The organism is Paenibacillus sp. PK1-4R (assembly GCF_030369595.1).
GTDB lineage: Bacteria > Bacillota > Bacilli > Paenibacillales > Paenibacillaceae > Paenibacillus.
Genome location: NZ_CP126535.1, coordinates 6802673 through 6918015, shown reverse-complemented (window position 1 = coordinate 6918015; position 115343 = coordinate 6802673). Strand labels below are relative to the sequence as shown.

The following is a 115343-nucleotide window of genomic DNA, read 5'->3' as shown; positions in this document are numbered from 1 at the left end:
TTGAGGCATAATGGGTGATGGACCAGCCGTACTATCTTATGGATAATTCAGGGAAACCAAGCGGGGCGTGGCTTTGCGGTGTGACGTGTAGAGTTGAAATGAGTGTAAAACCTGTGTTAAAGTATACGGGTGTGATAAAAGGTTAAAATTTTGACACTTTTACGAGCGCAGCTAAAGTCCTGATTTTGCGGACACCCAATACAAGTATCAACAAGCATGGGACAGACACGATGGGTGATGTCTTGACAGAAATGCGAACTGAGAAGTGCTGAAAAGGAGAGAATCATGAAAGGTTTCAGAGGCATACGCCAACCGGGCAAAGACCGGGTACACGAACAATCCGGGGAACACCGGACGGCCGAAGACAAAAACAACATGAGCATGTCCACCTTCAGTGTGAATAAGAAGCGCGTTCTGGCCTCGCGCAAATGGATCATTACAGCAGCATGTGGTGTATTCATCGCAGCATCGCTCGGGTTCGCAGGCAAACAATATGTTACTGCAAACACCGTACCTTACTATAAAGTAATGGTTAAAGGTAGCGAGATTGGTACCATTGCAGATGAGGCACAATTACAACAACTATTTACAGACAAAACTGAGGAATATCAAAATAAATATCCGGATGCAGAAATGGTGCTGAACACGGATGGCATCACAACTGAAACGGTAAGAGCGTATAAACCTGAAGTGAACAGTGAAGAGACGCTGGATAAACTGGGTGACATGCTGACAGCCTATGCCAAAGGTGTGGAGCTCAAGGTAGACGGTGAAGTCATTGGTATTGTAAAGGATCAGGCAACAGCAGATGCAATCCTGGAACAAGTGCAGAGCAAATACATATCGGCATCGACTGTGCGAAGTTCGCTGAAGACGAAGTCGGTATCGGCTAACTCCTCGAAGAAAAACGAGGGACCAAGTACAACCCTGAAGTCGGTAGGCATCAAGGAAGATGTAGCGACAGATGTGGTGAAGGCTGATCCAAACAAAATATGGGACGTGTCCGAGGCGGTTAAAGCATTAACCGTTGGTAAAGACGCGCCTGTAACTTATGTGGTTCGTGAAGGAGATACGATCTCTTCGATCGCTGCCAAGTATGAAATTACACAAAGCGAGATTCGTCAGCATAATCCGGGCATCAAGGAAACGTCGCTTCAAATCGGAGACGAACTGACCCTGACCGTTCCGAAACCGGCAGTAACCGTTAAATCGGTTGAGCAGGTTGTTGAACAGATTGAGATCAAACCGCAGGTGGAAGTGCGCAAAAGTGCTGAGTTGAAAGCAGGTACAACAAAAGTCGTGCGCCCTGGACAAAGCGGGTTGAAAAGCATGCAGTACCGTATAACCAAAGAAAATGGTGAAGTTGTTCAGGAAGAGTGGCTTGGTCAGGAAGTGATTAAAGCAGCTGTAACTGAAGTGGTCCTTAGCGGAACAAAAGTTGTTGGTGAGGGCACAGGTGAATTTGCTTGGCCGGTATCAAATGCAACGATGAGCAGCAGCTTTGGACAACGCTGGGGTCGCCAGCACAAAGGTGTCGATCTGGTAGGTAACCGCGATGTGAAAGCGTCTGACGAGGGTGTAATTACTTTTGCTGGACAGAAAAGCGGTTATGGTAATGTCATCATTATTAACCACCGTAACGGATACGAAACACTGTATGGACATTTGAACAGCATTGGCGTTAAGGTTGGACAAGTGGTTGAAAAAGGCGAGAGTATCGGCGTTATGGGCAACACGGGTCGTTCGACCGGAACACATCTGCATTTTGAGATTATTAAGAATGGAACGGTAGAAAATCCGTTAACGTATCTGAACTAATATAGAGCTTAAGTAGAGCAAGGTTGGCTATAATGCTGGCCTTGTTTTTTGCTGCTGTAAAAAATTTTCAGATGAAAGACCTTCCAACCCTCGGATCGGGATGTGACGGTGCTTCAGGTATGTTAAACTATAGAGTATAAACAACAAACTAGAGAAACAAATCAAGCAGGCTTGGTACAAGCTAAACATAGAAGAGAGATATAAACGCTAACGCGGATTAAGCAGGATATAGGGGTGAACTTAGCCGATGCAGGGGAAGATTTTAGTGGTGGACGATGAACAACCCATCGCGGACATTCTGAAGTTTAATTTGGAAAAAGAGGGGTACGAGGTCATCTGTGCATTTGATGGCATTCGTGCGGTTGAACTGGCGTTATCCGAGAAACCGGATCTGATGCTGCTGGATCTGATGCTCCCGGGCAAGGACGGTATGGATGTATGTCGTGAGGTGCGCGCTCATCTGGAGATGCCGATCATTATGCTTACCGCCAAAGATGGCGAGATCGACAAGGTGCTCGGGCTCGAATTGGGTGCGGATGATTACGTGACGAAGCCATTTAGTACGCGTGAGCTGCTTGCACGGGTGAAGGCACAGATGCGCAGACGGCAAAAACTTGCGATTACGGCAGAAGCGCACGAAGACGAAGAGAAGCAGGTCATGCGGCTGTTTGATCTGGCTTTTGATATGGACATGTATACGGCTTACAAAGGCGGGGAACCGCTCGATCTGACCCACCGTGAGTATGAACTTCTCTATTATATGGCGAAGCATTCCGGCAAGGTTATGACACGGGAACATCTGCTGCAAGCGGTGTGGGGATATGAATATTTTGGTGATGTACGTACCGTGGATGTAACGATTCGTCGTCTGCGTGAGAAGATTGAGGAGAATCCGAGCAAACCGGAAACGATTCTGACACGCCGCGGGCTCGGTTATCTCGTGCGCAGTGCCAAAAGCGTGGGGATATAATGGGCCGATTCGCGCGGTTCTCGTTCTTCCGAACGATTCAGGCGAAATTGATCATTATCTATGTACTGCTGATTCTGATTGCGATGCAATTGATCGGGGTTTATTTTGTGAGCGCGATGAAGAACTCACTAACGAGCAACTTTACGGAAGACTTGCAGGCGCGTGCGGAAATGCTGTCGGTTCTCGTGGGGGAGACGATGGCGGGTGGAGAAGCAGAGGCCGGCGAGGACAAAACGGAAAATCTGCGTGTGCTGGTGAACAACCTGTTCAACATTAACGGTGCCGAGATTCAGGTGTTGGATGCCAGCGGCAAGGTACTCACGACCTCGCTAAGTTCACATTCGGATTATGTGGGGCGCAAAAACACCCAAACCGTTGTCAGCCGTGCGCTGCAAGGCATTCGGGATAATGAGGAATACATCGTGGACGAGGATAATGTTCGCAAAAAGGTCGTCGCCAAGCCGGTGCTATCCGGCGGAAAGATCATTGGCGCGGTCTACATCGCGGCGTCCATGAACGAGCTGTATTCCACGATGGAGGGAATCAACAAAATCTTTATCTCCGGCATTCTGATTGCCTTGGTGTTAACGGCGGTGCTTGGCGTGATCCTGTCCCATACGATTACGCAGCCGATTAAGGAAGTGACTCGGAGAGCGACAGCGGTCGCAGAAGGTAACTTTGATCAGCAGACACCTGTATTTGGCACGGATGAGATTGGTCAGCTCAGTCGGGCTTTTAACTATATGACCAGCAGGCTTCGGGATGCACTTTCACTGAATGAAGAGGAGAAGGAGAAGTTGACCTCCATTCTGACGAATATGAGTGATGGTGTGGTGGCTACGGATGAGTATGGTAAAGTCATTCTCGTAAACCGTCGTGCCAGCAGCATTCTGGGTATGCATCCTGCGGATATTGAAGGAAGACACTTTGCCATATTACTCGGCATTGATCCGGAAGATGCGGAAGCTCTCGCGAGTGGTTTCACAGGTTCAACTTTGCTGCAGATTGCACCCGCAGGACAAGAAGAGCCTGTGGTCATTCGGATGACGTTCACACCGGTTCATCGGCGTGAACGGGGAATCACGGGTACCATTGCCGTACTTCAGGATGTTACCGAGCAGGAAGAACTTGAAGCATCCCGGCGTGAATTCGTAGCCAATGTATCCCATGAACTGCGTACACCACTGACCACGATCAAGAGTTACGCGGAAGCACTGGATGACGGTGCATTGGAAGATCCACAGCTTGCCGGTCGTTTCGTGGGTGTTATTCAGAACGAGACGGAGCGAATGATACGACTGGTTACGGATCTGCTGCATCTATCTCGGCTGGATTCCAAGGAAGCTTTACTGCGCAAGCAGCCAACCGACATTCTGGAAATGCTGGAGGAAGTGACGGATCGATTCTCATTCCAGATGCATCAGAAGGATATTCAGCCTGTGCTGTCTGTAGAGAATAATATTCCGGCTGTTCCGCTGGATCGCGACCAGATTGATCAGGTGCTGGATAATGTCGTGTCCAATGCGCTGAAATATACATTGGAAGGCGGCACCATTACGATTGCGGCTAGACGCAGTGATGAACATGCACTTGCCATCTCGGTATCGGATACCGGAATGGGTATCCCACAGCGTGATCTGGATCGCATTTTTGAGCGGTTTTATCGGGTGGACAAGGCTCGTTCCCGCAGTATGGGAGGCACAGGGCTAGGACTGTCCATTGCCCGGGAAATTGTGAAGGCGCATGATGGCAGCATCTCTTTGGATTCTGAGGTAGATGTGGGAACAACAGTAACGTTCACACTGCCGATGCGTGAGAAAGGGGGTGAGCACCGTGAAGGAACGGATTAAATCCCTGGTGCTCGCTACCCTTGTCGTAGCCAGTCTGGTTCAGAGTTATTTCCTGATCTACCGTTTGCCCGGAGGCGGGGATTCCATCGTGACGTCAGAGACGAATTATGTGAAGACGGAAAATATGGGTCAGGAACGCAATATTGAAGAATTGATCTTCCCCGATCAGATGATTATTCATCTGGGTGAGGATAAACATACGGTGTTTTACCCTGGCAATACGTTCTATCAGTTGATCTATTCACGGTTACAGGGGCGTGCTTTCGATGATTTTCAGCGCCGCAGTGTGCAATCGGTGAACTGGGATCAGATTCGCAAGGAGAACCCTGGGTTTGAGCTATCGTTCAAAGAAGGTATTCCCGTAGCATTGTTACAGCGGGTGATGAGGCTCGGGACGGATTCCTTATTCCAAGGCGAGACCATTAACCGAATCTCGATCTATACGTCCAAAAATGAAACAAAGGCCCACGCGCTGTTCTTCAGCGCCAAGGGAGACGTGGTATACGAAGCAACGCAGGCAGACCTTACAGTACAAGACGTGCAGCAGCATGTTGACTTTGGTACGAACTGGACGCCATATACCTTGATGGATGGCGGGTATTATATCCCGGCGGAAGCTCTGGAGACGATTGAGGCGGATGTGCCAACAGGTCAGTTCACGGTTGAGCAGATGCAGCGTAGTCTGTTCTTCGATCCAAGTATGACCCGGAATATCCGGGAAAAAGATGGATCGGAGATCTACACGGATAGTAAACGTAGCCTGCAAGTAAAACAGGAACAACGCTGGATTAGTTACACCGATCCGGCCGCACCGCCTGCGGGACAGATTGATCCCGCGAAGGATGCGCTGTCTGCGGTTGATTTTGTGAATCAGCATGGTGGCTGGAAAGGCCGGTCGCGCATGATGCTGGAGACCGCCGACAGTAAGACGCGGCTTGAATTCCAACAGTATTATGGCAGCTATCCGATTATGGATTCCATGCAGTTCCGCTTTGGCACGATCACCATGGAGATGCAGCAGGAGACGGTATCCAGCTATGAACGATCGCTGGAATACCTGAACGAAGGCGCAGAGACGAAGAAATCGGTAAAGTTGCCTGGCGGAGACAAGCTGAAAGCTCTTATTAAAAAGGTGGCAGGTGAGAATCGCCAGGTTGTGGACGTGTACCCGGCTTATCGTCCTTCTTCGATTGAGGACGGACTAAAGCTGATTCCGGTATGGGTAATCCGCTTTGGAAACGGGGAGGAAACCACCGTTTCTTGATGGGTTGTAGGGTAATGGAGTCATTCGATATCCGAGCGAGGTGTAAGGTCACACGATAACGGAGAGGGCAGAAAAAAGCTGGAGAAGCGAAGCGTTCGCCTTTATCGCCGGATTTCTTCCTTAGGAAAAGGGAATCAAGAAATTTGGGGATAACAGCGATCGGAAGGTTGTTCTGACCACGGAGTGGGCCAGTGTGATATTAGTTGCTTTTATCAAATGGACGGAGGTGAATGTTTTGGATTGGGGACGGGCGAAAAATGTGTTGATCTATGCCTTTCTGCTGCTCAATCTGGTGCTGGGATACCAGATCTGGATGGATGCGCGCGAGACGGCCGGAGCCAATCTGGACTTCACCTCACTGGCAGATAATACACAGCAGGCGATGGAAGAGAAGGGCATTCAGGTGCTGGCTCCGATTCCGAATGAAACGCCAAAGCTGCCAAAGTTGTCCTATGAGTTCATTGAAGAGGACAAGGCTGGCGTGGATATGGAACTGGAACAGCCTGTAGATAGCAAGTTAATCTTCTCGCAGAGCGAGCTGGAAGATGCATTAGAGCGTGAGATTCCACAGATCGGGACGTATCGGCTGGATCAGCTGATGGCCGAGGATGGGGCTTTTGTGCTTCACCCACTGGTGGATGGCAAATGGCCGCTCTTTAATGTGAGTCTGGAGCTATTCTACAGCGACCAGAAAATAACGGGTTACCGTCAAACTCCAGTGCGGATTACAACCGCAGAGGAGAGCGATCAGCAGGTGCTTCCGGCGTCGAAGGCGCTGGGAACACTGATCGAGAACTTTTTGCCAAATGATGCAATTGTCAAAGATATTCAGCTGGGCTATTACGGCCAGTTGTTCAATTCAGATATACAGGTAGCGATGCCGGCATGGCGGTTCGTGCTGGAAAGTGGCGAAGTGTTGTACGTGCAGGGCATCAGTGGGGATGTATTCAGTCCCAAGACAGACAAACCAGGGGAGTAATGCGTTATGGGGATATATTTTACCGTGTTATCCAGCGGTTCGACAGGTAATGCCACAGTCATACAACATGGGGGTACCTCACTCATGATTGACGCGGGTCTTAGTGCGAAGCGATTGGATGCACTGTTTCAGGAAAGGGAGATTTCTGGGGCGGAACTGGACGGGATTCTGGTTACACATGAACATTCCGATCACATTAAAGGACTAGGCGCGATGTCTCGGAAATATAATTTACCAATCTACGCGAATCTGAATACGTGGGCGGCACTGGAGAAGTCGGTTGGGGCGATTCCAGAGGAAAACCGGAGGGTATTTGAGACGGGTGAAAAGCATGATTTTGGTTCACTGCGCGTGGAATCCTTCGGGATCTCGCATGATGCGGCTGAGCCGGTAGGTTATACGTTCGATGATGGTACGGAGAAGCTGTCTGTTGCAACGGATCTCGGGTACATGAGCGACAAGGTTCGCGATGCGATCGCAGATTCTGACGTACTGGTGCTGGAGGCGAATCATGATGTCGAATTGCTGCGTATGGGGCGTTATCCGTGGAACACCAAGCGCCGGATTTTGAGTGACATTGGGCATTTGTCGAACGAAGCAGCAGGGGCAGCGCTTAGTGAACTGATGAACGGACGCATCAAGCGCACGTATCTGGCACATCTTAGCCGAGATCATAATATGATGGACTTGGCGAAAATGTCGGTGCGCGACGCGATGGAGAGCCGTGGATGTTTTTATCGGGATCATGAGTTCAAACTCTGTGATACCTATTATGACCGTCCTACGCCATGGGATAGGGTGGGTGAGCCATAAAGCTGTCGAGTTCGGCGGCTTTGCGCTCGACTTCCTCGCGGGTCAGAATTCCTTTATCAATAAGCAGTTCGATGATGGTACTGAGTGCAAGTGTGTTGCGATAGTGTTCTTCTTTGAGATCGGCCAGCTTGGCCGCCATATGAACTTCATCCATGGCTGTGAGTGTACGTGTGCGATCCATATATATCCTCCTCTATGAAGCTTCGAATTGTCTTTTACTATTATTGTAGTCAGGCTTGATGGAAAACATTCCTCTTTTTGCCGCTAACATTTGTGTGATGAGACGTGTATGCTGAACCTGTGACTATGCAGGGGTGAAAAAGTTCTTCAAATTTGCCAAAATGGCGCTTAGCGGACCGGATTTTGTGGTGATAGATACTATGGACCTTTATTGTTAAGCGCGTTATAGCGGAAATTTGCTTTAATTTTCGTAAATATGCAACTTTTTGTGATTTGACGTGTTTAGTATATGAGGAGCATTGTGATTTTGGCTGTTTTGCGTGTGAAATGGCATGTCATAGAATGCGAGAGCATGATTGATAGAGTCACTGACAGAATGGCGTGTCCGTTCTGTTGTACATAGACGCTGTATCTTGATTCAATTGGAAGCCGGGATGCGGCGATATGCAAGACCATTTTATAAAAATGCAAAAAAGCATGGGAAACCGTTGGAGTCTTCACGTAACGAAGACGACAGAAGAAACCTGAAGAAACAAAGTGTTCGCCTTTAGGAACAAATTTTCACCTTGGAAGAGGGGATCAAAAAAATTTGTGAGTAACAGCGATCGGAAGGTTCGTCTGTTGGCGGAGTGGTGTAAGTGAGAACTCCATCGTTGAACCATGCGACAACTTAGGCGGCAGTCAGGGTCTTGATGCGTGACAACGAAGGGGAGAGGATCACGATGGGATTGTTTGGAGACGATTTTTATTCAACCAAAGTATCAAGACGCGCCGAACCTGAACAGAAAGGCAAACTTCAGATCATCCGCCCTGGAGGCAGAGCACGTGGACGTGACCGCTGGAGCAATCCGCGCAGATCGCGTACGGGAATCAGTTCCACAGTGAAGGTAGCTGTGATTAGCTCGGTGATCAGCTCCATCGTGACCGTCCTGCTGTTTAGCTTCATCACACAGCCCGCTTCGTTACCGCTGGCTAATGCTACGGGGAATGGTGGTGGAGGCGGTGCACAGACAGCGCAGGCAGCTGATCCATACGACCGGATTATCCAGGCGGCAGCCCATGTTCGTCCTTCCGTGGTGAGCATTGTGAACCATAAAACGGGTAGCAGTCTGTCGATGGAAGATTCGGCGCTGGGCTCAGGGGTCATTTTCAAAAAGGAAGATGGCAAGGCCTACATCATGACCAACCACCACGTCGTGGAGGGTGCGAGTGATCTGGAGATTGTGACCGTAGATGGGGAGACACACAAAGCGAAGCTGGTCGGTAAAGACCGTGTAAGTGACATTGCTGTATTATCCGCAGAAGATAAAGGGCTGGGTGCAGTCGCGGAAATTGGCGATTCCAGCAAACTTCAGCGCGGTCAAACGGTGTTGGCAATCGGAAACCCACTCGGTCTGGGCGGTACGCTGACATCCGGTATTGTCAGTTACACGGATCGTATTCTACCGGTATCGATTAATCAGGATGGAGTATACGACTGGGAGCAAAACGTAATTCAGACGGATGCGGCGATTAATGAAGGCAATAGCGGTGGTGCATTGGTCGATCTGAACGGCAAAGTGGTCGGCATCAACACGATGAAGATCTCGGATACGGGTGTTGAAGGTCTCGGCTTCGCGATTCCGATGAACGAAGTGATGAAAACAGTAGATTCCCTGCTACTGAACGGCAAAGTATCTCGTCCATACCTGGGCGTGTACACGGTCGATCTGAGCAACCCATATGCACCACTGGATGACGAGCAGCGTAAGGATCTGAAGCTGCCATCTCATGTGGACAGCGGTGTGGTTGTGCTGGAAGCATCTGGTCCAGCATCCGAAGCCGGCATGAAGCTGAATGATGTCATTACGGAATTTGACGGGCAAAAAATTACCTCTACGCTGGATCTACGGAAATATCTGTACGATGAGAAGAAGATTGGGGATACGATTGAAGTGACCTTCTACCGGGATGGCAAAGTGGAGAAAGTATCGGTGAAGCTGACGGATAAACCGGAGTAAGGGAAGTTTCGAACGGAGCTTATGCTGTTGTTTGGATTGTAATAGGGCAATGCTAGAAGAGTGATCAGATCAACTGACCACTCTTTTTTAGTTGTTGGATGATGAGCATTACGCAATGCTTGATTGTAAGGGATGGGTTAGGTTGTAATTAAAGAAGAAAAGGAGTACTTAACTGGTACTTACCACTGGCCGACTATGAGTGGACTTGTTCATTCGACAGTAAATGAGTAGATTAAGCATTTATATCTTCCCATGATCAGTTAGACCCGGAGCCAAAGGAGCAGATACATAAGACTAGGGCTGTGGTAAACTGTTGTCAATATGTTGGAGACGGTCGCTGATGCAATAACATCTGTTTGTCGATCATATTTTTATTTCAGAATGGAAGGGGTATTTTTGATGAAACATTTGAAGAAAAAGATGCTTGGGGGAACGAGCTTGGCGCTGTCACTGTTTATGCTGTCGGCCTGTGGATCTGAGGTAGCTACGACAGGAGCATCCGTGGATACGAGTGCTCTGCAAGAGAAGATTGCAGGGCTTGAGAAGAAACTGGTGGAGCAGGGAGCCAAGAGCGTTGAGCAGGAGCAAAAAATCGCAGCACTTGAGACCAAGTTGAATGAGCTGAGTACAAATGTGATTGCTGCAGGTGGAGCTGGTGGTCAAACGCCTGTAACATCGGGAAATAACGGATCGGCCGGGAAAGGCGATGGGGTCCTGATTACGTTTGCCCAGTATGAGAAGCTTGAGGTTGGCATGTCGGTGGAAGATGTCATCGAGATCCTCGGCGGCGAAGGTGAAGCGCTGAGTGAAGCGGAGAATATGGTGGTTTACAACTATAAAGGCACAGCCGGCAATGGTGCCAATGCGGTTATTGCTTTTCAAGGCGGGAAGCTGTTGACGAAGGCGCAGTCGGGATTGAATTAAAACGAGTGTGGATTAGAGACAATTCATGGAATGGAACAGGGCAATAAGTAACTCTGTATTCGTAATTTAGGCGCAGGAGCAAGATTCATTCGCTATGTGAAGTGATTGTTAATGTTACAGGAGCATTCTTTTTGTGGTACCGTGGAGGTATCTGAAAGGATGCTTTTTGTGTTCTTTTACGGCGAATGAAGAGGTTTGGTGGAGGTCGGGCACGATAAATTAGGGCTGGGGGTTTCTTTTCGGCGGCAGGTGTGATAGAACTGAGAAGTGGCTATCCTGTAATGGGATAAGCGGTTGTGAATCGGGAACATAGCTGGTTACAGAAAGGATGCTTAACGGATGTACGTTGTATGCAAAGAACACGTGGACATTGCCATCGACATGTTTGTCGATGAGTATGAGGACGCTCCAGATATCGTTGATCTGAAGGAGACGGAATTTGCCGATTGGGACCCGCCTGCGAAGTGCGCCGAGTGCGAGCAGCACGCGGAATTCCTCGTCGTTTAGCGTACTGTAGGACTTAGACGGCTGGAGGCGTGACTTAAGGTGGCGCTTCGGGCTGACTTTGCATCCGGTATGAACATCGCAGCAAGAAGCCAAGGAGAGCGTGATGAGCGCTCTTTTTGTCTTTGTATGGGGAATTGGTGGTGGTTGTTAGGCAGCGTAGAGTTAGGCGATGGTTGTGGGGGATGACGGTGGAGTAGGGGAGAGTAATAGGTAAAGTTAGTAAGGTGCCGAGTTCCGAGTTAGGAGTGAGCTAGGTTGTAGCAAAGGTGGAAGGTGTAGGTAATAGAAGTAGATGGCACCCGGCATGGGGAAATTGAAGTTGTGTAACAGCGATGTGGGTAGGGACGGTGGCGTGGCTGGGTTGAGTAGCTCTAACGAACCTAAGGAACCTTATTAGGGGCAAATACCGTCTGGTTGAAATCTAACGAATCGTAGACACCCTATATTACTGAAATGTCCTCGAAAGAGGTGGGGAACGCTTGTTTTAACTGGGATAGCGTGTTTCAGATTCGTTAGATTTTAAAGTAGCCGAAATGGGGCTGAATAAGGTGTGTGCGGTTCGTTAGCATTTGGAGAAATGTGTAGTATGGGTTTAATACAGTTGGAACGAACGATGCGATGAAGCATCTTACTTATAGAATATCTCGCAAGACAATTTAGGAGGAATGGATTGTTATGTTTATTCAGATTATTGGCGTAGGTAAATTGAAGGAAAAATATCTGACGCTGGGCATTCAGGAATATGCCAAGCGTCTCGCCCCGTACATCAAGTTTCAGATGATCGAGGTCGCAGACGAAAAGGCGCCCGATACCCTGAGCGAAGCTGAGGTTCGGGGGGTAAAAGAACGCGAGGGCGAACGCATCCTCGCGCATGTGAAGAGCGAGGCGCATGTTGTCGCGCTCGCATTGGATGGCCAGCTCTGGAGTTCCGAGGAGCTGGCATTAGAGATCGACAAGCTCGGCACGTATGGGACGAGCCATGTCGTGTTTGTCATCGGAGGAAGCCACGGGCTCTCCGATGAGGTGTTGCGCCGCGCGAAGCAGCGCTTGAGCTTCGGGCGCATGACCCTGCCGCATCAGCTTATGCGGCTGGTATTGGTGGAGCAGATTTATCGTGCAGTGAAGATAAATCGGGGGGAGCCGTACCATAAGTAAGGCTAAAAATTTGCTGACAAGAAGGGTGAAAAGGCCTTTAGGACTTACGATGATCTTGTAGATTATGTTATCAGCATGCTTTATAGCTAGTGTAAGTGGAATGTCCTTTGAAACATTCCACTTTGTTTATTAAGCAGCCTGTTTTCTTATGTCGATTAATTTATTTCATCTTTTTAGTGTAGGCCAAATATACTATTCTTATGGTATTGTCTGTGGTAAAATATTGAAATATCTATGTTTAATATTTCACCAATCTGGAGGATACTATCATAATGTGGCCGGAGCATTTCCCAGAAGGATGTCCAATCAATGCTGAAGGGAAGTTTGTAGAAGTTTTTCGTTTAGTTGACAATAATCCCCCTCTGGAAAGTGACTTTATTGCCTTATCCCAGCAAGGGCGTAAAGTAAGAGGGGATGCATGTCAAGCGTGTGGATTATCTGTCTTTGAGTTGTATGACGATGCAGTTCAACAGAATGAGGTGCTGGCAGGTTCTATTTATTTTCAGCGTAATAACTTGCCGAAGAAAAGAATCGCTGTTGGAAGGACTAATCCAGAATATGGAATGGTGAGAAATACACCTGTACAAGAAAGAACATCACATTTAACATATTGGATTTTTAAGGAAAAAGTCGTAACAGATCATTTTAGCGTAATCTAACAGGGGAGATATCTTATGGAACCCTTCGTTACACCTTTAGGAATCATGAGTGTTATTGAACATTTTCTGTTTTATGATAGACCATATATTTTTTTGTGTGTCGATAAGACTAATTCAAAATACATTGTTCACCTTGTTGATGATGATGAATTCTGTGAGAAATGGTTTCTTATACCCTCAACTGAATTAAGAGTTGAGTTTGTTCGAACCGGTAAAATTTCATTGAGGGATTCTTTATTATTAGCCGAACAAGGATGGATTTGGGAGATAACTACTCCATTTGATGAGTCAAAAGGTACAGCAGAAATACGTTATTGTAATGAATTGGCTGATCATGATTTACCAGCAAAGGATGTATTTTTAAATCTTCCTGAAAGACGCCTTCCTGTCTTAGATTTGGATGCAGCTAGAGATGCAGAACAAACCTTTAGAGATGTTTTCTTGCTCTACCTAAATGATGGTCATCACTCTCAAACAATTCCGGCAAATGATTTAGGTCTTATACTACTTCGTTCTCAAGGTATGCTAGAGACATTAGCCCATAAGGATGCTGCAACAAGAGGAAGAATTCCAGCATCTACAAAGGAAGAAGTTACCATGTACTATGCTGGTAATTTTGCAGCATCTGTTGGCATAAGGCTAGAGGCAAAACACAATGGATTGATTCCTACTTCTGTACACGATGCATTGAGTACATTAATGGACCTAATAGAAGCTGGTGCTAGTAAGGAAGATCTATTAGCAATATTAAAGAAATTGCAAAGTAGATCCATCGCACGATATCGTTTTTTCCTACAAGCGCTTGAACAAGCAAACATCTCTTTCAAAGCAGAGTGGGGTTCGCCATTTAGGGAGAAAAGAGTAGCGAGCTTGTCAATACAGGATATTCGTTCAGCTATAGGCATTATGGACTTAGAGGGAGAGGACACTGTTCAAAAGTTAGAATTGATGGGCGATCTACGCTTAATAGGTGTTCAGACAAATAAAAATAAGAAGCGTTCCAGTTTTGAATTCGTATCAATTGAAGGAGAGACTTACAAAGGTACTTTATCTGATGATTTGTTAGGCCAAGTGGACAGCGGTGTTTTCTTTAAAGTCCCTACATATAATGTTATTGCAGAAATTGAGGAGACTCTGGAGATAAATCCAACAACAAGTGAAGAAAAAGTCACCTATTCACTGCTAAATATTAAAGAAAATAAATAACAAAATTAGATCACTCATATGTGGTCTAGTTTGTGTTTTGCAGGTATTATAAGTAGAATTCACTAAACTTGCCGTTACAGAGAGTGCGGTAAACGGTACCACAAGCAAACATTAAAGTTATCATTATTGAGAGAGGTATTAAAGATAAGATTAGCTTAATCTCTTTAATACCTCTCTCAGCAGAATATGTTAACTATGGATTTGCTAACAGGGCATTCTTTCACTTTTGTTTAGTGATGCTTTAAAATAATAAGGAGGTAGTGATAGCGTGTTCCGAGGAATAACAATATGGTAAATCAAACTAAAGATAGCATCAGAATTGTAAACAATTGGGATTTAAACCAAGTACAAAGAGATGAAAAACTAGAAATTTTAAATATGTGGGAGACTAAGCTTGGGAAGGATGACTTTAAAACAATACTAGAGATATGTAGTAATTTTATTTATTATTCCGAGGGTGTAACATCTTTGGCGTATAAAGATATTTTTAATAAAAACTACAGTGTAACACCATTTTTTGAACAATCTTTGTTTCTACCCTTAAGAAGGAAAGAAAGAATTGAATCATCTGTAGATATGTTTTCAATCTTTAGATTAGCTAACCGAATAGATGCTAATAAGACTCATGTAAATGGTGCAGTAGACTATCTAGAAAAGTATAAAGCAAGTAAAGAATTTAACAGCAAAGCTATTAAAGAATTTGATCAAGAAGTGGTTAAAGGGGAAGTTTCAATTCACGGTTTACAAACTAAGTTAGAAGCCTATAGAGCAAACCGAAAGATACGTTCTTCAATAGAAAAGCAGATTAGCAAGTTACAAGCAATTAAAGCTAGAAAAAAAGAACGTATAGATAAATCAATTAAAGAGTTTCATCAAAACTATTATTCAATTAAAAATCTGATTATCATTGACGACTTTATTGGGACAGGTGACTCTGTAGTCCAATTTTTAAAAAAATTAGATAAAACTATAAGAGGAAGTAAAATTACTATTAACTTATTTTTGTGGGTGATCGAAGCAAGTGAGTCAGGAATGGAAGCAATCGAAGATACAGTAAAAGAATTAGAAATTGAGATTCATATTAGTTTCTACAAGAAAACAATAGATGTATTAGCGGGAGATATAATATTTTCCAGAGACAATATAGAGGAAGTAAAAGCACTCATAGAAAAAGTAAATAAACAAAATCGACTGAAACCAAGTCCGTATTGTAAGAATCATGCCATTGCTTCGTTTGTAAATGCACCAAATAACAACTTAACCTTACTTTCAGAGGAAAGTCCAACTTGGAAAGCTCTGTTTCTTAGAACCAAAAGGAATAAGGTCGAAAGAGAAGTGAGTATCAAAGATATGAGAGATACTTATCAGTATTTACGGGAGTAAGGGGGGAGGTACCATATGAAGTTTTCTTCTTTAAAAAGGGACATTTTGTTAATAATTATAAGAGACTATGATATGGCTCTGATTATAGATACGATAAAGGAGTATTTAAATATTACAACAGAGCAAGCGTTTCATAGTATTGATTATCTTATTTCTTCGAAATGGGTTGATTTTAAAGAAGGTAGACTAATAATAACGTTGGAGGGTACCAGCAAATTAGAACATTCAAATCTTGATTCAATTTCGTTTGAGGGGATGAATGAATTAAAGTATGTAGTCGATGAAAGTGTATTGGGAAATTATGTTCCAAAAAAGCTTTAAAGGAGGTATAATGTTTAGCGGTGACTAGACTTTTAGCAAGTGCTAATCGAAGTAAGTATCTATTTTATTTCTTACTTCAAACCATAATGATAATTCTGCAAAAACCGCAGAATCATCATCACCTTTAAATTAAGAACTAAAATCTAGCAGTCTCCTTAATTTAAAGGTGAGGTAGTCACTAAACATATAGAATATGATAAAGCAAGTTATATTTAATATTCAGTTAAGCGATTTACCTGAACAAGAGAAGAAGGATCTCATTTACTATGCTGAAAATTTATATTTTAAGCAATGTCCAGTTATTTTCGACAATCAACATTTAATGAAGTTATTTGAGTTACAGGATCATGATCTAAAAAGATTCATGACTGAAAACATGAATCATTATTCTATCAAAAAACGAAATGGTGATTTAAGAGAAGTTTGGAAGCCAAACTATAAACTAAAGACGATTCAAAAATGGATTCTGAAAAATATTTTAAATGAGATAAAAGTGTCAGAATGTGCCCACGGATTTGTGAAATCTAAGTCCATTCTAACGAACGCCGAAACCCATCAACATAAAGAACAGTTTTGGGTGTTTTCAATGGATATTAAAGATTTCTTTCCGTCTATTAAGTATCACGAAGTTAAGAGAATTTTTATGGGGATTGGCTATTCAAACGAGGTTAGTGAGGCACTTAGCTTGTTAACGACTGTTCATGGGAAGTTAGCGCAGGGTTTTCCTACCAGTCCGATGCTGTCCAACCTTTTTTTTCGAGATATAGATGAAGAATTTCAACAAATAGCTAGTCGGTACCATATTCGATATTCTAGATATGCAGATGACATTACTTTTTCAGGTGTTCAAAAAAAGGGTTACCTTGTACTTTCTGAAAAGTTAAAACAAATTGTGACATCTGTTCTAAGCAAACATAATTTTATAGTCAACGAAGCGAAAACCCGATTAATGAAGGGTAAACATCCCAAAATTATAACGGGTTTAGTTGTTACTTCACAAGGTGTAAGGATTCCACAAAAATATATTCGTAGACTCAATAAAGAAATTTATTATTGTCGTAAATTCGGAGTAAATGGACATCTAAAATATCAAGGGCTCATCACTATTGCTAATTATAAGGGGTATTTAATTGGATTAGCGCGATTTATTTATATGGTTGATCCAGTAAAGGGTGCAAAGTTTATAAAGATGATTAAGGACTTAGATTGGGATTAAATAAAAAATTATAAATTAACTTAGCCACTTCGTATTATATTGGAAGTGGTTTTATTTTACAATTACGGATTGTAATGATGAAGCATAACAACAGAATAAAAAGACCCATGCCGACTTCGTTTAAAATGGGAGTCACCACACATGAGCTACATCCTCCCCATCTTAGCATTAATTGAATAAGGACAACTAGAAGCATTGTATCGATGAGGCTGTTCATGCCATGCTATCGGTCGAGAACAAAGCCGACAACCTTTTACTTTCCTATATCGAATGCCTGTTGCGATAAGATGCGCAGCTAACGTTTTATTGCAAATGCTCCTTTTACGATTATAGATGAGTTGTTACCAACTTTTCTTAATGTGCTCCAAGAACAAATTTGAAATAATTATGATTCGCTTTTAAAGTGATACGGTAAACCGTACCACAAGTAACAGCGGAATACTCTTGATAAAAATAGAGATTACCCGAAAGAAAACAGAGTATCGTTCACCAATTAAAAGCCTCTATCCCGATTAGCGGAATAGAGGCTTTACAGATGATAAAGACCAATCACCTAAAATCATGACTGGATCCTCAATCATACACTAAATTTCAAAATCAATCGTACTCTCGTCGGTTAATTCAAAGGGACCTGGTGTGACATCTGCATCGGGTCTCTTTGTTCCGAAAAAGTCGGAGTCAAAATGATATGGACTGCTGTCCGGCTCTTCATACTTCATATTGGCGTGATAAGTCTTTCCAAGCAGATCCGTGGTAACTAACATTTCAGAGGCTCCCCGAAGCAATTCGGGCTCATTGATCTGAATGTGCACCTTACCTTGCGCAGGATCAATCTCAACATTGATTCCCTTCTGTGCAACAATCTTCGCATCCGATTCGTGACGACTTGGAACCGCATCGTTAAGAAATGCATTGCCACCCATAGCCACCGGAAGAACGGCATTGCCTATAAAGAAATCCTTCGCCGCATCGCCAAGCTCAAGAAGCTCCTCTTTGGTGTATTCCCACCATTTCTTATCTTTCACATCAGGATGTTGATCGTAGCCTCCAAGTCCCACAGCATGCAGATAACATATGGAATTGTCCGGGACACCATCCATGACCGTCTTCCCGTCCTCTCCAACTTCATCCCTTGGTTTAAGGGGAAGATGCTCAAAAAAGGTGATGGGCGTAGGTTCCTTATTAGGATCATTGTCTCCTATAAAGATATTATTGTAGTACCTGTCATCGCCTCCAGTGATATTGGAGTATCCGGCCATGGCAGTCTCGTGAGGGAAGTGATATGGCGTAATACGAGTAATTTCAGAACGAACTACAAATCTCCCTGCAAACAAATTATGAGCAAATGCCCCGCCCTGAGCCATATTTCTGAAATTCATCGGAGAGAGAAATAGGTTGTGATCGACCATATACGGACCATGGCAAACCTCAACGAAGAGGTCCTCCGAAAGATTGTCAAAAAATATATTACGGCTGATGCGAGTGCCCTGTGCCTGCCAGTCCAGCCAAAGCGCACGGTAACAGCTATACATTATATTTTCGCTAATTTGAGTATCCAGTGAAGCATGCAGTTTAATTCCCGCAACTTCGGCACCGTGTCTGAGTCGTTTGTGGTGAATATTATATATACGGTTCTGATAAATGTGGCTGAAGGCTGCTCCCATATGACCCACAATACCTGCCTGTTCGCAATCATGAATCACATTACCTCGAACAATGTGACTGCCGATGTTATCCTTATGCCAGCCGGAGCGTAATGCTTGTAAAATAACCTCCTGCTCGCGTTGAGTACCGCCTTTACTATGCTTCTCCAAAGACTTGCTGTGACCTGTACCGATTTCGGTACCCAGGCTAATACCAACGCACTTGGATTCACTAATTATATTGTTTTCAATAATCCAGCCCTTGCTCCAGTGGGGTCCAATCAAACCTTCCTGGTAGTCGGTAGGCGGTGCCCATTGAGGAGAGGCTTGACGAAGTGTGAAGCCACTTACGGTGATATAATTGAGTCCCGGCTTCTCAGGCCAGAAGCAATAAGGACGTACATTAATTTCTACATTTTCCTTACAAGGATCTTTTCCACCAAAGTTGGCCCAGATTTTTGTTGTTGTAGAACCAACTTGGGCATACCATTTTAACAATGAATCCTTGGGATACTTGGCTTCGGACCAAACTTCAGGATTGTTAACGCTTTCAATACTATCGCATTCATACAATGATTTGCCATCCAAATAGACATCGCCGAGATGAATCGGGAAGGGCCCGTCAAACAACCAGTCTCCACTGAGCTCCACCTCATAGGGATTACGAACGGAAAAGAGGGAATTGAGCACTTCTGTGCTCCAGACATGGTCTCCTTCAGACTTCCAGTTGGTAATCCGCTCAGCTCCTGTAATCACGACTTCTCCGTCTCCTGCGGATCGATATACGATTCTATGCTCCGCTGTTCCCCCATTAGCCGGGTTAACCCACTCTCTGTATACTCCCGCATGAACAATAACGGTATCACCAGCCATGGCATGAGCCGCAGCGCGTGATATGGTACGAAGGGGTTGATCCGCTGTTCCTCTTCCTTGATCATTCCCATGGTTGGATACATGATATTCCATAACAACTCTCCTTCTATTTTAAAATGTTTGTTGTATCCCGTTATTATACTAGAAAATAAATATAATGGGAGAGATAGGGAGATGAATGTTAGGCTAAATGGATACTGATAAAAGCTAAACCACATTCATTACCCTATGAGGTTGTTTTTTTTGCTTTTTGAGTCTTTTAGCTATTGTTAAAAGCTATGACTAGCCATGCTTTTTTCATATAACAAGCATTCCTTTTCATCATGCTATACTCATTAGACTAAAAAGTTAGAAGGAGAAATAGTTATGATACCATTTCGTAATGATCATGTAGGTAGCTTTCTACGTCCTGCAGATTTAAGTCAGGCACGTGAACAATATAAATCAGGCAACATCACATATGAGGAATTAAGAGCTGTAGAAGATAAAGAGATTATTCGAATTATTGAAAAGCAAAAGGAAAATGGCGTATTGGCAGTTACGGATGGTGAATTCCGCAGAAGCTGGTGGCATTTTGATTTTCTGGGTGGCTTGGATGGCGTAGAGTTGTATGAGCAAATAGACGGACCAAAATTCCATAATATGCAAACGCGCAAGGGTGGAATTCGTGTTATTGGTAAAGTTGATTTTTCGAGTCATCCTTTTGTTAAGGATTTTGAGTTTTTGAAAAATCATGCAGGTGATGCAGTGGCGAAACAGACCATTCCAAGTCCCAACATGCTTCTATATCGGTTGGAAAATGGCGCCAATATCTATACGGACCGGGAGCAATTCCTTCAGGATACGATTGCGGCGTATCAAAAAGCCATTCAAGCTTTTTATGATGCGGGATGTCGATACCTGCAATTAGATGATACCGCTTGGGCAGACCTATTCTCAGAAGCTGGTCATGATAAGCTGCGTGCCAAAGGTCTGGAACCGGCAGAAGAGTTGAAAACGATGCAGCGAATGATTAACGAAACTTTAGCTCATAAACCGGCAGATTTAGTTGTGACGATGCATATTTGTCGTGGTAACTATAAATCAAATTATTTCTCAACGGGTGGTTACGAGTACGCTTCTGAAGTTATCTTTGGTGGCTTAAACGTAGATGGATTATTCTTGGAATTTGATGATGAGCGCTCAGGTGGCTTCGAGCCTTTACAATATGTGAATCGAAAAGATTTGAAAATCGTGCTTGGTTTACTTACTTCGAAAACAGGGCAGTTGGAGGATAAAGAACGGATTAAAGCTCGGATTGCAGAGGCGGCAACGTATGTACCACTTGAGCAACTATGTTTGAGCCCGCAATGTGGTTTTTCATCTACAGAAGAAGGCAACATTTTAACGGAAGAACAACAATGGTGTAAACTTCGTTATGTGAAGGAAATTGCAGAAGAAGTTTGGAATGAATCCATCTAAATAACGGAGGGGATGTAAAATGACGACGCAAGCAGACCAAGAGACAATTATCGTTGAAGCGTTGATTAATGGTCAAAATGTAAAATCCCTTTCCCAGTTAGCAAAAGAGAATCCGACAAACCCATCCGAGATCGTAGGCTATTTCCCTGTCACTACGAGAGAACAAGCGGTTGAAGCGATTGAAGCAGCGGCAGGGGCTTTTAAAACATGGAAGCAGACCTCCATTGATGAACGCATTATTATGATGCGCAAGGCGATCGAGAAGATTAGAGCAGCTGAGAATGAAATTGTTCATTTGCTGTCCAGAGAGCATGGCAAGCCCCTGTATGATGCACACGGTGAAATTTATGTTTCGTTAATGTGGATGGAATTTGCTTGTAATGAAGCCAAATCGGCTCTACAGGAAGAGATCAAAGAGCATGAGAATGGTAAAACAATTCTTACTTATGATCCAATTGGTGTGGTGGCAGCGATTAGTCCATGGAACTATCCCATTGCTTTATCTACCATTAAGATTGCTCCTGCCTTACTTGCAGGCAACACGATTGTGCTTAAACCAAGCCCGTTTGCACCACTGGCGGCAGCGAAGGTAGCAGAGATTATTGCGAGTGAGTTCCCGGCTGGTGTTATCAATGTGGTTCATGGTGATGCGGATGTGGGCGTTGAACTGACTAGTAATCCTTTGGTTACTAAAATCGCCTTTACAGGTGGAACCGCAACAGCTAAGCATATTATTAAAGCGGCTTCTGAAACGATTAAAGATATGACGCTTGAGCTTGGTGGTAATGATGCGGCTATCTTCTTGGAAAGCTTTGATGTTCATGATGAGCGAGCAATGCGCCGGATTGTCATTTCTAATTTCTTGACAGCAGGCCAGATCTGTATGATCGCCAAACGTGTGTATGTACACCGTTCTATTTATGATGAGTTTGTGGAAAAATATATAGAGGCGGCTAATCGCTGGATTCGAATTGGTGATCCATTTGATTCAAATACGACAGTAGGTCCGGTTAATAATTTGAAACAGAAAAATTACGTGCTTGGTTTGGTTGAAGATGCGCAAAAGCGCGGGGCTAAGGTCATCCCTCTCGGCCAAATTTTGGATCAGAAACTGTTTGACCAAGGTTACTTCTTACAACCTACGCTTGTTCTGGGTTGCGATGTTCATGATCCGATTGTAGTAGAGGAACAGTTTGGCCCTACGGTTCCGATTCTGCCATTTGACGATGAAGAGCAGGTTATTCATCTACACAATGAAAGCATATATGGATTGACGAGTTCTGTGTGGGGCAAAGAAGAGGATGCCATCTCCGTCGCACGTCAACTCGAAGCTGGAACGACCATGATCAATACAGCTGCTGTGCAGGGTCTCGACGTTCGGTTCCCTTTCGGTGGCTTCAAGCAATCTGGTATTGGCCGTGAATACGGCGCCGAAGGTATCCGCACGTATACAGAAAAACATGTCATCAACGTTCCGAAGACACTGGATCTTCCTTATATACCAGAATAAATTTTATATCACTTCACTTCGCATCTACAGGGAATGTACCTGTGAAATGGAATGCAGGCTATACCTTGCTCTGGTGGAAATCCAAACAATAAGAAATAAAGAAGCCACTCCAAAAAAATGGAGTGGCTTCGTGTTCAGCTAATATACGGTGAACAACGACTATCTTCTGCCTAGTGTCTCCCAAATTCCATGGAGCCAGGAGTCGAACTCAGCATCTTTGTCGCCCTCGTAAGTATCATAAATATCCAGACGTGTCTTTTGCAGTTTTTCCTTAAATTCCTCAAATGTGTGACCTTCAGGAAGGCTTTTTTTGATCCGCAGCAAAATTTTGTTAGTACCTTTAAACAGCTCGCCTTTGTTTTTGGCAGGCATTTGTACATCTTCATCCAACTGTTTCAGCTTGTGATATGCGGCTTCACGCACCTGGAACACTTGATCATTTTTCAAAACATGCTGAAGTAACTTAATGGTAGGGGCTGTATCCCAGTTTCCCAATTCGTTCACCGCATTCAGTCTGTCTCTCCAGCTTGACGTACGGTTAGCCGCTCGTTTGAGCTCTTCAAAGTTCTCCGGTAGTTCGTTCACTGCTCCAACTTCATGGTTGTTCGTCAAAATTCAATCTCCTTAATCATCGCCATCTCGGCAGAATGATGAATGTTATTTATGTGATCACTATTATAGCACGAACCTGACTAAACTACTCCTATGAAGCCGATTGGTTAGCCTTTTCCTTAACGAAGTCTACCATGAACACCCAACCAATCAGTCCACATAAGACAAAACCAAACGCATGCAGAGCTCCGTAAATGGGAATGAAATCGCGTATGGTTAATGAGTACATATTTTTCAGTAACGGATAGAAGATGGAAATGACAACCACCGTGTAAAAGGCTAGGCAAGAAAGGCCTAAAAAGATGGTTGCCTTAATATCCAAAGCGTTTTTCCTCAAGTAAGTAAGGAGATAAGCGGTGTAAACCACAATATTACAGGCGAACAAAGCGACACCAATGTATTCAATCGGCTTGGAGAAAATCATACCTATAGCAATCAAGATGGGTCCGATGATATCGACGGCAACAACCCAGGGATACCAGCTTTTCTTCGTCATGATGCGTCCCAGTTCACCAATAAAAATGGGAACGATCGCAGATGAGAAATGAAAGTGGAGCGAGCTTAACGCGTGCGTTGAAGGATTAGCTTGAAAGAGGTTCAATTGATATTGATATAAGGTAAACCAAATACCCCCGATGAAAAAATAAACGAGCCCCGCACCAATTGCTATTTCCGCTGCTTTTCCTTTAGCGATCACTATAGTGGTCAAGCCATAGATGCCAAGCAGCAGTGTGAACAGTAGCCACCCAAGGGACAGAATTCCTGGGATTGCCGTACTTTCTAACCCCCACATCTTACTACTCATTACCGAAGCTAGAGTAAGAAGCGCAGCGGGAAATTGAAGCCACTTCATAGCGGCATACATCATTCGTTGATATGTATTCTTCGCGTCATGGTCCAAAAGTAAAATTACAAGAGGCACAATAACGAAAGCCGCAAACAGCAGAAATTTTTCAACAAGTTCGAATTGAAAGTAATCCAGATAAAATATCAGAATGGTTATGATTCCACCGGGAAACGCTGGTGCTACTAATGATTTCATTCGTTGCTTCAAGGAACGATTCATGGGGTTTCCTTTCTAACTACGTTTATCGTAATAACTGCCTGCATCCAGTTGTGTAGCGTTCTTTAGTATGGATCGGCAATTCTTCTTTTAGTAGACTAACACATTTATTTGTTAATGTATGAAAATAAGCCTCTCTTATTGCGAGAAGGATCGATATGGGGGAATATCAGTCAGATTCGTTGAATGGTGTACTGAGACTAAAATAGAGTGATTTTTGTTGTCTCTAGAATCGGTGAAAAAACGTTTAAAAGTAACCTTGTGCTACTCTCTTTTCGCATTTTCACTATTTTTATATGTAAAATCAACATTTTCTACTTTACAGTATAAAAATACCAGTTATATAATGGAAAATGTATCTTTTGTCCTAGTTAGCAGCGAAAATAGTATCATTATCATAGGAATGAGGAATGATAGAATTGCAAGAATGTAAGAAATGTGGGTCAACAGTCATGACTGGATATAGGTTTTGTAAAAGCTGCGGGACCCTAATCGATGTAGAAGAAGTAAAATCAGCACCTCATCACGCAGTAAACCATGAGGTAGAAGTGATAACTTCTTCGTCGGAACCGAAGCTTGACCAGGCAGCAACCAAACAAGTGGAGAATATGTCAATCAAATCCACGGATAATCTTATCCCGTCAATTGTATCAGAGTCCAGTCCCGTATTCCGTAAGGGAAAGCTACGCACAAGAATGATTTGGGCATTATCCCTGCTTCTATTTGTAGTATTGCTAATAGGTGGTTACCAAATTGGAAGCTATTGGACATCGGATGGGCGGTTAATTAGTCAATTCGAGAAATCGATCCAATCACAAGATTATAAAGCAGTAGCTTCTATGTTTACTTCTGATGAAGAGAAACTGGTTATTAACGAGCAGACTGTTAAGGATTATGTAGATTACTTGAAGGGAAATAAGGACCTAGTAAGCGATGTAATAAAAGATTTAAGGAAGCAAGCTTTCGCTCTTAAAAGCGGCGGCGAAACGGACAGCAACATCATTCATGAAGTAATGCTTCAGCAAGAGGGGAAGACTGCACTTATTTTCAAAGAATATAAGCTTCGTATCATACCAGTACATATCAATATTACAACTAATTATAAAGACACGATTATTAGAATCAATGGAGAAGAAGTTGCTGTTACAGATAAAGCTAGTTTTGATCAAACCTTCGGCCCATATTTCCCTGGCACATTCGAGCTTGAAACGGTGCTACGTACAGATTGGATCGATCTAGAGCGAAAAGAAATGGCGACAGTTATGAGTGGATGGCAGGATTATATCGCAAACATGGAACTGGACGGCACAGAGGTTACAATCAATACCGGCTATTACGATGTATCGACCCTTAAGGGAGACCTTCTTGTAAACGGCACTTCAACGGGCTTAAATCCATATGAAAAACAGACTTTCGGACCAGTCCCTACGGACGGCACTGTGAAACTATCAATTGATACGGAGCTACCATGGGGAAAAATGCGAACGGAAGAAGTACCAGTCGAGAGTAGCGTTGTGTTAATTAACATAGGAGATGTTCAAGATACTGCTCTCGAGAATGAAATGATCGAGCAAATCGTACAGTTTAATCGTGATGAGGTAGAAGCTCTGGCGACAGGCAATTTGGCCTTGCTGGGCTCGGTAACGGATAGGATATTAAGCTATGAACAGACGATCGTGGATCAAAACAGGCAGAGCACAACACCGCATCGAGTGACCTATTTAAGCTCGACATTTGATCTGGATTCCTTTGTTATCTATCAGATTGATGGAGTATGGCAAGTAAGAGTACTAACGACAGGCAAGTACAACTATGAGTACAAAGAAGGTGGAGAATGGGGAGTTGGTGTTGAAAATTCGCAAGGCAGATATTTCACGCTAATCTATGATGAGAAACGGAAACATTGGCTGATGGATGCTGTAGATATCTTCTACGATGGTGGAGAGTTCAGCGACAACCTCAAGGAGTTCGTCGAGCAAAAGGCGGTTGCACATGAAGCCGCGGTACAAAGTACGTCGAAGCAGGCAGACCTGCCGTCTTTGGAAACGTTTATACATGACTATCTGACATCATACGTAAATGCTATCAACAGCAGAGATTTCAGTCTAGTATCGGTACTATTGGATACAACAGGTCCTGCATACAAGGAGTCAGAGAAATATATCTCCTATTTGGAGAAGAAGGGCATTACAGAAGAGATTCTGAATGTAGAAGGCGTTTCTTTCCGTGTATTAGATGAAACAAGCGTTGAGGTCAGGACCAATGAGACCTTTAACATTATAGATAAGGACGGCAATCTGAAGGAAAAAAGCTACGTGAGTACATATAAACTTGTATCGCATAATGGTAATTGGAAGGTTCATACGCTGATTGAAACAAAAGAAATATAATTTTGAATAAGGTGGCTCATAAAATGTACTGCGGACAATGTGGAAACAAGCTTCAAGAACATGCGAGGCAATGCGACAACTGCGGCAAACCGGTTAGGAAATCAGCTGAGGTTAAGATAACAACAATTAATTTTAAAAAATGGGGTATAATCGTCGTTGCTGCTATTTTGGTCCTCATCTTTATTCCAAAAATGTTCAGCATTGGAGGGGATATGTCCAGTCCTAAGGGAACGGTAGCAGGATTTATTAAAGCTTTCCAAAAACAGGATGTCGACAAGATGTACAAGTTCTTTGTTCCGGATAAAGATATCAACCAGTCTGATCTGGCTTTTTTTAAAGATCAATTGAAAGAAATGATCAAGGAGCAATCCAACCAGGTCAAGGATTATAAAATCCTTGATGTGGAAATCGAGGGAAAAGAAGCGACGGTTGACTATATGATTAAGTTTCAGCGTGGGGACGAAGTGAAAACGACAGAGGACTCTTTTGATTTAATAAATGTAGGAAGTAAGTGGTACATTAATGACAGTTTTTCTAACTTTTAATCTCAAGGAGGAACAATAATGCAGCAGTTTTCGAAAGTAGTAACAGAACTGGGCAACTGGTTCCAGACAATGAAGTGGTACCCGTTCATAAGGGCAATCGAACTGCAACTATTATTTGGAGCATTGGTAATTAAGCTGTTACGGGAGTTGTTGTATGCTTTCCTACCGGTAAGCACATTTAGTACATTGAACACGATTTTCTATACTATCCCAGTAGCGGCGCTGGTACATGTTGTGTTTTTACTTACAGTATGGACGACGCTTGTGTCGAATAATGCAAAATATATGCCTTATGCATTATGGGCCTATGCATTTATTATGCTATTCCCTTTTACGGGTCTTTCCTTGTCGGGCATGATTACGCCAGCTGTATATGTATACTTGGGTTATGCGTTGTTTAGGTATTCTGCGTCATCCTATGCCTTGAAATAACGAATAGAGTTGGAGGATTAGATGATGAGCTTTTTGAATAAAATGAAATCAGGTATGAATCAGGTAAAAGATAAAGCTGCACAAACGGTAGAAATTACCCGCTTAAGCTCACAAATTTCAAGCATTCACAAAGAGAGAGCTTCCCAGCTGGAGAAGCTTGGGGAGATTGTTCATCAAGCAAATCAAAGAGGAAGGATGCAGGAATCAATAGAGCAAATTCAGCAGCATTCTACTGCTATCACACAGGTGGAGTTAGAGATTGAATCGTTGGAAGCGCAGTTACTTAGAGTCAAAGGGGGGAAACAGTGCAACTGTGGTGCTGTAATCCCGGCAGAATCAAGGTTTTGCAATACTTGCGGCAGTGAATTTAAAGCAGAATACGTTGTATCTGAACCAGCTCAGGTTGAAGCAGAGCAGCAAACGAATACCTTTTGCACCGGCTGCGGTTTGCAGCTAGAGAGCGATTCCGTATTCTGTACCTCTTGCGGAGCGAAGACAGAATAATCGCAATAACCTTAATCCGCCATATTTTTTATGGATCGGGTTGGGGTTATTTTTTTTGCTGTGAATTAAGAAGAGGATGGAGAGAGTGCACGATGAGAAAAGGACTATCAATGATATTATTTACTTTGTTTATAGCAGCGTCGATCATTTACCCGATGTTTGAGAACAAGAGTAACGCGATTGAACAGACGATTGATCCGTTCGATTATGATGAATGGCTCGCCACACAAGATGAGGTAGTAGAAGCCAAGCTCCCTTTTGACGCAGAAATTCCGATCTTCTATATGGAAGAATTGAATCTGGGTGGACTATCTTCTCATTACCAGGGCTCGGTAGTTTCGGAGCAGACATCTTTTAATAGTGATACGAAAGCCCTCTATTTCTACTCAGACCTTTATTTGCCCACAGAGGATACGCAGTTCTTGGTTCTCAGCAAAACATATGCAATGGACATCCTGCTTGAGGACAACGTGTATAACTTGAATCAAAAGGGAGACTTTAAGGTTGCTCCTATTGAGTTGGAGATCTCGGATATGCCTGATCCCATTAGGAATGAACAGAGATTATTTTTGAATGCCATCTATGAAGTGAAACTTGCGGATAACGGAGTGGATATGATCGTTAACTGGTCCTATGGTGAGCAAACCAAGCAGATTATCCTTCAGCCTGGACAAACTGAGGTAATTAATCGGGAGGACAAGGGGCTTCGTTCTCGTATGCTGTTTATTAATTATGGCAAATGGAATACCTCCGACATGACCTATGTAGAGAATACACCAATATAACCTTCAAGGAGGGAACATGGTATTAACCACACTTGGCAGTAGATGATTCTATTATATAAATAGAAAGGTGGGGCAGGGCTTGAGGAAAATAGGCATTTTGTTAATATGTTTTCTGCTATGGAACGCAACCATACCTTTGTCGTTCGGAAATGTACAGGCATCAGGTAGTAAAATCGTGCCGGTAGTCATGGTACATGGCTACAATAACAACGCAGAGGACTGGTCGGGATCGGATTTTAAAAAGTGGCTCGTTCAAAACGGTTATTCCAGCAACCATCTCTTTTATGTGGATTATGGGGAACACAGTCGCAATGATGTTACGGGCACAGCTGCGCAGAACATCATTGATAAGACTATAAGGAGTGCAATTAGTAGGAGTAAGGCGCTTGGCAACAAGGACGGCGAAATCGATATTGTCGTACATAGTATGGGCGGGTTGATTACAAGATGGTACTTGTATGACCAGAAGGATGAAAAACTGTTCGATAGCATTCGCAAGGTCGTTTTCATCGGCACGCCGAATCGTGGTTCTCAAGTTGCTTTCTACAATCGTGTATCCGATATGTTTGATGACCCGTCTGACTATTTCGGTAGCCTGGAGGATTTTAGCAATCCGGATGCACAAGATATCAAGAGGTATACGGAACTGTACGTGGAATACATAGACTTCACCTTTCAGAACCGGAAAGCGCTGAAGACATACGAAGAATGGCTTTACGATACCCATACCGAGGTTATAGCAAGAATCAAAGGACTTGAGAAAACAGGCGCAAATCCGTATAAGCAGATTGGTACGAAACCTCTGGATAGCGGGTATGCATATCGGTATTCAAAGGGATTCGCTGAATATGTCAAATTGATGTACGGGCGTATGCTAACGAAGAATCAACTGTTAGAGATAGAAACTTATGACGTCTATACTGATAAGACGGCTTATCCGGAATCAAGTAATATTGATGAAGGTACTGGGACGCTTGAGTTTATAAAAGGAAAGGCAAAGTACAAACAAAGCAGTACTGCAAAAAATATTGTACAGGACCGATTGATGTCGGAATCCTTCTCGATTTTTACCCAACTCAACAAAAAAGGCCAGAAGGAACGAGATGTTATTACAGCCAATCTGTTCTTGGATACCTTGAATCGAGGCGAAGCGGCCTATCGGTATGATCGGGTACGGTCGGGCAAGACGGTGCCTCAGTATATTACAATAGCGACTAAGACGGATCATTGGGGGACGTGGTTACCGAATATGGACTACATTGGTGTGGAGGCGTTCATGGACAATCAGCGCTGGGGTTTATGGAATTATACGCTCGACAGTGTAATCCATCATGATAGTGTGGTACCAATAGGTAATGTACATCTGCCACACGTGCTGACGGATCGGCATGTGTATAATGCAAATTTGGATATTTTGCACAGTAATCAACGGGATGCGGTTGGCCTACTGTCTGCTCAAATGCTCCACCCGTTGACGGGTTATAATGACGATGCCCATTCGATGACGGTTAGTGAAAGTCAGCCTAGTGTAATGGATGCCCCGCTGATTGTCGTCTCTGCGGATGATACGTTACGAGGCCAGAAGGTGCAGATCAAAGTCAGGAGCAATAGCTATGGTGCACTGGGTGCCTACGTGTTGGGAAGAGACAAGGAGGGAGTGGTACGTCATATTAGTCTGTTCAACAGATGCAGTACATGTACTGTGTTTTCTGCAAATGTTGAATTGGACTTTCAGCAATATGAGGATTACGTCATTCTCAATCCCGATAGCGATGATACATCTATGAGCAATGATCTATTTAATGACCACCTCCGTTATACGGTGGAGTACTCAGGGCAAGCAGATGAGAAGAGTAAGGACGTGGACTTGACCTTGATTCGCGACGAAATAAATAATGGCATTCGCAGCATTACTGTTAAGGCAACAGACCCTATAACTGGGGAGCCACTGAAGGATCTGATTACGGATGATTTTGATGTTGATAATGGATTGAAATATTACGTGAATCGTAAGCAGTGGGCTGCGATTAGCAGGGATGGTAGCCTTGCAGTCGTTTTGGATTATTCTAGCAGTATGGATGGATTGCCCCTTGCCCAGTCGAAGCAGGGAGCAGAGCAATTTGTGATGAACTTGCCCAAAGACATCAATTTAGGTGTTTATGGATTTGCAGATACAACAAAGCAGCTCATTGATTTTACGTCGGACCATGAAGCGGCAAGCCACTCGGTATATGCCAACTTCACCGGAGGCACTGCCATTTACGATACGATTGAACGTGTTGTAGCTGATTTGTCCAAAGAGCCCGGTGAGAAGTCAATACTGCTCATGACTGACGGCGCGGACGAGAGCAGTAGCACGACATTGGAATCTGCCGTTGCAACGGCAGCGGCTCATCATGTGGCTATTCATGTTGTCGGGTTAGGCGATGTGGATATTCCGGTACTTACTGAAATTGCCAATCGGACGGGAGGATTACTCTTTTTTACAGCTGATCCGGGACAGTTAGCTGCAATTTATGAGACAATCGCTGATTCCCAGTCATTGACCTACGATATTGTCATGCCTAGCGATAGCCAGTCGAAGAAGGAAGGACTGAATATTACGCTCGGCGGCGATAAGCACAGCATGCTCAGCCTAGGAGGATCAGAGGATGGCTTGCTGAACATTGCGAAAGATGAGGGGCCAGCGAGCAGTTTACAACAAATAGGGGGGAGGTTGACACTGGGATGGTGGAAGTAATGGAACAAACATCGCAAGGACGGCTAAGTAGGCTCGTACGATTGGTAGATGAGCGCATGCTGTATAGCTCGATTTTGATTGGGCTTGCGACGTATTTTCTAGGTCTAACCATAGGGATATCCCTTTATTTTCTTCTATTTATTGAATTGACGGTGAGAACCAAAGCCTCGCTTCACATGCTGATTACATTCATGGTTGTTTCCGGTGTGACTTTACTGTCGATAACACAATTTCAATACAGGGAGATTACGTATATTGCATTGCATCTCTGGGCTGTTATTATCATTCTGTGCATTATTCGCTGGATAGCGGACTTAAAGGTGGTCTCCTATCTCGGAGGCGTCATTGCTAGAACAACAAGGCTTAATCGGCTAGGCGGCCACATCGCTGCTTGGGTGCTGGCGGGTATTGCGGTCGGATATGGCACGGTACAGCTATGGTACAATACGACCACCACAGACTGGGGAGTTCTTACGATCATTGCGGTATCGCTACTACTGCCTGCTGAATCGCGGATGATGACTCTGTTCCTTTATACTGGCGTGGGTGTTTATGCGCTACTCACAACATTGATACTGTGGAAAGGTTTACTAATTATTCAATCCGATTTTTTGTTTTTTGTTCAAAGTTACTTGCCCGACCTCATGCTGCCATTTTTGCTGGCATTCAGTTATTCGAGACTGTCTTCGAAAAATAAACGCGGAGACTATCAGAATAAAAGTGTCGAAGATTATAAAGTTGATATAAATGAGCAACATGTGTAATTTCCTCTATGTAGGAAAAATCCCTCAAGAAAATGAAAAATTCAAATGCAACGCGCTATCAAGCGCAGAAGGTGGATCTACGTTCTGGGAAGGCCTCTTTTCAATTTGTGATAAATCTATCAACTTCCTTGAAAAACAAAAAAAGAGCCGCGCATCATGCGGCTCTCCCTCTGATTTTAGCGCCCGCCCGTATTCGAAGCCCAGACAGGAATCCAACTGTTAGGATAATAGTCATTGGTCAGGGTTGTGTTATAGAGAACTAAATTCCCATCACTTTGCATGACCAGTGTATCACCTGTTGTGTTAGCCGGTAAGCTGCTTCCGTGATGGCCTGGAATCCATGAGGTGGTATTAGGAGACCAAGCAGCTGTCTGTACAGAAGTATCAATCACCAAAACTTTATCCCATCCCCAACCGGTATAATATTCGAATTTACCTGTAGCCGGATTGAAACCATAACGATAACCATATTGGTAAACATCTTGATATTTCATGCCATATTTATAGATGACAGGTTTCCCGTATTGTGGTTCAAACTTGAACGAAAGAGCCCCACTGTTACTGGTACCGCTACTCCAAAGAGAAGAACCATTCTGATAGATAACAAAATTCCCGTCATTTTGCCAAATGGCTGAGAACCTGCCATCCTGGGAAGTGAGATAGTCACCCTTTGCCATGCTTTGGCCGATCGTGAGCTTATCTCCGAGATAGCCGGCAGAAGCTGTCGCTGGTACGGCAAATGCAAGAATCAACAAGCAAGCCATAAGAATTCGAAAAGATCTGGGGAAAAGTTGTCTGTTCATTGGACACGCTCCTATGTTCTTTATAAGTGGTAGTTATAGGGAAAATCGATTTACAATGCTCTACGGGTTCACCTCCTTTAATAGACAAGAAGTTGCTTGAATACATAGTATGTAAATGGATATGTGTTAACTAGAGTTGAGGGAGATGGAGGTCCGCGGTAGCTTGCTATCATAACTGCCCGTACATGTGATCACGAAATAAATATTACTTTTTATCCCATTATATCAACTAAAAAGATAAAATACATAATTTTCTATTAAAATCTTTCCGGACGATAGTGGAAGGCATAAATGAATACTTTTAACTAGTCTTACTCTCGACTTACAGTTAGTAGTTCAGCTGTGGCAAACGATTTATTTTTATTTGTGGATATAGGAATTTGGACGAATGTGTCGAATGATTGATTAGTTTGAATTTGAAGTATTTCAAAAGAGTTTCAGATGATTTTTTTTATCCAGAGGAAAGATACGAGGAGGGTCATATGAATTTTGGCAAAAGGATAGGGAGCTTCATTCTGGTCTTGTCTCTCATTACAGGACTGTTGTACTTAAAACCATCGGATAAGGTGTATGCTGCGGCTCCAACGTCAACAATCACAATGGATAATACGCTGCTGAAAATTGGTAGCACATCAAAGGTAACCTTTACTTTCTCGGAAGCGGTACAAGGGTTGGATACTGGAGACTTAACGGTTCCAAACGCTACACTGACTGCACCTTCATCTTCAGATGGAGGCATTACGTGGACCGCAACTCTCACACCTGACCTCGGCATTACAGATGCAACCAACGTCATTACTCTCGACAATGGGGGTGTGATGAATCAGGACCGTATTGTAGGTGTAGGTATAACCACCTCGAATAATTATGAGGTCAATACCCCCCGGCCAAAGGCAACGATTGTTGTAGCCGATACAACACTGACCATTGGCAAGACATCACAGGTAACGATCACATTCTCTGAGGCCGTGACAGGTTTTACCCTCGCAGACCTTGCGGTGACGAATGGAACAATTCACAATCTAGCCACCAATGATAATATTAGCTATACAGCAGAACTAATCCCGCCTGTCGGCATGACTGCTGGAACCAACAAGATTACACTCGACAATACGGGTGTGATAAATCAAGGCAGCATTGCAGGCACAGGAACAACAGACTCAAATAACTTCGCAATCGATACAGTAAGGCCCACAGCAATGATTGTCGTAGCCAATGCTGCACTTACCGCCGGGAAGACATCGGAGGTCACCTTCACGTTTTCCGAAGCAGTAACAGGCTTTACCAATGATGATCTGACCGTTGCAAACGGTACGCTGAGTGCCGTTAGTTCTTCAGATGGAGGCATTACATGGACCGCGATATTGACGCCGACTGTGGGTATCACGAATGGAACGAATAACATTACGCTTAATAATACAGGCATCAATGATGTTGCAGGCAATGCCGGCACGGGTAAGACGGATTCGAATAATTATACGGTTTATACCGCCCAACCAACGGCAACGATTGTTGTAGCCGATACAACGCTGACCAGTGGCAAAACATCAGCGGTAACGATCACATTCTCTGAGGCTGTGTCGGGTTTTGATAATGCGGATCTGACGGTTGCGAACGGTACCCTGAGTGCTGTTCATTCATCCGATGGGGGCGTGACGTGGACAGCTACGTTAACACCTCAAGCTAACGTGAGCAAATCGGTCAATGTCATCACCCTTCAGAATAATGGAGTGTCCAACGGTGCTGGTAATGCAGGACAGGGTATAACGGAGTCCAATCCGTATTCAGTTTTCACTGTACAGCCCGTACAAACAACAAGTCCGAGTACTCCTTCTGCACCAACGGCTCCGATAGACAATATAGTCACTTCAACAACGGGTAAAATAACCGTTCCGATGGGTAAGTCAGGCGTTGTTAGCTTGGGCAAGGAGATTCAAATCTCAATTCCAGCAGGAGGATCACCTCAAGAACTGACTTTGTCGATTGATAAAGTATCTGATACCGAAACTCTGCTAAGAAATAAAGAGATTCTGGCCAGCCCGGTATTTGAGCTTCTGAAGAATTTCACAGAGAACTTTCTCAAGCCGGTAAAAATGACATTTACATTTGATTCATCAGGTCTTGAGAGTCATCATTCGGCAGCTGTATTTTATTATGATGAAGTGAATAAGGCATGGGAGAAAGTGGACGGAGGTATTATAAAAGGGAACCAAATCATAGTCGAGGTTAATCACTTTACGAAGTATGCAGTCCTTGTTGTAGATAAAATCAGCGGAAAGCCGGTCTTGAATAATCCGGTTGAACCCACGACGGAACCTGGTTTTGGCGATATCTCGGGACACTGGGCAGAAGCAAGAATTAAACAAGCTTTAAGCAGCGGTATGATTACCGGTTATCCGGATGGAACGTTCAATCCGGGGAAAAACGTCACACGTGCCGAGTTCTCAGTCATGCTGATGAGTGCGTTGAATTCACAAAAAGCTGGAGTGGAACTGGTATTCTCAGATAAAACGGAAATTGGAGCTTGGGCCAAAATGGCAGTCTCGCAAGCCGTGCAAGAAGGCATTCTTAGCGGTTATCCGGATGACACGTTCCGGCCGAACGCCAATATAACACGTGCCGAGATGGTAGTGATGGTTGCGAATGCGCTCAAGGTATCTACTATAGGAAATGATGCAACGTCTTTTTCAGATGAGAAATCTATTCCTGTTTGGGCAAAAACCTCTGTGGCAGCCTTGAAGAAACTTGGCCTTGTCGAAGGTATGGGTAACAACGATTTTAAACCTAAATCACCAACCACCAGAGCAGAGGCTGTTGTTATATTGATGAACATGTTAGATAAAACCAAAGCAGAATAGTAATTAACAGAGAAACATCTCTACCTCTATAGAGAGGAAATTGGGGTGAAAGATACTCTTGCAGTTGAGTGTTCTGAGCAATTATATGAAGGAAATAAAGGCACCCTGTAGGGTGTCTTTATTTTTAGCTAGTAGTAACTATGCATCTCCTCTATAAATCTCCCAAAATTTTTACATACATTTTATATATTTAATGATTTTTATGAATTGAACTATGGTAAAATATCTCAGGATCTAAAATTGGAGAGGGGTTTTTTCATTCATGTTTTGGAAAAAAGTTTTGGGTAAAAGCACACTGCGTGTAGCTACTGCTGCACTATTACTCACGCAACTATTGGGCGCAGCGGGTTCTGTCTCTGCCGCAGGTAACGATGTAGAAGTTCACTTGATTGGAATCAATGATTTCCACGGTCAGTTAGATACCACATCAATGGTGGGTGATAAGAAGGCAGGAACGGCTCCAATTCTAGCAACCTACCTCAAAGAAGCGCAAGCCAAATATGAACACTCCCTACTCTTCCATAATGGAGACTCTGTTGGTGCATCTGCTCCAGCCTCATCTTTGGATCGTGACGAGCCTACCATGGAATGGATGAATATGATGGGCTTTGATGTAGGGTCCTTAGGGAATCATGAATTTGACCAAGGTGTCGCTGCTTTGAAAGCACAAATCTTTGGTGGCCTTGATCCAAAAGAAGGAAAAGTAACGCATGCCGGTGCAAAATTTGATTACGTCAATGCAAACGTGATTGAAACTGCCACAGGAAAAACATTGATTAAGCCGTATGTGATTAAAGAAGTGGGCGGAGTCAAAATTGGATTTATCGGACTAGTGACGAAATCCACACCTGCCAAAGTATCTCCATCTGGGACAGCTGGCGTACGTTTCTTGAGCGCAGAAGAAGAAGTGGAAGCCGTTAATAAATATGCTAAAGAATTGCAAAACCAAGGTGTAGAAACGATCATTGTTTTGGCACATGATCCAGCAACAACCAAAGAAGGCGTAACTACTGGAGAAGCAGCTGATCTGGCAAAAGCTTTACCGGCGGATTCCCCTGTTGACGTTATCGTTGCAGGTGACAATCATGCATTGGCTAACGGTGAAGTGAATGGAAAGTTGATCGTTCAAGCTTATTCCTATGGTACGGCGTTTGAAGATATCAAGTTGATGATTGACCCTGCTACCGGGGATGTAACTGAAAAATCAGCGACTGTTACAACGACTTTCCAAGAGGGTGTAAAAGAAGACCCTGAATCTTTAGCTATTATTAAAAAATCATTGGACAAGCATCCTGAGCTGACGAAGCCAGTAGGTACAACGGATGGTTCTGTTACCCGTACAGATGCTTATAATAACGAAGCCCCTCTAGGCAACCTCATTGCAGATTCAATGCGTGAAGCAGACTTTGGGGATAAGGCAAGTGCTGCTGACTTTGCATTTATGAATCCAGGCGGTATTCGTGCGGATCTGCCACAAGGCGATGTGACCTTTGCTGATCTTGCCAAAATCCAACCGTTCGGTAACACTCTAGTGAAGCTGGAACTGACTGGCGAACAAATTAAAACTTTGTTGCAACAACAATGGGGTACCAACGCTGACGGTACACCTAATACCAAAACACTTCAAATCTCTGGTTTGAAATACACTGCAGATTTCAATAAGCCGGTCGCAGAACGTGTTACTGGTCTTAGTCTTGAAGATGGTACACCTATTGATCCTGCAAAAACATATACGGCTGTAGTTAACAACTTTATGGCTGCAGGTGGAGATAACTATAAAGTGCTGCTGGATGCTAAATCATCCCTGGCAGGTCCTATCGATCTGGATGTATTCTACCAATACATCGTAGATACGTATAAAGGCGGTAGCATCAAATCTAAAAATGAAGGACGTATCACAAACCTGGCTGCATCTACCGAGCCAACAGAAACGCCTGTAACAACAGAAGTCATTTCTCGTGCTGAATTTGTAAGTGCTCTGGTCGACATGTTGAAACTTAACGAAGTAGCTACAGCACCTGCATTCAAGGATGTTGCAGCTAATGCTGCATATGCAGACGCGATTGCTGAAGCTACGCATGCTGGATTTATTCAAGGGTATGGTGGAAACTTCTATCCTGATCGGGATATCACGCGTGAAGAAGCTGCTACGATTCTTGCTAAATTGGTAAAAGATCAAGCGACTGATAAAGACGCTGCTACGATTATTGCTAGTTTTGAAGATGGTAAATCCGTGTCTGCTTATGCAATTAAACCTATGGCAAAATTGATTGACAAAGGTATTTTTGCTGGAACAGATAAAAAATCACTTCAACCTAAACAAGGTCTTACTACTAACGATGCAAAAGCATTGATTGAAAAAGCTGTTGCAGCAAAAGCTTCATAATTTAGAACTTATTCAAACTTTATATTAATAGGGGCTCTTCCTGACAAAGGAAGAGCCCCTTCTGCTATAAATACTAACAGCGGTTCTTCACCAGCAATACCTTTACTCATCTGTTCGATTACTTCGGGTTGATCGACAAAAGTATGTTTCTATGATAGGGTGGAGGCATCCCATAGGCATTCTACTCTTCGGAGTAGAGTGCCTTCATGTATATTATGGGAGCTTACATTAAATGTATTTTAAAATCAATTGGATCGTATATGGAGGTGGTGATGCTATGTTTCTCTCTTTAGCCCCAACAGGGGATGGTTGGATGAGTATTAAAAATGTGAAAATATCATTTAATAAAGAGGAGCGAACATAGCATGACTACTCGTTTTCAGGCGGAGACCCGCATTCCATTAAATTCTTCTCGACTTAAGGATCTACGTAAATCCGGGCGTTTGCCAGGTATTGTTTTTGGCAGAAATACGGAGAATGAGATGATTCATATTCCAACAATAGAATTTCAGAAGTGGTTGAAGCAAGGAGCGTCTGGTTTTATCGAATTGCAGTTTGAAGAGAAAGGCCCATTGACCGTATTATTGGAAGACCTTCAACGTGATTCGGTTACACGAGATTTGATTCATGTGGATTTTCAACAGGTGCAGACCAATGAGATCATGCGCACTAAAATTCCTGTCAAGTTCAATGGCACACCGATTGGCACAAAACAGGGCGGTGTCGTGCAAGTTCAATTAGCTTCTATTGAAGTGGAGGCATTGCCGAGACACTTGCCAACGTCGATTGAATTTGACATTAGTACTATGGAACTTGGAGAAACGTTACATGTAAGTGATGCAACGTTTGCTCCAGATGTAACGGTGATCTCTGAGGGGAATGAGTCTCTTCTCTCTGTAGTTAAACCTTAACAATTCCAAATTCGCAGAGCTGAATAAGTCAAAATTAGCCGTACGGGTGATCATCCGTACGGCTAATTTGTGCTGATCACGATATGTTGGCGTGCCCCCATCCTCACAAAGCGGGTAATCTAAAATTCACCTTACGTATGTCTTTTGCTCGCGTACAGGCGCAATGATCCTGATATTTCGCTACCCTTTCAAAGTTCATTCGCAAAATTCAGGTGTAAAGTAGGTAGACTCAGGAAAGGTAATCACTATAATGGAAATAAGATACATATAAGTTGATATATAAGAACAGATACGGATGAATTAACGCTCAATATAGAGATAGAGATAGAGATATAGATGAGGAAGAGCGGTGGGTAAACCTGAACTGCTAAGTTCAATGGCATAACATTTCTAAACAGGGCGGTGAGCGAAAAAAAATGGACAAATTAAAGAATAGCGGATTCTATAAACTGAGATTCTTCATCACTCCTGAAGAGTTTAAAAGCCTTTTGCAGCTTTTGGAGCATCGGCAAGCGCAATTCTATCGTACCAATGCTGCCCGAACAGAGCATGATTATAATCAGGTGTACGAGGAGTATCAGACGTTCTATCAGTATTTTGTGGCAGGAGAAAAGAGAGATGACATCCATCCCTTCTTTGTTTACTCTATTTCGATTGCATCGGATCAAGAAAGTTCAGGATTTTTTGTGAGAAATGAAGGGGTTTCTTTTCCATATCACGGAGAATGGGCAGAGGATGAACTGCCGTGTATCTTGCTTTCATTTCCGAAAGGTTTTCAAGTTAATGTGGAAGATGAAAAAGGAAAGTACTATATGTATGAGGATATCCGGGACCATAAGCCGCTAACCTATGCGTTTTTCGATGAAATAAGAGACTCTATCAAAAAAATGACCAAACCCCTTCGCTTCTCAGCCCATGATGCAGATGCGATGAAGGAGCAAAAGCCCTCTGTGCGTATAAGCCATGATGCAATGCACGAATTGAGCCAATCGTGGATATTCAGTAAATATGGACTTGTGATTCATGGCAAATAGGAGGGGGACGAAATGACGTTCGCCCTAAATATTATCTGTACCTGGGTACTGCTAGTTGCCTCATGTTCCGCAGTATGGTGGAGCTTCAGAACAGAAAAGCTTATAACCATCTCCTGGCTGGCATTTTTGCTACCGGCTGTTTTCCAGCTAGCTACCGCTTTCCGGATCGGTCCAGGCCAAGCAAAGTCACTCATTGTGTTCGGCTGCATCAATCTGGTGTTTACTATCCTTGTGGGTGCGGGTGTTTGGTATCTAGTCCAAATAGCCAATTCATATCGAAGGGGCAAATGATCAACGAATGGAAAGGGGAACTCTAATCGTGAAGCCAATACAGGAAATAGAGACACTGGCCATAGAGATTGCTGCTGCCGCCAGAACGTCTTTTTGCACTCTTTTTGAAAATGGTGAACGTTACTATTATTGTACGTTATACACTACTGGAGAAGGACATGCGCCAAGCATCTCTGCCTGGTCGTGGGAAGCTTTGGCGTTGGAGTCGGCTAGGCAAGCAGAAGAAAGTGATACGCCGGTATCCACGATTGCGGATCTCATCAAATGGTCGTATGCGGATTCGCCCTATTGTTGTTTTGGGGATGATCACTTTGACGGTGTCAAACAACGATATAACGAGCGTCCTTTCATTGCGGATCTGGAGTATGATGATTGGAATCGCGAGTTGGATGTGAGGCTGAACGCTATGGAGCTGGCGATGAAAATGCTCGATGATGAAGGCATATTTGCCTTAAATCAACCGCGAGAGTCCGTATGTATCCTTGTTGAAGTCATACCGCCGGATACGATCAATACCGAAATCGCCTTACGTTTGAATCGGGCGGAATCCCCGGCTATGCAAGCATGGTTGGCGGAGGCGGCAGAATAGAAGCATCTGCATTTGGGGAGTTTTGAACGTCTATGATTTATCGTTTCGACTCAATTGGCCCAATAAGATGCTACTGACAGTAGGACTATAATTCTCGAACCACCTTTGCACATGAAAGAGTGGTTCTTTTTTGTGTCTGCGACCCTCGGACAAACACACTTTTTCTACCTTGTCCACATTTATACCTCACCAAAACTATTTAATTGCATTTAATAGACTATCAATAAAAAAGGAGGTTTTGAGAATGGGAAATAGAAGACCTGGAGCACCAAGAGGTGGTTATGACCCCGTTCAGATCTATAACTCGACTTCATTTAATGCGAGTGGAGTAGTGGAGTATGCATCTATCTTCTGTAGTAATGATAGATATAGTGTTCAGCGTGATGAGACTTGGAGATCTTCCGGCCGTGGTGTGTGCCTGGTAACTAGAATCACCGCGACAGTTAGAACACCGAGTGGAAATATTGAGGCTGAACCGTATACCTCTTCTGGTACTTCGTACAGCCAGTTCGCCATTATACAGGTAGGGGTAAATCAGTTCCGAGTGACACGTGTTACAAGTGCGATTAGAAAATGCCGGAAATAACCGAAGAGGGTTAATATCAAGAACAGATACTAAACAGGAAGAGACGACTGGCCATGAGTAAAAGGGCTGGTCGTCTTCTTTTGCTTTAATGTTCTTTGTACCATAATATTCTGCGGTGCATCGAGGAATCTTTCAAAAGTCGGAAAGGCCGTAAGGCTGGTTGATAATTGCCTTCGATAATCCAAATTCGCCGTTTCTTGTCGATGGCTATATCGAACCCGACTTGTCTAAGCATAGGGTAATGCTCTCCCAATCGTTTGGCAGCTAATCGTGCAACTTGTTCCGCTCTGACAAGTAAGCGCCGATCTCCAATTCGAGCTAGTCTCAGTGCTTTAAGAACCGGAATGGGGCGGTTATTCACATTGGTGACTTGGTATCCTTGTGCTGCGACTTTAGCATAGGAACCTGTCACGTTCCAAGTGGACGAGGAACTCTTTTTGCGCTGAACCATGATCCGAATGTCGAACGGCCTGTGTTTAATTTGAGCAAGCTGCAGACGCTTTTGGACAATATATTCATCACTTTTGATTGTTTGTTCGAACCATTCGAGTAACTGCTCGTTGTCTCTCATGGTGACTGTGTTATTTTCATTTTGAATACGATAAGCATTTGCACCGCTTCGTTTAATGAACAGGATACCCCTTCCGTAACTGCCATTACGAGGTTTCAGTACAACGCTGGGATACTGAAGAAGCATCTTCGTTAGCGTATCCTTCTCAAGCAACTGTGTTTCTGGCAAACGTTCAGCTAGAGAGGGCTCATCGCGCAGAATGCCATACTGCAACCATTTGTCTCTTTCGAATAACATTGGAATCACAGCCTTTTTCAATCGTCTACGGTAATTCTAATTCAAATTCGTGATCCGCATAAGTGGCCATTCGTCCAGATTTGTAAGTCGATGCATGTCCAATCGGTCGATGGAGACAGAAGATGAACTTTTGCGAGAAATGACTGCACTCTGGGGAGGTGTTCATTCAAGCTTCGAGTGGCTTCTGGATACGCAGGCTCACTTCTATCACCACCATGGATAACGGCATGCGGTGCTGGTACATGTACTGAAACAAGAGCCAAATGTGAAATGGTTTGAGTAGTACTAGACTAACCTCCCGATAGTTCTTTTTACCTATAAATTAGCTTGTAAAAAGTGCGACTTTTTTACTAATAAATATACAGATTATTCGTTTACTGTATGCCTTTTCGATGTTATACTCACAATATTCAAAAAAATTGTTGAAATATGTCGAATTGAGGCTTATCAGGATGATTATAGGTAAACAAAACGGCGAAGCGATCATCCTCATTCCATCACTTGAACCGGATGAGAGACTTCCAACCTATGTACGGCAATTGCGAGAGTATGGCTTGACCAATATTGTTATTGTGGACGACGGATCGGGTGAGGCCTACCAGTCGATTTTCGAGGAGCTTCGTGAGAATGGTTGTGCTCTGCTAACACATGCGGAAAATCAGGGGAAGGGTGCGGCACTTAAGACCGGATTTCAGTATATTGCTCAGCAATTAGATGCATCTTCCTTCGTTGTAACCGCTGATTCAGACGGACAGCACGCAGCTGAGGATGTCTACCGTATAGCCCAAGAAGCAAGGCTTCATCCAGATTCGTTGGTGCTCGGGGTAAGGAACTTCAGTGAGGGGAACATACCGCCAAAGTCCCTGTTAGGCAATCGGATGACCTCCTTTATTTTTGCCATGCTGTATGGTAAAAAGCTGTCAGATACCCAGACTGGGCTTCGTGCCTTCGGTCCAGGGTTACTTGCGTTTATGCAGGATGTTCGCGGTATTCGATTTGAATATGAGCTTCAGATGCTCATCTCGTGCATTCAGTCTGGCATACCGATTCATACCATGCCAATCCAAGTCATTTATGAAAATGGCAATGCGGGAACTCATTTTAAAGCAATCCAGGATAGTACCCGAGTAATGGGTGTGTTGTTCTCCAATTTTCTGCGGTTCATTTCATCATCGGTGGCCAGTTCTGTTGTTGATTTGGGTATCGCCTGGTTTTTGATCGACGCCTTACGGCCCGTGTTGGGTGAGCAGCACTATCTAAGAATTCTGCTTGCAACTGTGATTGCGAGAGTGATTTCCATTGTGGTCAACTATGTACTGAACAGACATTTTGTATTCCGCAAGGAGGATAGCCAGGGAAGTCTATGGCGCTATCTGACGTTATGCGGAGTGGTGATCTTGCTTTCCAGTACCGGTGTATATATATTCCATACCGTTCTCTTCGTAGATGAGAAATTGGCGAAATTCGTCTGTGATGCCTTGCTGTTCCTGCTCAGTTTCCAATTGCAGCGAAGATGGGTATTTGCAGCAAGGAGGAAGCAGCTGTAGTGCAAAACGAAAAAAGGCAGAATATCTTTTTTGTCATCACGATGATCCTGATGTCGATTTATTTGGTATGGCGTACGTTCTTTACGTTGCCATGGGGTGAAGGCGTACTGAACGTCATTTTTGGTATGCTGCTGATTGTGGCTGAAGCGGTCACCGTACTGACAACCTTTGAATTATTCTTTCAAAAGATGCAAAAAGAACGTACACAGCTCGACTTTCCAATCGTTCCGCCGGAGTACTATCCGGATGTGGATGTATTTATTGCTACGCATAATGAGCCTGTTGATCTGTTATATAAAACCGTTAATGCCTGTACGTTCATGGATTACCCGGACAAGCAGAAGGTTCATATCTATCTCTGTGACGATGGAGCAAGACCAGAGGTAGAGGAGCTTGCCAGACAGTTTGGCGTGGGATATCTGGGGTTCCCCGGAAACAAGGATGCCAAGTCTGGTAATCTGAACAATGCACTGAGCAAAAGCTCTTCGCCGCTCATTGCAACGTTTGATGCGGATATGATTCCACAACACACCTTTTTGATGAAAACGGTACCCTATTTCATGCTCTCCACGTTTATTAAGGAGAATGAGGTATGGCGTCCTCGCCGAGAGGATGAGATGGACCCTAAGTTCAAGCTTGGGCTGGTACAGACCCCGCAGAGCTTCTACAATCCGGATCTATTCCAGTTTAACCTGTATGCAGAGCAAGGCATTCCGAATGAACAGGATTTCTTCTCCAGAGAAGTGAACATCCTGCGTAATGCCTCCAATGCGGTAGCCTATACAGGAAGTAATACGATCATTTCTCGGCAGGGTATGGAAGACATAGGAGGTTTTCCGCTCAATACGATCACCGAGGACTTCGAGACAAGCATCCGCTTGCAACAGGAAGGTTATATTACTTATGCGACTCAAGAGGTTCAAGCTGCCGGGCAGACAACAACAACAGTGAAGAGCATGATTAAGCAGCGGATTCGCTGGGCAAGGGGTATCATTCAGAGCCTGCAGAATACGCGTGCACCCTTGTCTAGGAAGCTTCCTTTCTGGACGAGAGTAACCTACTTAAGCAGTTTCTTATACTGGTGGTCCTTCTTTAACCGGTTGATTTTCATTTTGGCCCCTATCTTGTTTGCGTTATTCGACTTCCAGATTGTGAACACAACCTTCTGGCAAATCTTAATATTCTGGCTTCCATCTTATTTCTTCTACAGTGTATCCATGCGATATCTGTCCAGCAATATTCGGAATCAGCGCTGGAGTCAGGTTATCGATACCATATTCATGCCTTATCTGATCTGGCCGGTTCTCCTGGAGACGCTGGGTATTCGTGAGAAAAAATTCAAGGTCACCAACAAAAGCAGAGCAAGCGGTCGACAATGGATGTCTGCTCTGTTATATGCACTTCCGCATATCTTCTTGCTGTTGCTATCCATTGCAGCCGTGATTCGGTATGTCAATGGCAAGTACGGCATTGCGCTGTTCTTCAGCAGTATCATTATTTTCTGGCTGATTCATAACATGATTGCGCTGTGTTACGCCCTGTTCTTCATGATTGGCCGCCGTGCGTATCGGGAGACAGAACGGATTCGGGCGCAGGAAGATGTCACGATTCATGACCAAGCCAACAATCTGCGATATCAGGCCAAGACGGTGGATGTATCCGAACAAGGGATTGCCTTTTATGTCCCTTATCCCATTTATTTGGCTGAGCAGAAGATCATCTCTCTGGTCGTCAAAACCGAGCGATATGAGGCGAACCTCGATGCAGTCATCGTTTATGTGAAACAGGATGGGGAGGGCTGGCGTTATTCTGCAACGGTTCAGCCGGTCGATGAGAATGATAACCGCCAATACATGCAAATCATCTACGACCGTAAACACTCATTGCCAGAGCAGATGAATCTGTGGGATACGGCTTATGACGATATGCTTCGCAATGTGAAAAAACGGATTGTTCAACCCAGATCGGATCAGCGAAAAATGCCGCGGCTTTCCCTTCAGCTTCCAGTTCATTTCACCAATGATGCTAGCTGTACGCTGCGCAGCTTCAATTATCGTTTCTTCTCCGCGACGGGTTTCCATGGTGATATTGCGGCAGGAGCGGTTGTTACTTTTTATACGAAGAGTAATATTGAAGTCATTTTGCAACATACGGGAAAAACGACAGCCCGTGAGCGCGAAGTGCTTCTCTCGGTGGAGAATATCGATGATATTGTGGAGAAGGGCCTGATCGACCAATTGCTGACGGATCTGATTCAGCCACATTCCGATCGTTCCACCAGAGAGGGTTAGGAGAGATAAAGATGCTCACTGTGCTTCATTTTGTGATGGGAGTTTTATTGATATTCTCCTTTCTTGGTTATATGCAGTTTGTACGGAAGGCACTTTCACTGCGTTGGGAGTTCATCCCTGTATTCGTGTTTTCCTCGATTGCCTGCATTGTTTTTCTGAGTGGTTTGGCAGGGCAGCTCTTTACGGGTAGCCTTGTCATCCTGATTGCAGGTTTGCTTTTGTATGGGGGAATGTTGTTTCTCAGGCTGCGCCGAGGGGCATCATTACGTATGTCTTTTTCCATATTCCAATTTTCATTCCTGGCAGGGACTTTTGTTTTCTTGCTGGTGCTCTTTCAGAACCAATTAACACATTACGATAATTTCTCGCATTGGGCTATCGTATTAAAGCAGATGCTGAGTACAGACGCCTTTCCGACGCCAGACTCCAACCTGATTGATTTTAAAAACTATCCGCTGGGGACTTCGTCATTTATTTATTATGTCTGTCGCTTCATGGGGCACTCCCAGTCCGTAATGCTCTTGGCACAGGGATTGCTTATCTTTTCCTGTTTTTATGCCATGTTTGGCATTGTTTCGGAGAAGAAACGCTTTCTTCTGTACGCTTTTCTCGGACTCGGGTTATCTACACTTTCTTTTTTCAATCTGACGATTCGGATCACGAATCTACTCGTGGATTTCTTGCTTCCAATCTACGCGCTTGCGATCCTGGCGGTTATTTACCAATATCGTAATGAGATCAAAAAAGCATGTATTGTTGTTCTTCCGCTTGCGGGATTGCTGACCATTATCAAAAGCACAGGTATTATTTTCGCCGCGATCGGCCTGATTTTCCTGGTGTATACATGGTTAAAACATAAGCAAAAGTTCGATTGGAAAACAGCACTCGCTGTTGTGGGCACGATCTGCGGTGTGCTAATTCCCTACTTCGGATGGAGCTTGCGAATGGCAACGGTGTTCCAAGGGATTGATAACAAGTTCGATGTGGCTGCCTCGGGGATTCAAGCCGGCAAAACGCCGGAGCAGATGCATGAGATTCTGTGGACTTTCCTCAAGGCAAGTACGGATCTGACGACACGGCCAGTGATCGGCATTGTTATTTTCCAGCTTATCGCAATCGCAGCATCTGTATTTGCCATCGTTGTGCTCAAGAAGAAGTGGAACTTATGGAAAGCATTAATTGCTTTGGACGTTGTACTGTTACTGTATTATGCAGGTATTCTGGCGTTGTATCTCTTCTCCATGCCATTGGATGAAGCCATTGTCCTGGCAGGCTTTGAGCGTTATGCATCGAGTATCGTGGTGCTGTTCGCCGGTGGGCTGGTGTTGTGCGCTGCAATCGACCTGGAGCGATCATTTCACTATCGGATCGGTGAAGTGCCTGATTATCAATCCTTTAAGACGGTTGAGACGAAGGGGCATTATCAGAAAGGCATTATCGGTTGTATGGCGGTTGCGGCCACCATCCTTTTGTCCGAATATAATGGTATCGTCTCTATCGCCCAAAGTTATGATACTACGCTCCCTTACAAGATTCATGCGGTTACTGGTGATCGGTGGTACTCAGGTGGTCAAGAGGATAACAACAGATATCTCTTCTACGCCTCAGACAGGGACCAGCAGGTCACGAACTATTACATGCAATATGTAGGGAAGTATTTCTTGTATGCTCCACATGTAGACGGGATTGTGTTGTTCTATGAGGACAATATGGACAACCTTCTGAGCGGCTACGATTATCTAGTGGTCGTCGAGACCGATCTCAACGCCAAGTGGTTGCTGAAAAAGCATTATGGCATCGACATGCAGGAGGGTATCTACAAAATCACCCGTTCCGGGGATCAGATCGTTCTTACGTTGACTTGAGATCATAGATGTTGAAACCCTGTTCCGGACATCCGGTCAGGTAAGATTAAATACATGATTGTATATAGAGTCCCCTTAAATATAGCCCGCTATAGCTAATACCTATAGCGGGCTATAACTCTTTCGTAGAACAGCTATTCCGATCGGATATGTTATATTTAGTTCTATAATGATAAACGGGGAGATTAAACTATGAGCCTACAAACAGAACCTAAACAACGAACAGTCACTCCATTTCGATATGATATTGTGGGCAGTTTCCTGCGCCCAAGTGCGTTGAAGGATGCCCGATTAAAATACCAGAACGGCGAAATTACCACGGAACAGTTGAATGAAGTGGAGAATGCCGAGATTGTGAAACTTGTACAGAAGCAAAAAGAGGTTGGACTTCAGGCTGTAACGGACGGCGAATTCCGCCGCTCTTGGTGGCATCTGGACTTCTTCTGGGGACTGGATGGTGTAGAGCGGACGATCATTGAGGAAGGCTACCGATTCAACGGAGCAACATCCAGACCGGAAACAGCTCGTCTGAGTGGCAAAATCAGTTATAGCAGTCATCCATTTGTAGCGCATTATGCCTTCTTGAAAGAAGCCGCTGGGAAAGACGTTGTTGCCCGTCAGTCCATCCCAGCAGCTGCACAGTTCCTATTCGAATTGGACCGGGCAGATAATAAGGAAAGCACACAGGCCATCTATCCGAACCGCCAAGAGCTTCTCTCGGACATTGCCGGGGCGTACAAAGCATCCATCTTGGCCTTTTATGAAGCCGGCTGCCGCAGCATCCAGATTGATGATTGCACGTGGGGCGCACTGTGTGACCAACAGTTCATCACAGTGATGGAGCAGATTGGCGTTAATGTGGAAGAGTACGCAAACGAACTTGCAAAACTGAACGAAGATGTGGTATCTGGCCTGCCGGAAGACCTCGTGGTAACCACTCATGTCTGCCGCGGTAATTATGTTTCGACATTTGCAGGAGTCGGTGGCGGTTACGAGCCGATTGCGCAGACACTTCTGAGCATCGATAACTACTCAGGATTCTATCTGGAGTTTGATACGGAACGGGCTGGTGACTTCAAGCCACTTCGTTTCCTGAAGGACAATCAGCAGGTTGTACTTGGCCTCTTCTCTTCCAAATTCGGAGAGTTGGAGAACAAGGAAGATATCCTGAAACGGATTGAGGAAGCTACACAATATGTTGATCTGGATCGAATCTGCCTGAGTCCACAATGCGGATTCGCTTCCACGGAAGAAGGCAACCATCTGACCGAGGAACAGCAATGGCGCAAGCTTGCCTTCATTAAGGAAATTGCTGAAGAGCTTTGGAAGTAACATTTGCAGCTTCATTCATCATTCACGCATGTGTTGTGCATAAATAAAACTGCTAAAAAGCCGTACGGATCATCATCCGTATGGCTTTTTGGTGTAGTCCTCATTGTAGAGTGGATGTTTGATCAGAGCCCATAACCCCCAAGAGAGTGAAGCCATGGGTAGAGATGAGAATAACAGATCAGGGAAGCGGTATGACTGAGGAAGAGGTGTGGTGGACGAAATAAAATAGCGACAGTTAGGACAAAGGGATCTTTGTCTCAACTGCCGCTATTTGTCTATCTCGCATGATATCGACCTTTGGGTACCACCATTGGTGATCCCGATACGGGGTCTTCAATAACAGTACATTCCAATCCGAAAATGTCTTTGACTTGTGGAGCGGTTATTACCTCTGCGGGCTTACCCTCAGCCACAAGTTTTCCGGTGTGAAGCGCAAAGACATGATCTGCATACCGTGCCGATAAGTTGATATCGTGCAGGACCATCACAATGGTCGTTCCATGTTTGCGGTTCAGTTCGGTAAGCAGGTCGAGAATCTCGACTTGATACGTGATGTCCAAGAAGGTCGTAGGCTCATCAAGAAAAAGGATATCTGTCTGTTGCGCCAGCGCCATGGCAATCCAGACGCGCTGACGCTGACCGCCTGAAAGCTCATCAATATTGTGATTGGCAAACTCGGTAATGTTCATAATGGTCATGGCTTCGGCTACTGCCTCATAATCCTTCTTGGTCCAGCCACTGAACAAGGACTGGTGTGGAAATCTTCCACGGCCAACCAGATCCGCTACCGAAATACCTTCCGGAACAATAGGAGACTGCGGGAGTAGTCCGATCACACGAGCCAATTGCTTGGGCGGGATCTTGCTAATGGCTTTGCCGTCCAGCGTAATGCTACCAGATGTAGGCTTAATGAGCCTGGCCATCGTTTTCAAAAGGGTAGACTTACCGCAACCATTAGAGCCAATAATGACGCTAATTTTATTACTCGGTATAACAATGTCCACACCGTGGATAATGGTTTTATTTTCATATCCGGCAACGAGTTGTTTCGCTTCAAATACATGTGTCGGTTTCATTATAACTCCCCCTTACGATTCATTCGGATTAACAGGAAGATCAGATACGGTGCTCCGAGTAATCCGGTAATGACGCCTACGGGGAATCTGTACTCAAAAGCAAACTGTCCGATGAGATCTGAGGCTAGAACCAGATTAACGCCAACCAGACCTGCCGGGATAATGTTCAAAGAGCCTACACCTACGAGTCTCTTCGCAATAGGTCCCGCAAGGAAGGAGACAAAGGCAATCGGACCTGTAGTTGCTGTAGCAATCGCGACCATGCAGACCGCACTCACAATAAGCGCAATTCTGGTCTTGTCCGTGTCTACACCTAGTGAAAAGGCCGATTGTTCTCCGAGTTCCAATATACTGAGGTGTTTGCCCAGCATCATGATGATGGGTGAGCAGATTAGCACGGTAATCACGAGAGGCGGTAGTGCACTCATCTGAGAACCGTTTAGACTGCCTGTAAGCCAGCGGATTGCAGCAGGAATATCCTTTTCAGAACTAACCAGTAAGAGATAAGAGATGACCGCATCAAGCATGGCTTGAATACCGATTCCGATAAGTATTAACCGTCCGATGGAGAACACTTTTCCTCTGGAGAGCACATATATGAACAACACCGTAGCCAGACCTGCAATGACTGAAGCCAAGGAGACAATGGCTCCGCTTGCATGAAGTACAACGATACAGAACACAGCCGCCGCGCTTGACCCCGATGTGATCCCAATGACATTAGGATTTGCCAGTGGATTCCGCAACATGGTCTGGAAGGTATAACCTGCAATACCGAAGGCAAATCCAGCAAATAAACCTGTGAGCATTCTCGGTAGACGTATCGTATTTACGGCAAAAGAAACACCTTTGATCTTCTCTCCCGAAAGGGAGCTGATGACATCTTTAATCGGATAGATTGTATTGCCGAGCAAAAGCATGGCGCAGCAAAGAGCACATGCAAGTATGGCAAGGAGACTGGTGACAAGTATCCAGCGGCGACGTCGATGACGTCTGCCCGCCATAATAAATTCAATCGCTTGATCTCTCATAATGAACGCACTTTCGATCGCATCGCAAGGATGATTAATATTGGAGCACCTATAAATGCGGTAACAACACCGACCTCAAGCTCTCCAGGATTGCTGATGAGTCTGCCGCCCACATCCGATATCGTTAGAATGATCGCTCCAGCTATGGCTGACATGGGTATGACAAAACGTAAGTCGGGGCCCAGTATAAGGCGTATGACGTGGGTCGATAACAATCCGATGAAACCAATCGGTCCAGCAAGTGCAGTCGCTGCACCACACAATAGAACCCCTGCAAGAGCCGCAATGAATCGAAGTGTTCCTGTGCGAACACCGAGTCCTGTTGCAACATCGTCACCCAGAGCCAGGGCATTCAGTGCCGGAGCCGTAAGAAACGCAATGAGTACGCCGATGACTAGGAATGGGATAAACGTACTGATTCCACTCCAAGTTGCCGATCCTACGCTGCCCACTTGCCAGAACCTGAACTGGTCCATGACATACGAACGAGGGATCATAATGGCGGTGACGAGTGAGGAGAGCGCGGCGCTAATGGCCGCTCCGGCCAAAACAAGCTTAATGGGCGTGGCTCCGCCACGCCCCATTGAGCCGATTCCGAATACGAACACAGCCGTTATTGCAGCTCCGGCCAGTGCCAGCCAGATATATTGATTGGCGCTGCTGATGTTCAGGAAGGCAATACCGATCACCACAAACAGGGATGCCCCTGTGTTGACGCCCAATATACTTGGGTCAGCAAGTGGGTTCCGGGTAACGGCTTGCATAAGTGCTCCTGATACGCCGAGTGCTACCCCGCATAACAAACTGAAGACTGTTCGGGAGATTCGTTTGCGCACGATGTTTGCCCCATAAGAGTCTACTTCCGGGTGAAATAATCCGTCGATTAACTCATGAAACCTCACGGGTCTAGAGCCAAAGACCAGTGAGGCAATCAGAGTTGCACCGAGCAGGATAAAACAAATGACTAACACCAAGATGAAGTTCTTGGGGACATGTGCTCGTATTCGATTATCGTTCGAAAGCGATGTACTATTCATTGATTTTATCGATGGCTCCACTAATTAATTTCAGGTAATCATCAATAGTATAGGAAATGGAAAGTGGGTTTGGCGTTCCAGCAGCAACCAATGGTGTATCTGCTTCAATGAACGCTACAGAACCACGTTTAACCGCAGGGATTTTACCCAGCAAAGGATCAGCCTGAATAGCTTTCAGCAACTCAGCATCTCCGTATCCAACGAGGATATCCGCATCATTAAGTGCTTCAGCATTCTCAGCACTTAAGCTCAGGGAGTAGCTATTAGGGTCTGTAATTTGGCTAGTGATACTATCTGGGACAACCAAACCTAGCTCACCCAGGAAAGATACACGAGAATCGACAGGTGTATAGATATGAAGTTTGGACATGTCTTCAGCAGAGAAGTTAACCCAAACCACTTTTTTGTCTTTGATCTGAGGATATGCGGCTAATTTCTCGTTAACCATGGCCTCCGTATCTTTGATCAGTTGCTCGCCTTCTGCTTCCATACCCATACCCTGGGCATTAAACGTAACCTGCTCGCGCCATGTTGTTGCCCATGGAGCCGTTGGGTAAGCTACAACCGGAGCAATTTCACTAAGAAGATCGTAGTCTTCCTGAGTGATACCGGAGTATGCCGCAAGAATAACATCCGGATTGGAATCAGAAATGGCTTCAAAATCAAGTCCGTCTGTATCTTGGAAAACGTTCGGGTCGGTTACACCGAGTTCATCGAGTTTCTTAGCAGTCCAAGGCAACAATCCGCTGTCATCCTGAACACCAAAGTTAGCTGCAGAGAAGCCTACAGGAACTTGTCCAAGCGCGAGAACGACATCTTGGTTGGCCCATTGTACTGTAGCTACACGCTCAGGTTTTTTCTCAATAACCGTTTCGCCCAAAGCATGCTTGATTGTAATTGGATATTCGACATTCTCATCTGTAGCGGCTGGTGTTTCTGTAGCTGGAGCTGCCGAATCACTTGCAGCAGGAGTTGCTGCTGGGTCAGCTGTTTGGTTGCCACAACCTACCAATGCCAGGATAAAGACCAGTGAAATCAGTAACGCCGTTAATGGAAACTTTCTCTTTGTATTCATGTGTTTCCCCTTCCTGAATCCTAAAATGTATTGGGTACTGCTTAACATCCTGCTTGATCAATTACATCCATTGAGATGTATAAAAATAGAGATATAAAACGTTTTATACATATGATAATGATTATCAACATCAATAAATATATCTTTTTATTAAATGCAGTGTCAATGAAAAATTGTAAACACCCATATTATATTAGGGTTACATTCCTTGGTAGCGTAATCCACTATCCGTTCTTAACGGAACAGTTATAGGATGAGAGCAGGAGGGGTTCTATTAAATTCGGATGAAGATAATATCAATGTATTTCATTCCAGATCATGGTATATTTCTAGTATTAAATAATGTAAGGAGATTCTACATGCATAATCAATTCATAAAAAAGTTGATCGTACTTTGTTTGGTTTTTGTATTACTACCAGCAACGAGCGTTTTGGCTGCGTCGTCGCTTATTAAGGACCCGGTCTTGGCCAAAGTTATTCGAGCAGATTTGAAGATGTCGGCTAAGAAGGAAATAAAGGCTGCCGATTTGAAAAAATTAAAATCTCTATATGCTATGGAATTAAAAAGTAAGATTTCCAACCTGCAAGGTCTTGAACATGCCGTTAATATGACGGATCTATTCTTGCCTGGTCAAAATATAAAAAATATTAAACCACTTAACAAGTTAAAGAAATTGACGTTCTTAGCTGTTGAAGGCAATCAGATTGCAGATATCTCACCGCTTTTAGGTCTGACTAATCTGCAAAATCTGGTTATGGACAATAACAAAATAAAAAGCCTGGCTCCATTAAAAAATATGCATAAGCTGACCAGTTTACTCGCCAGTGGGAATCAGGTGACTGATCTAAGTCCTCTTCAGAAGTTAAAGCTGGAATGGGTCATTATGAATGATAATAAAATTCAGGATCTAACTCCTTTAAAGAACCATCCAACCTTGGAGTATCTATATATAGAAGATAACCTCATTGAGGATATTGCAGTGCTCGAAACCATTCCACATCTAACAGAGGTATATTTGGCTAACAATCCGTTGAATGAGCGTGCAGAGCAGGTTGTGAAAAAATTGAAGAAGAAAGGCGTCGTTGTAAGTCTGGTGAGTGATGAAGCGGATGAGGAGAAGTAGTTTCGCTTAGAGAAGATGTATATGCATATGTATATGTAAGAAGAAGTAATCCCTCATTAATAGTGAACAAAAACAAAGAAGGCCGCAGATATTCTGACGACCTTCTTTAAGCATGTTGGAAAGTGACGCTCGGTAACAACTTAACGCCCATCCCACAACAATATTATTCCACTTCGATCTCCTTCACCGTCTCTCCCTCAACCAGTATCGGCTGATAGTAGGTGTTTGTGGGCAGATCCTTTTTGCCTTGCAGATTCTTGATCACCCAGTCGGCAGCATCGCGGCCCATTTGTTCTTGGGGGTGGGTTAGCGTTGTAAGCCTGATGTTGGCGTTCTTGGCGATATACGAATTGTCTTGTCCAATGATGGATAACTCATCCGGGATCGAGATGCCCAGTTGCCTGCAGGCGTGCACGACCTCCAGTCCCACCTCATCGTTGTAACAGACGATCGCGGTGAGCGCATCCCTGTTTTCGTCCAGATACGTTGCTACATTAGAGGATAACTCCGGTTTCGATGCGGTATCAAAGGAAAGCACTTGCTCAGGATGGAACCGTAACTTCGCTTCACCCAGTGCCTTGATGTATCCTTTCATCCGGTACTTGCCTTGTAGATCATCCATTTTGGCAATAATGCCGATCTGGGTGTGGCCTTTGGCGATCAATTCCCGTGTGGCAAGATAGCTGGATTGTACATCATCCAGACAGAAGAACGGAACCTCCAGCTCCTCATAAAACGCATTAATCATCGTAAACGGCACATCCTGCTCCTTGAACGACAGGTAGTATGCAATATTGGGATTATACAGATTACTTTTGGTCGGTTCGACGATCAGGCCATCGACGCCGTAGGAGAGCATCATTTCGAGGGCTTTTTTCTCCTGCGCTACATCATTATTGGTACTGGCCAGCAGTAACGAGTAGTTGTCCTCATTCAGACGACTCTCAATGCCGCGGATAATGGACGGAAAGATATAATCCGAGATGTATGTCGTGATCACACCGATCGTTTTCTTCGACGTATTGCCGCCTGATCGTGATCGATATTGATTGCTAACGTAGGTTCCTGACCCCTTTTCGCTTCGTAAAAACCCTTCATTAGATAACTCCAAAATAGCCTTCCGCACCGTCTGGCGACTTACGGTGTAGCTTTCCTGTAATGCCAACTCGGTTGGGATCTGTTCGCCTATGCTATATGTCCCCGAAAGGATATGACTCTTAATATCATCAATGATGACCTGGTATTTTGGCTTCATGTAGTCCACTTCTTTCATCGTTACTCATCTATATCAACGTTATTGTTCAAATAGTTGTACGTACATATTCTAGCATGATTCAGATGGGATGAAAATAAAACCGAACATTTTTCAAAATAAACCGTACATATTCAGCCTTTTCACATAGAGGTGTACCTTACAGCATAGCCATTTTATAGCCATATAAGACCTTTGGATAGTCAAATAGAGTACATTATGTGTCCTTTGTAAGTATAACTATTATATATTATTGACAAATGTACGTACAAAAAATATACTAAGGCTGTCAGAAAAGGAAAGCGCATTCTTTGAAAACACAACGGAACGCATCTATACAAAATTCATTATTAGCTACTGTCATAAGTAAGAGCTTCACCTTATATATGCATCCTTTGGGATGTGAAATCGCGACCGGAGAGGGGATACACGTGATTATGAGTCAACTGGACTTGAAAGAAGCCATTACCAAGGGCGCTACTTCGCTCGGTATTGAATTTGGATCAACGCGGATTAAGGCGGTGTTGATTGACGAGTGTTTTGAAACCATCGCATCAGGCAGTTATGAATGGGAGAACCTCCTGAAAGATGGATATTGGACGTACAACCAGGAGGATATCATCACAGGCCTGCAAACGGCTTATCGTGAGATGAAGCAAGATGTGGAACAGAAATACGGAATTACGCTGCGAACGGTCGGTTCTATCGGATTCTCGGCCATGATGCACGGATATATCGCATTGGATAGCGCAGGTGAAATGCTGGTACCTTTCCGAACCTGGCGTAATGCTACGACGGGAGCAGCTGCAAGGGAGCTAACGGAACTTCTGCAATTCAATATTCCGGAACGCTGGAGCATCGCCCACTTGTACCAAGCCATTTTGAACGAAGAGGCACATGTGCCACAGATCGATCACCTGACAACTTTGGCTGGATACATCCACTGGTTGCTGACGGGCAATAAGGCGATTGGGATCGGCGATGCATCAGGCATTTTCCCAATTGACGAGTCTACACATAACTATCACCCATCCATGATCCAACAGTTCGACGAACAGATCGCAGGCAAAGGTTATCCGTGGAAAGTCGAAGACCTTCTTCCCAAGGTCTATCTCGCGGGTGAGAACGCAGGTGCATTGACGGAAGCGGGAGCCAAGTTGCTCGACCCTTCGCAAGATCTGCAAGCAGGTATTCCGCTCTGCCCGCCAGAAGGCGATGCCGGAACGGGTATGGTGGCAACGAATAGCGTGAGAAAACGTACGGGGAACATCTCCGTCGGCACATCTGTATTTGCGATGATTGTACTGGAGAAGGAATTATCCAAAGTATATCCCGAGATCGATATGGTCACCACGCCGGATGGTAGTCCAGTAGGGATGGTGCATGCCAACAACTGTTCCAGTGATATCAACGCATGGGTAGGATTGTTCCGTGAGTTTTCTCAAGCGATGGGATATGAAGTGGATAACGGCAAGTTGTTCAGCGTGTTGTTTAACAAGGCTTTGGAGGCAGACCCTGATGGTGGTGGCTTGCTCAGCTATGGATACTACTCAGGTGAGAACATTACTGGACTTGAGAAAGGCCGTCCATTGTTCGTCCGCTCCCCGGAAAGCAACTTCAATTTGGCAAACTTCATGCGGACACATCTGTTCAGTGCCTTCGGTGCACTCAAGCTGGGTATGGACATTTTGACGGAGGAAGAGAATGTAGCCATTGACAGTATTTTGGCTCACGGTGGCCTCTTCAAGACCCCTGTGGTCGGACAACGGATTGTAGCTGCTGCGATGAACGTACCGGTGTCGGTAATGTCTACCGCTGGTGAAGGCGGCGCATGGGGCATGGCACTTCTGGCTTCGTACATGATCAACAAGGATCAAGAGGAGAGCCTGGATGTGTTCCTGGAGCAGAAGGTCTTTAACGATGTTGAGGGAGTTGAAGTGGCGCCGGATGCATCGGATGTGAAAGGGTTTGAAGCATTTATCGAACGGTATCGGAGTGGACTCACAATTGAGCAATCAGCTGTAGATCATCTGGTAGAGAACGGGAGGGAATAACATGTTAGAACAACTGAAAGAAGAGGTATTCCAGGCGAATCTGGAACTGCCAAAGCACGGACTTGTAAAATTCACTTGGGGTAACGTCAGTGCAATTGATCGGGAAAGCGGTCTGTTCGTGATCAAACCAAGTGGCGTTAGCTACGATGTGATGAAAGCAAGCGACATGGTTGTGGTCGATCTGGACGGTAACGTGGTGGAGGGTGAGATGCGACCTTCCTCGGACACTGCAACACATGCCGTACTATATAAGCATTACTCGGAGATTGGTGGCATCGTGCACACACACTCCACATGGGCGACCATCTGGGCGCAAGCCGGACTGGACGTACCTGTTATGGGAACAACACATGCAGACACGTTCTATGGAGCAGTGCCTTGTGCACGGTTCCTGAATCAGGACGAGGTTGATCGTGGATACGAAGAAGAGACAGGACGCGTCATTATTGAAACGTTTGAACAGCGTGGGATTGATGTTATGGCTGTTCCGGCAGTATTGCTCCATGGGCATGCGCCGTTTACGTGGGGGAAAGATGCCAAGTCTGCGGTGGTAAACAGTGTCGTGCTGGAGGAAGTATGCAAAATGAACCTGTACGCGCGGCAGTTAAATAACTTCGCGAAGGAACTGCCACAAGGCATTCTGGATAAACACTATCTGCGAAAACACGGAAAAGACGCGTATTACGGACAGAAGTAATTAGGTTATAACAGTGATTGGAAGCATGTTCTGGCTTACAAGTGGTTTAGTTTGGGAATGACATGTTCAACTACACTTTTTACACGATAACGGAGAGTGCAGTACCAATCTGTAGAAGCGAAGCGCTCGCCTTTATAACCGGATATCATCCTTATTAAAATTGATCAAAGAAATCCGGGGATAACCAGCGATCGGAAGATGGTACTGCAATCGGAGTGGTAAGTGTAACCCATTTGTTCAACTATAAAATAATGAAATGAGGATGATTATATGTCAGCAGCAAAAGAATTCTGGTTTGTGGTCGGTTCACAGCACTTGTACGGAGAAGAAGCACTGGGTGAAGTAAAAGCCAATGCACAGAAAATCACGGATGCCCTTAATGCAAGCGGCGTACTGCCGTACCCGCTCGTATTGCAGGATCTGGCGGTAAGCGCAGATAAAATCACGAGTACGATGAAAGAAGTCAACTACCGCGACGAAGTAGCAGGTGTCATCACATGGATGCATACATTCTCCCCGGCGAAAATGTGGATTCGTGGTACAAAATTGCTGCAAAAACCTTTGCTGCACTTGGCGACCCAATTCAATGAAAGCATTCCTTGGGCAACCATCGATATGGACTTCATGAACTTGAACCAAGCGGCACATGGTGACCGCGAATATGGCTTCATCAATGCCCGTCTGAGAAAACAAAATAAAATCGTTGTTGGCTACTGGGAGCGCCCAGAAGTGCAACAGCAGGTTGCTGATTGGATGGACGTAGCGGTAGCTTATAATGAAAGCTTTAACATCAAAGTAGCTCGCTTCGGTGATAACATGCGCAACGTGGGCGTAACCGAAGGTGATAAAGTAGAGGCACAGATCCAATTTGGATGGACGGTTGATTACTTCGGCATCGGCGACCTCGTGCAATACGTGAACGCTGTAACAGAGCAGGAAATCGATGATTTGATCGCTCAGTACGGAGATCTCTACGAGTTCGATTATGGCACGAACAGCAAGGAAGCTTGGGAAGCCAGTGTACGTGTGCAAGCGAGTTATGAGATTGCCATTAAACGTTTCTTGGACGAAGGTGGTTACAGTGCCTTCACTACAAACTTCGAAGATCTGCATGGCATGAAACAGCTTCCGGGTCTGGCAGTACAACGCCTAATGGCTCAAGGGTACGGATTTGCCGGTGAGGGTGACTGGAAAACAGCTGCGCTGGATCGCTTGCTGAAAATTATGGCCCATAACGAGAATACGGGCTTCATGGAAGATTACACATACGAGATGGCTACTGGACAGGAAGCTATCCTGCAATCTCACATGCTTGAAGTAGATCCTACACTTGCCAGCACCAAACCGAGAATCATCGTGTCCCCTCTTGGCATTGGCGATCGCGAAGATCCAGCTCGTCTTGTGTTCGATGGCAAAGCAGGCGAAGGTGTCGTGGTATCCATGGCAGACTTCGGTACACATTACAAATTGCTGATCAACGAAGTATCTGCATTCGAGCCAACCGTTCCAGCACCTAACCTGCCGGTAGCACGTGTTCTGTGGAGCGTGAAGCCGAACTTCCAAGATGGAGTGAAAGCATGGATCGAAAATGGTGGCGGTCACCATACAGTTGTATCCTTGAACCTGACGACAGATCAGATCGTGACGTATGCGAAGCTGGTGAATCTGGAGTACGTTATTATTAAGTAAAAGTTGAGCGGTGTTACTGCCTGAACTCATACAAATTCTTTCTCTGTGGCCGGGGGTTAACCCTCGGCCATTTGTTTGTTATGCTGAGAAGCATGATGTGAAGCTGAGTAAGGATTTGCTTTTTCATCGAAAAGGATAAGAAATGAAGGAGGAAGGACATGTATACAAAAGAAAGCTTGATTCAGCAACTAGAGCAGCTTGGTATGGATAGGCAAGGCACGTTGCTCATTCACTCTTCAATGAAAAGTATAGGCGAGGTTGAAGGTGGGGCAGACACGGTGTTGGATGCCTTTAGCGACTATATGAAAGAGGGATTGTTGGTGCTTCCCACGCATACGTGGTCTACCATTAATGCGGATAACCCAGTGTTCCACGTGGAAACTTCTTCCTGTTGTGTGGGTATTCTTCCTGAACTATTCCGTAAACGTCCGGGCGTAGTTCGTTCCTGGCACCCAACGCACTCGGTAGCAGCACTCGGAAGGGATGCAGAGGCATTTACGAAGGACGATCATCTCTTCGATACACCATGTGCGAGAGGTTCGGCATGGGGGAAACTGCTTGATCGGAAAGCGACGATTTTGTTAGTAGGCGTTGATTTGAAGCGGAATACATTTATCCATGGGGTCGAAGAGTGGGTGGACATCCCTGGCAGAATGACGGACGAGCATGAGATGCTGTATACGGTTTTACCGGATGGAAGCCAGATTTCAGTACCGTCCCGCAGACATTGTGGGTTGCCATGGTCGGAGCATTTCTGGAAAGTAGACGAGGTACTGGTTCGCGAAGGTGCGATGCGTAAAGGACGACTCGGGGATGCGGTTGTTAGAGTGTGTGATGCGGCTAAGACAGCAGAGGTAATTACGGAAATGCTGAAGGATAACCCCGACCTATTCACGGACAATCTCCCTCTAAATGCAGTAACCGAATGATACAAGGGCCGTCCGGTAGCCGGATGGCTCAATATCGACCACTTGATGAAATCCGAATAACTCCCGAGCAGCTGATCTTCCTCTCCTATTTGTACTCTAAACCTTCAAAAGCATTCACAAATAATCAGAAATAGATCAGCATTTCGATCAGAGGTTGGTCGGACTTCCAGTGTATGGGCTACTCACCCTTATGGTGGTGTGATAAGATATGGTTAAATTAACCAATAATTATGGCGTAGCAGAATTGTATAGGTGTTTATTGAAGTTATATATAAGTATCACATAGAATCATGAACAACCACGTTGTCATTGTAGCATCTAAGAAGGAGAAGATTCGTGAACCCATTAGTATGGTATGATCTCTTTTTATTTGTCCTATTGTTCGGTGTAGGTGTATATGTGTTTGCTACTGTTAGAATTACGAACTTACATAAGGTGTACTTTTTATTCCACGGGTTGATGATGCTCTGGCCTTTCTGTCAATTTGCGAGTACGCTCACGGATGATTCCGGTTTGCAGTTGTTCTATGTGACATTATCTTTTGTCGCGGTCTCCCTGCTTGGGAGCGGATGGCTTCTACTGACGATCTTTATTACCGGTTATGCGGAGCGGTTAAGTGCAAAAGGAACCTTCCTGCTATTTGTCCCTGCGGTGATCGGGGCTATAGGTGTAGTCGCAAACCCATGGAATGAGTTCGTCATCCCACTGGAGGGCGGGTACATCGAGCGGGCTTATGGGCCTTGGTTCTGGGTTGTGATGGTTATTCTGGTGAGCTATTTTTTGGCGTCTCTCGTCGTTCTGTTCCGTGCGGTGTATTCATCGCAGACGTCTGCCATGATCAAAAAACAGGTGCGGATCACCCTATGGGGTATCTTTGTCTTGGCTGTTTTTGCAACCATTGATGCGATCCTGAATGTTGTGCTAGCCCGCTGGTTGCCAATCATCCCTGGCATGACTTCGCTGGGAATCTTTCTGTCAGACCTGTTCTTTGTCTATGTGATCAAAAGATACAATGTATTCGATCTGGTCTCCATCGCGCATGAGGACGTAATCAATACCATTCCATATGGCATCCTAGTACTGGATGAGAATGAAGTCATTGTTGAAGCAAACAAAGCCTCTCGATCCTTTATGGATCTGCATGTGGGGGATTCTTTTGATATGGAGGTATTTCTGGAGTCTGTTCAAGTTGTGGGCAGCTGTCGGGAGTTCGTGAATCATTATAAGAAAAAGGAAAATACCCTCTCTCATATTGAAGTGATCGTGGAGCGGGACAACAACATTCGGCACTATATTCTGCAATCGTCTCCGATTGTGGATTCGGCGCTTGTGCCGATCGGCCATATTCTTACGTTCCAGGATGTCTCGCAGGAGCGCTTCTATGTGAAAGAGATGAATCGCCAGAACGAGACGCTTCAGGAGCGTAATCAGGCGCTAGACTTGATCCGTCAGGAGTTATCCGAGGCCAATCGCAAACTGGAGGAACTCGCGCTGACGGACAGTTTAACCAACTGTTACAACCGCCGTTATCTGACCCAACACCTGAATCATGAGGTCATTACCAATATTCAATACAAAACACCATTTTCACTCCTGTTGCTCGATATTGACTACTTCAAAGCGATCAATGATCGCTATGGACATGTCATCGGTGATGAAGTGCTCGTCCACACGGCAGAGGCCGTCAAACAATCCATACGCAGTACGGATATTCTGACGCGTTATGGCGGGGAGGAGTTCATGATCTACCTTCCGCACACGGAGCATGACTTGGCGAACCAAATCGCGGAGCGCGTGAGAACCGCTGTGGAGTCCAACCGGATTATGGTGGATCACGAGATTATGCAGGTATCCATTACGATTAGTATTGGGATTCTGTCCTTTGAGGATTTTGAAGTGGAGCATGTGCCGGACAATCCAGAGGGGTATTTGACTCAACTGTTCGCTGCGGTGGATAAGGCCTTGTATCAGGCGAAGCAGAATGGGCGTAACAGAGTGGCGTTTGCGGAGTTTGAGCGGGGAGTTGTTTGAGAAAGATTAAATGTAATCTGTAATTAGGGGGAATTCGTGAATTTCCGAAATGAAAGTTTAATTTCTTCTTAAAAGAAGAATTCTTTAAGAAGCATAATTTCCTTTAAGATAATGCAGAGATATTATGAAATTTTCTAATAATGACAGACCCTTGATTTTGAGGAATTTTGAGTATATAGTGAAATTTACTTGAATAAAATGGGTAATAAGGAGGATTTACGTGGATAGAATAACTAAAAGTCTTATGGATGATTTCTCTAAAGTAATGGAAATAGAAACAAATAATCAAAGTAAATTATTTGAGATGTTTTCTACATATTCTATTTTATCAAAACACCACAGTGAGAAATTTGAGCTGGACGATGTAGTTGGTGGAGAAGGTGGAGATTGTGGAATAGATGGACTTGCAATAATTTTTAGTGGAATTTTGGTGAATACAGTAGAAGAAATTGATGACATATTAGAACGTTCAGGTTTAATATCTGAAGTTAATATCATTTTAGTACAATCAAAGACCTCCTCTTCTTTTGATGGAGGAGAAATGAGAACCTTTGGTGATGGAGTGATCGACTTTTTCTCTGAGAATCCAGGATTAGTTCGAAATGAGTTTATACAAAAAAAAGCGAAATTGGTAGAAAAAATTATCAGTATAGCAGCAAAAGTGAAAAAAATAACATGCAAAATGTTTTATGTTACAACTGGAAAGTGGTTAGATGATCAAAACTTATTGTCAAGAATTTCAAAAGTGCAAGAGGAAGTAGAAAATTTAAGTTTATTTAAAGAGATAAACTTTACTCCATTAGGAGCAAAAGAAATACAAAAATATTATAGAGAGACACAAGAAAAAGTAAATGCAACCATCAAGTTTCAAAATAAGGTGTTAATACCTGATATTGAGGGAGTTCAAGAATCGTATATTGGTACATTGGAATTAAAAGAATACTTAAAAATAATCGTAGATGATCTGGGTAATATAAAGAGAGGAATTTTTTATGATAACGTAAGAGATTTCCAAGGCGAAAATGATGTTAATTTGAGCATTGAGAAAACATTACGTTCCAGTAAATCAGGTAGATTAGCTGTTCTTAATAATGGTATTACAATAGTGACAAAGACCTTGACTGTGGCTAGAAATGACTTTTCTTTGGAAGACTATCAAATTGTTAACGGATGCCAAACTTCTCATGTAATTTACAATAATCGTGAATTTTTAAATTTAGATGTTTCTTTGCCGATAAAAATAATTGTTCCAGAAAACGATGAAGTAGTAAATGATATAATTGTAGCAAATAATAGCCAAACGGAAGTCAAAAAAGAAGAATTAATGGCATTAAGTGATTTTCAAAAAAATCTTGAGCTATTTTATAATTCTATAGATGATCCCAAAAAACGCTTATATTATGAAAGAAGATCAAAGCAATATGATTCTGATCCGGGCATTGAGAGGGTGAGAATTATAACTATATCCTCCCAAGTCAGAAGTTTTGCATCAATGTTTTTAGATAAGCCGCATCTAGCTAGTAGATTTTATGGTAAATTGCTAGAAGAACTACAAGGTACAGCATTTTTAGAAGATCACGAACTTTTACCTTATTATACTAGTTCATTTGCTTTATATAAGCTGGAATTTTATTTTAGAAATAAAAACCTAGATTCGAAATATCGTAAATTTAAGTATCATATATTAATGTTACTTAAAATCTATTCGAACGAGGAAAAAGTTCCAAATTTCAATTCAAAGAAAATAAATAGATATTGTGAGGATATCAACAAAATTCTATACAATGGTAATTTGCTGGATGTCTTTAAAGAACTTACAACTGTTATTGATAAGGTTGTCGAAGATATTAATGATACGGAGACAACCAAGAGAATAAGTTTAAATAAAGAGTTAATTGATAAATTTCAAGAAATGAAAATAAAACTAAATTAAATTGAAGGCGTTCGTAAATCTTACGAGCGCCTTCTTTTCAAGTAACCCTTGTAGTCATTCGTTAGCTCTGAAATATGGAAGATGAGAATAATTTATAAAAAATTTAATCTCGCTATGAAACTATAACATTGTTGAGTAATTAATATATGGACATTTTCAACATTTTACTTATCGATTATTATTTTTAATAGCCTGAATTACCTCGGTATTTATCTTTGTAAGTATTTTTATTTCCGCTGTACTTCTACTGTTAATCAAGGTCATGTGTTCATCAATGGCAATATGTCGTTCTGAATTATTATTAAATTGGAAAAGTTCATTAGCAGGAATTTGCAATCCTATTATTATTTTTTCCAAAGTCTCCAATGAAATATTTCGATCTCCACGTTCAACCCCACCAATATAGCTATAATGAAGACCTGCTGCTTCCGCCAGTTGTTCCTGAGTCCAGCCTTTTGCCTTCCTTAACTCACGTATTCGATTTCCTACGTCCTCTGGTAAACTCATTTGATCACCTCCACTTAAGGTTAGAAGAGGTTATAGAATCCTTACAGACTAATATGTGCAAACTGTTTTGTTGAATAAAAGTACTTATAAGTACAATTTATATTGATCTTCTTTTGATTTATCTATACAATTATAAAAAAATGGATAATTAAGGAGGATCTCCTTTTGCGAAAATCTATCCTGAAATCACTCAAACCGCACATCATTGTTGAAATGCTGGATATGGCTGTGGCTTTTGAGAATTGGAACAAGGTAATGGAGAGGGCGGACATGTTATATCAATGTGTTCAGTCTATCCATGAAGAGCGCCAGGAGTATCGGTCAGAGGGAGTGCCTGCACCACATATACACATCGAGCGGCCCTTGGTCTACTATTACGGGATCAGTCACTTAATGCGGGGTATGGCTCACCAGAAGTTGGGACAGGTAGATCAGGCGAGGGCATGTATCGATCAATATGCAGAACTGGGATGGTTGGAGGATCTGGATGAGGTAGATATGCTGGTGGTACAGGAGTTCAGACATAAGGCACTGGTGAATCGATATGCTCTTGAGATTGAAGCTGGGCAGGTGGAACTGCTGGAGGAGTTTGTGAACTTTTTGCTTGAGCATCTGGAGGAAGGTTTGGCAGGTCTGAAGGTGATTACGGAGGCAGCAGTGCGGCATAGATGGCAGATTGATCGGGTTTTACATGTGTTCGAGGATCAGATACAGGGTATTGGCAGAGAAGAGGATTCTTCAAACAACGATGATATGTACCATTACTGTTATCAGCGGGCTTTGTATGAACAGTGGATGGGAAGACCACAGGAGGCATTGGAGTTCATTTTGCAGGCTATTCGGTTAGCGGATAAGCTTGGGATGAATCGGTATTTTATAAGGTGCACGGCATTATTGGAATCATTGCGGGAAGAGGCTACAGAGGAGCAGATTGGGCGGTATCGGGTTATGCTGGAGGGGATGAAGTAGATCAACGAATAAAGCTAGTGTCTCATCTAACAACAATACTATATACAATGGCCTCCTTTTTGGGTATTATTGGAATGCTTATCAAGAATTCAATATACCCAAAAAGGAGAAAAGACATGAAAGACAAAGTTAAAGGTTTAGTTATAGGTGTATTAATAGGTTCACTATTAACAGGAGCAACAGCTTTTGCAGGAACTAATACTAAGATTAGTGTAGTTATGGAGAACGTTAAGATGATGTTCAACGGAGTACATAAGAGCACAACCCAATCAATCGTGTATAACGGTAATTTGTACGTACCTGCCAAAACAGCAGCCCAAACCATGGGTGAATCTTTTACGTATGACGGAAAGAGCAAAACAGCCTCATTCGGTACTAAATCCGGAACATTTAAGTATTTAGATGAAGTTTCCTACGCTAGAATAGATGGTATTGTTGATAGAGTTTATTTTAAGAATTGGGAGAACCCTAAAGGGTTGAAATTTACTATAGCAAATCAAAAGTATCTTCACGGTATTGGAACGATACTAGATAATTATACTTACACTAAAGACGAATTATTGTCTGTAGATTATAACTTAAATGGTGGCTATAAGAAATTAACCGGGTTTATCGGAATTGATGATTATACACGAAATTCTACAAACGCAGGTTCCATTGTAATAAAAGGTGATGGGGAAGAATTGTTTAGGAAAGATGAAATGAAGGGCGGAGACATGCCTGAAAGCATTAATGTTGATGTCACAGGTGTTTTAAAACTTCAGATTATTTTTGAATCAGCTTTAGATAAAGGGGAACAAATTGATATTGTTCTTGGCGAAGCTAAGTTGAGTAAATAGTAAAGTCAAATAAAATTAACGGGGGTTTAGCATGCGTAAAGTTATGTTACTTGTAATCACAGTCTTTATGTTAACTACATTATTTTCACCAGGTGTTGATGCAGCCACAAAGACTACTAAAAAACCAGTAGTCGGTAAATTAGAAGGGGCAGTTACCTATCAATATAATAAGTTTATTGGAACTAAATCGGATGTTGGAGCAGAAGTTTACTTAATTCCAAAAAAACAAAAGAAGGCTTCAATTACTACCCAACAGATGATTGATATTTCAGACAAAAAGATAAAAGCTAATTCAGTTGGTATATATTACACAAAAGTGAATGGCAAAGGTGATTACAAGATCAGTGGAATACCAGAAGGTGATTATATAATATTAATAATCTCATTGAATACAACTAGAGATTTCCTCACTAAGTATGATGATAAAGCTGCTACAAAGTTACTAAAACCTTATTTTAAAGATTGGAACAACTTATCAACAGGAATGCTGGAGGCATTTAAAAGTGTAGCAGAAGAGATTACAATTACAGGAAATGATACGACCGATTATAGTCATGACTTTGGATATTCATATTTATAGAACGAAACCAGCCTCTGCCCATAAATGCAGAGGCTATTAATATTATAGGTTCAAAAGTTTAGATAGTAAGGCCAGTGGTAATTTAATGGGTACACGTCTTATAAGTATCTTAAATATGAAGTGGGTATATGCATATAGGACCATAGCACCGATAAGTAGCACAGATTGTGTTTTTAGCATGGTGAAATCAGGATGTTAGCCGGATAGTTTACATATTACACTTCTGCTAACATAGGATAATCCTATTTCGAATGAGCGGAGAAACGTATGAGTACAATCAAAGTTACCCCTGAACAACTACATCACGTATCGAATCAGGTGGATCAAGCCAGACAACAGTTGGAGAGTATACGAAGTGAACTGACGAGACAGATCATGTTCGTTCAGATGATGTGGATGGGCGCGACGCAGGAGCGATTTTACTATGAGTTCGAGCAGTCACGACCTATACTGGATAAAGCGATGGAGAGTATGGTGAACACATCGAAGGAATTGAAGGATATCGCCATGCGTTTCCAAGATGCAGATGCTCAGAAGGGAAGTCTGGGTGGTGCGTTTGGAGCAGTCGGTGCCGCAGCTATGATGACCAAATCATCAGGTGATTCAGGTTCGGGTGACAAGGGCTATCGGATGGCGCAAGTCAATATGTTTGGTAAGTGGGTATGGATGCCTGTCAACGAGAATGGTGTTGCGGATCAGGCTGCTCTTCAGGCTTATCAGAGGGATCAGGGAAATCTGGACTTTAATCGCATGCAAGCTGTGAACGTTGAACCGCCTGGGGAAGATATTTTTGCATTACAGATCAAGGCGTTTGAGATGGGGATTCATCCTACGACGGGAGAGCCTGTATCCGATAAGTATGCTCAGATGATGGTGACCTCTCTGAAGTTTAGTCAGATATTCATGGCGATTCAGATGGTTCGCGGGAGCATGCCGGGTGGTAAAGGACCTCATCGATTGCCTGCTTCTAATCCAGCTGTGGCGAAGATTAAGCAGCATATTGAGGCAGCTAAGGCGAAGAAAGATAACGCACAAGGTAGAGTTCTAGGGGAAAATAACAAACCTAGAATCAGTGAGGGAAATATTCGGACAGAACCATCCTTAACAAAAGGCGCTTCTCCTGAAGGTAATTATGCTGTGGGGAAGGATAGAGGCTGGACTAAACAGAATGAGTCAGCTAACATCTTCGCTAAAGAGGGCTATCATATTAAAATGCTTGATGAAATTGATGGAGGAAATGGGTACGGCATTAAGGAAGGAAGTAATCCTGACTTCCTAATTGAAGGAAAAGTATTTGACCATTATGCACCTATTAATACTAAAAGCGCCAATGGAATAGCTGAAGAGATTAAACGTAAGACTAAAGATCAAGCAGATAGAGTTATCTTAAATTTAGATGGATTCACAGATGCAAAAGTAGCAGAAGTGAGTCAAAAAATCTTGGGGAAAACTAACCCGAACGGAGATTTAAGACGGCTACAGGAATTATTTATTATTAAAGACGGGAAAATAGATCTGCTCTTCTGGAGGGAATAGTATGGATTTAGCATTGTACCTATTTTATAAAAAAGACACGAAACAATTAGCCGAATTATTGTTGAGTTCTTTAAAAGATTTTTCTCAGGAGACCCATATGAAATCGAGTGAGGATTATTACACGATAACCAATCCTAACTTCTCATTTATCGTACAAGACGATGATGAATTAGTGAGTTTTACGAGAGAAGAGTTGAATTTAAATATTAATTATTGTATCAATATTTCCGTTTTCTCACACTCACCCGAAGAGGGATTACAAGTCATATTCCAAGCGATTAATACTCTATCAGACAGATTAGATGAGGATATTGCATTGACAGATAGTGAATCTGGCGTGATTTTTCTCAGGTCTGATGGTCAACTTGTGATTAACTCGCATTGCAGAGAGAACCCTGATATCTATGATTGGCCTTATGATTTACTGGATGGAAACTTTATTGAGAAGGATATGGCAGGGTTGATTTGAGAAAATTGTGGGTTCCATTCATGCATTCATAACCGGAGGGGTAAGGTTGGGTAAACTAATTAAAGAAATATACTCCGTAGATCAAAATGTTCAGACAGCGATTGGCGACGCTCCTCTGGATCAATGGTATGATAAGCTACTCCATAAATCAGTAGATGAGCTTGACTTAGAAGATGTTAGTAGAATGTTGGGCCAACATGTATTTATAGATCTTGGTATAGAAAAGGCTATAGAAATTTTATCAGAAGATCCCCTTGCTGGGGAGATGTATGATGGACATCTGTTGAAGCTTCTTTGTTCTATTGAAACGAATAATTTCAGAGACTTATTACAACTGAAAAAATTACTCCAGACTATCAAGAGTAATCTTTCTCAGTTCGAATGGGCTGATGAAGAAGATCAGGAAGAGTACGCTGAGTTATTAGAACGTTTTCTGAAAAAGGTCAGCCTTTAAAATTGTGATAACAACATCGAGGTTACTGGTCACATATGCTGGAAGACTACGAAACTGGGTTGTAACTCTTCTAGAAATTTTGGATGGTTCTACCTGCAAACAATCCCGGATCGTAAAGGAAATGCCCACTAATAAAGCCCTCTTATGTAACAAAAAACATGAAGAATCCGCTCTCATTCGAGAGTCGGATTCTTTCTCGTTCCAACACCAACATAACTCTTGTCAAAACGTAATCATTACGATATGATAATACTCATTGTTTAGATCATAATGATTACGATTAAGAGAGAGGGGCATTACCTTGAATAAAAAGACGCCACTGCTAGCGCTGGTCTCCTTGGCCTTGAGCGCTGGACTGTTGAGCGCCTGCGGATCATCTGAGTCCAGTCCCGCTGCGCAACCATCCACCGATAATAAAAATGTTCACTTCCTATATAACTTCTCCACGAGTTCGCTAGATCCACATGTGGATTCCAGCTATGTGCCGCTGCGCGCGGGCATTACGGAAACGCTGGTTCGTCTCGATGAAGAGAATCTGACGGTTGCTCCATGGCTCGCCGAGAGCTGGGAGAGCGAAGACGGTCAGCATTGGACGATCGACCTGCGAGATGATGTGACCTTCCAGAACGGCAAGCCAATGACGGGTGAATCCGTTAAGGCATCCCTTGAGCGGGCACTGGAAGAGAATGTAGCCATCCAGAACGCGCTGAAGATCGATACGATTGAAGCCGAGGGCGACAAGCTGGAGATCACTACAACTCAGCCGTTCCCGGAGTTCGCTTCGGAACTGGTGAACCCCAACACGGCGATTATCGACGTGAGTGAGCCGGACATTGTGAACAAGCCGATTGGTACGGGCCCGTTCAAGCTGACTTCTTTTACCCCAGGCAGCAAGCTGGATCTAGATCGTTATGATGAATACTGGGACGGAGCATCGCCTCTGGATTCCATCACGTTCTCATTCAATGAAGATGCCAATGCCCGCACACTAGCGCTTAAATCTGGACAGGTAGATATCGTATACCGTCCGGAGGTAGAGAGTCTCGAATCGCTCAAAGCGATGGACGGCATGACCGTTGAATCTACATCGACGTTCCGCGTGCATCAGCTAACGATGAACATGCAGCGGGAGAGTATGAAGGACCTCAATGTTCGTCGTGCGCTGGACGCGCTGATTGACCGTCAGGGCATTGTGGATACGATCCTGCTAGGATATGGCGAAGCTGCTATCGGACCGTTCCTGCCATCGCTGCCATTTGCGCCAACCTATACGGATACAGCAACGGAATCTGGAGCTGATGTCGCTGTAAAATATCTTGGCGAAGCAGGGTACACGCAGCAAAACGGCGTGATGACCAAGGACGGCAAACCGTTGCAGTTGACGCTGCTGACGTATTCGGCTCGTGCCGATCTGCCACTAATTGCTCAAGTGTTCCAATCTGATGCGAAGAAGATCGGTATCGACGTGCAGATTCGCCAGATTGACACGCCAGAAGATTATATGGCATCCAACCGTGACTGGGATATTGCGACGTACAGTAATTTGACGGCTCCTCGTGGGGATGCAGGATATTACCTGAATGCAACGTACCATCCGAAAGGTGCTCTTAACTTTAGTGGATCGGAAGATCCGGAGTTGACCAAGATCATCGACGAATTGAATCTCACAGTTGCACCGGAGAAGCGCGCAGAGCTTGCCGAGAAGGCAGCCAACTACGTGCATGACAACGTGCTGAACTCATTCGTGCTGCATCCAGGTACAATCGTTGCCTACAACGGTAAGAAGATCAAGAACTGGGTTACCACTCGCAGTGAATATTACATGATTACCAATAAGCTGGATGTGATGTAATGTTTCGCATTTTGCTTCGAAAGTTCCTTGAGGTATTTATCTTTTTGTTGTTCATTATGTTTGTGAGCTTTCTGTTCATTCGTCTGGCTCCCGGTGATCCGGTGCTGACGATCCTGAACGTGGACGAACTGTCTGTTAGCCAGGAGCAGGTCGAAGCTGTACGCGAGGAAATGGGCTTCAACGATTCGCTTCCTGTCCAGTTCGGCAATTGGTTGCTCGATTTCGTTCGACTCGACTTCGGCGTGTCGTATTCAACAGGCCAGCCTGTTATGCAGACCCTGATGCGTGCGCTGCCAGCTACGGCTGAACTGACGATTGGCGCACTGCTGGTCATGCTCGTGATAGCGATCCCGCTCGGCTCGCTATCAGCGCTCCATCGTGGTAGTTGGATTGACCGCGGCAGCCGAATGCTCTCCATTGTGGGTGCGGCGGTGCCGAGCTTCTGGCTGGGTCTGATCCTGATCGACATGTTCGGCGTACGCTTTGGCAATCTGCCAACCATGGGGCGGGATGGATTCACATCACTTATTCTGCCATCTCTGACGCTGGGACTTGCCATCTCCAGCGTTTATGTGCGTCTTTTGCGTTCCAGCTTGTTGGATTCACTCAGTCAGGAGTTCGTTCGGTCCGCTCGAGCAAGAGGGTTATCCGAAGGCCGGATCTTCATGCTACACGCGTTTCGGCATAGTCTTCCGCCTGTCATTACGGTATTCGGCGTAAGCCTCGGCAGCCTGATTGGTGGAGTCGTCGTGATTGAAGTGTTGTTCGCTTATCCGGGTATCGGCAAACTTGTCGTTGATGCTATCCGCCAGCGTGATTATCCACTGATCCAGGGTTACATCTTGATCATGGCTATCGTGGTATTCCTCGTGAATACAGCGGTTGATCTGTCGTACCGTTATTTGAATCCCGAAATGAAACTCAAGGAAAAGGAGGCCCACAGATGAAAACCATGCCCCTGCCCATTCCAACGACAAAATCTAAAAAACATAACTGGCAGGCGATCATTGGTCTGCTGTTTGCACTGCTGGTCATCGCGGCCTCCTTATATGCCTTTTTATACTTGAAGCATGATCATACCTTAACCGATCTGCGCGCACGATTGCAGGATGCAAGTGCTCTCCATCCGTTCGGCACCGACCATTTAGGTCGTGACGTACTGACACGTCTGCTGCTTGGCGGCGGCCAAACAATGGGTTATAGCTTGCTAGCACTCGGTGCCGCATTGCTGATTGGCATTCCATTTGGTTTGATCGCAGGATACAAACGTGGCTGGGTCGATAAGCTGTTCATGCGAATTGCTGATGCTTTTCTAGCTTTCCCTGATACTATCGTGGCGATTGTGCTCAGTGGCCTGCTTGGCGCGGGAATCGGTAATCTGGTATTGGCAATCGTGATTGTGAAGTGGGTTAGCTACGCCCGTCTCGTTCGAAGTACGGTCTTATCTGAGTCACAAAAGGATTACATTCGCATCGCCCGGACCAACGGACTTTCGGACGGTCGTATCATGAGAAAACATCTGCTTCCGCATATCGCAGGCCATGTGCTCGTGCTGGCCAGTCTTGATCTGGGCAAAATTATCCTGCTCATCTCATCATTGTCCTACATTGGCCTTGGCGCACAGCCGCCAACACCTGAATGGGGTGCGATGCTGAATGACTCGCGGCCTTACTTCCAGTCTCGGCCAGAGCTGATGATCTATCCTGGTCTTGCCATTGTCTCGGTAGTACTGCTCGCGAACATGCTGGGCGACTATCTTCGAGACCGGTTTGACGTGAAGAAGGAGGTGCAGCCATGATTCTCTCCATTGAGGAACTAAGCATCTCCAGCCAGGATCGTACGATTGTAGATCAAGTCTCTCTGGCTGTTCGCGAAGGTGAATTCATGGCATTGGTTGGACAGAGCGGTAGCGGCAAAAGCTTGCTCTCGCAAGCCATTGGTCGTCTGTTGCCGCCCAACCTGCATGCGTCGGGTCGAGTCATGTTCGAAGGCAGCAACCTGCTCGAACGGAAGCCAAAGGAGATGCGCGCCCTGCGGGGAAGCCGCATCTCATATATTTTTCAAGACTATCAGGGAGCGTTTACGCCATTCCGTAGCATTGGCGGACACTTTGATGAATACCAGAAGGTACATGGGGAAAAGTCTTCTTCCATCCGCAAGAAACGGGCTGAGGAAGCATTGGAATCCGTTGGCCTTGGCGCTGAATTGCTGCGCCGCTACCCGTTCCAGTTGAGCGGTGGGCAGCTTCAGCGGGCCTCGATTGCCACATCGCTGATGCTGTCTCCTCGTTTGTTAATCGCAGACGAGGCAACGACGGCGCTCGATAGTGTATCCGGTCATCGCGTACTGGAACTGCTGGCACGCAAACAAGCGGAGACGGGATGTGCCATTTTGTTTATCACACACGACTGGCGCCATGTACGTCGCTATGCCAACCGCTTGGCTGTGATGAAGGAAGGTCAGATCGTCGAATCTGGCGGGAAACATCGCATTCTTGATCATCCCCAGCATGAATATACGCGCCAGCTGATTGATGCGGCTCCCGTTCTGAGTCGCTCGCTGAAGTCGGGATTGAAGGAGGCAGGAGCCGAATGAAGACAACCGCAAATGATGAACACCGTGGACTCATGCAGTCCGAAGAAGAATCTGGTGTGCGAAGCCACGATTTTGCTAAAGACTTAAACCATGCAGACACAGACAATACAGTCATAAATACTACAGAAACAGATCATGCAGTTACAGATGCGGATATAGATACTGCCGGTTCAGACAATGCTTCATCGCTCAGCATCCCAGGCAATCCTGTGCTTCACGTGGAACATCTGAGCCGAACGTATGCAGGTGCAGACCGACCGGCTGTGAACGATATTTCCTTCACTCTGAACCGCGGCGAGTGCCTTGGCCTGGTTGGTGAGAGCGGGTGCGGCAAGAGTACGCTCGCCCGCTGTCTGTTGAGGATCGAAGATGCAGATACGGGCTCGATTACACTGGGTGGACAGGATATTGCACGGCTGAGCGGCCGACGGTTGCGGCCTCATCGCCGGAAGATTCAGATTGTTTTCCAGAATCCAATGGCAGCACTGAATCCCAAGCTCAAGATTGCTGATTCACTAATCGATCCGTACGAACAACTTGGACGGAACGCCGAGCTGTCCCACTTTACCTATACATCGAAGGAGGCTTACGTCCAAAAGCTGCTTGAAGCGGTGGAGCTTCCTAGCGATTTGGCTGGACGTTACCCCCATGAGCTAAGTGGTGGACAGCGTCAGCGCGTCACGATTGCACGTGCTATTGGTATTGAACCGGACGTTGTCGTTCTGGATGAACCTACGGCCAGCCTGGACGTGATCTCGCAAGGTGCAGTTCTGCAATTGCTTACCGATCTGCGGACATCACTTGGTCTTTCATACGTGTTCATCTCGCATGACTTGGCCGCGGTACATCGCATGAGCCAGCGCATCATCGTTATGCGGGAAGGTCAGATCGTTGACCGCTTTGGTGCAGATGCGTTGTTCGCTGAAGAACGCCATCCGTATACAAAGGAACTGATTTCAATTTTCTGAGTACTCCCGGAGACGCCGGGGGTGGTAATTGTTAATTTATATATGAAGCCGCCTTACGAAGAGATTCGAGAGCGGCTTTTAGTGCATCCATGTAATAACCCAAAGTCCCCCTAAAACCGGGTTCCTTTCTTTGTTTTGAACAAATATATCTTTCAGGCCTATAACCGGGCTAACGTTCCGATGTAAACTAGCGTATACTGATGGAATAGCAAATATCTTGAAATTGCATATTTAAATTGCTCTATATTATTGATACACTAGATCAAGGTTATAATCATTCAGAGAAGGTGCGACCCCGTTCAAGAATGGGCTTGCTGCAAATGCCAAATCGATAACGCTTACATCCTTTTGGCAAATATAGGATATAAGGACGGTAGACATGAGCCAGGGACAAACGAGTACAGATGTTATCTTGATTGGTGCCGGAATTATGAGTGCAACTTTGGGAACTTTGCTAAAAGAATTGGCACCAGACTGGAATATTAAGGTTTTCGAAAAGCTAGCCACTGCAGGAGAGGAAAGCTCCAACGAATGGAATAATGCCGGAACCGGGCATGCTGCATTGTGCGAACTTAACTATACCGTTGAACGACCAGACGGAACCGTAGATATTAGCAAAGCGATTAAAGTGAATGAACAATTTCAGATCTCAAAGCAATTTTGGTCCTATCTCGTCAATAGCCGTCTGATTCGTAATCCGCGGGACTTCATTATGCCGATTCCTCATTTGAGTTATGTACACGGAGAGAGCAATGTCCAGTTTTTGAAAAGACGTTATGACTCCTTGTCGAATCATCCGCTGTTCGCAGGCATGGAATTCTCGGATGACAAGAAAGAGCTGGCGAAATGGATGCCGCTGATGATGAAAGATCGTACAAGTAATGAACCTGTTGCAGCGACCAAAATTGACTCCGGTACGGACGTTAACTTTGGTGCTTTAACGCGTATGCTGATCAGACATTTGAAGGAACAAAACGTGGGTATCCACTACGAACATAGCGTGAAGAATATGAAACGTACCAGCGATGGGCAATGGGAATTAACCGTGAAAAACCTGAAGAGCGGTGCAGTCGAACGCCATAAGGCAAAATTCGTCTTTATTGGCGCGGGCGGTGGAAGTCTGCATTTGCTCCAGAAGACTGGCATTCCGGAAGGTAAACATATCGGCGGATTCCCGGTCAGTGGCATCTTTATGGTGTGCAAAAATCCAAAAGTCGTGGAACAGCATCATGCCAAAGTATACGGCAAGGCTTCGGTAGGGGCTCCGCCGATGTCTGTTCCGCATCTGGATACCCGTTTTATCGACAATAAGAAGTCGCTGCTATTTGGACCGTTTGCCGGGTTCTCGCCGAAGTTCCTGAAGACGGGTTCCAATGCCGACTTAATCACGTCTGTTAAGATGCATAATCTGCTTACGATGCTCGCAGCAGGTGTCAAAGAAATCTCTTTGACCAAGTACTTGATCCAACAACTGATGTTATCCAAAGAACAACGTATGGCAGAATTGCGCGACTTTGTTCCGGGTGCGAAGAGCGAGGATTGGGATATGGTTCTGGCGGGGCAGCGTGTGCAGGTGATCAAAGATACCGTCCAAGGTGGCAAAGGAACGCTCCAATTTGGTACGGAAGTGGTCACGTCTGCAGATGGAACGATTGCGGCTTTGTTAGGTGCATCACCGGGTGCATCCACCGCAGTTCAGGTCATGCTTGAGATTCTTCAGCGGTGCTTCCCGCAGCATATGGAGGCATGGGAGCCAAAGATCAAGGAAATGATTCCTTCTTATGGCATATCCCTTGTGGAGAATCTGGATCTCCTCAAAGAGGTTCATTCTTCAACAGCCAAGGCGCTGGGGTTATCGGATGAAAAACATGTCATGCACGTATAACCATTAGCTTATCGTGTTAGATAATAATCAAGCCAAAGAAGAGAGCTAAGCCGGGGCGACACCCGTGCCTAGCTCTCTTTTTTAGGTTTATTTCGTATATCAGAACTTGATCGTGAGCTTGAATTTGGAATTGAACATGAACATGTCCGCTACCATCGCGTTCCTCTAGACCTTACACCTAAGCATCTGGATACGGATCGTACAGTACAGTATGTCCACTGTAGAGTCATAGAACGATCTTATCGCTCAGAATCTTGTGCTGCGGTCCAAAGGGATGACAAAGGAAACTTTCGTGCCTTGACCCGGCGAGCTGACGATGGTCAAACCTTGTCCGTACATCTGGGTTAACCGGCGATGTGTATTGGTTAATCCAATACCTCCCGTTCCGCCGGGACCTTTCTTGGGCCACGCCAGTGCCCGTTCGATCTGCTCGGGCTGCATCCCAACACCGTCATCCTCGATTTCGATCAAGGTTCCGTTGGTTTGGTTGATGATTCGGATATGCACGGTTCCACCCTCAACTTTGCTGAGAATACCATGTCGAACAGCATTCTCAATGAGCGGTTGAATGGTGAGTGGCGGCAGGGATAGATCAAGATCATCGGGAATATCCCAGATGACATTCAACCGATGCATGAATCGTTCTTTCTCAATGTAGAGATAGGCACGGGAGAGATCCAACTCATGAGTGACCTCAACCATTTTCTCCGAATTGACAAAATGAAAGCTGGTCTGAAGATACTCGATAAAAGCATCGCCCAGTTTCTGCATTCGCTCCGTGTCCATCTCACTAAGAACCATGATTGAATTGAGCGTATTAAAAAGAAAATGGGGCTGAATCTGTGCTTGTAAGTAAGCAGCCTCCATGCGCAGTCGCTCATCAATAGATTGTTTCAGTACGATCAGAGACCCGATGCGATGCCTTAATTCAACGGCATCCACGGGCTTGGTGACATAGTCCGTTGCACCGGCCATGAATCCGGCGTACACATCAGCTGGTTCATTACGAGCCGTCAACAACAGGATGGGAAGCTCCGATACCGAATAACGCTTGCGTACGTTCTCGGTCAGTTCATAACCGGACATATGAGGCATCATGACATCGGCAATTAGTAAGTCCCAAGGCTCCTTATCCAGCAATTCAAGTGCTTCAAGCGCCGAGGCTGCAGGTTGAATATGGTAAGGTTCATTCGCAAGCATGGAGATCAGTACTCGCAGGTTTACAGGATCATCATCGACGGCAAGAATACGGGCGGCAGTCTTATCCTGAGATATGGTCTGCTGCTGTGGCTCTGCAATCGCAATTTCATCGAAGCTGTGAGCGTCCCATTGCTGCTCAGTCTGGTCCGATAGCGATGCGGTGTCTTCCCGTGGAAGCGAGATCTGGAAGGTGGATCCTTGCCCAGGTACGGATTGCACGGTGAGTTGGCCGCCATGGAGTTCTGTGAGCTGCCTGCTAATATTGAGACCGAGGCCGATTCCTCCGCTTAAACGAGCCTCTGGGGTCCCTTGTTCATACGCCTCGAATATTCGCTGTTGTATCTCCTCACTCATACCAACACCTGTATCTGAAACTTGAATCAAGACGTACTCTCCATGTTCCCGAACGGACACGGTAATTGTACCCTCATCGGTAAATTTGAGCGCATTATGCAACAGGTTGTAGAGCACCTGAACAAGTCTTCTCTCATCGGCCTGAATCAACGGCAGTGATTCTGGAATATCTACCTGCATATGGATGGGCTTGCCCTCTGCCATGAATCGGAACATACCGATCACGCCAGGAATGACAGATGCAAGAGATAAAGATTTCTTCTGAAGCGTAATGCGTTTTTCCTTCAAACGAATAACATCCAAGAGGTCATCAACCAGTTGGGACATGCGTCGGCCGATGGTAACTAAGAGCTTCATGTCTTCTGCCTGCTGCCCACCTGATTTACGCCGTTCACGGACTGCGATGCTCTCGGCGATATTGATGATCCCGTGCAGCGGTGTACGCAACTCATGAGCCGTATTCACAAGAAACTGATCCTTCTGGCGATCCTCCTCTTTGAGTTGTTCGTACAACTTCTCGATCTCACTTGAATTGCGGAAGTATTTTCTAAACCAATAGGCGGAGAAGCCAAACATGGCCGCGATCACATCGATCGGATAATACACGTTGGTAATTTCGCTATGTGAGTTCACAATTCCCCATAACACGCTTGATAGGCTGCTAGTAGCCGCAAAGAGCAAAAAGCTTGCGTCGCTTCGTTTCTCGGCTGCCATTCGGAAGAATAGGTAGACAGACCAGCCGATGGCAAACAGATAAAGGAAATCAGAAAGCCCAATCTCAAGTACATGATAGATCAGGGTCACTGGTGCGACGAGCAAAAATAAACAGTAAACGCCAAGCACGCTGGCATAGATACGGAACAGTTTACGCCCTTGTAGACTATAGGAGAAGCTTCTAGCCATCTGTAAAAGAAAGAATGCGAACAACGGATAGGACAACGCTTTGGCCTTAACGATCCAAGTGAAGTTGAGTGGAATCCAACCCAATAACAGACTGTCATGGTCGGAGACGACCGTTAGGCCAGCTACCAGTGTCAGCATCGAGAACGTCAGCAGAGCTCGTTCCTTTCGGATAAACAGAAACATCACAAAAGCGTATAGGCTGTGCAAAAGCAGTATAGCGAATGTAATCTTTTGCAAGTCAATGGATAGTCCTCGCTCACTGCCAATGGCTTCTGGAGAACCAAAATAGAGAGAGCGTGTGATCCCTCCACTATAAGGATCGTCAAAATTGGCTGTCTGCACCAAAAGATTGAGTTCGGTAGAACCGTCAAGCACATAGGAAGTCGTAAATGCAGTCCTTTCTGGTCGATAGGCTTCGGCATGAGTGGCAGGTTGGCCGAATTCGGCAACAATGGTCCCGTTCATCTCAATAATCGATGATGTCTGGATTTTCTGAGCCCAGAGAGAGACTTCCTCCACAGATGGGTCTAAAAGTATGCGAAGACGGTACGTCCCATATCCGAACGATGATGAGGATTGTGGTAATGCATTACGCCAGTCACCGGGAACTTGAATCCATGAGGATAGGTTATCCGTTATTTTCGCGTCACGATTAGAGATTAACGCCTGGGGATAAAATTCCCATTCTCCATCCAGGGATATGGGTGAAGTGTTGGCGAGGTCCCAGCCTCGAAGGTCCAACAAGCCTTCAATGGGTTCAGGATGTGCGGGTATAGTGAAAGTCTCGGACCATATCCAGCGAAAGCCAAGCAAAATAGTCAGGAATAGAATCGACAGCACTACATATCGGGGTATCTTTTTATAGGTTATTGGTTTCATGGCAGACTTTAGTTTTCGACAGTTTACTTCAAATTCCTGCATGCCCTCTGCCAAAGATGAACATTTTTTTGAATACCGGAACATAGATTCTATATTTAAATGATAGCGGTCCCACGTCAGGATTTATGGTAAAATTATAGATTAAAGGGTGATCAGTGAGCCAGAGGAGTTGTGCATATGAGAGTGATTTTGGTAGATGATGAATATCTCGCTCTGAGCAGGTTGAACAAACTGTTGCTAGAGAGAGAGGATTGCGAAGTTATCGGCTCTTTTCTGACGGCACAGGAAGCCATCGATCAGATCAAACTTCATCTGCCGGAAATCGTCTTCATGGACGTTCAGATGCCGGGGATGAACGGGATTGAGGCGACCGAACGTATCCATGAGGTTTCCCCTGGAACAGAGGTTATTTTCACAACAGCCTATAACGAACATGCACTGACGGCCTATGGGCTTGAAGTGCTGGACTATATCATGAAGCCTGTAACGCGTGACCGTTTGGAAAAAACGATGAAGATGTATCAACGCCGAACGGTGTCAGCAAGTCTGAATATAACAGAAGGGCCATCCATGTTGATCCGTTGTCTGGGGATGCTCCAAGTCCAACTGCACCCAAATGAGCCGCCAAAACATATGAAGTTCAGAACAACCAAGATTAGAGAGTTATTCGCCTATTTGCTTCACCATCGGAACAAACCGATTAAACGGGATACGTTACTCGAGCTGTTGTGGCCAGAGTTGGATGAGCGGAGAGGTATATCCAATCTGCACAGTGGCATCCATCGCTTACGCAGCATGATGAACGAATCCATGGGTGAGGACAAGATGGTCATTCGTTATCAACAGTTTGGTTATCTATTGGAAACGGGAGAATTCAGGATTGATGCTGAAGAATGGGAGAGTCGTCTTAACCGATTGCCTCTGTTATCTTCGTCTACAATAGCTGAACATCGGCAGACCTCAGATCAATATGAGGGCAAATATTATAGTGAAGACGATTATGTATGGGCTGAGTTGGAGCGCGAACGATTGCATGCACTCTGGCGTAACCACGCCATGCAACTCGCGCAATATTACATCGAACTGGGACAGAATACGGAAGCACTCACGGTATATCACCGGGTACAGCAATTCGAGCCATCATTGGAGGAAGTCGGACTGGCCTTAATGAAGACCTACGATCGATTAGGCAATAAAGATCCTGTGGTCGCTCAATATAACCAGTTGGTTATCGCTTTAGAGCAAGAGGCAGGTATACGTCCCGGCCTGGAAGTTGAGTTATGGTACCAACAATGGAAAAATTCAAATATTTAATTGAAAATATTCAGCCTCGCAGCTTCACTTGCGAGGCTGTTTTTTTTGTTGTATTTGTTAGCGAGGAGTTTGGTAAGAGTTTGGTAAGAGGCTATGTGTAGAATAAGCAAGATGAGGGTCGATATTATGCGAAATGTAAAAGAGGGAGGATAAGTATGTCGTTTTTGTACAGTAAGAAGTGGAAAAAAGGATTTAAAGTGTCCGTAGTTAGCATGTTGTTATTAAGCACATTCATCTCTTCAATTGGTTCAGAGAGAGTAAGCGCAGCTAGCAGCCCTGTTCCAGGGGGAACGGGTCTTGAACCTGTGTTATGGCTGAAAGCAGACTCGGATGCTGATACGGTGGAAGGTTTACTGACCGATTGGAAGGACCAATCAGCTAACGAGGTAGAATTTGACCTGGTTATTCCTTCTGGGAAGACAGCACCGAGTTATAATCCGGGAGGAATTAACTTTAACCCCAGTGTAAAATTCAACAATCCGACAGGTGGGGGCCACTATAGTAGCTCCGTAAAGCTGGTAGGTGACAAACCAATTAAATTCCAATCTGGCTATGCCGTTTATAAAAATAACAACGGGGGAGCTCTTGTCGGAGCGACTACTCCTACAGGAACCAATGGCGTCATTTTAATGGGTGGATATGGAAACAATTTTGCCTCAGGTAATGGCGTCGATGGTGTTTATGACTATTTCAATCTGGTGGATAGAAGTAGAGCTCAGATCGTGAACTTTGATATCGTAAGTAATAATAATCATACAGCACGAGTAGATGGTGTTGAAGCTAGCTTCAGTCGGAAAGGGGCCTTTGGAGAGATTAACTTTACTCCTGTTATAGGTGCTACCAACGGCGGAAGTGCCACTTATAACTGGGGTGGTCTTGTAGCTGATGTTGCTGAGATTATTTTGTATGACAATCAGACAGCTATGGATGCTTCAAAAATTGAGTCTTATCTAGCCATTAAATATGGCATTACGCTCAACAACGGAGCAAGTCCTTATCTTTCAACTAACGGAAGTGAAGTGTGGACTGTCGATTCCAAGTATAAGCACAATATTGCAGGAATCGGCAAAGATGAAGCACAGGGCTTGAATCAAAAACAAAGCTTAAGCATCAATGCTGGAGTACCACAAGTCGCCGTAGGTGTTAACACGCTGGCTGCTACAAATGCAGATAATTCCAGCATTTTGACGGATCAGCAATATTTCGTATGGGCGGATAACGGTCTGCCATTGACCTATGATCAGTCTATAAATAAACCGGGACAATATCATGCGCAAAGAGTTTGGAAAGTGCAGAATACGAATAACGTGGGTGAAGTGGAGATTGGTATCCCGGAAGTGTCAGTTCCAGCAGGTTATCAATTACTGGTAAGTGACAGTGAAGATTTTACAGATGCATCTGGCTATGAATTGAGCCTCAAAGATGTAAATGGAATTCCACATTATACAGCCAAGGCGGCATTAAAAGACGGAGAGTATTTCACGTTCAGTGCGTGGGCACCAAAATTCACAAGCGCAAATGTAAGTAATGTGTCTGTGACAGAAGATGAGGTTATTGTAACGTTCGATGAGGAGCTCGATTTTTCGAATATAGCAAGTTTAACTGGCTTCAAACTGGAGATCAACGGCCAACCAATCACGATCGACAGTTTCGAACGAGGAGCGAACAGCAAGACATTGAAGTTAAAAACGAGTCAGATTATCCCTTCCAATGCATCAGTGATCGTTTCTTACGATATTGAAGATGGTAATCTAAAAGGGACTAACGGTGCCCCAGCTCAAAGTTTTAGCGAAAATGCTGTGACAAAGGTAGACAAGTCCTTGTTGCAAGCCAAAGTAACTGAAGTTACAGGCGAGGGTCTAGAGGAATCTGAGTACACACCAGTGAGCTGGACAGCACTGAATAATGCGATGAACGAAGCAGAGCGAGTGTTGAATGATCCGACAGCGACCCAAGCGCAGGTAGACAAGGGACTTTTGGATCTGACAGATGCAAGAACGGGCCTAATCCCTACAACATCTGTACCAGTTGTAGATAAATCAGTTTTGCAAGCGAAAGTAACTGAAATTACAGGTGAAAGCCTGAAAGAGTCAGCGTACACGCCAGTGAGCTGGACAGCACTCGATGATGCGATGAATGAAGCAGAGCGAGTGCTGAATGATCCGACGGCAACCCAAGCGCAGGTAGACAAGGCACTTTTGGATCTGACAGATGCAAGAACGGGCCTAATCCCTACAACATCTGTACCAGATGTAGATAAATCAGCTTTGCAAGCGAAAGTAACTGAAATTACAGGTGAAAGCCTGAAAGAGTCAGCGTACACACCAGCGAGCTGGACAGCACTGGATAATGCGATGAATGAAGCAGAACGAGTGTTGAATGATCCGACAGCGACCCAAGCGCAGGTAGACAAGGCACTTTTGGATCTGACAGATGCAAGAACGGGTCTAATCCCTACAACATCTGTACCAGTTGTAGATAAATCAGCTTTGCAAGCGAAAGTAACTGAAATTACAGGTGAAAGCCTGGAAGAGTCAGCGTACACACCAGCGAGCTGGACAGCACTGGATAATGCGATGAACGAAGCAGAGCGAGTGTTGAATGATCCGACAGTAACTCAAGCGCAGGTAGATAAGGCACTTCAAGATCTGACTGATGCAAGAACAGGACTTACCAAAGTGATTGGTACGGATGCATCTACCTTGCAAACATTGGTCCCTTCCGTGGGAAGCTTGTCTCCGGCCTTTGATCCGGCTAAAGATACCTACACCATTTCTGTTCCGAATAGCGTATATCAATTCCAGCTAACGCCAACGGCACTTGATCCACTTGCGAAGATTGAAATAGCTGTTGGAGATGGAGAATGGAACGAGATTTCAAGTGGTGCTGTAAGTGAGAATCTACCGCTCCAAGTTGGCGGAAATAAGATCGTTGTTAGAGTAACGGATTCACTTGGCCACGTTACGGAGTATAAAATTAACGTGACTAGAGCATCCAATGACAATGGTAACAATGGTGGAGGCAACAATGGCGGCGGAAATACGGGAGGTAACAGTGGAAGCACACCAGCACCTACACCTGCGCCAGTACCAACGCCAACGCCGGCACCCGTGAAGGATAATTTGGAGACAACTCGGGATGGTAGCCATCAACCATTTGCTACATCCAAACCATCTAACAACAAAGAAACGTTGGTTCAAGTTGATCCAGCCAAGCTGAATGTTGCCATGTCACAAGGCACAGGACAACAGTTCGCCATTCATTCACCGAATGATGGGAATATTAAGGTGGACGGTTTAACCCTCGAAACACTGAAACAATTAGTAGATCAAGGTTCCAGATTGAACATTAGCAATCCGTTAGCGATCTATCCGGTACCTGGTGGCAAAATGGACTTGAATGGTGTGTCCAAACAGCTTGGTAATGCAGCGTTGAATGATATTGATGTCCATATTGATATTGCACGTTCCTCGGATGCATTGATTGACAGCGCCGAGACAAGAGCCGCATCCCAAGGATACGAGCTACTTGTCACACCAGTTGATCTGGATCTGACGTTTACGAAAGATGGACAGACTGTGCGATCTAGCCAGCTGAATGGCTATGCACCGAAGTATATTGCACTTCCAGAAGGCATCGACCCGAACCGGATTACAACAGGAGTGATCATCAACCCGGACGGTAGCATCTTCCATGTACCAACGGTTGTTACCAAAGTCGATAGCCGATACTATGCACTCATTAATGACCTGCGCAGCAGCGGAAGTTACTCAGTCATCTGGAATCCGCAGGATTTTGAAGATGCCAAGTCCCATTGGGGTAAAACCGATGTGAACAACATCGCTGCGAGATTAGATCTGAAAGGTAACGGAGATAACACGTTCTCACCGAACCGTCAGGTTACTCGTTCTGAGTTTGCCGAGATTGTTGTACTTGGACTGGGCCTAATGCGTCAGGATGCACCACAGAATCTATTCCCTGACGTTAACGAATCCGCATGGTTCCGCTCCGCGGTAGCCCTTGCGAATGAATTCGGTATCGTTCGCGGTTACGATAATGGCAACTTCTACGGTAATCAGGAGATCACACGTGAGCAAGGATTTGCCATGGTCGCTCGTGCCTACCGTCTGATTGAACCAAAAGCGGCAATCAGCCCGGAACAGATGAACTCTGAACTGGAGCGTTACAGTGATGCAGCCGATGTATCGAATTGGGCAAAAGAAGATGTAGCCCAGTTGATTGCAGCGGGGATCATCCAAGGTAATGGGCCAGAGGTTCTGAGTCCAAAGACCACGATGACCCGTGCTGAGGTCACTGCATTGATTGCAAGAATGTTGAAAGTAACAAACCTGATTGATAAGTAACACATCTATACGGAAAAGCCTTTGCTGACATTGGGGGTCGGCAAAGGCTTTTTTCTATTTTCATTAAATTCTTAAATTCATGTCGTAATACTTTCGCCCTGTTGGCAGATCATGGAATCTGAGATGATGGGTTCACCAGAGGTTCGGGTGACAAACTTTGAACCGCTGGCCTTCAGGCTATTGCGATCCTTCCTTCTACAATCATTGGAGATCATAGGGTCGCAGCTCTCCTGAAGATTTCATTTCAGAGAGGAGGCGTCCAGGCTATCATATTCCTTCCTTCTAAAGCCATCTACCAAATGTTAATAGGAATATGGCTTTCCTGGACTCTTTTATCATGAACAATACAATCTATTTGCGCAGAGCGAACAAACTCATTATTGAATCAAACGAAGGGAAACAACAGTTGCCGAAGACACACCTGGCGACTGCCCTCAAAAATATTGAAGCACTCGGATACACCTTCTCGGATGAGTTGATTCAAGCGATGCGGCAGCTGTCCAAGGAACAGTTTGAAACAGTATATATTCAACTTGTGGCTGATCTAAGAGTCATGGTCGGCGCACATGTGAAGTACACACCGATGTATGCTGGATTCCCAATGCAGGTGATGCAAGCGGATGAGGCCGAGTTATATCTCAATGCGATTATTCATTATCTGACCAACCTGACTGTGGTCTATCCGGATCAACAATCTGTGGAAAGAATGCCTTTGCTGGAGAAGACGGACTTGAAAGTCATTGGTTTGGGAAACCAGCAAGCATTCCAGACGCTCATTCGTCAGATCATTGAAGCAAAAGGTTCCATCTCGGAAACGGACAAGGCGGATATCGACATGGTATTGGAGCATGCAGACCCAAGTGAGGTGGATGCGATTCTACCTGCTGAGATTCCGTTCAAAGAAAATGTAGGCTTCGTGGTCTCCTCGCTGTTGAAGCATGAAAAGGCGAACATCGACCGGATTGGTCCGTATTTCAAAACGGCAAGTGATGTTCTGCGTCTGGCGGTTGCCTGGTCCGACGGTGATGTCAGCCTCGCTGTGGCTTCTCCCTTCCGAAAATTCAAACGCCGCGAGAGACGCCTTTTGCTCGGATTATTGGAGCAATGTGGCTCCATCACGGAGGATATGCTGCGATATAAGGATCGTTGGATTCGCCTTGGCGAAATTCTGCATCCATCGGAATATAAGCTTCGGTATCCACGATGCGAAGAAGCTTTTGATATTTTGCGTAATAATAAGCCTTATTCGACCTTCAACGGAAGTGTGGAGCTTGCCTTCCAATATCGGAATGTCTGGAGTCTGATCGATCTGTTGTCACAGCGTCCAGGTGAATTCGCAAGAAGACTGGATCACTTGCTGCGGATGACCGAAGATGAAGCGTATGTACTGCTGGCATTTGGTGAGGTACTGGAGCAAGTATCCACCCCGGTGTTATTGCAGGTGAGACAGCATTTTGCTCGGCGTAATGAACCGCAGGATCTGCGTGTCTTCTTCCCGAAAGGCAATGTAGCCAAAGCTTTTGCTGTTCCGAATGAGCTGCCAGACATTGATGAAGCCACGTGTCGTGATGTCGTGCAATTATGCGAGCAGGCGCTGGTAGAGCGATTCGCTGCCCTTGCCCCGCTTGGGAAGACCTATGTCGATCCACGGCTTCATGATTATCTGGTACCCTTTTCCCAGAGATCGGCGAGCAAGGCTCTGCATACCATCGTTCGTGGAAGCCGTGTGTCGATGGCAGAGGGTGATACCATCCGTTTCTTCAACTGGTGGAAAGAGGGGGACGTGGATGGAAAGTCTACAGGGCGCGTGGACATTGACTTGTCTGCGGTGATGTATGATAAGGACTGGAACTATGTGGAGCATATTTCCTATACGAATCTGCGATCCTCTAACTATAAGGCTGCCCATAGCGGAGATATCGTGACTGCACCTAACGGAGCAAGTGAGTTCATTGATCTGCATATTCCATCCATCGTGGCTTATGGTGGACGATATGTGGTGGCAACACTGCTTTCGTTTACCAGTCATCCGTATTGTGATCTGCCGGAATGTTTTGTAGGGTGGATGATGCGGAAGAAGCCGGGTTCTGGCGAGATCTTCGAGCCGTCAACCGTAGCTAACAAAATCGATATTACCGCAGATACGCAGATTGCGATCCCTGTCATTATGGACCTGGTTGAACGTACCGTCATCTGGACAGACCTGGCGCTGACAAGCCACCCGGATTACTACAATAATGTGGAAGGCAATCAAAAAGGCATGGTCCTGATGGGCAAAGCACTGACGACTTTACGCAAACCCGATCTGCATGACTTGTTCATGCTCCATGCCAAAGCTAGAGGAGAACTAGTGGATACAATAGATCAGGCGGATACGATCTATTCGGTGGATCAAGGCGTTACGCCGTATGATATCGAGCAGATTATGGCGGAGTATCTGGTTTGAGTCCAAATGCATGTGAATAAAGGGTCGAGAACAGAGAAGAGCAGCGGAGTACTGCTCTTTTTTGAGACTCAATTTGTGGTTAACAGGGTTAGCCCCTGGGCTTTTTCTGTACATACTTTTTGTAATTGGTAACAGAAGGTATTTTTTGGCTTTGAGATATGAGTTCTTTATCGCTAATGATCCAAGTATGGTTGGATGAGTTTCGCCTGCGGATCGCAACAAAATTATTTTTTCCAGCAGAATATACACGATAACCCTTTCGTTTGCTTCTAATGCAAAATAGGTCGTCCTCACCGACGCTTTGATTCGGGAACGGTACTTGGTTTACTACCTTGCGTTTAAAAACAAGCGTTGCCCCAGGGATTAGGGTCACCGGTCGATGTTCATCATGAGGAGAACGAAGGATAAACGTCTTAGATCCGCGTAAATACATGTAATGAGCCTTCTTGCCAATGACATCAGCATTGGTTCTTTGAAAGGTCTGCATACTTTCCTTCAAATAGTAGGGGGCGTAATAATCATCATCGTCAAACTTGGCAATATAGTTGTATTTCGTCTTCTTGATAGCATAATTTAGACAGGCGCCGAGGGAAGTGCGTTCTGGAAGACGATAGACGTGTACGTTTGAAAGTTTTTTGGCTAGACTTAGATATGGGGTAAGGGGAATGTTATTGTTATTGACAATAATGATAAGTTCCTTCCTGGCGTGGATCTGTCGACTGTAGTTATTGAACAAGTTTCTTATATAGCTTTGACGTTTCGTGCAGGCAATAATAGAAACCCCCTGCTTTTGGATAGCGCCATGTGGCTTAGCTCCCATTTCAATTGCACCCCTTGTCCGTTAAGATCAAAACTAGTTCTCTATAAAATATGTAAACGGAAAATAAGAGGAACGGCATATCACCACAATGAAGAATTGGCACAAAAACTTTTCAATGTACTCGTATGCTGGTACTATAACGACGCATCTAAACGAACATTGGAGAGTGCGGGAATGAGAATGAAAATCAGACTTCTGCATGTTGAAGTAAATTTTGTTTTCAGAACTTACTATTGGATAAACGGTTCATTTTCATTGCCAATATATGTAATATAATGGTATTATTTTATTGGAATTGTAAGAATTCTTGTATGTAGAAGAGTGATTTAAAAAGGGGGTGGCGAGATCAGGTTTACATGAAGTGATGACTCTATTCTATACGCACGCAGACATAACATTCCATTGATTATGGACAGGCTCACATAGCAGACATATCGATATGAGACGGAAGTGTCAGTTATTATACACTATAATGTAAGCGCTTTATTAAAAGAGTTCCAAGGAGGGATTTACTCATGACCAAAAGTATAGTGAGAAAGGCGCTTGGTTTGTTTTTAATTGTCGTTATGATCGCAACAGCTGTTGTATACCCTGCATCTACCGGACACGCGGCAACCATTAATGTTACGGATAACGGCTCCAGAATTGAAGTAAACACCGGTTCAGGATTAGTCTATGTGGTGAACAAAACCAATGGGGATATTATCTCAGCCAAAATGAACGGTACGGAGCTGAACAGCAACAGAGGGTCACATATCGGCTCAGGTTTGGGCTCCTCGGCCAATGTGACGTGGAATACCTCACCTTCAGGATCAACCGTGTTAATCACGGTATCCACAAGCACACTGACTCACTATTATGCTTCGCGTGGTGGGGAGAACATCATATACATGGCAACGCATATCACGGCTCAACCTTCGATCGGGGAGCTGCGGTACATTTTCCGCGGTAATGGTAGTGTGTTGACGGGTGTTCCGGCGAATTCCAATAATCGAGGTAACACAGGAGCAATCGAGAGTCAGGATGTGTTCGGGTTTGCAAATGGACAGTCGGCCTCCAAATATTATGGTAATGATCAGGCCAAAGATTTATCCGTTCGTGGAGTTACGGGGAATGGTGTCGGTGTATTTATGGCCTACGGCAATCGGGAAAAAAGCTCTGGTGGTCCGTTCTTTCGCGACATCCAGTTCCAAAGTGGAACAGAGACGGAAGTATATAACTATATGAACTCGGGACATGCACAGACGGAGAATTGGCGCCTGGGTCTGCATGGGCCGTACGCTTTGATCTTTACAACCGGAGGTACACCAAGTGTACCCGATTTCAGCTGGATGTCTGGTCTGAATCTGCAAGGTTGGGTATCCAGTCGGGGGAACGTGGTGCTTAATGGTCTCTCCGGGATGGATACAGGGTATGCATACACAATTGGGTTCGCTAATAGTAATGCCCAGTATTGGGTGGGGACGTCTTCAAGTGGGGCGGCCGCCAAATACAGCATGATTCCTGGGACGTACACCATGACAGCATATAAGGGAGAACTGGCCGTATATATGGAAACGGTTAATGTCACGGCTGGACAAACGACGACTCTGAATACACGTACGATCAACAATGATCCAAGCAAAGCCTCTAACATCTGGCGAATCGGTAACTGGGATGGTACACCACGGGAGTTCCTGAATGGACAGACGATTCCGATTCGTCACCCTTCCGATAGTCGCAACCCAAGCTGGGGGCCTGTCACCTATGCTACCGGTAGCGCGACCAATCGCTTCCCGGCAATCCAGTTCCGTGGTCAGAATTCTCCAACCACAATAACGTTTAATTTGAATGCATCTCAAGCGGCATCTTCTCATACGCTCAACATCGGTATTACCGCAGCTTACAATAATGGCAGACCTAGTGTAACGGTTAATGGACATGCTTTAACCAATCCTGCTGCATCTTCACAGCCCAATTCTCGTAGCTTCACCATTGGTACGTATCGTGGGAACAACACAACCTTTAGCTGGAATGTTCCAGCATCCTACTTCGTGAATGGTTCCAATACCATCACTATTACGCCGATCAGCGGTTCCAGTGACTTGGGTAACTGGTTAAGTGCAGGTTGGGTCTACGATTGTGTTGAGTTGCTGAATTGAATTAAGAATTCAATGTATTGGAAGGAATAAAGAAGGTAGCCTGCCTGGTTTTCTTAACCGGGCTCAGGTTACCTCTTTTAGTATTGTCATCAGAAATGAAAAGATATCGATTCATGATATCCCTAAGGATCTTGGTTTGCTGGAGATGGTGATCCGGATAGTGGTATAATTTTCAATACGTAATCATGAGTGAATGAACGGGGAGGAAAAGAGAATGAGAGACGATCTGTTGGTTCAATTGCAAGAGTGGCATGAAGAAGATGAATTTCAGGAAATTGTAGATGCAATTCAAGCAATTCCTGTGGAAGAAAGAGATTATGAGCTGGTTAACCATTTGGGACGAGCGCTAAATAACCTGGAACAGTATGAAGAAGCGGTTGAACAATTCCTGACGGTTGCTAAAGAGGGCACAGGTGACCCACTCTGGCATTATCGGATTGGACTGGCTTATTATTATCTGGAGCAATATGCGCATGCGCTACAGGCGTTTGAAAGAGCGGATGAATTGGACCCTGGGGATGAAGATACGCTGGAGTTTCTGGGATGGATTCGAAGCAAAACAGCAGAGGAATCCGTAGAGAAGCTCGTGGATACCGTCCCATCTGTCTCTGAAATCTCAACCGCACCTGTTAGTGTTGGCCATCTGGAACCAATGGGTTTTTGGAATGACAGTGCTGAAGCCTTGGATCAATATGTGTTGGCCCCGCCTACCGACGAACAGGTCGAGTCAGTGGAGGAGCAGTTGGTCTTCAAGCTGCCAACATCCTATATTAACATGATGAAATTACATAATGGGGGTGTTCCCCACTATCGGTATTTTCCTGTTAGCCAAGCAGAGGCTGCCAAGAAGGTCCGCGTTGAGGTCGCGGGTATATTGGGTATTGGGCGGGAGAAAGCACATTCATTAGGTGGTGAAGCTGGCAGCCGGTTTATTATCGAACAGGGTGGTTATCCCGAAATCGGTGTTGTTATCTGTGAGTGCCCTTCCGATTCGGAGGTGGTGATGCTGGATTATCGTGAATCCGGCAATGCTGGTGAGCCCGAAGTTGTTCATGTGGATAAAAAAGAAAGTTACAAGATCACTTGGCTTGCGCCCAATTTTGAAACCTTTATTCAAGGTCTGTTGAATGAGGAAAATCAACCTGCAAACCTTGAAGGTTCACTGTAAGTAAGGGTATGAGCTTCTCTTTATAGGAAACGTTGAAAAGGCTGCATCCGTAATGACGGATGCAGTTTTTTGTTGCCTAGTTATGCGTGATAAGGCGGAAATGGTCGCCAATAACGGGCTTTTTTTCAAATGCGTTAGCTTCGCTAAGATATGCAAAATAAGTATATAGAGCTGTACTCGTTGCATTAAGGCAGTTACTTTGCTAGTATTTAGACATATAATAATTAGTCATCTAAATATTATATATCTAAATACTTTGGTTTCTTCAAGAAAGGGGCTTAAGCATCATGTTAAGAATGAAAGACAAAGTAGCCCTTGTTACTTACAAATAAATAAAATACGTTAGGAGCAATTCACATGGGAAAATTAGATAATAAAGTAGCCATTATTACTGGCGGAGCCTCGGGAATCGGGGAGGGTATGGTTGATCTTTTTGCACAGGAAGGCGCCATCGTCATTGCAGCAGACATTAATGAGGAAGCACTGGAGAAAGCCAGCCAAAAAGAGAATGTGTACGGAATGAAGTTGAATGTATCTTCGGATGAAGGTTGGCAGGCACTGGCGAAAGTAGTGAATGAACGTTTTGGGAAAATTGACATTCTGGTCAACAATGCAGGCATTTCTTCGGAAAAGCCGTTTGAGGAAATCAATGCACAGGATTGGGAGAAAATGCTCTCCATTAATGGCTTCGGCCCATTCGCTGGCATGAAACATGTCACTCCTTATATGGCAGCCCAGAAGAAAGGTTCCATCGTTAACATTTCATCATACACCGCTTTGATTGGACAAGGCTTTAACCATTACTCGGCATCCAAAGGCGCGGTACGTGCATTATCCAAAGCCGCTGCGACCACCTTCGGACGTCAAGGTATTCGGGTGAATGCTCTTTTTCCTGGGATCATCGAAACACCAATGACCCAATCCTTGAACACATCCAAGGAACTGCTTGAACGATTAATTCAGGCAACGCCTTTGCAGCGTCTGGGCCAAGCAAGCGATATTGCCAAAGCGGCGTTGTTCCTGGCATCGGATGATTCTTCGTACATTACAGGATCTGAACTGGTGATCGATGGTGGCTACTCAGCCCAATAGCGTGTAAAATGATGACAGCCCTTAAGTTAAATGAGGGCTGTTGTTTATTTTTTCGAGGAGGATCTAATGGAAGAACAGAACATTTTTGAGCTTATACACAACATGGATAATTTCACCAATAAATTGATCATACAATGGAACAAATCATTCAATGAGGACCTCGGTGTTTCTCATGTGCTTGTACTCAGCCATCTCCATCAAAATGGAAAAAGCCGACCTTCGGATATTGCAAAAATTTTAGGGTTCACTCCGCCTACACTCAGTTATTTATCTGACAAGATGGTAGCCAAGGAATTAGTCGTCAGAATGGTAGATGAAGCGGACCGTCGCATTATTTATTTGAACATTACGGATAAAGGGGCCGAAGTCCTCGGAAGAGCAATATTGGAGGGCCAGAAGCTGCGCAAGAATTTATTCCAGAAATTAAACGAAGAGGATCGAGCGCAATTAGTCCATATTTTTGAGAAGATGAATCGGGAAGATTGAGCAATAGTCTGGAAGGGAGACAGAAGGTGATATGGAGGAACCGCTCAAAGTATATAACACCGCAGTTGAAGCTTTTCTTGAAGTAATCGGGGGAAAGTGGAAGCCCGTTATTCTATTCCATCTTACCTTTGGGAAGAAACGTAATGGTGAGCTGATGAAACTGATCCCTGCGATCACCCAGAAAGTGTTGACTCAGCAACTTGGTGAACTAACGGAGGCGGGGATCATTGTCCGAATTTCCCATCACCAGGTCCCGCCTAAAGTGGAGTATGAGTTAACAGAGTACGGGGGGAGTCTTAAAGAGATTCTTCATCTGATGTGTAGGTGGGGCGATACACACGTGGAGAATGTTTATGGTGATCGAGGAAAAATTCTGTTTAAGCCGCCAACTACTACTAACGTTGAGTGAATTATATAAGCCGATTCTGGAATTCAGGAATCGGCTTATTATGCATTTTATTTACTTTACGGAAGGATCTTACGATCACGTAGATTTCTGAAAATATCCATAAACATAGCCTCAGTGTCAATGAATTCATGAAATCCGAAGCGGCGAGCTTTGGAACCATCTGCGAAGAAATCGTAATCCCACGAGAAGACAAAGTCACCAAATGCCCAGGAAGAGACATCATCATAAGGGGTGTTTACCAAACCATACTTTTCAATCATGGACTTCCAAAGATCTTCTTTATCTGCCATCACTGTTGTAAGTGAGAGGGGGAGTGGAGGTGCGGTTTCCAATTCGAAAAATGCAGCGATTTGGGGCCATAGTTCATTCCAGCGAAACAGATCGCCATTGGTGATATTGAATGCCTGATTGGCACAGCGAGGTTCGGTTGCTGCCCATACGGTTGCATGAGCCAGCAATGTCGCATCAGTCATTTCAAGAAGCGAATGATACGCTCCTGGTTTCCCAGGGAATCGAAGTGGCAAGCCAAGTTCCTTGGAGATAGACGCATAAACGCCAATAACCATGGCAAGGTTCATTGGATTACCCAGAGCGAATCCACATACAACAGAAGGGCGCAGGGCTGACCAGGTCCAGCTGCTTCCGGGTTGCCGATCCTCCAGAAACTGTTGCTGATCGACATTGAATTCAGGGGGCATATGATATGCGTCCGTTTCTTTGGCAGGTGTTTTGAATGGCCCCAGATGTGCGCCGTACACTTTATAACCTTGCATTAGGCTAATATGTTGGAGATTTGGAGCGATCGGTTCGATGGTATTCACCACATTGACGAGCATGGCCAAGTTGGGCTGTACCAATTCGGCCCAGGTTGGGCGATCCTGATACGCGGCGTAGAAAATATGCGTAACCGTTGTTAAATGACTCAGTTTGTCTTGTGTGTCTGCTTCGTTCAGTAAATCAGCTGATATATAACGTAATCCAGGGGCATCTTCTCCTCCGCGGCGAGATACACCAATGACATCCCATTGCGGAAGTGTCACCAGATAATCAATAAGGTTTCTTCCAATGACGCCTCCAGCACCAATGACAAGTGCGGTGTAACGGGGAACGGATTGTTCGGGTTTCAATGGACATGCTCCTCTCTTCTTCTGTTCATATTGTGGGTCAGAAAAAGAAGGATGAGAAGTACGCACTTCAAAGTCATATACGTACTTTGAAGTAATATATGAGCCTGGTACAGGATATGAGCGTTATAATTGCACTTCAATGGATGTTACTTGCCTATAACCACAAGAAGCTGTAAAAGGAACAATCGTCCTTTCACAGCTTAGATGTGTCTGTATATTCGTTCAATAGATCTGTTGTAAATATGGTTTACGCCGGATATCCGCCACCTGGAGGCGGCCATGCGCCGTAGAAGCGACGCAGCAGAACAATCTCACCCAGATGGTACGAGTTATGGGATGCGATATTGCGCAAAAGTCCTGCTTTGGTTTCACCCGGGAAATAGAGCAGTGGATCATCTAATTGTGCATTTTCGGCAATGGCTACGGCTTGATCAACCCCATCCAAGAATGCCTGAATATCTGCCTTCCACGTGGCTTCGTCCTGTGGACCCTTCTCCTCAGGCCAGCTCTCACTCACGTTAGCAGGGAGCTGAGGTTTGCGTCCTTCCAAGTGATCGAGCATGAATTGCTGCCAATAATGCATGTGCTTCACCAACTGATAAATTGTATATGGCATGGCATCGTGCGTACGAGCAGCAAGTGTGACATCGATATCGGGCAGAGCACGGGCGATGCGGATATGACCGCGTTCCCCGACTAATGATTTGACAAGGGCTTGCCCAAAGCTTTGATTAACATCTGACATATGGTACCTTCCTCTCTTCCAAGACCGGATCTGATAACCTGTCTTCTATTAAGTATTATACAATTAAATTGCTACAAATTGAAAATAGGAAACAAGAACCTAAATACTTAAAATGCCTATGATATAATAGTGAAAATAAATCTCAAGACCTCAGGGTCGAGGAGGAAGCTCCTGTGAAAGTGATATTGGTTGACGACGAACGTCTAGCGTTGATAGGCCTTCAAAAATCACTAGAAAAAGAAGTAAGCGGCATTGAAATTATCGCTACATATATGAATCCAACAGAGGCTGTGGCAGGTATTGTGGAACACCGTCCTGATGTTGTATTTCTGGATATTCATATGCCGGAGATGGATGGTATGGATCTGGGAAGACAGATTCAGGCTGCAACACCGGGCATCGAAATTATATTTGTGACCAGTTACGATCAATATGCGGTGCATGCTTTCGAACTACAGGCTTTGGACTATGTGATGAAGCCCATCCAAAAGGATCGATTGAAGCAGACGGTGAGCCGCGTAAGAGAGAAACTGAGCGTAAAACGGGAGCAGCGGTCAAAGGATACAAACGTACCTTTAATTTGCTGTTTTAATCAGATTCAGTTTAAGCTTCCAGGAAAGGATACCCAGGTTGCCAAATGGCGTACAAGCAAGGCGCAGGAACTGTTTGCATACTTGCTTCACCACCGGAACCAGGTCATCCATCGCAGTGTTCTGCTGGAGCTTCTGTGGCCGGGAATGGAAGAGGAGAAGACGGCACACCAACTCTACACTGCGATTTATCATGTCCGCCAAACCCTGAAAACTTGCAATATGAATATGATCACGATTCAGAGTGGACACCTGGAGGCAGGCTATCGACTCGAATTGGGTGAGGCTCAGTTGGATAGTGAGCAGTGGGAACGGGAAATCAGGCAATGGAAAGCTGTAGACGAAAGTACCGTTCATGCCTATGAGCAAGCGCTTCATCTATATAAGGGTACCTATCTTGGCAATTATGAATACATGTGGGCTGAACCTGAGCGGGAAAGATTACGCTATCTGTGGCTGTATCATATGAGACAACTAAGTCTGTATTACCAGCAGCATGGGCTGGCGGAGAAAGTGATCGAGAGTACACAACGTATCCAGCATATGCTTCCGGATGAAGAAGAAAGTTATTTTATGCTAATGAAGTTATATGATGAAATGGACAACGATCTCGGTGTGGAGGAGCAGTATCGTCTCTTAACCACCAGAATGGAGCAAGATTTGGAGATCCCGATCAGTGAGGACATTACCGAATGGTATCAGGACTGGAAGCTCGGTTTAACCAAAGTCATGAAAAAATAATTAATGAAATTACTTCAAACGAAACGTATGGACCGTTACAAATATTTGTTCATTATGCTAATCATTTTTGGAGTGTTAATTGGCATGCGCTCGGTATGGTCTGAGCTATTCCACACAGTAGATGAGCATCGCGCCGTTAACGGGGTGCTGGATTTAAGGGGCGTGGATCTGGATCAATCTCCAGTCATGTACTTGAATGGGGAATGGGAACTTTATCCGGATGAGTTGCTGACCCAACAAGATATTGTGAAGAGGAATGGCGGTGCCAAGAGTGTTCAGGTCCCTGGGGACTGGGGGAGTGCACAGAATCAGGAACAAGAGAGTTCGTACGGTTACGGAACATATCGATTGCGCATTTTGACAGATCCGCTTCAGACGCCGGTAACCTTCTGGTTCAAGGGAATCCGAAGTTCATCCCAGGTTGAGATGAATGGAGACGCGGACGGGGGCATGGGTGAGGTCTCCACGGATAGCAGTACATATATACCCAGAAGCACTTCATATACAGCGACCTACGATCAGGAAGGAACAACCTCCATTGAATTATTGGTCCGTGTAGCCAATTACGACAGCCCGTATATGGGCGGAATTAGCAAACCTGTTCGCTTTGGTTCACAGGCAGCTGTTGATTTTTCGCGTTGGTATTCCATTGGTTTTCAGATGCTCACCTTTCTGGTTATGCTCCTCCACGGCATGTATGCCTGTATTCTTTACGCATTTAATCGACAGGAACGTTCCTTGCTGGTTGGAGCCGTATTAACTTTAGCTGTTGGCATCACGGTTACGATGGGTCATGACAATATATTGATGTTATGGCTTCCAATTAATTATACCTGGGGCATTAAAATTCGATTGATCTCATTGTTGCTGCAAAATGCTTGTATCCTTCTGTTATTCCAGAGATTAACGATGGTTCATGTACGAAAGGCATGGCTACAGTGGCATGTTGTCATGACCTTGATCTATACGGCCGTGATTGTGGTGGTGCCCATTCATATTACATATGCCATGATCCATTACAACGTCATTAACCTATTCTTTCTTGTATCCATGATCTGGTTTCTATACATCGTCGGAACGATGATCTTCAGGAAACAGGCGGACCGGGACATTGTTTTTCTGCTACTTACTGCAGGAGGCATTACATCCAACCTGATATGGAGTGTGGCCGAGACAGCTAAAGATGTGACAACTGTCTATTATCCTATCGACATCATCTTTGCGATTACGGGCTTCTCTGCCTATTGGTTCAAGAAATACTTCAGGAATGTCAGGGAGAATATGAAGCTGAATACAGAGCTGCAGAAGGGCGACAAAATTAAAGATCAGTTCTTGGCGAATACATCACATGAACTGCGGACCCCGCTGCACGGGATCATTAACATCGCTCATAACGTCATCACCCGAGAGAAAAACCGGTTGGATGAACGGAGCCTGGAGGATATGGAGTTGCTGATTACGATCGGCCGACGGATGTCACATCTTCTTGGTGATCTACTGGATGTAGTTCGGCTGAAGGAGCACCGCATTGAGTTACGTCAGGGGCCTCTTTCCATACAGTCGGTTGTGCCTGGCGTTATCGCCATGCTGCAGTTCATGGCAGAACGAAAACCAGTCCACCTTCATATGGAGATTCCGGAATCGTTCCCTCAGGTCATGGCTGATGAAGAAAGGCTTGTTCAGATTTTGTATAATCTGCTGCATAACGCGCTTAAACATACAGAGGAAGGAACGATATCCGTAAGTGCCGAAATTCGTGAAGGACATGCTCTGATTCATGTGACGGATACGGGCATTGGCATGGATGAGGATACACGGATGCGTATTTTCCTCCCGTATGAACAAGGGTCATATGGAATCAGTGATGGACAAGGCATCGGGCTTGGACTGAACATCTGCAAAGAGCTCGTAGAACTGCACGGCGGGGCACTTACGGTTCACTCGGAACTCGGAAAGGGCTCGGCATTCAGCTTCGATCTACCACTCGCGGATGAAGCCGCCGATCAGGCTCAGTCACAACTTCCCCTGATATGGGAACAGGCCGCCGAGATGATGGAAGATGCACCTAGCGGATTCCTGTTACCCCGCCAAGGTATGGGGGACGCGGAAGCCTTGGCGACAGCAGAGATGGCTCCGTTGTTAAAAGAGGGGAGAGCTACCATTCTGGCTGTGGATGATGATCCGGTGAATCTGGATGTGTTGGTCAGCATTCTTTCGACGGAACCATATGATATAACTACAGCAGGTTCGGGTCAGGAAGCGATGGAATTGCTCGGCACACGTCAGTGGGATCTGCTCATTACAGATGTGATGATGCCCAATATGTCCGGATATGAGTTAACCCAGAAGGTGAGGGAACAATTCTCGATGTCTGAGCTTCCTGTGTTGCTGTTGACGGCACGAAGTCAGCCGCCAGATATCTACACGGGGTTTGCATCGGGGGCCAATGATTATGTCACGAAGCCTGTAGATGCGGTGGAACTGAAATATCGGATACGTGCATTGACCATGCTAAATCAGTCTATCCAAGAGCGCCTGCGCATGGAGGCCGCTTATTTACAGGCTCAGATTCAGCCTCACTTCCTATTCAATACGTTGAATTCACTTATGGTTTTAAGTGATATTGATACAGAGCATATGCGGAAGCTTGGCGATGCTTTTTCATCCTATTTACGGATCAGCTTCAACTATCTCAATACAGGGGAACTGGTGAAATTATCATACGAGCTGGAACTCGTTGAAGCCTATCTTTTTATTGAAAAAACACGATTTGAAGATCGATTGTCGGTGGTATTAAACGTAGAGCCGGACCTTCCGTTGCTTCTCCCGCCGCTATCAATTCAGCCATTGATTGAAAATGCCGTCAGACACGGTCTATTAAGCCGCAATGTAGGCGGTACGTTATGCCTATCCATCACTCGTCATGAGGGTTATACCCGTATTGAGGTGAAGGATAATGGCAAAGGCATGGAACCGGAAAAGGTTGTAGAACTGCTACATGCTACGCCAGGTGGAAAAGGCGGAATAGGTATTGTGAATACAAACCGCAGATTGATGCAACGGTATGGTCAGGGATTATCGATCGTAAGTGAGCCGGGTGAGGGAACGATGGTGTCATTTGATATTCCGGATGAGATATAAGGAAAAGGCCGCAGAAGTGAAGACTTCCGGCCTTTTTGTTCTGCTTGCGTGTTCATTCCCTAATTTTAATTATTTCTAATGCTTCTTTCATATGTTAGTATATTTAACATTAGAAGCGCGGGTTCCGGCATTGGGCGCTAAACGTTGTTATAGTGGGTGAAGAGATCGATGCGCAATTGGGTCAAAAATGAGAATGTGCAGATGACGGCCATTGCCTTTGCCACAGCGGTAGGGGCGCAATTCAAGATAAATCCGTTCCGGGAAGATTACTTCCGAATCGGGCTGGGGGTTAGCATCCTTTTATTTCTGCTGATGATCATGCCACACTTGTCTTATGTGAAGACAGGAATCCTGACAGGCATCGCGAATTTGCTGTTTCAGTCAGCAGATCTCATCAATCATGTACAGACCGTGTCCATTCTGGAAAGCATGCGGGACAATCTGGGAGCAGGTGTGTATTATGTGGTCTTTGCCTATGGGCTTAGCAAGTTCAAGCATCGATTCCATGAGATGCAGCCTCTTCTACTCGGCGGGTTAATTACATGTATCGATTTCTCCTCTAATCTTGTTGAGCTGCTTTTTCGCGGAATGTTAAGCGGGACCAATATCTTTTATATGAAGGAATGGTTGTATCTGCTTGTGGTAGGCGGTCTGCGAAGTTACTTTGTGATTGGGCTCTATAACAGCTTTGCGGTGAGGCAGATGAGGCTATTACATGCAGAGCAGGAGAAGCGGATGGAGCAGATGCTGAGTGTGAACTCAGGTCTGTATGGCGAGGTCTTTTACTTGAAGAAAGCGATGAATACGATCGAGGGCATTACGGCAGACAGCTATGATCTATATCGCGATCTCCGGGAGCAGGACATGAATCAATACAGTCAGCGCACGCTGGGCATCGCTCAGCAGATTCATGAAGTGAAGAAGGATTCACAACGCATTCTCGCGGGTCTGCTGAAGCTGTATGATAACGAAAAAGCGGTCAACATGAGCTTGTCCGAAGTGCTGAACTTTGCCAGCAAAGCAAACCGAAAATATAGCGAGATGCTGCATAAGCAGGTGGGGATCGACATCGAGCAACAGTATGATTGTGAGTCTCCGTATTACATTCCTCTTCTAACGGTAATGAACAACCTGATTGCCAATGCGGTAGAGGCGATTGAGCATGATGGGACGGTCCGAATTCGTGTGTATGAGCAGGACGATGACGTGCATTTGGTCGTGATGGATACTGGGAAAGGTATACCTGAAGCCAAACGGGATGTGATCTTCGAACCGGGCTATACAACGAAATTCAATGAAGTTGGCATTGCTGCAACAGGCATTGGCCTGTCTCATGTACGTGATATCGTTCAGTCATTGGCGGGACAGATTAAGGTTGAATCTGCGCCTCCGGGAGCTAGAGGGACTACATTTGCTATAGCGATTCCCAAAATGAATCTAATCAAGGGGGGCGATGTCGATGACACTTTCTATCATGATCGTGGATGATGATGTGGTAAGCCGGAGCATGCTGCATGATATCATCGAATCCTGTGGAATCGGCGAGCTTGCAGGCATGGCAGAGGGCGGTATAGAAGGGGCACGGATGATTATGGATCTGCGTCCCGACGTGGTGCTGATTGATCTGCTGATGCCGGATCAGGACGGAATTGAGACGGTGGCGAAGCTGAAGCAGAGCGGATATACCGGGAAATTTATCATGATCTCTCAGGTGGAGAATAAAGAGATGGTAGGTGCGGCCTACCAGAACGGAATTGAATTTTTCATTCATAAACCGATTAATCGGGTGGAAGTGGAGCATGTGCTCAGCAAAGTGAATGACCAGTGGAAGTATGAGCGTTACGTGCTGGAAATCAGGCATTCCATGGCCAAATTAAATATGGTGGAATCCCCTCCCGCATCCAAAGGACGAAAGGTTCGTGAGGCAGCCAGAATGATTCTAATGGATCTGGGGATCATCGGTGAGAGCGGCAGCAAAGATATTATTGCACTGATGGAGTACGCGATTGAACAGAGACGAGCAGCAGAGTGGCCGCCTCTTAAAGTGTTGTATGAAGCCGTTGCCCGGAGCTACAAGCTTACAAGCAAAGAAGTGGAGAAAGAGAGTAAAGCGATGGAGCAGCGGATCCGCCGGACGGTTATATCTGCCTTGAATAACATGGCTTCGATCGGCTTGGCAGACTACAGCAATTATAAGTTTGAGCACTATGCGTGGAGGAAGGTACGCCGTCGCATATCTTCCAAAATGCCCAACATGAACGCACACAGGCGTTTCTGGGTAAGATTCTATAACTATATTTAATGTGAATGCCCTTTACGATCTCCCTTACACAAATTACATCAGATACGATTTAATCCCCTTTTTACAGTCGGTGTAAACAAACATTGAGGTCAGAATCTACATGGCATAGCCCAAGATTATGACCCTCTTTTTTTATTGTAATTTGTTACAATTCAATAATTTGTTCACAATGTTCAGCTACGATATCATCATGGGTAACAACTACAATTGTCTTACCCTGTCGGTTAAGAGCAGTAAGCATGTTTACAACAAAATCACGATTGATTGCATCCAGAGAGCCTGTTGGCTCATCTGCTAAAATAACATCACATGGTTTTAATAAAATCCGGGCCAGCGCCACACGTTGCTGCTCTCCACCCGATAACTCATATACTTTCTTGTTCAAAGGAATATTCAATCCTACTTTTCTTAAAGCTTCCATTTTTAAGTCCTGTTTCTCTTTTTTAGATTTACGGCTGTAGGCCAGAGCCACTTCCAAGTTTCCGTCTACACGATCATTCTCAATCAGAGCGTAATTTTGGAACAAATAAGAGATTTGATTACGCAAAACATGTGTGCGCCTCTTTCTTCCAATTTTCAGGATATCTTCATCATAAAACTTAATGCTTCCCTCATCGGGCTTTTCCAACATACCAAGCATATTTAACAATGTCGATTTACCTGAACCACTCTTTCCTACTATTGCGACCATCTGTCCATGTAAAATATTTAGGTTAAGGTTACTTATGATGTGATTTGTAGAATAACTTTTACTCACATTATGAAGTGCATATACCGGTACAACCTTCAAATTAGTGCCCTCCTTTTAGCATTTTGATAGTGTGTTTGCGTGAAATTCGAGTTAGCCAAGCTACGGAGAAGCATAGTTCCAGAATGATGAGAGCGATAACAATAACAATAGTCAGAAGCGAATCGAAAAGCCCTAATACGTAAATACCAATACTGGCACTTCCCCATATAATGCTGAAAAACAGAATGAATTCTTTATATTGTTTGGCATCAGAGAGGCCAAAAAGTCCTCGCATAATAAATTTTTGTTGAAATTTACTGAATAAAATGGATAGATGCTGAATCATAAGAAGGCAAAAAATAATCACACTGATAGTTAGAGAAACTAAAGTAGAATAAAGTTGTTTCTGCAAATGATATAATTTCTCCGCAATGTACTGATCAACGGTAATAAGGTAATGGAGATTATCATCCAATTGATACTCTTTCAAAGTAGGTTCTAAAAGTGAATATGTTCCCGCCGTATCTCCATCGAGTAATTTGACTTTCATTGGATCTGTACTTCCTCCACCAAGAATTGCGTCCCGATCTCCTAATAAACTATTTTTTTCAGTAACCACCTGAATGATAGGATCTAAAATGGTATTATTGTTTTTTGGGTTGACATCCGGGTTGAAGCTGAAGATATTCTGATGATTTGCAGACCATATAATCTGAATGTTTTGTTGTTTTTTCAGCGCTGGAATTTCCAGCTGCAGTTGCTCTTTCTCGAACGTTGACCTTTGTTCGCGCTCATCTTTAAAAAAATGGACAATCTCATCTTCCTGATTTTTGAACTGTTCAGGAACCAATATAATCCAACTAGTTTCCTGATCAGATATAAGGATGGGCTTTCCACTATTATCGTATACAGGAAATTCCCTAAGGTAATTAGTATTGACTTGCAAAGACCGAAATCCACTATAATCTTTGTCCAATAAAAGTGCCGTTTCCTCATACTGACGAGAATTAATAAGGAGGGAGCCCAACTCATTTAATACAGGATAAAGTTGGCCTGCTGTTGCACGAATAAATCGAATAGCACCATTCTGAAAATCTAGTGCATCATATCCCTGGTTCACAGGATAAAATACACCAAATCCACTACTTTCCTTCCAATTTCGCAGGTTATATTCTTCATTTTTAACAGCATTATATTGACTGACCAATACCGAGAATAAAGACATAACCACGATCGTGGTAACTATTTTAAGTGGAACATTTATCAAAAAAATTAAAAATGTTTTGTTTCTATTTTTAATAGCGTCACTTATTTTAATATAGTTCATATAAACTAACGCTGGTATTGTCGAAATGACCACAATCAGGAACAACTTGACTTGCTCATACATTAGAAAATAAAAGAATAGGATACTAGAATGTGGGACAAGGAGAAATAGAAATAGGGCAAAACCTGCACTGAGAGCAAAAATAAACGTAATATTTTTCCCAATTACTTCAGTCCATATTCGTATAGTAGAAAAACCTATTAGTTTGTATACAGCGACGCGTTTCGTCTCCTTAAAGCTATAATAGAGCACAAAAAAACCGTTTATGAACATTAAAATGTAAGATAATGTTTTAACATCTGACTTTGGTGCAGGCTTGTATGAATCTTTTGGAGATGTAGTATTGGTGAAGTCATTAGGTGAAAAATTAACAGATAACCCTTGCTGGCTGTAGTGGTTGTTCAGATTTTGAGAAAACTTCCCCAAAAATTTATTTAGAACAGTTTGGTCTGCCTCCAGATAATAATATCCACTTACTGGCAAGTAATTGTAAGAGCTTTTAAGAGTCCGTATTGTAATTGTATCATTTCCACCAAATTCCTCGATCACTCCAACTTGATTTTGGTCCCGATGAGTTGAAGTTGACATATACATTGTCGTACTTAGAGTGTCTTTATCATTAAGAACTCTCCCTGATTCCAGTTTAAATGCATCAAAAAAAGAAGTTTCTCCATTCAGTAATATGTATTTCACCAATTCGATCTGTTGATCAGGCTTATTGTTGATGGCTGGCCGCATAATATTGACATGCATTTTGGTAGATGTATTTAATAAAATAGGATAGACTTCATCAGGATTGGATAACACCAGATTATCTGGAATGAAAAATTCAGAACCTAATTGTTGATCTAATCCATAAACGCGTCCTATTTCCTGTTGATCATAAACGTTATAACTCGTATATAATGACATAAAACACGTGAATAATATAAAAAAAACCACTAATTTTTTCAATCCTCAAATCCCCTTCAAGCACATGATGTATAGAATTGAACTAGATTCCCCATACTCGTATATACATAAAAAGGAATGAGGAATCTAGATCATTCAAAAACTACCAATATTTATTATTTAGCCTCATGTATTAATAAACATTCCAATAAGCATGAGTATCATCAGTAAGCCCTCCAATTGCACTGGCGTAAGAAGTTACTCCTTTGTTCACTTGCCCGCTACGTGAAATTTGTGTACCTATGCTGGCTGTGGAAGAATGTATCTTAGTGGCATGGTTATAGTTGGACCAGACTTTCTTCTTATAAGTTACAAGACTTTCCATCACTACAGAAGTGCCATAATCCCAAGTACCGCCACCATTATCTGCTGTAGCAAATGTAGTTATAAGATCTTCTGTAATGATGTTAGTCAAATCAACCGAGCCACTATTAGCGGTTTGATTAGTTTGTGCCATCGCTTGACTAATTGGAACAAGAAGAACAGCTGCAGCAAGTGTCATAGTAAGAAGTTTTTTTTTCATTTTTTTCACTCTCCTGAAGGTTTTTTATGTAGAATTCCGGAATTCTATATTATTTATACCATAAAAACCCTTTTAAGTAAATATAATAAAAGGAAAAAATTATATTTTTATATTATTTATTGTAATATAAGATATTATGTTTGTTTATATTAAGTAAATGTTAACATTATTGTGAGAAGACATTCATAATAATAATGATTGTAGTTCCTTTCTGAACTCTCTGAATTTATTGTTCGGAGTTTTTAGTCTTTTTCAATCCCTTTTGATTGAACATGGTCAGCTGCAAGGGATTTTTTGTGATGAGTCTGATATGTAATGAAAAACATATAGTTAGATTGTCAAGGAGGCTATAGGCGTTATTAAACTAGCGTGTAGTCTGGCCTGCATTTTGTTTGAGAAAACCGCAACTAAGATAGGGCATGCGCCGTTTAGAGTGCTAGTTAATATTCGGGACAGCTCAAAGTGGCGGTGCTATTTTGAGGGATGAATTGCTAGTTTGCGGGTCTTGTCATACGAATCAATTTTATAAAATTTAATCCAGAATCACTTCTTTATCGGGCTGGTCAAGAAACTCAAACATGGTTTTAACTTGTTCAATCGTATTCCTTTCCAACGAAAGCTGAGGCAATTCGTCCAATGAGAAGAATTCAACCGCACTGGTCTCCACCCCTGTTTCAGCTTTTCCTCCAACAATTTCACATTGAATAAACATCTTATATACATGATAGGGTTCGGGTGGATGATCATGAAATATTTTTTGTCCAATACGGCTAAAAGTCTCATCGGCAGGACATCAAACCCGGATTCTTCTTTAATTTCTTTCCCGGCTATTTCCGATGGCGAAAAGCCAATATCACCCCAGCCGCCGGGCAACGCCCAGGCACCGTCCTGAATTACAGTCTATAACTACTAAGAAAGGACAACTCGAGGTTAGGGAATCACGCTAATGATTGAACGCACTTTACGATTATTGCTTTTTATTATAAAACTGCGAGATATTATAAAGAAACGATGTCCAGAGGAGGAGAAAGTGAAATGAACATAACCATTGATCAGCAAGGCAATTCCAAGGTCGCCATAATTGAAAGTAATGGCATCGTCATCAACAATGCTCAAGATGCACTGGATTTGATGGCTTCGGTAAGGTATACCGATGATGCTGACAAGCTCATTATCGACAAAACGAACATCACCGAAGAGTTCTTCGAACTGAAAACCAAGCTTGCAGGGGAGATTTTGCAGAAATACGTGAACTATCATGTTAAGCTTGCTATTGTGGGAGATTTCGAAGGACATACCAGCAAGAGCCTGAGAGATTTCATCTATGAGTGCAACAATGGCAAGCATTTTTTCTTTTTGAAAAACAAAGAGGAAGCGCTTCAAAAGTTGCATAATATCAGTTAAGTGCATATCCGAAGCATGTAGAGAGCCTGCTTATAATCTGAGTCAAACGTAGGAGGTTTGCATGGTGATAGCTAATGAGAGTTTAAAGGTAACTGCTCTGCCCGATGTTCATAATCTCAAAGTGCATGGCAGAACAACTGGAGAGCTGGCGCCGTTGACGTTATTTTGGACGGGAAGTGCAGTAGAACTTAATGTACAGGGCGCCGAACTATGGGTTGAGTTGGAGTCGCAGTATGACATGTATGAGTCATGGATCAGCATTCTGATCAACGGTGTTCCGGTGAGCAGACAGATGTTAGTGGCGGGAAGATACTGGGTCTGTGTATTCCGGGGTATGAACGCGGATGTGGTGAAGAATGTTCGGATCGTTAAGGATGTTCAAGCGATGAGTGGTGACCCGGGGTGTTCCTTGCAGATTCATGCGGTGAAATCCGATGGAGCGTTCCTGCCTGTGCGGGAAAAACCGTACAAAATCGAGTTCATCGGTGACAGCATTACATCTGGCGAAGGTGCGATTGGGGCAAAAGCGGAAGAAGATTGGATTCCGATGTGGTTTAGTGCCATACATAATTATACGTATATGACAGCAGAGGCATTGAATGCAGAATACCGGGTCATCTCGCAAAGTGGCTGGGGTGTGCTGACAAGTTGGGATAACAACCCGAAGGGGAACATCCCCGATTATTACGAGCAGGTCTGTGGCCTGCTTGCCGGAGAACGTAACAAAGCGCTCGGCGCAGGAGAAATGCATGATTTTGGTTCGTGGCAACCGGATGTGGTGGTTGTGAACCTGGGCAGCAATGATGGGGGTGCATTTCAGTCACCCGAGTGGAAAGATCCCGACACTGGCAAGGTGTACAAGCAGCGGATGAACGAGGACGGAACGTATCATGAAGAGGATCTGGCCGCTTTTGAGAAAGCGGTGGAACAGTACCTGTTCAAACTTCGGAAAAACAATCCGGCGGCACATCTCGTATGGGCTTATGGCATGCTTGGTTTTCCCATGATGCCCGCCATCTACCGCGCGGTTGATGCGTATATGAAGGGGACAGGCGACCACAAGGTCTCAATCATCCAGCTTCCTGATACAACCGAAGAGACGGTAGGGGCGCGCACCCATCCAGGCGAGTTATCTCACCGTAGGACGGCAGAGGTGTTAGCGGAATATGTACGAGGAATGATAGGATAGCTTGAAATATGGAAGAGGAAAGACCACTCTTTCATGAAATGTACCTCAATGGTTAGATGGTGTCTAACTTTATGAGGTCCCTTCTTCATAAGAATGGTCTTTTTCCTTTTCTATATAAGTTGAACTAAAGATTATTTACACTGACACTACGATGACAGAACAACCTTTCAATCGCTGTTATCCCCAGATTTTTTTCATTCCCTTTTTTAAAGGGGAAAATCCGTGGATAAAGGCGAACGCTTCGCTTTTTCAGGTTATTTCTGTCCTCTCCGTTATCATGTAAATGATTAGTTCAACTTATATACATTATCTAGACATTCGAGGGTGTGTCCACTGTGCCGCTGTTCTGTACCTCATAACGAATCGAAATGATCTGTCCCAGCGTCTGGGTCCGGACCATTTTGAATTGACTTGGTACCGAGCCTGTCGGGAATAAGGGGATGCCTTCACCAAGAATTTTGGGAATAATGGCGACTTCAATCTCATCCAGCATTTTTTTGGCTAACACAGCTTCAACCAGTATTCCGCCACCCACAATCCACACATCTCCGTCAGAAGTCTGCTTTAACCGGGGAATGAGCGTATCTACCGTCTCGGTTGTAAACTGTACATGCGGAGCGGGCGGCTGTTCCGAGCGGGAAAGCACATACGTTGGGCGATCAGCATAGGGGAAATCTTCGGAAAGTGTGAGCACCTCTTCATACGTATAACGTCCCATAACAACGCTACCGATCGTTTGATAAAATGCAGCATACCCGTTGTCTCCACCATCACCCTCCACATCAAATAACCAATCGACCGAACCGTCCAGTCTTGCGATATATCCATCCAAACTCATAGCAATGTACAAAATTGTTTTGTTATCAGACATGTTCATCGCTCCCTTCCAAAATGTATGATACACTTTAACTATGACAAAAGTTGACGTAGTTAGGATGTTGAATTCATGAATAATCGGAAGCTCGCGATCATGCGCCTGATGGATTCCAGACAGAAGTTCACAGCCCGGGAACTGGCAGAACGATTTGACGTATCCGTACGTACGATCCAGCGAGATCTGGATGCGTTGCAGGCACTGGGTTTTCCCTTGTACACCGAAGTTGGTGTGAACGGGGGATACCGTGTGTTGCCCAATCGGATTTTGCCACCTCTTCAACTGACACAGCAGGAGGCATTAGGACTATTTATGATGCTGGAATATCTACAGCAAGTCCCGGATTTTCCGTATGGGTCGATGCGTGAGCATCTGGCTGAGCAATACTTCTCTACTTTGCCCGAAGATGTACAGGATCTCATTATGCGAATGAGAGAGCATATCACCTTTGTCCAGCATCCTGGTGAGCATTCCGAGCCTTTAACAACCGAGATATTGAGTGCAGCGGTAGAAAAGAGAGAAATCGAATTTATGTATCATGCCCGCAATGGGCATAAAAAAGTCCAGGTCTTCCCATATGGTATTTACTATGAGCAGGGACATTGGTACATGCCAGCCCGAAATAAGGATCGCGTATTGTTGTATCGGGTGGATCGCATGCAGCAGTTGGTTGTTATGGAGTCGGTGGATGAATCTGTTCCAAGCCTGAAGGCATGGCTAGATGCCAAAGAAGACAGAGCAAGCGTAGAAGTGGTGCTGAAATTCACGGAATTTGGAGCAAGGATTGCTGCGTCAGATGTGTTGTTCAAGTCGGTTGAAGGCCATGAGTGGCGCGGACTGATTCCGCCTGAAGAGTTCTCTTTTACAGCACGAAAGTTACTCTCCTATGGGCCGGAAGTGAAGGTGGTGTCTCCGCTCGAACTGCAACAGCAGGTTAGAGGGATGCTGGAACGGAGTTTAAGTCAGTATGGTGGGGGATAAAAGCTTTCAAACGCTGGATATTAGGGTATCAAGGAAGAGATAGGAAAGGTGTGTAGACAAATGAGCGAAGTTTGGACTAAAGACATCATCCCGACTGTATCCGATAAAGTAGTGATTGTGACAGGTTCGAACGGCGGGTTAGGGTATGAAACGGCATTAGCGTTAGCTGAAAAAGGCGCAAAAGTTATCCTTGCAGTTCGTAATCTGGAAAAAGGTGAAAAGGCAGCTAATAAAATAAAGTCGTCTGTGCATGTAGCTGGAGAGGTAATCGTTATGCAGCTCGACCTTAGCGATTTAGCTAGTATCCGTGAGTTCGCAGCCGCTTTTCTTGAGCAATACGATTCTTTGTCCATTCTCGTTAATAATGCAGGAATTATGAACCCTCCATTCCAGTTGACGAAAGATGGCTTTGAATTACAGTTTGGTAGTAATCATCTAGGCCATTTTGCGCTTACGGGTCTACTATTGCCTCGATTGATCTCTACTCCGAAATCGAGAGTAGTCACTGTAAGTAGTATGGCTGCTCATAATGGTGTAATTGATTTTAATAATTTAGATGGCTCCAAAGGATATAATCCCATGAAGTTCTACAGTCAAAGTAAGCTAGCCAATCTGATGTTTGCGAAAGAGCTGCAGAATAAATTTAATTCCGCCCATATTGATTCCATGAGTATCGCCGCTCATCCAGGAATTTCGCATACCAATCTATTTTCCTTCGGTTCGGGGAAACAGACCAATATATTCATGCGCAGTCTTTTGAAAATCATTAGTCAACCGGCACATATGGGGGCATTACCTACCTTATATGCTGCAGCAGATCCGACGATCACGGGAGGGGAGTATATTGCTCCCAGTGGTATGGGCGGCACTAAGGGCTATCCCAAGAGCGCTAAGATCATCGAAAAATTATATGATGCTAACATTTCAAACAAGCTATGGAGCGTATCAGAAGAATTAACAGGGGTATATTACAGATTCGACGTGTAGATTTTGCCATTAGGGAAAGTAAACCTTATTATGGAATGGACAGTTAAAAGTTCTTCAGCACGAATAAGATTAACTGAATGGGGGGCTACCATGATTCGATTCATAAGAAGTTTCACGATCCGCTCTATGCAGAGTCCATGCGATGAACAACGGCGGTTGTTTGTATAGAGCGTGAAATCCATTTCCGCCATATCATTATAGTGCATATCCAATGCGTTCATCGTACGACTCTGCTGCCTTAAAGATTTTAACTTTTAAGGAGTGGAGCAACGTGAAATATATTAATGCGGATACAATCTTTCCGGAAGAATTACTCAAAGAAATACAGCGTCATATTCCCGGAGGCCTGGTCTATATTCCGAGGCCCAAGGATGCCCATAAGAAGTGGGGAGAGAATTCGGGTGGCAGAAGGGTTGTCCAGGAGCGGAACGACGAGATCCGCAGGTTTTTTGCTGCGGGAACAACTATCGATCAGCTTGCGGACCAATACTGTTTATCCATCGATAGCATCAAGAAAATTGTGTATTGCAAAAAGGGATGAAACGATAGAAGCCATGTTCGAGCAATCGAATGTGGCTTTTTTACTGTAAAGAATGGTTATTAAGGATTCTTTATATATTCGAGTAGTGTAACTGCGCGTACAATTCATTTAACGGTACAAGGTTATGCGGTGAGAGTTCGTGAAATAACTCCTTAAATCATCTGGTAAGGTTGGTGAATATGAATATAGAAGTGAAATTAACGAATAAAGACGAGGCGTATATGATTAAAAATATGTACCCGCTATACCTTCATGATCTATCCGGACATTATGGTCTGGGTGGAGAGCATACCCCGAACAAACATGGCATTTTCGAACCAAGTCCTGATTATAAAACGTTACAGGATCAGTATGATGTACAGAACATCTGGTGGGAAAAACCAGAGTGCCTTTATCCGTTCCTCATGATTGTGGATGGCATACCGGCAGGGTTTGCGTTCATAGCTACTCCGCCATATTGTTCACAAGGCACTGATTTCTTTGTACATGACTTCTTTCTGATGCAGCCGTTTCGAGGTGTAGGTGTTGCTGAACACGTGGCATCGACGATCTTCGGCATGTTTAGAGGAAACTGGGAGTTGTTCACCAATCCATCGGAGACAAATAAGATTGGCCAATCTTTCTGGCGGAAAACAGTGAATCATTATACCAAAGGTAACTATCGAGAAATGTACGGGCAAACGTTCGATGGCTATAAATTGATTTTTCAATTCTCCAATATATAAAGAGAGACCGTCTCCCTTTGAGGAAAACGATCTCTCTCCACTGCCTTTTATAAACTACCGTTGAAATAGTGATACTCAGAATTCACTTCAAAACCAACACTGCGGTACAGATTCAAAGCACGTTTGTTCTCGGTAACAACGGATAAGCGGATATCTGTGTAACTTTGTTTTCTTAGGAGATCAACCAGGATGCTAAGCGCAGTGCGCCCCAGTTTCTGTCCCTGATAAGCAGGAAAGATACAGAAATTATGAATAAATGCAGTTGTTGCATTAATGGAGTTGACCCGTACCAGCCCAACAGGCAGTTGATTCTGCCATGCAATATAGGTGACTCGGCTGGGTTCATTTGTTTGCATAAAGTACTCGCGTGTCCAGTCTTCCGAATCTCCAAAGGCTTGGGATGAGCAAGTGACCACAAACTCCATATCCTCGGCTTCTG

At 44.4% G+C, this 115343-nt stretch carries 92 protein-coding genes and 1 pseudogene (1 of these 93 cut by a window edge); 71 read left to right on the top strand and 22 right to left on the bottom strand.

What is annotated here, in order from left to right; genetic code table 11:
* Positions 1-285 precede the first annotated feature (285 nt).
* From QNO02_RS30040 to QNO02_RS30015, 6 genes are all read left to right on the top strand, one after another.
* Positions 286-1818 (top strand): peptidoglycan DD-metalloendopeptidase family protein, encoded by a 1533-nt coding sequence (locus QNO02_RS30040; protein ID WP_289390784.1) that lies wholly within the window; start codon positions 286-288, stop codon positions 1816-1818.
* A 247-nt stretch (positions 1819-2065) separates the two neighbouring features.
* A complete protein-coding gene (gene yycF / locus QNO02_RS30035; protein ID WP_017691453.1) occupies positions 2066-2788 on the top strand; it encodes a response regulator YycF in 723 nt (240 codons plus the stop codon).
* Positions 2788-4638 (top strand): cell wall metabolism sensor histidine kinase WalK, encoded by a 1851-nt coding sequence (gene walK / locus QNO02_RS30030; RefSeq protein WP_289390783.1) that lies wholly within the window; start codon positions 2788-2790, stop codon positions 4636-4638. The genes yycF and walK overlap by 1 nt, the downstream gene beginning before the upstream one ends.
* Positions 4622-5902 (top strand): YycH family regulatory protein, encoded by a 1281-nt coding sequence (locus QNO02_RS30025; protein ID WP_289390782.1) that lies wholly within the window; start codon positions 4622-4624, stop codon positions 5900-5902. Before walK ends, QNO02_RS30025 begins: the two co-directional genes overlap by 17 nt.
* Before the next feature lie 235 nt (positions 5903-6137).
* Entirely contained in the window at positions 6138-6881 is a 744-nt protein-coding gene (gene yycI, locus QNO02_RS30020) for a two-component system regulatory protein YycI (RefSeq protein ID WP_036612041.1), read from the top strand.
* Positions 6882-6887: 6 nt separating this feature from the next.
* A complete protein-coding gene (locus tag QNO02_RS30015; RefSeq protein ID WP_091035273.1) occupies positions 6888-7694 on the top strand; it encodes an MBL fold metallo-hydrolase in 807 nt (268 codons plus the stop codon).
* On the opposite strand, the gene QNO02_RS30010 is transcribed toward QNO02_RS30015, so the two are convergent.
* Entirely contained in the window at positions 7663-7875 is a 213-nt protein-coding gene (locus QNO02_RS30010; protein WP_036611899.1) for a hypothetical protein, read from the bottom strand. The two genes, QNO02_RS30015 and QNO02_RS30010, sit on opposite strands and share 32 nt — an antisense overlap.
* A 721-nt stretch (positions 7876-8596) precedes the next feature.
* On the opposite strand from QNO02_RS30010, the gene QNO02_RS30005 reads away from it, so the two are divergent.
* The 9 genes from QNO02_RS30005 (at position 8597) to QNO02_RS29965 (ending at position 17245) form a co-directional block, all read left to right on the top strand.
* A complete protein-coding gene (locus tag QNO02_RS30005) occupies positions 8597-9874 on the top strand; it encodes a S1C family serine protease (protein ID WP_133386399.1) in 1278 nt (425 codons plus the stop codon).
* A 399-nt stretch (positions 9875-10273) separates the two neighbouring features.
* Positions 10274-10798 carry a hypothetical protein gene (locus QNO02_RS30000; protein ID WP_240768221.1) on the top strand — a complete coding sequence of 175 codons (525 nt, stop codon included), beginning with the start codon at positions 10274-10276 and terminating at the stop codon, positions 10796-10798.
* 339 nt (positions 10799-11137) lie between these two features.
* Positions 11138-11305 (top strand): CxxH/CxxC protein, encoded by a 168-nt coding sequence (locus tag QNO02_RS29995; RefSeq protein WP_017691462.1) that lies wholly within the window; start codon positions 11138-11140, stop codon positions 11303-11305.
* Positions 11306-11980: 675 nt separating this feature from the next.
* Positions 11981-12460 carry a 23S rRNA (pseudouridine(1915)-N(3))-methyltransferase RlmH gene (gene rlmH / locus QNO02_RS29990; protein WP_289390781.1) on the top strand — a complete coding sequence of 160 codons (480 nt, stop codon included), beginning with the start codon at positions 11981-11983 and terminating at the stop codon, positions 12458-12460.
* A 272-nt stretch (positions 12461-12732) separates the two neighbouring features.
* On the top strand, positions 12733-13119 hold the full coding sequence (locus tag QNO02_RS29985) for a hypothetical protein (protein WP_169482644.1): 387 nt from the start codon (positions 12733-12735) through the stop codon (positions 13117-13119).
* 15 nt (positions 13120-13134) lie between these two features.
* Positions 13135-14325, top strand: a complete 1191-nt coding sequence (locus QNO02_RS29980) for a DUF6575 domain-containing protein (RefSeq protein ID WP_289390780.1) — start codon at positions 13135-13137, stop codon at positions 14323-14325.
* Positions 14326-14613: 288 nt separating this feature from the next.
* Positions 14614-15708, top strand: a complete 1095-nt coding sequence (locus QNO02_RS29975; protein WP_289390779.1) for a phosphoribosyltransferase-like protein — start codon at positions 14614-14616, stop codon at positions 15706-15708.
* 15 nt (positions 15709-15723) lie between these two features.
* Positions 15724-16029, top strand: coding sequence for a hypothetical protein (locus QNO02_RS29970; protein ID WP_289390778.1), 306 nt, complete (start codon positions 15724-15726; stop codon positions 16027-16029).
* 193 nt (positions 16030-16222) lie between these two features.
* Positions 16223-17245 (top strand): reverse transcriptase family protein, encoded by a 1023-nt coding sequence (locus QNO02_RS29965; RefSeq protein WP_289390777.1) that lies wholly within the window; start codon positions 16223-16225, stop codon positions 17243-17245.
* 584 nt (positions 17246-17829) lie between these two features.
* Here QNO02_RS29965 and QNO02_RS29960 read toward each other — a convergent pair.
* Positions 17830-19854, bottom strand: coding sequence for a right-handed parallel beta-helix repeat-containing protein (locus tag QNO02_RS29960; RefSeq protein WP_289390776.1), 2025 nt, complete (start codon positions 19852-19854; stop codon positions 17830-17832).
* Positions 19855-20127: 273 nt separating this feature from the next.
* On the opposite strand from QNO02_RS29960, the gene QNO02_RS29955 reads away from it, so the two are divergent.
* The gene (locus QNO02_RS29955; RefSeq protein WP_289390775.1) at positions 20128-21222 is read left to right on the top strand and encodes a 5-methyltetrahydropteroyltriglutamate--homocysteine S-methyltransferase; all 1095 of its coding nucleotides are present in this window, start codon (positions 20128-20130) and stop codon (positions 21220-21222) included.
* A 19-nt stretch (positions 21223-21241) separates the two neighbouring features.
* Positions 21242-22732: an aldehyde dehydrogenase family protein gene (locus tag QNO02_RS29950; protein WP_289390774.1), complete on the top strand. Its 1491-nt coding sequence runs from the start codon at positions 21242-21244 to the stop codon at positions 22730-22732.
* 159 nt (positions 22733-22891) lie between these two features.
* Here QNO02_RS29950 and QNO02_RS29945 read toward each other — a convergent pair whose 3' ends face one another.
* Both QNO02_RS29945 and QNO02_RS29940 read right to left on the bottom strand, forming a co-directional pair.
* On the bottom strand, positions 22892-23344 hold the full coding sequence (locus tag QNO02_RS29945; protein ID WP_289390773.1) for a HEAT repeat domain-containing protein: 453 nt from the start codon (positions 23342-23344) through the stop codon (positions 22892-22894).
* Positions 23345-23435: 91 nt separating this feature from the next.
* A complete protein-coding gene (locus QNO02_RS29940) occupies positions 23436-24410 on the bottom strand; it encodes a YndJ family transporter (RefSeq protein WP_289390772.1) in 975 nt (324 codons plus the stop codon).
* Between the two features lie 407 nt (positions 24411-24817).
* On the opposite strand from QNO02_RS29940, the gene QNO02_RS29935 reads away from it, so the two are divergent.
* The 7 genes from QNO02_RS29935 to QNO02_RS29905 all read left to right on the top strand — a co-directional run bounded on the left by QNO02_RS29935 (position 24818) and on the right by QNO02_RS29905 (position 32567).
* Complete coding sequence (locus tag QNO02_RS29935; protein ID WP_289390771.1) at positions 24818-26797, top strand: zinc ribbon domain-containing protein YvbJ; 1980 nt, start codon at positions 24818-24820, stop codon at positions 26795-26797.
* A 23-nt stretch (positions 26798-26820) separates the two neighbouring features.
* Complete coding sequence (locus QNO02_RS29930; RefSeq protein ID WP_289390770.1) at positions 26821-27342, top strand: zinc-ribbon domain-containing protein; 522 nt, start codon at positions 26821-26823, stop codon at positions 27340-27342.
* A gap of 18 nt (positions 27343-27360) precedes the next feature.
* On the top strand, positions 27361-27774 hold the full coding sequence (locus QNO02_RS29925) for a hypothetical protein (protein WP_289390769.1): 414 nt from the start codon (positions 27361-27363) through the stop codon (positions 27772-27774).
* A gap of 21 nt (positions 27775-27795) precedes the next feature.
* The gene (locus QNO02_RS29920) at positions 27796-28278 is read left to right on the top strand and encodes a zinc ribbon domain-containing protein (RefSeq protein WP_289390768.1); all 483 of its coding nucleotides are present in this window, start codon (positions 27796-27798) and stop codon (positions 28276-28278) included.
* Between the two features lie 92 nt (positions 28279-28370).
* The gene (locus QNO02_RS29915) at positions 28371-29063 is read left to right on the top strand and encodes a hypothetical protein (RefSeq protein WP_289390767.1); all 693 of its coding nucleotides are present in this window, start codon (positions 28371-28373) and stop codon (positions 29061-29063) included.
* Positions 29064-29142: 79 nt separating this feature from the next.
* Positions 29143-31803, top strand: coding sequence for a VWA domain-containing protein (locus QNO02_RS29910; RefSeq protein WP_289390766.1), 2661 nt, complete (start codon positions 29143-29145; stop codon positions 31801-31803).
* A complete protein-coding gene (locus QNO02_RS29905; RefSeq protein ID WP_289390765.1) occupies positions 31791-32567 on the top strand; it encodes a hypothetical protein in 777 nt (258 codons plus the stop codon). Before QNO02_RS29910 ends, QNO02_RS29905 begins: the two co-directional genes overlap by 13 nt.
* 176 nt (positions 32568-32743) lie before the next feature.
* Here QNO02_RS29905 and QNO02_RS29900 read toward each other — a convergent pair whose 3' ends face one another.
* The gene (locus QNO02_RS29900; RefSeq protein WP_289390764.1) at positions 32744-33370 is read right to left on the bottom strand and encodes a hypothetical protein; all 627 of its coding nucleotides are present in this window, start codon (positions 33368-33370) and stop codon (positions 32744-32746) included.
* A 482-nt stretch (positions 33371-33852) separates the two neighbouring features.
* Here QNO02_RS29900 and QNO02_RS29895 point away from each other — a divergent pair, with 482 nt between their 5' ends.
* From QNO02_RS29895 to QNO02_RS29870, 6 genes are all read left to right on the top strand, one after another.
* Positions 33853-36228 (top strand): Ig-like domain-containing protein, encoded by a 2376-nt coding sequence (locus tag QNO02_RS29895; RefSeq protein ID WP_289390763.1) that lies wholly within the window; start codon positions 33853-33855, stop codon positions 36226-36228.
* A 262-nt stretch (positions 36229-36490) separates the two neighbouring features.
* Positions 36491-38614, top strand: a complete 2124-nt coding sequence (locus QNO02_RS29890; protein WP_289390762.1) for a 5'-nucleotidase C-terminal domain-containing protein — start codon at positions 36491-36493, stop codon at positions 38612-38614.
* Positions 38615-38979: 365 nt separating this feature from the next.
* Positions 38980-39525, top strand: coding sequence for a 50S ribosomal protein L25 (locus QNO02_RS29885; protein WP_289390761.1), 546 nt, complete (start codon positions 38980-38982; stop codon positions 39523-39525).
* A 416-nt stretch (positions 39526-39941) separates the two neighbouring features.
* Positions 39942-40559, top strand: a complete 618-nt coding sequence (locus QNO02_RS29880) for a hypothetical protein (protein ID WP_289390760.1) — start codon at positions 39942-39944, stop codon at positions 40557-40559.
* A gap of 319 nt (positions 40560-40878) precedes the next feature.
* Entirely contained in the window at positions 40879-41439 is a 561-nt protein-coding gene (locus QNO02_RS29875; RefSeq protein WP_289390759.1) for a DUF4303 domain-containing protein, read from the top strand.
* A 244-nt stretch (positions 41440-41683) separates the two neighbouring features.
* On the top strand, positions 41684-42025 hold the full coding sequence (locus QNO02_RS29870) for a hypothetical protein (RefSeq protein ID WP_051447236.1): 342 nt from the start codon (positions 41684-41686) through the stop codon (positions 42023-42025).
* An 85-nt stretch (positions 42026-42110) separates the two neighbouring features.
* Here the strand turns inward: QNO02_RS29870 and QNO02_RS29865 are convergent, their stop codons facing one another.
* Positions 42111-42833 carry a YheC/YheD family protein gene (locus tag QNO02_RS29865; RefSeq protein ID WP_289390758.1) on the bottom strand — a complete coding sequence of 241 codons (723 nt, stop codon included), beginning with the start codon at positions 42831-42833 and terminating at the stop codon, positions 42111-42113.
* Positions 42834-43285: 452 nt separating this feature from the next.
* On the opposite strand from QNO02_RS29865, the gene QNO02_RS29860 reads away from it, so the two are divergent.
* The 4 genes from QNO02_RS29860 to QNO02_RS29845 all read left to right on the top strand — a co-directional run bounded on the left by QNO02_RS29860 (position 43286) and on the right by QNO02_RS29845 (position 49868).
* A complete protein-coding gene (locus tag QNO02_RS29860; RefSeq protein ID WP_289390757.1) occupies positions 43286-44380 on the top strand; it encodes a bifunctional glycosyltransferase family 2/GtrA family protein in 1095 nt (364 codons plus the stop codon).
* Positions 44380-46671 carry a glycosyltransferase family 2 protein gene (locus tag QNO02_RS29855; RefSeq protein WP_289390756.1) on the top strand — a complete coding sequence of 764 codons (2292 nt, stop codon included), beginning with the start codon at positions 44380-44382 and terminating at the stop codon, positions 46669-46671. The genes QNO02_RS29860 and QNO02_RS29855 overlap by 1 nt, the downstream gene beginning before the upstream one ends.
* Positions 46672-46682: 11 nt before the next feature.
* On the top strand, positions 46683-48536 hold the full coding sequence (locus QNO02_RS29850; protein WP_289390755.1) for a hypothetical protein: 1854 nt from the start codon (positions 46683-46685) through the stop codon (positions 48534-48536).
* A 192-nt stretch (positions 48537-48728) separates the two neighbouring features.
* Entirely contained in the window at positions 48729-49868 is a 1140-nt protein-coding gene (locus tag QNO02_RS29845; protein WP_289390754.1) for a 5-methyltetrahydropteroyltriglutamate--homocysteine S-methyltransferase, read from the top strand.
* Positions 49869-50143: 275 nt separating this feature from the next.
* Here QNO02_RS29845 and QNO02_RS29840 read toward each other — a convergent pair whose 3' ends face one another.
* Genes QNO02_RS29840 through QNO02_RS29825 form a run of 4 tightly spaced genes read right to left on the bottom strand, consistent with a single transcriptional unit; the run spans position 50144 to position 54087 of the window.
* Positions 50144-50944 (bottom strand): ABC transporter ATP-binding protein, encoded by an 801-nt coding sequence (locus QNO02_RS29840; RefSeq protein WP_289390753.1) that lies wholly within the window; start codon positions 50942-50944, stop codon positions 50144-50146.
* Complete coding sequence (locus QNO02_RS29835) at positions 50944-51975, bottom strand: FecCD family ABC transporter permease (RefSeq protein WP_289390752.1); 1032 nt, start codon at positions 51973-51975, stop codon at positions 50944-50946. Before QNO02_RS29835 ends, QNO02_RS29840 begins: the two co-directional genes overlap by 1 nt.
* Complete coding sequence (locus tag QNO02_RS29830; protein WP_289390751.1) at positions 51972-53012, bottom strand: FecCD family ABC transporter permease; 1041 nt, start codon at positions 53010-53012, stop codon at positions 51972-51974. The genes QNO02_RS29835 and QNO02_RS29830 overlap by 4 nt, the downstream gene beginning before the upstream one ends.
* On the bottom strand, positions 53005-54087 hold the full coding sequence (locus QNO02_RS29825) for an iron-siderophore ABC transporter substrate-binding protein (protein ID WP_289390750.1): 1083 nt from the start codon (positions 54085-54087) through the stop codon (positions 53005-53007). The genes QNO02_RS29830 and QNO02_RS29825 overlap by 8 nt, the downstream gene beginning before the upstream one ends.
* 359 nt (positions 54088-54446) lie before the next feature.
* Here QNO02_RS29825 and QNO02_RS29820 point away from each other — a divergent pair, with 359 nt between their 5' ends.
* On the top strand, positions 54447-55211 hold the full coding sequence (locus QNO02_RS29820) for a leucine-rich repeat domain-containing protein (RefSeq protein ID WP_289390749.1): 765 nt from the start codon (positions 54447-54449) through the stop codon (positions 55209-55211).
* 163 nt (positions 55212-55374) lie between these two features.
* On the opposite strand, the gene QNO02_RS29815 is transcribed toward QNO02_RS29820, so the two are convergent.
* Positions 55375-56466 carry a GntR family transcriptional regulator gene (locus QNO02_RS29815; RefSeq protein WP_289390748.1) on the bottom strand — a complete coding sequence of 364 codons (1092 nt, stop codon included), beginning with the start codon at positions 56464-56466 and terminating at the stop codon, positions 55375-55377.
* Positions 56467-56900: 434 nt separating this feature from the next.
* Here QNO02_RS29815 and QNO02_RS29810 point away from each other — a divergent pair, with 434 nt between their 5' ends.
* From QNO02_RS29810 to QNO02_RS29785, 6 genes are all read left to right on the top strand, one after another.
* Positions 56901-58517 carry a xylulokinase gene (locus tag QNO02_RS29810; protein ID WP_289390747.1) on the top strand — a complete coding sequence of 539 codons (1617 nt, stop codon included), beginning with the start codon at positions 56901-56903 and terminating at the stop codon, positions 58515-58517.
* A 1-nt stretch (position 58518) separates the two neighbouring features.
* Positions 58519-59214, top strand: coding sequence for an L-ribulose-5-phosphate 4-epimerase (locus tag QNO02_RS29805; RefSeq protein WP_289390746.1), 696 nt, complete (start codon positions 58519-58521; stop codon positions 59212-59214).
* 270 nt (positions 59215-59484) lie between these two features.
* Positions 59485-60903 carry an L-arabinose isomerase gene (gene araA / locus QNO02_RS29800; protein WP_133386379.1) on the top strand — a complete coding sequence of 473 codons (1419 nt, stop codon included), beginning with the start codon at positions 59485-59487 and terminating at the stop codon, positions 60901-60903.
* Between the two features lie 158 nt (positions 60904-61061).
* Positions 61062-61832: an AAC(3) family N-acetyltransferase gene (locus tag QNO02_RS29795; protein WP_289390745.1), complete on the top strand. Its 771-nt coding sequence runs from the start codon at positions 61062-61064 to the stop codon at positions 61830-61832.
* Between the two features lie 336 nt (positions 61833-62168).
* Positions 62169-63863: a histidine kinase N-terminal 7TM domain-containing diguanylate cyclase gene (locus QNO02_RS29790; RefSeq protein WP_289390744.1), complete on the top strand. Its 1695-nt coding sequence runs from the start codon at positions 62169-62171 to the stop codon at positions 63861-63863.
* Between the two features lie 220 nt (positions 63864-64083).
* Positions 64084-65796, top strand: a complete 1713-nt coding sequence (locus QNO02_RS29785) for an AIPR family protein (protein WP_076217103.1) — start codon at positions 64084-64086, stop codon at positions 65794-65796.
* A gap of 168 nt (positions 65797-65964) precedes the next feature.
* Here the strand turns inward: QNO02_RS29785 and QNO02_RS29780 are convergent, their stop codons facing one another.
* Entirely contained in the window at positions 65965-66303 is a 339-nt protein-coding gene (locus QNO02_RS29780) for a helix-turn-helix domain-containing protein (protein WP_076217104.1), read from the bottom strand.
* Between the two features lie 165 nt (positions 66304-66468).
* On the opposite strand from QNO02_RS29780, the gene QNO02_RS29775 reads away from it, so the two are divergent.
* The 12 genes from QNO02_RS29775 (at position 66469) to QNO02_RS29720 (ending at position 78450) form a co-directional block, all read left to right on the top strand.
* Entirely contained in the window at positions 66469-67272 is an 804-nt protein-coding gene (locus tag QNO02_RS29775) for a DNA-binding protein (RefSeq protein WP_289390743.1), read from the top strand.
* 116 nt (positions 67273-67388) lie between these two features.
* Positions 67389-68111, top strand: coding sequence for an NPCBM/NEW2 domain-containing protein (locus tag QNO02_RS29770; RefSeq protein WP_289390742.1), 723 nt, complete (start codon positions 67389-67391; stop codon positions 68109-68111).
* A gap of 31 nt (positions 68112-68142) precedes the next feature.
* Positions 68143-68691: a hypothetical protein gene (locus QNO02_RS29765; protein WP_289390741.1), complete on the top strand. Its 549-nt coding sequence runs from the start codon at positions 68143-68145 to the stop codon at positions 68689-68691.
* A 267-nt stretch (positions 68692-68958) separates the two neighbouring features.
* Complete coding sequence (locus QNO02_RS29760; protein WP_289390740.1) at positions 68959-70227, top strand: WXG100 family type VII secretion target; 1269 nt, start codon at positions 68959-68961, stop codon at positions 70225-70227.
* Position 70228: 1 nt separating this feature from the next.
* Positions 70229-70696, top strand: a complete 468-nt coding sequence (locus QNO02_RS29755; protein WP_289390739.1) for a hypothetical protein — start codon at positions 70229-70231, stop codon at positions 70694-70696.
* Between the two features lie 46 nt (positions 70697-70742).
* Positions 70743-71150, top strand: coding sequence for a contact-dependent growth inhibition system immunity protein (locus QNO02_RS29750; protein ID WP_289390738.1), 408 nt, complete (start codon positions 70743-70745; stop codon positions 71148-71150).
* Between the two features lie 301 nt (positions 71151-71451).
* Positions 71452-73002, top strand: a complete 1551-nt coding sequence (nikA, locus tag QNO02_RS29745) for a nickel ABC transporter substrate-binding protein (protein ID WP_082762929.1) — start codon at positions 71452-71454, stop codon at positions 73000-73002.
* A complete protein-coding gene (gene nikB, locus QNO02_RS29740; RefSeq protein ID WP_062836581.1) occupies positions 73002-73949 on the top strand; it encodes a nickel ABC transporter permease in 948 nt (315 codons plus the stop codon). The genes nikA and nikB overlap by 1 nt, the downstream gene beginning before the upstream one ends.
* A complete protein-coding gene (gene nikC, locus QNO02_RS29735; RefSeq protein WP_289390737.1) occupies positions 73946-74800 on the top strand; it encodes a nickel transporter permease in 855 nt (284 codons plus the stop codon). Before nikB ends, nikC begins: the two co-directional genes overlap by 4 nt.
* Complete coding sequence (locus tag QNO02_RS29730; protein WP_289390736.1) at positions 74797-75597, top strand: ABC transporter ATP-binding protein; 801 nt, start codon at positions 74797-74799, stop codon at positions 75595-75597. Before nikC ends, QNO02_RS29730 begins: the two co-directional genes overlap by 4 nt.
* Positions 75594-76565, top strand: coding sequence for an ABC transporter ATP-binding protein (locus QNO02_RS29725; RefSeq protein ID WP_353959096.1), 972 nt, complete (start codon positions 75594-75596; stop codon positions 76563-76565). The genes QNO02_RS29730 and QNO02_RS29725 overlap by 4 nt, the downstream gene beginning before the upstream one ends.
* Positions 76566-76944: 379 nt before the next feature.
* Positions 76945-78450 carry a malate:quinone oxidoreductase gene (locus QNO02_RS29720; protein ID WP_289390735.1) on the top strand — a complete coding sequence of 502 codons (1506 nt, stop codon included), beginning with the start codon at positions 76945-76947 and terminating at the stop codon, positions 78448-78450.
* A 246-nt stretch (positions 78451-78696) separates the two neighbouring features.
* Here the strand turns inward: QNO02_RS29720 and QNO02_RS29715 are convergent, their stop codons facing one another.
* Positions 78697-81786 carry a hybrid sensor histidine kinase/response regulator gene (locus QNO02_RS29715; protein WP_289390734.1) on the bottom strand — a complete coding sequence of 1030 codons (3090 nt, stop codon included), beginning with the start codon at positions 81784-81786 and terminating at the stop codon, positions 78697-78699.
* Positions 81787-81963: 177 nt separating this feature from the next.
* On the opposite strand from QNO02_RS29715, the gene QNO02_RS29710 reads away from it, so the two are divergent.
* The 3 genes from QNO02_RS29710 to QNO02_RS29700 all read left to right on the top strand — a co-directional run bounded on the left by QNO02_RS29710 (position 81964) and on the right by QNO02_RS29700 (position 89910).
* Entirely contained in the window at positions 81964-83100 is a 1137-nt protein-coding gene (locus tag QNO02_RS29710) for a response regulator (protein ID WP_289390733.1), read from the top strand.
* A gap of 155 nt (positions 83101-83255) precedes the next feature.
* Positions 83256-87464 carry a DUF8202 domain-containing protein gene (locus QNO02_RS29705; RefSeq protein WP_289390732.1) on the top strand — a complete coding sequence of 1403 codons (4209 nt, stop codon included), beginning with the start codon at positions 83256-83258 and terminating at the stop codon, positions 87462-87464.
* A gap of 337 nt (positions 87465-87801) precedes the next feature.
* The gene (locus QNO02_RS29700; RefSeq protein WP_289390731.1) at positions 87802-89910 is read left to right on the top strand and encodes a TerD family protein; all 2109 of its coding nucleotides are present in this window, start codon (positions 87802-87804) and stop codon (positions 89908-89910) included.
* 88 nt (positions 89911-89998) lie between these two features.
* Here QNO02_RS29700 and QNO02_RS29695 read toward each other — a convergent pair whose 3' ends face one another.
* Entirely contained in the window at positions 89999-90730 is a 732-nt protein-coding gene (locus QNO02_RS29695) for a glycosyltransferase family 2 protein (protein WP_289390730.1), read from the bottom strand.
* 515 nt (positions 90731-91245) lie between these two features.
* On the opposite strand from QNO02_RS29695, the gene QNO02_RS29690 reads away from it, so the two are divergent.
* The 5 genes from QNO02_RS29690 (at position 91246) to QNO02_RS29670 (ending at position 96026) form a co-directional block, all read left to right on the top strand.
* Positions 91246-92871 carry a rhamnogalacturonan lyase B N-terminal domain-containing protein gene (locus tag QNO02_RS29690; RefSeq protein WP_289390729.1) on the top strand — a complete coding sequence of 542 codons (1626 nt, stop codon included), beginning with the start codon at positions 91246-91248 and terminating at the stop codon, positions 92869-92871.
* A gap of 214 nt (positions 92872-93085) precedes the next feature.
* Complete coding sequence (locus QNO02_RS29685) at positions 93086-94039, top strand: SMI1/KNR4 family protein (protein WP_289390728.1); 954 nt, start codon at positions 93086-93088, stop codon at positions 94037-94039.
* Positions 94040-94396: 357 nt separating this feature from the next.
* Positions 94397-95131, top strand: coding sequence for an SDR family NAD(P)-dependent oxidoreductase (locus QNO02_RS29680; protein ID WP_091035400.1), 735 nt, complete (start codon positions 94397-94399; stop codon positions 95129-95131).
* Between the two features lie 66 nt (positions 95132-95197).
* Positions 95198-95617 (top strand): MarR family winged helix-turn-helix transcriptional regulator, encoded by a 420-nt coding sequence (locus tag QNO02_RS29675; RefSeq protein WP_289390727.1) that lies wholly within the window; start codon positions 95198-95200, stop codon positions 95615-95617.
* Positions 95618-95648: 31 nt separating this feature from the next.
* A complete protein-coding gene (locus QNO02_RS29670; RefSeq protein WP_289390726.1) occupies positions 95649-96026 on the top strand; it encodes a winged helix-turn-helix transcriptional regulator in 378 nt (125 codons plus the stop codon).
* A 56-nt stretch (positions 96027-96082) separates the two neighbouring features.
* Here the strand turns inward: QNO02_RS29670 and QNO02_RS29665 are convergent, their stop codons facing one another.
* Both QNO02_RS29665 and QNO02_RS29660 read right to left on the bottom strand, forming a co-directional pair.
* Entirely contained in the window at positions 96083-97153 is a 1071-nt protein-coding gene (locus QNO02_RS29665) for an SDR family oxidoreductase (protein ID WP_289390725.1), read from the bottom strand.
* Positions 97154-97400: 247 nt separating this feature from the next.
* Complete coding sequence (locus QNO02_RS29660; RefSeq protein WP_091035410.1) at positions 97401-97898, bottom strand: DinB family protein; 498 nt, start codon at positions 97896-97898, stop codon at positions 97401-97403.
* A 173-nt stretch (positions 97899-98071) separates the two neighbouring features.
* Here QNO02_RS29660 and QNO02_RS29655 point away from each other — a divergent pair, with 173 nt between their 5' ends.
* The 4 genes from QNO02_RS29655 to QNO02_RS29640 all read left to right on the top strand — a co-directional run bounded on the left by QNO02_RS29655 (position 98072) and on the right by QNO02_RS29640 (position 104672).
* A complete protein-coding gene (locus QNO02_RS29655; protein ID WP_289390724.1) occupies positions 98072-99229 on the top strand; it encodes a response regulator in 1158 nt (385 codons plus the stop codon).
* 3 nt (positions 99230-99232) lie between these two features.
* A complete protein-coding gene (locus tag QNO02_RS29650; RefSeq protein ID WP_289390723.1) occupies positions 99233-102370 on the top strand; it encodes a hybrid sensor histidine kinase/response regulator in 3138 nt (1045 codons plus the stop codon).
* A 168-nt stretch (positions 102371-102538) separates the two neighbouring features.
* Positions 102539-103858: an ATP-binding protein gene (locus tag QNO02_RS29645; RefSeq protein ID WP_283945838.1), complete on the top strand. Its 1320-nt coding sequence runs from the start codon at positions 102539-102541 to the stop codon at positions 103856-103858.
* Positions 103830-104672 (top strand): response regulator, encoded by an 843-nt coding sequence (locus QNO02_RS29640; protein ID WP_289390722.1) that lies wholly within the window; start codon positions 103830-103832, stop codon positions 104670-104672. The genes QNO02_RS29645 and QNO02_RS29640 overlap by 29 nt, the downstream gene beginning before the upstream one ends.
* Positions 104673-104817: 145 nt before the next feature.
* On the opposite strand, the gene QNO02_RS29635 is transcribed toward QNO02_RS29640, so the two are convergent.
* The 4 genes and pseudogenes from QNO02_RS29635 to QNO02_RS29620 form a co-directional block, all read right to left on the bottom strand.
* Positions 104818-105462 (bottom strand): ABC transporter ATP-binding protein, encoded by a 645-nt coding sequence (locus QNO02_RS29635; RefSeq protein WP_289390721.1) that lies wholly within the window; start codon positions 105460-105462, stop codon positions 104818-104820.
* A 1-nt stretch (position 105463) separates the two neighbouring features.
* Positions 105464-107683 (bottom strand): DUF1430 domain-containing protein, encoded by a 2220-nt coding sequence (locus QNO02_RS29630; RefSeq protein ID WP_289390720.1) that lies wholly within the window; start codon positions 107681-107683, stop codon positions 105464-105466.
* Positions 107684-107813: 130 nt separating this feature from the next.
* Positions 107814-108203 carry a lactococcin 972 family bacteriocin gene (locus tag QNO02_RS29625; protein ID WP_289390719.1) on the bottom strand — a complete coding sequence of 130 codons (390 nt, stop codon included), beginning with the start codon at positions 108201-108203 and terminating at the stop codon, positions 107814-107816.
* 532 nt (positions 108204-108735) lie between these two features.
* A pseudogene (locus QNO02_RS29620) lies at positions 108736-109091 on the bottom strand (NUDIX domain-containing protein); the annotation flags it as partial.
* Between the two features lie 147 nt (positions 109092-109238).
* Between QNO02_RS29620 and QNO02_RS29615 the strand changes: the two are divergent.
* Positions 109239-109607, top strand: a complete 369-nt coding sequence (locus QNO02_RS29615) for a DUF4180 domain-containing protein (protein WP_249913111.1) — start codon at positions 109239-109241, stop codon at positions 109605-109607.
* A gap of 64 nt (positions 109608-109671) precedes the next feature.
* Positions 109672-110796, top strand: coding sequence for an SGNH/GDSL hydrolase family protein (locus QNO02_RS29610; RefSeq protein ID WP_502921893.1), 1125 nt, complete (start codon positions 109672-109674; stop codon positions 110794-110796).
* Between the two features lie 310 nt (positions 110797-111106).
* Here the strand turns inward: QNO02_RS29610 and QNO02_RS29605 are convergent, their stop codons facing one another.
* Positions 111107-111673 (bottom strand): dihydrofolate reductase family protein, encoded by a 567-nt coding sequence (locus QNO02_RS29605; RefSeq protein ID WP_289390717.1) that lies wholly within the window; start codon positions 111671-111673, stop codon positions 111107-111109.
* Positions 111674-111742: 69 nt separating this feature from the next.
* Between QNO02_RS29605 and QNO02_RS29600 the strand changes: the two genes are divergently transcribed.
* From QNO02_RS29600 to QNO02_RS29585, 4 genes are all read left to right on the top strand, one after another.
* Complete coding sequence (locus tag QNO02_RS29600) at positions 111743-112651, top strand: helix-turn-helix transcriptional regulator (RefSeq protein ID WP_289390716.1); 909 nt, start codon at positions 111743-111745, stop codon at positions 112649-112651.
* 60 nt (positions 112652-112711) lie between these two features.
* Positions 112712-113638: an oxidoreductase gene (locus QNO02_RS29595; protein WP_289390715.1), complete on the top strand. Its 927-nt coding sequence runs from the start codon at positions 112712-112714 to the stop codon at positions 113636-113638.
* Between the two features lie 271 nt (positions 113639-113909).
* A complete protein-coding gene (locus QNO02_RS29590) occupies positions 113910-114179 on the top strand; it encodes a CD3324 family protein (protein WP_133386343.1) in 270 nt (89 codons plus the stop codon).
* Positions 114180-114358: 179 nt separating this feature from the next.
* Positions 114359-114904, top strand: a complete 546-nt coding sequence (locus QNO02_RS29585; protein WP_133386342.1) for a hypothetical protein — start codon at positions 114359-114361, stop codon at positions 114902-114904.
* 47 nt (positions 114905-114951) lie between these two features.
* Here the strand turns inward: QNO02_RS29585 and QNO02_RS29580 are convergent, their stop codons facing one another.
* Positions 114952-115343: the end of a GNAT family N-acetyltransferase gene (locus QNO02_RS29580; protein ID WP_289390714.1), read on the bottom strand. The gene runs 469 nt beyond the window's last position; only the last 392 of its 861 coding nucleotides appear in the window; its start codon lies off the right edge, out of view; its stop codon occupies positions 114952-114954.

Bases quoted from the DNA above. Each gene is read 5' to 3' on its own strand.
- QNO02_RS30040 (WP_289390784.1), top strand. From the start codon at position 286: ATGAAAGGTTTCAGAGGCATACGCCAACCGGGCAAAGACCGGGTACAC.
- yycF (WP_017691453.1), top strand. From the start codon at position 2,066: ATGCAGGGGAAGATTTTAGTGGTGGACGATGAACAACCCATCGCGGAC.
- walK (WP_289390783.1), top strand. From the start codon at position 2,788: ATGGGCCGATTCGCGCGGTTCTCGTTCTTCCGAACGATTCAGGCGAAA.
- QNO02_RS30015 (WP_091035273.1), top strand. From the start codon at position 6,888: ATGGGGATATATTTTACCGTGTTATCCAGCGGTTCGACAGGTAATGCC.
- QNO02_RS30010 (WP_036611899.1), bottom strand. From the start codon at position 7,875: ATGGATCGCACACGTACACTCACAGCCATGGATGAAGTTCATATGGCG.
- QNO02_RS30005 (WP_133386399.1), top strand. From the start codon at position 8,597: ATGGGATTGTTTGGAGACGATTTTTATTCAACCAAAGTATCAAGACGC.
- QNO02_RS30000 (WP_240768221.1), top strand. From the start codon at position 10,274: ATGAAACATTTGAAGAAAAAGATGCTTGGGGGAACGAGCTTGGCGCTG.
- QNO02_RS29995 (WP_017691462.1), top strand. From the start codon at position 11,138: ATGTACGTTGTATGCAAAGAACACGTGGACATTGCCATCGACATGTTT.
- rlmH (WP_289390781.1), top strand. From the start codon at position 11,981: ATGTTTATTCAGATTATTGGCGTAGGTAAATTGAAGGAAAAATATCTG.
- QNO02_RS29985 (WP_169482644.1), top strand. From the start codon at position 12,733: ATGTGGCCGGAGCATTTCCCAGAAGGATGTCCAATCAATGCTGAAGGG.
- QNO02_RS29980 (WP_289390780.1), top strand. From the start codon at position 13,135: ATGGAACCCTTCGTTACACCTTTAGGAATCATGAGTGTTATTGAACAT.
- QNO02_RS29975 (WP_289390779.1), top strand. From the start codon at position 14,614: ATGGTAAATCAAACTAAAGATAGCATCAGAATTGTAAACAATTGGGAT.
- QNO02_RS29970 (WP_289390778.1), top strand. From the start codon at position 15,724: ATGAAGTTTTCTTCTTTAAAAAGGGACATTTTGTTAATAATTATAAGA.
- QNO02_RS29965 (WP_289390777.1), top strand. From the start codon at position 16,223: ATGATAAAGCAAGTTATATTTAATATTCAGTTAAGCGATTTACCTGAA.
- QNO02_RS29960 (WP_289390776.1), bottom strand. From the start codon at position 19,854: ATGGAATATCATGTATCCAACCATGGGAATGATCAAGGAAGAGGAACA.
- QNO02_RS29955 (WP_289390775.1), top strand. From the start codon at position 20,128: ATGATACCATTTCGTAATGATCATGTAGGTAGCTTTCTACGTCCTGCA.
- QNO02_RS29950 (WP_289390774.1), top strand. From the start codon at position 21,242: ATGACGACGCAAGCAGACCAAGAGACAATTATCGTTGAAGCGTTGATT.
- QNO02_RS29940 (WP_289390772.1), bottom strand. From the start codon at position 24,410: ATGAATCGTTCCTTGAAGCAACGAATGAAATCATTAGTAGCACCAGCG.
- QNO02_RS29935 (WP_289390771.1), top strand. From the start codon at position 24,818: ATGATAGAATTGCAAGAATGTAAGAAATGTGGGTCAACAGTCATGACT.
- QNO02_RS29930 (WP_289390770.1), top strand. From the start codon at position 26,821: ATGTACTGCGGACAATGTGGAAACAAGCTTCAAGAACATGCGAGGCAA.
- QNO02_RS29925 (WP_289390769.1), top strand. From the start codon at position 27,361: ATGCAGCAGTTTTCGAAAGTAGTAACAGAACTGGGCAACTGGTTCCAG.
- QNO02_RS29920 (WP_289390768.1), top strand. From the start codon at position 27,796: ATGATGAGCTTTTTGAATAAAATGAAATCAGGTATGAATCAGGTAAAA.
- QNO02_RS29915 (WP_289390767.1), top strand. From the start codon at position 28,371: ATGAGAAAAGGACTATCAATGATATTATTTACTTTGTTTATAGCAGCG.
- QNO02_RS29905 (WP_289390765.1), top strand. From the start codon at position 31,791: ATGGTGGAAGTAATGGAACAAACATCGCAAGGACGGCTAAGTAGGCTC.
- QNO02_RS29900 (WP_289390764.1), bottom strand. From the start codon at position 33,370: ATGAACAGACAACTTTTCCCCAGATCTTTTCGAATTCTTATGGCTTGC.
- QNO02_RS29895 (WP_289390763.1), top strand. From the start codon at position 33,853: ATGAATTTTGGCAAAAGGATAGGGAGCTTCATTCTGGTCTTGTCTCTC.
- QNO02_RS29890 (WP_289390762.1), top strand. From the start codon at position 36,491: ATGTTTTGGAAAAAAGTTTTGGGTAAAAGCACACTGCGTGTAGCTACT.
- QNO02_RS29885 (WP_289390761.1), top strand. From the start codon at position 38,980: ATGACTACTCGTTTTCAGGCGGAGACCCGCATTCCATTAAATTCTTCT.
- QNO02_RS29880 (WP_289390760.1), top strand. From the start codon at position 39,942: ATGGACAAATTAAAGAATAGCGGATTCTATAAACTGAGATTCTTCATC.
- QNO02_RS29870 (WP_051447236.1), top strand. From the start codon at position 41,684: ATGGGAAATAGAAGACCTGGAGCACCAAGAGGTGGTTATGACCCCGTT.
- QNO02_RS29865 (WP_289390758.1), bottom strand. From the start codon at position 42,833: ATGTTATTCGAAAGAGACAAATGGTTGCAGTATGGCATTCTGCGCGAT.
- QNO02_RS29860 (WP_289390757.1), top strand. From the start codon at position 43,286: ATGATTATAGGTAAACAAAACGGCGAAGCGATCATCCTCATTCCATCA.
- QNO02_RS29850 (WP_289390755.1), top strand. From the start codon at position 46,683: ATGCTCACTGTGCTTCATTTTGTGATGGGAGTTTTATTGATATTCTCC.
- QNO02_RS29845 (WP_289390754.1), top strand. From the start codon at position 48,729: ATGAGCCTACAAACAGAACCTAAACAACGAACAGTCACTCCATTTCGA.
- QNO02_RS29840 (WP_289390753.1), bottom strand. From the start codon at position 50,944: ATGAAACCGACACATGTATTTGAAGCGAAACAACTCGTTGCCGGATAT.
- QNO02_RS29835 (WP_289390752.1), bottom strand. From the start codon at position 51,975: ATGAGAGATCAAGCGATTGAATTTATTATGGCGGGCAGACGTCATCGA.
- QNO02_RS29830 (WP_289390751.1), bottom strand. From the start codon at position 53,012: ATGAATAGTACATCGCTTTCGAACGATAATCGAATACGAGCACATGTC.
- QNO02_RS29825 (WP_289390750.1), bottom strand. From the start codon at position 54,087: ATGAATACAAAGAGAAAGTTTCCATTAACGGCGTTACTGATTTCACTG.
- QNO02_RS29820 (WP_289390749.1), top strand. From the start codon at position 54,447: ATGCATAATCAATTCATAAAAAAGTTGATCGTACTTTGTTTGGTTTTT.
- QNO02_RS29815 (WP_289390748.1), bottom strand. From the start codon at position 56,466: ATGAAGCCAAAATACCAGGTCATCATTGATGATATTAAGAGTCATATC.
- QNO02_RS29810 (WP_289390747.1), top strand. From the start codon at position 56,901: ATGAGTCAACTGGACTTGAAAGAAGCCATTACCAAGGGCGCTACTTCG.
- QNO02_RS29805 (WP_289390746.1), top strand. From the start codon at position 58,519: ATGTTAGAACAACTGAAAGAAGAGGTATTCCAGGCGAATCTGGAACTG.
- araA (WP_133386379.1), top strand. From the start codon at position 59,485: ATGTCAGCAGCAAAAGAATTCTGGTTTGTGGTCGGTTCACAGCACTTG.
- QNO02_RS29795 (WP_289390745.1), top strand. From the start codon at position 61,062: ATGTATACAAAAGAAAGCTTGATTCAGCAACTAGAGCAGCTTGGTATG.
- QNO02_RS29780 (WP_076217104.1), bottom strand. From the start codon at position 66,303: ATGAGTTTACCAGAGGACGTAGGAAATCGAATACGTGAGTTAAGGAAG.
- QNO02_RS29770 (WP_289390742.1), top strand. From the start codon at position 67,389: ATGAAAGACAAAGTTAAAGGTTTAGTTATAGGTGTATTAATAGGTTCA.
- QNO02_RS29765 (WP_289390741.1), top strand. From the start codon at position 68,143: ATGCGTAAAGTTATGTTACTTGTAATCACAGTCTTTATGTTAACTACA.
- QNO02_RS29760 (WP_289390740.1), top strand. From the start codon at position 68,959: ATGAGTACAATCAAAGTTACCCCTGAACAACTACATCACGTATCGAAT.
- QNO02_RS29755 (WP_289390739.1), top strand. From the start codon at position 70,229: ATGGATTTAGCATTGTACCTATTTTATAAAAAAGACACGAAACAATTA.
- nikB (WP_062836581.1), top strand. From the start codon at position 73,002: ATGTTTCGCATTTTGCTTCGAAAGTTCCTTGAGGTATTTATCTTTTTG.
- nikC (WP_289390737.1), top strand. From the start codon at position 73,946: ATGAAAACCATGCCCCTGCCCATTCCAACGACAAAATCTAAAAAACAT.
- QNO02_RS29730 (WP_289390736.1), top strand. From the start codon at position 74,797: ATGATTCTCTCCATTGAGGAACTAAGCATCTCCAGCCAGGATCGTACG.
- QNO02_RS29725 (WP_353959096.1), top strand. From the start codon at position 75,594: ATGAAGACAACCGCAAATGATGAACACCGTGGACTCATGCAGTCCGAA.
- QNO02_RS29720 (WP_289390735.1), top strand. From the start codon at position 76,945: ATGAGCCAGGGACAAACGAGTACAGATGTTATCTTGATTGGTGCCGGA.
- QNO02_RS29715 (WP_289390734.1), bottom strand. From the start codon at position 81,786: ATGAAACCAATAACCTATAAAAAGATACCCCGATATGTAGTGCTGTCG.
- QNO02_RS29710 (WP_289390733.1), top strand. From the start codon at position 81,964: ATGAGAGTGATTTTGGTAGATGATGAATATCTCGCTCTGAGCAGGTTG.
- QNO02_RS29705 (WP_289390732.1), top strand. From the start codon at position 83,256: ATGTCGTTTTTGTACAGTAAGAAGTGGAAAAAAGGATTTAAAGTGTCC.
- QNO02_RS29700 (WP_289390731.1), top strand. From the start codon at position 87,802: ATGAACAATACAATCTATTTGCGCAGAGCGAACAAACTCATTATTGAA.
- QNO02_RS29695 (WP_289390730.1), bottom strand. From the start codon at position 90,730: ATGGGAGCTAAGCCACATGGCGCTATCCAAAAGCAGGGGGTTTCTATT.
- QNO02_RS29690 (WP_289390729.1), top strand. From the start codon at position 91,246: ATGACCAAAAGTATAGTGAGAAAGGCGCTTGGTTTGTTTTTAATTGTC.
- QNO02_RS29685 (WP_289390728.1), top strand. From the start codon at position 93,086: ATGAGAGACGATCTGTTGGTTCAATTGCAAGAGTGGCATGAAGAAGAT.
- QNO02_RS29680 (WP_091035400.1), top strand. From the start codon at position 94,397: ATGGGAAAATTAGATAATAAAGTAGCCATTATTACTGGCGGAGCCTCG.
- QNO02_RS29675 (WP_289390727.1), top strand. From the start codon at position 95,198: ATGGAAGAACAGAACATTTTTGAGCTTATACACAACATGGATAATTTC.
- QNO02_RS29670 (WP_289390726.1), top strand. From the start codon at position 95,649: ATGGAGGAACCGCTCAAAGTATATAACACCGCAGTTGAAGCTTTTCTT.
- QNO02_RS29660 (WP_091035410.1), bottom strand. From the start codon at position 97,898: ATGTCAGATGTTAATCAAAGCTTTGGGCAAGCCCTTGTCAAATCATTA.
- QNO02_RS29650 (WP_289390723.1), top strand. From the start codon at position 99,233: ATGAAATTACTTCAAACGAAACGTATGGACCGTTACAAATATTTGTTC.
- QNO02_RS29645 (WP_283945838.1), top strand. From the start codon at position 102,539: ATGCGCAATTGGGTCAAAAATGAGAATGTGCAGATGACGGCCATTGCC.
- QNO02_RS29640 (WP_289390722.1), top strand. From the start codon at position 103,830: ATGACACTTTCTATCATGATCGTGGATGATGATGTGGTAAGCCGGAGC.
- QNO02_RS29625 (WP_289390719.1), bottom strand. From the start codon at position 108,203: ATGAAAAAAAAACTTCTTACTATGACACTTGCTGCAGCTGTTCTTCTT.
- QNO02_RS29615 (WP_249913111.1), top strand. From the start codon at position 109,239: ATGAACATAACCATTGATCAGCAAGGCAATTCCAAGGTCGCCATAATT.
- QNO02_RS29605 (WP_289390717.1), bottom strand. From the start codon at position 111,673: ATGAACATGTCTGATAACAAAACAATTTTGTACATTGCTATGAGTTTG.
- QNO02_RS29600 (WP_289390716.1), top strand. From the start codon at position 111,743: ATGAATAATCGGAAGCTCGCGATCATGCGCCTGATGGATTCCAGACAG.
- QNO02_RS29595 (WP_289390715.1), top strand. From the start codon at position 112,712: ATGAGCGAAGTTTGGACTAAAGACATCATCCCGACTGTATCCGATAAA.
- QNO02_RS29585 (WP_133386342.1), top strand. From the start codon at position 114,359: ATGAATATAGAAGTGAAATTAACGAATAAAGACGAGGCGTATATGATT.